109 protein-coding genes (2 of these 109 only partly in view) are annotated in these 113053 nt (G+C 59.8%); 61 read left to right on the top strand and 48 right to left on the bottom strand.

Annotation, left to right across the window (positions count from 1 at the left end; all coding sequences use genetic code 11):
• Together BTN45_RS10405 and BTN45_RS10400 are read left to right on the top strand one after the other, a co-directional pair.
• Nucleotides 1–174: the end of a DoxX family protein gene (locus BTN45_RS10405; RefSeq protein ID WP_004443130.1), read on the top strand. 216 nt of this gene lie to the left of the window's left edge; the window shows 174 of its 390 coding nt (coding positions 217–390); its start codon lies beyond the left edge, outside the window; its stop codon occupies nt 172–174.
• Nucleotides 175–337: 163 nt separating this feature from the next.
• On the top strand, nt 338–1246 hold the full coding sequence (locus tag BTN45_RS10400) for an EamA family transporter (RefSeq protein WP_207587596.1): 909 nt from the start codon (nt 338–340) through the stop codon (nt 1244–1246).
• Between the two features lie 137 nt (nt 1247–1383).
• Here BTN45_RS10400 and BTN45_RS10395 read toward each other — a convergent pair whose 3' ends face one another.
• A complete protein-coding gene (locus BTN45_RS10395; protein ID WP_004443127.1) occupies nt 1384–2856 on the bottom strand; it encodes a DEAD/DEAH box helicase in 1473 nt (490 codons plus the stop codon).
• 501 nt (nt 2857–3357) lie between these two features.
• Between BTN45_RS10395 and BTN45_RS10390 the strand changes: the two genes are divergently transcribed.
• A complete protein-coding gene (locus BTN45_RS10390; protein ID WP_207587594.1) occupies nt 3358–7032 on the top strand; it encodes a response regulator in 3675 nt (1224 codons plus the stop codon).
• An 11-nt stretch (nt 7033–7043) separates the two neighbouring features.
• Here the strand turns inward: BTN45_RS10390 and mnmD are convergent, their stop codons facing one another.
• Nucleotides 7044–7799 carry a tRNA (5-methylaminomethyl-2-thiouridine)(34)-methyltransferase MnmD gene (gene mnmD / locus BTN45_RS10385; protein ID WP_035211915.1) on the bottom strand — a complete coding sequence of 252 codons (756 nt, stop codon included), beginning with the start codon at nt 7797–7799 and terminating at the stop codon, nt 7044–7046.
• Here mnmD and BTN45_RS10380 point away from each other — a divergent pair.
• The 9 genes from BTN45_RS10380 (at nt 7798) to BTN45_RS10340 (ending at nt 13742) form a co-directional block, all read left to right on the top strand.
• Nucleotides 7798–9012: an FAD-binding oxidoreductase gene (locus BTN45_RS10380; protein WP_035211917.1), complete on the top strand. Its 1215-nt coding sequence runs from the start codon at nt 7798–7800 to the stop codon at nt 9010–9012. The two genes, mnmD and BTN45_RS10380, sit on opposite strands and share 2 nt — an antisense overlap.
• 96 nt (nt 9013–9108) lie before the next feature.
• Nucleotides 9109–9816 (top strand): DUF1045 domain-containing protein, encoded by a 708-nt coding sequence (locus tag BTN45_RS10375; RefSeq protein ID WP_004443119.1) that lies wholly within the window; start codon nt 9109–9111, stop codon nt 9814–9816.
• A 200-nt stretch (nt 9817–10016) separates the two neighbouring features.
• Nucleotides 10017–10940 (top strand): allantoinase PuuE, encoded by a 924-nt coding sequence (gene puuE, locus BTN45_RS10370; RefSeq protein ID WP_112557360.1) that lies wholly within the window; start codon nt 10017–10019, stop codon nt 10938–10940.
• The gene (gene uraD / locus BTN45_RS10365; protein ID WP_112766638.1) at nt 10940–11437 is read left to right on the top strand and encodes a 2-oxo-4-hydroxy-4-carboxy-5-ureidoimidazoline decarboxylase; all 498 of its coding nucleotides are present in this window, start codon (nt 10940–10942) and stop codon (nt 11435–11437) included. The genes puuE and uraD overlap by 1 nt, the downstream gene beginning before the upstream one ends.
• A 49-nt stretch (nt 11438–11486) precedes the next feature.
• Nucleotides 11487–11777 carry a nucleotidyltransferase family protein gene (locus BTN45_RS10360; RefSeq protein WP_004443113.1) on the top strand — a complete coding sequence of 97 codons (291 nt, stop codon included), beginning with the start codon at nt 11487–11489 and terminating at the stop codon, nt 11775–11777.
• Nucleotides 11774–12136, top strand: a complete 363-nt coding sequence (locus BTN45_RS10355; protein ID WP_004443112.1) for a DUF86 domain-containing protein — start codon at nt 11774–11776, stop codon at nt 12134–12136. The genes BTN45_RS10360 and BTN45_RS10355 overlap by 4 nt, the downstream gene beginning before the upstream one ends.
• Nucleotides 12137–12139: 3 nt before the next feature.
• A complete protein-coding gene (locus BTN45_RS10350; RefSeq protein ID WP_004443111.1) occupies nt 12140–12640 on the top strand; it encodes an ureidoglycolate lyase in 501 nt (166 codons plus the stop codon).
• On the top strand, nt 12637–12993 hold the full coding sequence (gene uraH, locus BTN45_RS10345) for a hydroxyisourate hydrolase (protein WP_037089711.1): 357 nt from the start codon (nt 12637–12639) through the stop codon (nt 12991–12993). Before BTN45_RS10350 ends, uraH begins: the two co-directional genes overlap by 4 nt.
• 5 nt (nt 12994–12998) lie before the next feature.
• The gene (locus tag BTN45_RS10340) at nt 12999–13742 is read left to right on the top strand and encodes a metallophosphoesterase family protein (protein WP_006699602.1); all 744 of its coding nucleotides are present in this window, start codon (nt 12999–13001) and stop codon (nt 13740–13742) included.
• Between the two features lie 3 nt (nt 13743–13745).
• Here BTN45_RS10340 and BTN45_RS10335 read toward each other — a convergent pair whose 3' ends face one another.
• Complete coding sequence (locus BTN45_RS10335) at nt 13746–15017, bottom strand: D-alanyl-D-alanine carboxypeptidase (RefSeq protein ID WP_173615010.1); 1272 nt, start codon at nt 15015–15017, stop codon at nt 13746–13748.
• Between the two features lie 189 nt (nt 15018–15206).
• Between BTN45_RS10335 and BTN45_RS10330 the strand changes: the two genes are divergently transcribed.
• Nucleotides 15207–15785: a TetR/AcrR family transcriptional regulator gene (locus tag BTN45_RS10330; RefSeq protein ID WP_173614793.1), complete on the top strand. Its 579-nt coding sequence runs from the start codon at nt 15207–15209 to the stop codon at nt 15783–15785.
• A gap of 2 nt (nt 15786–15787) precedes the next feature.
• The gene (locus BTN45_RS10325) at nt 15788–16132 is read left to right on the top strand and encodes a multidrug efflux SMR transporter (RefSeq protein ID WP_004443106.1); all 345 of its coding nucleotides are present in this window, start codon (nt 15788–15790) and stop codon (nt 16130–16132) included.
• Nucleotides 16133–16336: 204 nt separating this feature from the next.
• Here the strand turns inward: BTN45_RS10325 and BTN45_RS10320 are convergent, their stop codons facing one another.
• From BTN45_RS10320 to puuD, 4 genes are all read right to left on the bottom strand, one after another.
• Nucleotides 16337–17470, bottom strand: coding sequence for an alpha-hydroxy acid oxidase (locus BTN45_RS10320; RefSeq protein ID WP_004443103.1), 1134 nt, complete (start codon nt 17468–17470; stop codon nt 16337–16339).
• Nucleotides 17471–17550: 80 nt separating this feature from the next.
• Entirely contained in the window at nt 17551–18270 is a 720-nt protein-coding gene (locus tag BTN45_RS10315; RefSeq protein ID WP_207589723.1) for a sulfite exporter TauE/SafE family protein, read from the bottom strand.
• 303 nt (nt 18271–18573) lie between these two features.
• Nucleotides 18574–19884 carry a guanine deaminase gene (guaD, locus tag BTN45_RS10310; RefSeq protein WP_173614792.1) on the bottom strand — a complete coding sequence of 437 codons (1311 nt, stop codon included), beginning with the start codon at nt 19882–19884 and terminating at the stop codon, nt 18574–18576.
• Nucleotides 19881–21143: a urate hydroxylase PuuD gene (puuD, locus tag BTN45_RS10305; protein WP_173614791.1), complete on the bottom strand. Its 1263-nt coding sequence runs from the start codon at nt 21141–21143 to the stop codon at nt 19881–19883. The genes guaD and puuD overlap by 4 nt, the downstream gene beginning before the upstream one ends.
• Nucleotides 21144–21614: 471 nt before the next feature.
• On the opposite strand from puuD, the gene BTN45_RS10300 reads away from it, so the two are divergent.
• Nucleotides 21615–21953: a hypothetical protein gene (locus tag BTN45_RS10300; protein ID WP_006699610.1), complete on the top strand. Its 339-nt coding sequence runs from the start codon at nt 21615–21617 to the stop codon at nt 21951–21953.
• Here BTN45_RS10300 and BTN45_RS10295 read toward each other — a convergent pair.
• The 5 genes from BTN45_RS10295 to BTN45_RS10275 all read right to left on the bottom strand — a co-directional run bounded on the left by BTN45_RS10295 (nt 21929) and on the right by BTN45_RS10275 (nt 28862).
• Nucleotides 21929–22858 carry a LysR substrate-binding domain-containing protein gene (locus BTN45_RS10295; RefSeq protein ID WP_173614790.1) on the bottom strand — a complete coding sequence of 310 codons (930 nt, stop codon included), beginning with the start codon at nt 22856–22858 and terminating at the stop codon, nt 21929–21931. The two genes, BTN45_RS10300 and BTN45_RS10295, sit on opposite strands and share 25 nt — an antisense overlap.
• A gap of 237 nt (nt 22859–23095) precedes the next feature.
• On the bottom strand, nt 23096–23950 hold the full coding sequence (gene xdhC, locus BTN45_RS10290; protein ID WP_173614789.1) for a xanthine dehydrogenase accessory protein XdhC: 855 nt from the start codon (nt 23948–23950) through the stop codon (nt 23096–23098).
• A 195-nt stretch (nt 23951–24145) separates the two neighbouring features.
• Nucleotides 24146–26485 (bottom strand): xanthine dehydrogenase molybdopterin binding subunit, encoded by a 2340-nt coding sequence (gene xdhB / locus BTN45_RS10285; RefSeq protein WP_207587591.1) that lies wholly within the window; start codon nt 26483–26485, stop codon nt 24146–24148.
• A 3-nt stretch (nt 26486–26488) separates the two neighbouring features.
• Entirely contained in the window at nt 26489–27958 is a 1470-nt protein-coding gene (xdhA, locus tag BTN45_RS10280) for a xanthine dehydrogenase small subunit (protein ID WP_207587585.1), read from the bottom strand.
• A gap of 127 nt (nt 27959–28085) precedes the next feature.
• Nucleotides 28086–28862 (bottom strand): 3-hydroxybutyrate dehydrogenase, encoded by a 777-nt coding sequence (locus BTN45_RS10275; protein WP_006699412.1) that lies wholly within the window; start codon nt 28860–28862, stop codon nt 28086–28088.
• Between the two features lie 205 nt (nt 28863–29067).
• Between BTN45_RS10275 and BTN45_RS10270 the strand changes: the two genes are divergently transcribed.
• The 4 genes from BTN45_RS10270 to sbmA all read left to right on the top strand — a co-directional run bounded on the left by BTN45_RS10270 (nt 29068) and on the right by sbmA (nt 33809).
• The gene (locus BTN45_RS10270; RefSeq protein ID WP_207587577.1) at nt 29068–30132 is read left to right on the top strand and encodes an LLM class flavin-dependent oxidoreductase; all 1065 of its coding nucleotides are present in this window, start codon (nt 29068–29070) and stop codon (nt 30130–30132) included.
• A 51-nt stretch (nt 30133–30183) separates the two neighbouring features.
• A complete protein-coding gene (gene map / locus BTN45_RS10265; RefSeq protein ID WP_004443083.1) occupies nt 30184–30936 on the top strand; it encodes a type I methionyl aminopeptidase in 753 nt (250 codons plus the stop codon).
• 222 nt (nt 30937–31158) lie between these two features.
• Entirely contained in the window at nt 31159–32349 is a 1191-nt protein-coding gene (locus BTN45_RS10260) for an MFS transporter (protein WP_022556741.1), read from the top strand.
• A 185-nt stretch (nt 32350–32534) separates the two neighbouring features.
• Nucleotides 32535–33809 (top strand): peptide antibiotic transporter SbmA, encoded by a 1275-nt coding sequence (gene sbmA / locus BTN45_RS10255; protein ID WP_006699415.1) that lies wholly within the window; start codon nt 32535–32537, stop codon nt 33807–33809.
• Between the two features lie 46 nt (nt 33810–33855).
• Here sbmA and BTN45_RS10250 read toward each other — a convergent pair whose 3' ends face one another.
• The gene (locus tag BTN45_RS10250) at nt 33856–34839 is read right to left on the bottom strand and encodes a polysaccharide deacetylase family protein (RefSeq protein ID WP_207587575.1); all 984 of its coding nucleotides are present in this window, start codon (nt 34837–34839) and stop codon (nt 33856–33858) included.
• Between the two features lie 148 nt (nt 34840–34987).
• Between BTN45_RS10250 and BTN45_RS10245 the strand changes: the two genes are divergently transcribed.
• The 4 genes from BTN45_RS10245 to BTN45_RS10230 all read left to right on the top strand — a co-directional run bounded on the left by BTN45_RS10245 (nt 34988) and on the right by BTN45_RS10230 (nt 38768).
• Nucleotides 34988–35572: an NnrU family protein gene (locus tag BTN45_RS10245; protein ID WP_207587566.1), complete on the top strand. Its 585-nt coding sequence runs from the start codon at nt 34988–34990 to the stop codon at nt 35570–35572.
• Nucleotides 35573–35728: 156 nt separating this feature from the next.
• The gene (locus BTN45_RS10240) at nt 35729–36400 is read left to right on the top strand and encodes a tetratricopeptide repeat protein (RefSeq protein WP_004443073.1); all 672 of its coding nucleotides are present in this window, start codon (nt 35729–35731) and stop codon (nt 36398–36400) included.
• Nucleotides 36401–36532: 132 nt separating this feature from the next.
• A complete protein-coding gene (gene der, locus BTN45_RS10235; RefSeq protein WP_004443070.1) occupies nt 36533–37963 on the top strand; it encodes a ribosome biogenesis GTPase Der in 1431 nt (476 codons plus the stop codon).
• 196 nt (nt 37964–38159) lie between these two features.
• The gene (locus BTN45_RS10230) at nt 38160–38768 is read left to right on the top strand and encodes a DUF2026 family protein (RefSeq protein WP_207587564.1); all 609 of its coding nucleotides are present in this window, start codon (nt 38160–38162) and stop codon (nt 38766–38768) included.
• Between the two features lie 170 nt (nt 38769–38938).
• Here BTN45_RS10230 and BTN45_RS10225 read toward each other — a convergent pair whose 3' ends face one another.
• On the bottom strand, nt 38939–39988 hold the full coding sequence (locus BTN45_RS10225; RefSeq protein WP_207587562.1) for a glycosyltransferase family 1 protein: 1050 nt from the start codon (nt 39986–39988) through the stop codon (nt 38939–38941).
• A gap of 138 nt (nt 39989–40126) precedes the next feature.
• Nucleotides 40127–41047, bottom strand: coding sequence for a sugar kinase (locus BTN45_RS10220; protein WP_174150241.1), 921 nt, complete (start codon nt 41045–41047; stop codon nt 40127–40129).
• Nucleotides 41048–41202: 155 nt separating this feature from the next.
• On the opposite strand from BTN45_RS10220, the gene BTN45_RS10215 reads away from it, so the two are divergent.
• The 3 genes from BTN45_RS10215 to BTN45_RS10205 all read left to right on the top strand — a co-directional run bounded on the left by BTN45_RS10215 (nt 41203) and on the right by BTN45_RS10205 (nt 44136).
• The gene (locus BTN45_RS10215) at nt 41203–42867 is read left to right on the top strand and encodes an alpha-glucosidase family protein (RefSeq protein WP_108081430.1); all 1665 of its coding nucleotides are present in this window, start codon (nt 41203–41205) and stop codon (nt 42865–42867) included.
• Nucleotides 42864–43319 (top strand): aminoglycoside 6'-N-acetyltransferase, encoded by a 456-nt coding sequence (gene aac(6') / locus BTN45_RS10210; protein WP_004443061.1) that lies wholly within the window; start codon nt 42864–42866, stop codon nt 43317–43319. The genes BTN45_RS10215 and aac(6') overlap by 4 nt, the downstream gene beginning before the upstream one ends.
• A 265-nt stretch (nt 43320–43584) precedes the next feature.
• Nucleotides 43585–44136: a hypothetical protein gene (locus BTN45_RS10205; protein WP_207587560.1), complete on the top strand. Its 552-nt coding sequence runs from the start codon at nt 43585–43587 to the stop codon at nt 44134–44136.
• 67 nt (nt 44137–44203) lie between these two features.
• Here the strand turns inward: BTN45_RS10205 and ade are convergent, their stop codons facing one another.
• A complete protein-coding gene (gene ade / locus BTN45_RS10200) occupies nt 44204–45898 on the bottom strand; it encodes an adenine deaminase (protein ID WP_207587558.1) in 1695 nt (564 codons plus the stop codon).
• A 276-nt stretch (nt 45899–46174) separates the two neighbouring features.
• Here ade and BTN45_RS10195 point away from each other — a divergent pair, with 276 nt between their 5' ends.
• The gene (locus BTN45_RS10195; protein ID WP_035211098.1) at nt 46175–47119 is read left to right on the top strand and encodes an HD-GYP domain-containing protein; all 945 of its coding nucleotides are present in this window, start codon (nt 46175–46177) and stop codon (nt 47117–47119) included.
• Here BTN45_RS10195 and BTN45_RS10190 read toward each other — a convergent pair.
• Both BTN45_RS10190 and BTN45_RS10185 read right to left on the bottom strand, forming a co-directional pair.
• Complete coding sequence (locus BTN45_RS10190; protein WP_207587556.1) at nt 47116–47628, bottom strand: GNAT family protein; 513 nt, start codon at nt 47626–47628, stop codon at nt 47116–47118. The two genes, BTN45_RS10195 and BTN45_RS10190, sit on opposite strands and share 4 nt — an antisense overlap.
• Nucleotides 47625–49814, bottom strand: a complete 2190-nt coding sequence (locus tag BTN45_RS10185; RefSeq protein WP_207587554.1) for an anthranilate synthase — start codon at nt 49812–49814, stop codon at nt 47625–47627. Before BTN45_RS10185 ends, BTN45_RS10190 begins: the two co-directional genes overlap by 4 nt.
• 282 nt (nt 49815–50096) lie before the next feature.
• Between BTN45_RS10185 and BTN45_RS10180 the strand changes: the two genes are divergently transcribed.
• Nucleotides 50097–51035, top strand: coding sequence for an extensin family protein (locus tag BTN45_RS10180; protein ID WP_207587552.1), 939 nt, complete (start codon nt 50097–50099; stop codon nt 51033–51035).
• Between the two features lie 56 nt (nt 51036–51091).
• Here BTN45_RS10180 and BTN45_RS10175 read toward each other — a convergent pair whose 3' ends face one another.
• On the bottom strand, nt 51092–53332 hold the full coding sequence (locus BTN45_RS10175) for a TonB-dependent hemoglobin/transferrin/lactoferrin family receptor (RefSeq protein ID WP_207587550.1): 2241 nt from the start codon (nt 53330–53332) through the stop codon (nt 51092–51094).
• 355 nt (nt 53333–53687) lie between these two features.
• Here BTN45_RS10175 and BTN45_RS10170 point away from each other — a divergent pair, with 355 nt between their 5' ends.
• Nucleotides 53688–54209, top strand: a complete 522-nt coding sequence (locus BTN45_RS10170; protein ID WP_004443046.1) for a TIGR00645 family protein — start codon at nt 53688–53690, stop codon at nt 54207–54209.
• Between the two features lie 94 nt (nt 54210–54303).
• Nucleotides 54304–55020, top strand: coding sequence for a LuxR C-terminal-related transcriptional regulator (locus BTN45_RS10165; protein ID WP_004443044.1), 717 nt, complete (start codon nt 54304–54306; stop codon nt 55018–55020).
• 30 nt (nt 55021–55050) lie between these two features.
• On the opposite strand, the gene BTN45_RS10160 is transcribed toward BTN45_RS10165, so the two are convergent.
• The 3 genes from BTN45_RS10160 to BTN45_RS10150 all read right to left on the bottom strand — a co-directional run bounded on the left by BTN45_RS10160 (nt 55051) and on the right by BTN45_RS10150 (nt 57587).
• Entirely contained in the window at nt 55051–56208 is a 1158-nt protein-coding gene (locus BTN45_RS10160; RefSeq protein ID WP_004443043.1) for a DUF2333 family protein, read from the bottom strand.
• A gap of 236 nt (nt 56209–56444) precedes the next feature.
• Nucleotides 56445–56894: a pseudoazurin gene (locus BTN45_RS10155; RefSeq protein ID WP_037089744.1), complete on the bottom strand. Its 450-nt coding sequence runs from the start codon at nt 56892–56894 to the stop codon at nt 56445–56447.
• A gap of 111 nt (nt 56895–57005) precedes the next feature.
• Nucleotides 57006–57587 (bottom strand): thymidine kinase, encoded by a 582-nt coding sequence (locus tag BTN45_RS10150; protein ID WP_207587548.1) that lies wholly within the window; start codon nt 57585–57587, stop codon nt 57006–57008.
• Nucleotides 57588–57909: 322 nt separating this feature from the next.
• Here BTN45_RS10150 and BTN45_RS10145 point away from each other — a divergent pair, with 322 nt between their 5' ends.
• From BTN45_RS10145 to BTN45_RS10130, 4 genes are all read left to right on the top strand, one after another.
• Nucleotides 57910–58863 (top strand): choline ABC transporter substrate-binding protein, encoded by a 954-nt coding sequence (locus BTN45_RS10145; protein WP_004443037.1) that lies wholly within the window; start codon nt 57910–57912, stop codon nt 58861–58863.
• Nucleotides 58864–59050: 187 nt separating this feature from the next.
• A complete protein-coding gene (gene choW / locus BTN45_RS10140; RefSeq protein WP_004443035.1) occupies nt 59051–59902 on the top strand; it encodes a choline ABC transporter permease subunit in 852 nt (283 codons plus the stop codon).
• Nucleotides 59899–60945 carry a choline ABC transporter ATP-binding protein gene (choV, locus tag BTN45_RS10135; RefSeq protein WP_004443032.1) on the top strand — a complete coding sequence of 349 codons (1047 nt, stop codon included), beginning with the start codon at nt 59899–59901 and terminating at the stop codon, nt 60943–60945. Before choW ends, choV begins: the two co-directional genes overlap by 4 nt.
• Nucleotides 60946–61481: 536 nt before the next feature.
• Nucleotides 61482–61802, top strand: coding sequence for a metalloregulator ArsR/SmtB family transcription factor (locus BTN45_RS10130; RefSeq protein WP_003524068.1), 321 nt, complete (start codon nt 61482–61484; stop codon nt 61800–61802).
• 127 nt (nt 61803–61929) lie between these two features.
• On the opposite strand, the gene BTN45_RS10125 is transcribed toward BTN45_RS10130, so the two are convergent.
• Nucleotides 61930–63105 (bottom strand): DUF3095 domain-containing protein, encoded by a 1176-nt coding sequence (locus tag BTN45_RS10125; protein ID WP_107339387.1) that lies wholly within the window; start codon nt 63103–63105, stop codon nt 61930–61932.
• Between the two features lie 286 nt (nt 63106–63391).
• On the opposite strand from BTN45_RS10125, the gene BTN45_RS10120 reads away from it, so the two are divergent.
• The 4 genes from BTN45_RS10120 to queF all read left to right on the top strand — a co-directional run bounded on the left by BTN45_RS10120 (nt 63392) and on the right by queF (nt 66503).
• On the top strand, nt 63392–64495 hold the full coding sequence (locus tag BTN45_RS10120; protein ID WP_004443027.1) for a branched-chain amino acid ABC transporter substrate-binding protein: 1104 nt from the start codon (nt 63392–63394) through the stop codon (nt 64493–64495).
• Nucleotides 64496–64561: 66 nt separating this feature from the next.
• Nucleotides 64562–64960 carry a glyoxalase superfamily protein gene (locus BTN45_RS10115; RefSeq protein WP_006699433.1) on the top strand — a complete coding sequence of 133 codons (399 nt, stop codon included), beginning with the start codon at nt 64562–64564 and terminating at the stop codon, nt 64958–64960.
• A gap of 159 nt (nt 64961–65119) precedes the next feature.
• Nucleotides 65120–66022, top strand: a complete 903-nt coding sequence (locus tag BTN45_RS10110) for a cation diffusion facilitator family transporter (RefSeq protein WP_004443025.1) — start codon at nt 65120–65122, stop codon at nt 66020–66022.
• A 16-nt stretch (nt 66023–66038) separates the two neighbouring features.
• Entirely contained in the window at nt 66039–66503 is a 465-nt protein-coding gene (gene queF / locus BTN45_RS10105; protein WP_004430149.1) for a preQ(1) synthase, read from the top strand.
• Nucleotides 66504–66528: 25 nt separating this feature from the next.
• Here the strand turns inward: queF and BTN45_RS10100 are convergent, their stop codons facing one another.
• Both BTN45_RS10100 and BTN45_RS10095 read right to left on the bottom strand, forming a co-directional pair.
• Entirely contained in the window at nt 66529–67281 is a 753-nt protein-coding gene (locus BTN45_RS10100) for a DUF2076 domain-containing protein (RefSeq protein WP_207587546.1), read from the bottom strand.
• A gap of 100 nt (nt 67282–67381) precedes the next feature.
• Entirely contained in the window at nt 67382–67972 is a 591-nt protein-coding gene (locus tag BTN45_RS10095) for a HupE/UreJ family protein (protein ID WP_004443023.1), read from the bottom strand.
• Nucleotides 67973–68205: 233 nt separating this feature from the next.
• On the opposite strand from BTN45_RS10095, the gene BTN45_RS10090 reads away from it, so the two are divergent.
• Entirely contained in the window at nt 68206–68787 is a 582-nt protein-coding gene (locus tag BTN45_RS10090; RefSeq protein WP_003523060.1) for an ATP-dependent Clp protease proteolytic subunit, read from the top strand.
• 71 nt (nt 68788–68858) lie between these two features.
• On the opposite strand, the gene BTN45_RS10085 is transcribed toward BTN45_RS10090, so the two are convergent.
• A complete protein-coding gene (locus BTN45_RS10085) occupies nt 68859–69101 on the bottom strand; it encodes a pentapeptide MXKDX repeat protein (RefSeq protein WP_207587544.1) in 243 nt (80 codons plus the stop codon).
• A gap of 182 nt (nt 69102–69283) precedes the next feature.
• Between BTN45_RS10085 and BTN45_RS10080 the strand changes: the two genes are divergently transcribed.
• Together BTN45_RS10080 and BTN45_RS10075 are read left to right on the top strand one after the other, a co-directional pair.
• Entirely contained in the window at nt 69284–69832 is a 549-nt protein-coding gene (locus BTN45_RS10080) for a sigma-70 family RNA polymerase sigma factor (protein ID WP_207587542.1), read from the top strand.
• A complete protein-coding gene (locus BTN45_RS10075) occupies nt 69829–70473 on the top strand; it encodes an NrsF family protein (protein ID WP_207587540.1) in 645 nt (214 codons plus the stop codon). Before BTN45_RS10080 ends, BTN45_RS10075 begins: the two co-directional genes overlap by 4 nt.
• 79 nt (nt 70474–70552) lie before the next feature.
• Here the strand turns inward: BTN45_RS10075 and BTN45_RS10070 are convergent, their stop codons facing one another.
• Nucleotides 70553–71635, bottom strand: a complete 1083-nt coding sequence (locus BTN45_RS10070; RefSeq protein ID WP_207587533.1) for an esterase-like activity of phytase family protein — start codon at nt 71633–71635, stop codon at nt 70553–70555.
• 274 nt (nt 71636–71909) lie between these two features.
• On the opposite strand from BTN45_RS10070, the gene BTN45_RS10065 reads away from it, so the two are divergent.
• The 4 genes from BTN45_RS10065 to leuA all read left to right on the top strand — a co-directional run bounded on the left by BTN45_RS10065 (nt 71910) and on the right by leuA (nt 75645).
• The gene (locus BTN45_RS10065) at nt 71910–73088 is read left to right on the top strand and encodes a benzoate/H(+) symporter BenE family transporter (RefSeq protein ID WP_207587531.1); all 1179 of its coding nucleotides are present in this window, start codon (nt 71910–71912) and stop codon (nt 73086–73088) included.
• 36 nt (nt 73089–73124) lie between these two features.
• Nucleotides 73125–73415, top strand: a complete 291-nt coding sequence (locus BTN45_RS10060) for a BrnT family toxin (protein ID WP_004443015.1) — start codon at nt 73125–73127, stop codon at nt 73413–73415.
• Nucleotides 73384–73617, top strand: coding sequence for a CopG family antitoxin (locus tag BTN45_RS10055; protein WP_034498842.1), 234 nt, complete (start codon nt 73384–73386; stop codon nt 73615–73617). The genes BTN45_RS10060 and BTN45_RS10055 overlap by 32 nt, the downstream gene beginning before the upstream one ends.
• A 318-nt stretch (nt 73618–73935) precedes the next feature.
• Nucleotides 73936–75645, top strand: coding sequence for a 2-isopropylmalate synthase (leuA, locus tag BTN45_RS10050; protein ID WP_207587525.1), 1710 nt, complete (start codon nt 73936–73938; stop codon nt 75643–75645).
• Nucleotides 75646–75846: 201 nt separating this feature from the next.
• Here the strand turns inward: leuA and BTN45_RS10045 are convergent, their stop codons facing one another.
• Nucleotides 75847–76812 (bottom strand): metallophosphoesterase, encoded by a 966-nt coding sequence (locus BTN45_RS10045; RefSeq protein ID WP_207587524.1) that lies wholly within the window; start codon nt 76810–76812, stop codon nt 75847–75849.
• 65 nt (nt 76813–76877) lie between these two features.
• Here BTN45_RS10045 and BTN45_RS10040 point away from each other — a divergent pair, with 65 nt between their 5' ends.
• A complete protein-coding gene (locus tag BTN45_RS10040) occupies nt 76878–77369 on the top strand; it encodes an NUDIX domain-containing protein (protein WP_207587523.1) in 492 nt (163 codons plus the stop codon).
• A 15-nt stretch (nt 77370–77384) separates the two neighbouring features.
• Here BTN45_RS10040 and BTN45_RS10035 read toward each other — a convergent pair whose 3' ends face one another.
• Complete coding sequence (locus BTN45_RS10035; protein ID WP_207589722.1) at nt 77385–78377, bottom strand: glutathione S-transferase family protein; 993 nt, start codon at nt 78375–78377, stop codon at nt 77385–77387.
• Between the two features lie 295 nt (nt 78378–78672).
• Between BTN45_RS10035 and BTN45_RS10030 the strand changes: the two genes are divergently transcribed.
• Nucleotides 78673–79242 (top strand): N-acetyltransferase, encoded by a 570-nt coding sequence (locus tag BTN45_RS10030; protein ID WP_207587521.1) that lies wholly within the window; start codon nt 78673–78675, stop codon nt 79240–79242.
• Between the two features lie 336 nt (nt 79243–79578).
• On the top strand, nt 79579–80892 hold the full coding sequence (locus BTN45_RS10025; protein WP_072494702.1) for an MFS transporter: 1314 nt from the start codon (nt 79579–79581) through the stop codon (nt 80890–80892).
• Nucleotides 80893–80948: 56 nt separating this feature from the next.
• Here BTN45_RS10025 and BTN45_RS10020 read toward each other — a convergent pair whose 3' ends face one another.
• Entirely contained in the window at nt 80949–81914 is a 966-nt protein-coding gene (locus tag BTN45_RS10020) for an MBL fold metallo-hydrolase (protein ID WP_207587519.1), read from the bottom strand.
• Between the two features lie 86 nt (nt 81915–82000).
• Between BTN45_RS10020 and BTN45_RS10015 the strand changes: the two genes are divergently transcribed.
• Nucleotides 82001–82954, top strand: a complete 954-nt coding sequence (locus BTN45_RS10015; protein WP_004442997.1) for a LysR substrate-binding domain-containing protein — start codon at nt 82001–82003, stop codon at nt 82952–82954.
• Between the two features lie 19 nt (nt 82955–82973).
• On the opposite strand, the gene BTN45_RS10010 is transcribed toward BTN45_RS10015, so the two are convergent.
• The 5 genes from BTN45_RS10010 to BTN45_RS09990 form a co-directional block, all read right to left on the bottom strand.
• Nucleotides 82974–83387 carry a GNAT family N-acetyltransferase gene (locus tag BTN45_RS10010; RefSeq protein WP_207587517.1) on the bottom strand — a complete coding sequence of 138 codons (414 nt, stop codon included), beginning with the start codon at nt 83385–83387 and terminating at the stop codon, nt 82974–82976.
• An 89-nt stretch (nt 83388–83476) separates the two neighbouring features.
• Entirely contained in the window at nt 83477–85561 is a 2085-nt protein-coding gene (locus BTN45_RS10005) for a hypothetical protein (protein ID WP_207587515.1), read from the bottom strand.
• 1 nt (nt 85562) lies between these two features.
• Nucleotides 85563–88373 carry a DUF4159 domain-containing protein gene (locus BTN45_RS10000; RefSeq protein ID WP_207587513.1) on the bottom strand — a complete coding sequence of 937 codons (2811 nt, stop codon included), beginning with the start codon at nt 88371–88373 and terminating at the stop codon, nt 85563–85565.
• Complete coding sequence (locus tag BTN45_RS09995) at nt 88370–89296, bottom strand: DUF58 domain-containing protein (protein WP_004442988.1); 927 nt, start codon at nt 89294–89296, stop codon at nt 88370–88372. The genes BTN45_RS10000 and BTN45_RS09995 overlap by 4 nt, the downstream gene beginning before the upstream one ends.
• Nucleotides 89297–89321: 25 nt before the next feature.
• Complete coding sequence (locus tag BTN45_RS09990; RefSeq protein WP_207587511.1) at nt 89322–90332, bottom strand: MoxR family ATPase; 1011 nt, start codon at nt 90330–90332, stop codon at nt 89322–89324.
• A gap of 174 nt (nt 90333–90506) precedes the next feature.
• Between BTN45_RS09990 and BTN45_RS09985 the strand changes: the two genes are divergently transcribed.
• Genes BTN45_RS09985 through BTN45_RS09975 form a run of 3 tightly spaced genes read left to right on the top strand, consistent with a single transcriptional unit; the run spans nt 90507 to nt 93024 of the window.
• Nucleotides 90507–91136 carry a DUF1285 domain-containing protein gene (locus BTN45_RS09985; protein WP_207587509.1) on the top strand — a complete coding sequence of 210 codons (630 nt, stop codon included), beginning with the start codon at nt 90507–90509 and terminating at the stop codon, nt 91134–91136.
• Nucleotides 91133–91771, top strand: a complete 639-nt coding sequence (locus tag BTN45_RS09980; RefSeq protein WP_207587507.1) for a CoA pyrophosphatase — start codon at nt 91133–91135, stop codon at nt 91769–91771. The genes BTN45_RS09985 and BTN45_RS09980 overlap by 4 nt, the downstream gene beginning before the upstream one ends.
• A complete protein-coding gene (locus tag BTN45_RS09975) occupies nt 91768–93024 on the top strand; it encodes a CCA tRNA nucleotidyltransferase (RefSeq protein WP_207587505.1) in 1257 nt (418 codons plus the stop codon). The genes BTN45_RS09980 and BTN45_RS09975 overlap by 4 nt, the downstream gene beginning before the upstream one ends.
• A 26-nt stretch (nt 93025–93050) precedes the next feature.
• Here BTN45_RS09975 and BTN45_RS09970 read toward each other — a convergent pair whose 3' ends face one another.
• The 3 genes from BTN45_RS09970 to hemF all read right to left on the bottom strand — a co-directional run bounded on the left by BTN45_RS09970 (nt 93051) and on the right by hemF (nt 94655).
• Nucleotides 93051–93236, bottom strand: a complete 186-nt coding sequence (locus BTN45_RS09970) for a DUF1059 domain-containing protein (RefSeq protein WP_004442982.1) — start codon at nt 93234–93236, stop codon at nt 93051–93053.
• 119 nt (nt 93237–93355) lie between these two features.
• Nucleotides 93356–93622, bottom strand: coding sequence for a hypothetical protein (locus tag BTN45_RS09965; RefSeq protein WP_112554090.1), 267 nt, complete (start codon nt 93620–93622; stop codon nt 93356–93358).
• Between the two features lie 121 nt (nt 93623–93743).
• Nucleotides 93744–94655 carry an oxygen-dependent coproporphyrinogen oxidase gene (hemF, locus tag BTN45_RS09960; protein ID WP_004442979.1) on the bottom strand — a complete coding sequence of 304 codons (912 nt, stop codon included), beginning with the start codon at nt 94653–94655 and terminating at the stop codon, nt 93744–93746.
• 128 nt (nt 94656–94783) lie between these two features.
• Between hemF and BTN45_RS09955 the strand changes: the two genes are divergently transcribed.
• A complete protein-coding gene (locus tag BTN45_RS09955) occupies nt 94784–95059 on the top strand; it encodes a hypothetical protein (protein ID WP_004442978.1) in 276 nt (91 codons plus the stop codon).
• Nucleotides 95060–95118: 59 nt separating this feature from the next.
• Here BTN45_RS09955 and BTN45_RS09950 read toward each other — a convergent pair whose 3' ends face one another.
• Nucleotides 95119–96771 carry a Na/Pi cotransporter family protein gene (locus tag BTN45_RS09950; protein ID WP_022556698.1) on the bottom strand — a complete coding sequence of 551 codons (1653 nt, stop codon included), beginning with the start codon at nt 96769–96771 and terminating at the stop codon, nt 95119–95121.
• A 173-nt stretch (nt 96772–96944) separates the two neighbouring features.
• Nucleotides 96945–97418: a tRNA (cytidine(34)-2'-O)-methyltransferase gene (locus tag BTN45_RS09945; RefSeq protein WP_112554088.1), complete on the bottom strand. Its 474-nt coding sequence runs from the start codon at nt 97416–97418 to the stop codon at nt 96945–96947.
• A gap of 235 nt (nt 97419–97653) precedes the next feature.
• Between BTN45_RS09945 and BTN45_RS09940 the strand changes: the two genes are divergently transcribed.
• From BTN45_RS09940 to BTN45_RS09930, 3 genes are all read left to right on the top strand, one after another.
• Entirely contained in the window at nt 97654–98529 is an 876-nt protein-coding gene (locus BTN45_RS09940) for a phosphodiesterase (RefSeq protein ID WP_137068880.1), read from the top strand.
• 377 nt (nt 98530–98906) lie between these two features.
• The gene (locus BTN45_RS09935) at nt 98907–100757 is read left to right on the top strand and encodes an ABC transporter ATP-binding protein (RefSeq protein ID WP_045532037.1); all 1851 of its coding nucleotides are present in this window, start codon (nt 98907–98909) and stop codon (nt 100755–100757) included.
• Between the two features lie 144 nt (nt 100758–100901).
• The gene (locus tag BTN45_RS09930; protein ID WP_112766607.1) at nt 100902–102770 is read left to right on the top strand and encodes an ABC transporter ATP-binding protein; all 1869 of its coding nucleotides are present in this window, start codon (nt 100902–100904) and stop codon (nt 102768–102770) included.
• Nucleotides 102771–102779: 9 nt separating this feature from the next.
• Here BTN45_RS09930 and BTN45_RS09925 read toward each other — a convergent pair whose 3' ends face one another.
• Entirely contained in the window at nt 102780–103712 is a 933-nt protein-coding gene (locus tag BTN45_RS09925; RefSeq protein ID WP_006699460.1) for an endonuclease/exonuclease/phosphatase family protein, read from the bottom strand.
• Between the two features lie 309 nt (nt 103713–104021).
• Here BTN45_RS09925 and petA point away from each other — a divergent pair, with 309 nt between their 5' ends.
• The 4 genes from petA (at nt 104022) to BTN45_RS09905 (ending at nt 107576) form a co-directional block, all read left to right on the top strand.
• Nucleotides 104022–104600, top strand: coding sequence for a ubiquinol-cytochrome c reductase iron-sulfur subunit (gene petA / locus BTN45_RS09920; RefSeq protein WP_004442965.1), 579 nt, complete (start codon nt 104022–104024; stop codon nt 104598–104600).
• Between the two features lie 14 nt (nt 104601–104614).
• Nucleotides 104615–105898 (top strand): cytochrome b N-terminal domain-containing protein, encoded by a 1284-nt coding sequence (locus BTN45_RS09915; protein ID WP_004442963.1) that lies wholly within the window; start codon nt 104615–104617, stop codon nt 105896–105898.
• Nucleotides 105899–105920: 22 nt separating this feature from the next.
• A complete protein-coding gene (locus BTN45_RS09910) occupies nt 105921–106808 on the top strand; it encodes a cytochrome c1 (RefSeq protein ID WP_004442961.1) in 888 nt (295 codons plus the stop codon).
• Between the two features lie 225 nt (nt 106809–107033).
• On the top strand, nt 107034–107576 hold the full coding sequence (locus tag BTN45_RS09905) for an adenine phosphoribosyltransferase (RefSeq protein ID WP_004442960.1): 543 nt from the start codon (nt 107034–107036) through the stop codon (nt 107574–107576).
• 43 nt (nt 107577–107619) lie between these two features.
• On the opposite strand, the gene BTN45_RS09900 is transcribed toward BTN45_RS09905, so the two are convergent.
• From BTN45_RS09900 to ychF, 3 genes are all read right to left on the bottom strand, one after another.
• Nucleotides 107620–108087 (bottom strand): MaoC family dehydratase, encoded by a 468-nt coding sequence (locus BTN45_RS09900; RefSeq protein WP_072494690.1) that lies wholly within the window; start codon nt 108085–108087, stop codon nt 107620–107622.
• A complete protein-coding gene (locus BTN45_RS09895) occupies nt 108084–108557 on the bottom strand; it encodes a MaoC family dehydratase (RefSeq protein ID WP_004442958.1) in 474 nt (157 codons plus the stop codon). The genes BTN45_RS09900 and BTN45_RS09895 overlap by 4 nt, the downstream gene beginning before the upstream one ends.
• A gap of 297 nt (nt 108558–108854) precedes the next feature.
• Nucleotides 108855–109958: a redox-regulated ATPase YchF gene (ychF, locus tag BTN45_RS09890; RefSeq protein ID WP_004442957.1), complete on the bottom strand. Its 1104-nt coding sequence runs from the start codon at nt 109956–109958 to the stop codon at nt 108855–108857.
• Nucleotides 109959–110199: 241 nt separating this feature from the next.
• Here ychF and clpS point away from each other — a divergent pair, with 241 nt between their 5' ends.
• Complete coding sequence (gene clpS / locus BTN45_RS09885) at nt 110200–110511, top strand: ATP-dependent Clp protease adapter ClpS (RefSeq protein WP_006699463.1); 312 nt, start codon at nt 110200–110202, stop codon at nt 110509–110511.
• A 3-nt stretch (nt 110512–110514) separates the two neighbouring features.
• Here clpS and BTN45_RS09880 read toward each other — a convergent pair whose 3' ends face one another.
• The 4 genes from BTN45_RS09880 to BTN45_RS09865 form a co-directional block, all read right to left on the bottom strand.
• The gene (locus BTN45_RS09880) at nt 110515–110967 is read right to left on the bottom strand and encodes a GNAT family N-acetyltransferase (RefSeq protein WP_207587503.1); all 453 of its coding nucleotides are present in this window, start codon (nt 110965–110967) and stop codon (nt 110515–110517) included.
• Between the two features lie 7 nt (nt 110968–110974).
• Nucleotides 110975–111691, bottom strand: coding sequence for an aminoacyl-tRNA hydrolase (gene pth, locus BTN45_RS09875; protein ID WP_004442954.1), 717 nt, complete (start codon nt 111689–111691; stop codon nt 110975–110977).
• Between the two features lie 99 nt (nt 111692–111790).
• Nucleotides 111791–112504 (bottom strand): transporter substrate-binding domain-containing protein, encoded by a 714-nt coding sequence (locus BTN45_RS09870; RefSeq protein WP_037089780.1) that lies wholly within the window; start codon nt 112502–112504, stop codon nt 111791–111793.
• Nucleotides 112505–112520: 16 nt separating this feature from the next.
• Nucleotides 112521–113053, bottom strand: the 3' end of a protein-coding gene (locus BTN45_RS09865) for an EAL domain-containing protein (RefSeq protein WP_112766605.1). Its footprint extends 1855 nt past the window's final position; only the last 533 of its 2388 coding nucleotides appear in the window; the start codon falls outside the window, past its right edge — the gene reads right to left on this strand; it ends in the stop codon at nt 112521–112523.

Genomic DNA, 113053 nt, shown 5'->3' with positions numbered 1-113053 from the left:
GTCGCATTCATCCTGTCCGGCCAGATGGCGGTTGCCTATTTCATCGCGCATGGGCCGAAGAGCTTCTTCCCGGCACTCAACGGGGGTGATGCCGCCATCCTGTTCTGCTTCATCTTCCTCTATCTGTTCGTGGCCGGTCCGGGCGCTTTCTCGGTGGATGAGCGCCGGGCCTGATCTGCCTGACCGGACATCGATTTGTTTTGCCGAAACCCCGCGTGGCCAACGCCGCGCGGGGCTTCTTTTTAGAGCAGGGTCTATACTTCGGCCGCGGCCGAAGCATAGGCGCCTGTTTTCCGGTTAAGAACGGGTCACCCTCAATGCAGTTGGAAATCGATCCGTGACCTCTGAGAACCCCATCGCCCGCGAATTGCTGCTTCTGGCCCTGTTGTCCACGCTGTGGGCCGCATCCTACACTTTCATCAAGATCGGGGTGGAGACCATTCCGCCCCTTACCTTCATCGCATCGCGCACAATGATCGCCGGTCTGCTGCTCTTCGCGGTGATCCGGCTGCGCGGGTTGCGTTTGCCCACGGATTTAGCGACGTGGCGGCTGTTCTTCATTCAGGCCTGTATCAACAGCGTTCTCCCCTTCACGCTGATCGCCTGGGCCGAACAGAGCATCGATGCCGGCCTCGCCGTCATTCTCAATGCCACGACGCCGATCTTTACCTTTCTTCTCACGGCGCTCGTGATCCGGCATGAGGCAGTCAGCGGGCGTAAGCTGTTCGGCACGATTGCCGGCATGACGGGCGTTTGCCTCATTATCGGCATGGAGGCACTTGATGGGGCGGGCGAGGCGATATGGAGCCAGCTCGCCGTGCTGACAGCGGCATTTTCTTATGCCTGCGCGGCCATTTTCAGTAAAAATTTCAAAGGGCTCGATCCGATCATGCCGGCCGCCGGCTCGCTTATCTGCGGTGGTGTCCTGCTGCTGCCCGTGAGCCTGATTGTCGACCGACCCTGGACCTTGTCGCCTTCGGCGGCATCACTGGCGGCACTGTTGTGCCTCAGTGTGTTTTCGACCGCGCTCGCCTTCATGATCTATTTCCGGCTGATGCAGACACTCGGTTCGGTCGGTACCACCTCGCAGGCCTATCTCAGGGTGCCGGTCGGGGTTGCCATCGGCATGGCGTTTCTGGGGGAAATGCCGACGCCCGCCATGTGGGGTGGGCTCGTCTGCGTCATTGCGGGCGTGCTGGCGATGACCCTGCCGTCACGGCGTCGTCCAGTCGGGCAGGGGAGCTGAAGGCGAAGAAAAGCCCCGCTACCGGGTGTGGCTGCGGGGCTTGATTATTGGCGAGCGCGTGCCGCTTGTTTCTTCTCCCCGGCGGGGAGAAGAAACGCCCGGCAATGCTACGGCGTCCTCAATCCATTCAGAGCGCCTTAACGGTTGCGGCCGCGATGGCCGTTACCGGAAGCGCGTTTTTCCTGACCGTTGCCGCCGGCAGGGGCGTGGCGGTTGGCGCCGCTGCCGCCGGGCTTGCGGGCCGGACGACGATGCTTGCGCGGGCCAGCCGGGCGGCCTGCGTCGCCTTCGGCCTGCTTCACGCGCTTGAAGTCAGACGTGACTTCAAGATCATTGTCCGCATCGCGGGGCGCGTGGTGGCGAGACGGGCGGGATTCGCCGTTGTGGCGTCCGCCTTCGCGCGGGCCGCGCTGCTGGCCGCCATTGTTATTGCGTCCGCCGCGGTTGTTGTTGGGGCGCGTCGGGCTGGCAAGACCGGCCGGGCGTTCACCAGAAGCAACCGGAATATCGATCTTCATCAGCTTTTCGATGTCATGCAACAGGCGGGTCTCGTCCGGTGCGCAGAAAGCAATGGCGATGCCATCGCGGCCGGCACGGGCGGTACGGCCGATGCGGTGGACATAAGCGTCCGGTACTTCCGGCAGGTCATAGTTGAAGACGTGCGTCACGGCCGGGATATCGATGCCGCGGGCCGCGACGTCGGTTGCGACCAGAACCTTGATCTCGCCGTCCTTGAAGCCCTTCAGGGCGCGCTCGCGCTGGCCCTGGCTCTTGTTGCCGTGGATGGAGGCGACCTTGAAGCCGATATGTTCGAGATGCTTGTAGAGCTTCTCCGCACCGTGCTTTGTGCGCAGGAACACGATGGCGCGGCCATCCGGGTTCTCGTTGAGCGACTTCTTCAGAAGCTCGGTCTTGTCGTTCTTGCCCGCGACGAAGTGGACATATTGCTCCACCTTGTCGGCTGCCTTGCCGGGCGGGGTCACTTCGACCTTCAGCGGATCGGTCAGGTAGCTGTGGGCCAGATCGGCGATCGCCTTCGGCATGGTGGCGGAGAAGAGCAGCGTCTGGCGCTTGGCCGGCACCATCTTCGAGATCTTGCGCAGATCGTGGATGAAGCCGAGGTCGAGCATCTGGTCTGCTTCGTCCAGCACCAGATAGGTGACCTTGGAGAGCGAGATGGCGTTGCGGGCGATGAGGTCAAGCAGGCGGCCGGGGGTTGCCACCAGAATGTCCGTGCCCTTTTCGAGCTGGAGTTGCTGCTTGTTGATCGATGCGCCGCCAACCACCTGGTTGATGCGCAGCGGCGTCTTCTTCACGAAAGCGCGCAGGTTTTCGCCGATCTGGTTCACCAGCTCGCGGGTCGGGGCAAGGATGAGCGTGCGGCAGGTGCGGTTTGCCGGGCGGTCCGCCTGCTTCATCAGCATTTCGATGATCGGCAGGCCGAAAGCGGCGGTCTTGCCGGTTCCGGTCTGTGCGAGGCCGATCAGGTCGCGGCCTTCGAGCAGCAGCGGAATGGCTTTTGCCTGAATGGGGGTCGGGGTCGTGTAGCCAAGCTGGGTAACGCTGGCAACAATCTTTTCGGAGAGGCCGAGTTCGCTAAAACTGGTCAATATAATGCCTTTCGGGGCGCCAAAAACCAATCGTCCGGAACAGGGCTGCTGTCCGGCGGTTTCGGCGTCAAGAACCCCGCGTGAATTGGGAACTTGTGGGTTGGAATAACTTTCTGCGCATCAGTGCGGCACATGCCGTCTTCTGTATTCTCTGCGCTTTTCCTTCATGCGGGCCAAGTCTCTCTCGGACCAAGTCTTCTCAACATACGCTGCAGCTCACGCGGCTGCCGAAGGTGAAAGCTTGACCGGCATGTGGGCGTTTTACTCGCCAAAGTCAAGCGATAGTTTCATGACATGGCTGCCGGACGGCGCATGGCAGCCATGCGGAACGCCGCCGCCAGCTGGCCGAAGAGCTGGGTCGCAGCGAATAATTATGGTTAAAAAAGTGTATTGCCGGGCAGGGCGCATAGCAAAAACAGATTTTCTCACATAACGTTTTTGCGAAGTCATCTAGAAATATTTGATTCGACAAAAGTGAAACTGCACGCTGTGGAGTATCGATTGACCGAGGGCAGCGGGTTGCTGGAAAAGGCTTGCAGGGCTGTTGCCGCCCTGAACCTGCCCGCGTGCATCAAGGACAGCGAGCTGCGCTATCTCGTGGTCAACGCCGCCTACGCACGGTTGATGGGGCGTCCCCTCAGGGCGTTCGAAGGCCACACCAGCCTTTCCCTCTCGGCTGATATCCGTGATGCGGAGCGGGAGGACAGGGAGCGCCGTTCACTCGTTTTTGCGACGGACGAGATGATCGCCTGCCATGCCTCGGTTTCCTCCCTGCCATACACGCTTCGCTGCGAGCGCTTCACCGATGATGACGGCAGCCTGTTCCTGTTCGAAACGGTGGAAGACATGCCGTTGGGCGTTCTGACGGGGGCGGCGGACATCGGCGGGGCGTCGGACCTGCTGTTCAGCAGCGGCCTCATGGATTTCATCGATGCCGGCATCGTCGTCTACGATGCGGAAAACCGGCTGGTTTATTGCAATGCCCGTTTCGCGGAGTTCTATAGCGGTTTTGGTGTCGAGCTGAAGCCGGGCATCCGGCTCGAGGCGCTGATGGAGGCGCTCTATTTTTCGAGCGGATATCGTCGCGTCAAAGAAGACGACCCTGCGTTCGAAGGCTGGATGCGGGAGCAGTTGCGCGATTTTTCACTGCCCTATCTCGAAAGGGTGGAGCAGTTCGCCGATGGCCGCTGGGTGCGCATGGTCAACAAGCGGCTGGAAAACGGCATGCTGGTTGGCCTGCGCATCGATGTGACCGAGTTCAAGGCGCACGAGACCCTTCTCAGCGCCCAGATCCGCGAGACCTGGTTGCTGCGCGCTGCCCTCGAACAATTGCCGGTGGGGGTTTTTCTGAGGGATCAGGACAGGCGGCTGACCTATGCCAATGCCGCCTATGACGCATTTCTCGGCGGCAATCTCGCCGACTATATCGGCAAGACCGAATCCGAAATGTTTCCGCAGAATGGCTCCCAGTTCCAGCAGGAAAACGAACGGATCTTGCAGACCGGGGAGGCGCTCGAACGCACGGGAAACATGCCTCAGCGCAACGGACGAGCCATTCCCGTCATCACGCGGCTCGGCCGCGTTGCGACACCGGATGACGAATATTACCTCGTGGGCTCCGTCACCGATGTCAGCCTCCTGCAGGAGCGGGAAAAGGCGCTGATCGCCACACAGGCCGAAGCCGAGGCGCTGCATCGCCAACTCGAGGCGGTGCTTCACGCGCTGCCCGTGGGGGTGCTGCTTCTCAGCGCCGATCTCGTCATCGAATATGTCAATCCGTTCTTCTACCAGGTCTGGGGCGAAATCGGCGGCGAGAAATCACTTGTGGGCAAAGACTATCGCGAATTCATGAGGATGAATTTCGATAGCGGCCTTTATGATTATGGCGATCGGCCTTTCGAAGAGGTCTATAGCGAGCGGGCGCAGCGGCTCCTGAAGGATGGGGCCTTTGCCCCTCGCGAGGTGCGCAGCAAAAGCGGCAAGGTGACCGTCATCTCCAAAACGCGCCTCGAAGGCGGGAAAATCCTCAGCACCTATGCCGATGTGACGGATGTGCGAATGCGCGACGCCGAAATCAGCAAGGCGAAGGCCGAGCTGGAGCGCGTCGGCGAATATATGCAGGGCGCGACGCGCGCCATGGCGCAGGGCCTGGTGCTGGTGGAGCAGGGCACGATCATCATGTCCAACGAGGCGATGGCGCGGATGTTCGACGTGCCGCCCGAGCTGCTGGAAAAGGATCGCGACTGGTCCGGCTTCTTCGCCCATTGTGCCGCGCGCGGAGATTTCGGCACGGCCGAGGAAGCGGCCGCGATGCTCAATGCCTGGAAAGACAACATTGCCGCCAACCGACCGTTCTCCTGGCTAATCCATGTCGCCGGCAAGAGCTGGCTCAACCTGGAAGCCACCAACAGTTCCGGCAATTACTGGCTCGTGATCGTCACCGACGTGACCGAGATGAAGATGCGCGAAGGCGAATTGCAACGTCTGCTTTCGCGGGCGGAAGCGGCGGACCGCGCCAAATCGGAATTTCTGGCCAATATGAGCCATGAAATCCGCACGCCGATGAACGGCGTGCTTGGCATGGCGGAGCTTCTGGCCAAATCCAACCTCGATACGCGCCAGAAGACTTTCACCGACATCATCGTCAAGTCAGGCAATGCGCTTCTGACGATCATCAACGACATCCTCGATTTCTCCAAGATCGAAGCCGGGCAGATGAAACTGCGCAGCGTATCTTTCGATCCGGCGGAAGCCGTTGAGGATGTGGTTTCGCTCCTGTCCTCGGCGGCGCTGGAGAAGAACATAGAGCTGGTGGTGCGGATCGACCCGTCGGTTTTCGGCAAGGTCATCGGTGACGCCGGACGCTTCCGCCAGATTGTTACAAACCTCGTCGGGAATGCCGTCAAGTTCACCGAAACCGGCCATGTGCTGGTGGAACTTTCTGCGCAGTCAGCGGAAGCTTCGGAGGCTATCCTGTCGCTGCGTGTCGAAGACAGCGGGATCGGTATTCCCTCCGACAAGCTGGAGACGATCTTCGACAAGTTCAGCCAGGTCGATAGTTCCGCCACGCGCCGTCACGAAGGAACCGGGCTCGGCCTGGCGATCACCGTCGGCCTTGTCGGGCTGTTCAACGGCAAGATCGATGTCGTCAGCGAAGTGGGCAAGGGGTCGAGTTTCGAGGTCAACATCCCGTTTCAGATGACCGAAAGGCGGAGGGATGTCCCACCTCTTTCGGTGGCGATCGAAAATATCCGGGTGCTCGTCATCGATGACAACGATGTCAACCGGCGCATCCTGACGGAGCAGCTGCAAAGCTGGGGCATAGACGGCCATGCCGTCGAGGGTGGGCCCACGGGCATCGCCGTGCTGCAGGAAGCCGTAGCGGTGGGTCTTTCGATCGACGCCATCATTCTTGATTATCACATGCCTGTCATGAACGGCCTGGACGTCGTGGAGCGGATCAGGGCGGATCGCCGTTTCGACGACATCGCCATCATTTTCCTCACGTCCATGGATGTCGTGGGTGACGAGACGCTCTTTACCGATCTCAACGTGCAGGCCCATTTGATGAAGCCCGCGCGGGCGCGGCTGTTGCGCTCCACCCTGTTCGACGTGGTGCGCGACGTGCGGCTGAAACGCGCGCGGCCGGAAGCTTTCGCAGGTGCCTCGGACGGCGGTTCGTCCCGGCCGGAAGGTCCTGCTTCAGAAAAGAAGCGGCGGGCAGAGGTGCCGACAGTTTCCGTCCGGCTGCGGCCCAGCCTGATCGATGTGCTGGTGGCCGAGGACAATGACGTCAACCAGATTGTTTTCACGCAGATTTTGCAGCAGACGGGTCTGCGGTTCCTGATCGTCGGCAATGGGAAAAAGGCCGTTCAGGCGTGGGAGGAATATAATCCCGCGATCATCCTCATGGATGTCTCCATGCCTGTCATGAACGGGCATCAGGCAACGCAGGCGATCAGGACGGCCGAACTTGCGGCCGCCGAAGGCCGGCATGTGCCGATCATTGGCGTGACGGCCCATACGCAGGATGCTGACCGCGATCTATGCCTGCAGGCCGGCATGGACGATTATCTGTCGAAGCCCATCAGCCCCGAAATTCTCGAAGACAAGATCGCCCAGTGGCTGGGTGCAGATATTCCGCGCCGGGTATCTGATGACGCAACCGGTCGCTGATGTCGTTTTGGTCAAACCGGGGGCCTGGTGCCGCAGAGCATTTCCCGTTTTCCTGCGAAACCCTTGCGTCGTTCCACATCAAAACCGGCGGCGATGAGATTGCGGCGGACGAAGCCTGCGGCGGCATAGGTGGCGAAGGTGCCTGCCGGCGCCGTCCTGGCGAACAGTGCCTGCATGATCTCCAGCGACCACATGTCCGGGTTGCGCGCAGGTGCGAAACCATCCAGGAACCATGCATCGAAGGTTTCGTGGCTGTTGGAAATACCGGTGAGCGCCTCTCCGCAGACCACCGTCAGGCGTGTTTCACCATCGAGTTCAATCTCTACCTTCCCCTTCGGTTCGGCGGGCCAGAGGGCGGTGAGCGCCCTGCGTTCGGCGTCCACCTCCGGCCAGCGGGAAAGTGCCCGGCCGATCTCGTCCGCCTTCATCGGGTAGAGTTCGAAGGAGATGAAATGCAACGTGGAGCGGCCGTTGCGGACCTCTTTCCATTGGCGCCATGTCTCGCACAGATTAAGCGCGGTGCCGAAGCCCAGTTCCCCGATGCGGAAGACGCCTTCGCGTTCCCGCCAGCGTTGCGGCAGGCCGTTTCCTGACAGGAAGACGTGGCCACATTCCAGCCTGCCATCCGTCTGGCAATAAAAATGGTCGTCAAAAGCCAGCGAATAGGGCATATCCCCGTCACGCCAGTCGAGTGCAGTGTGGGTTTCGCCGGTTGCCGAACCGGCCTGTGCGCCAGTCTCTCTGATAGTGTCGTTGGAATCTTTCATGGCTAAAGCCGATAATCCCGCTTTCGAACAGGGTCAATCACCAAGAACGCCTTTGCCTGCTTCCGTCCCTCTCCTCATCGTCGGGGGTGGTATCATGGGTCTATGGGCTGCGGTTAAGGCGGAACGGCTCGGCGTCGATACGTTGCTGGTGGAGGCGGATCATCCCGGTGGCGGCGCGAGTGGCGGGCTGCTCGGCGCGCTGATGCCTCATATGCCGGACCGCTGGTCGGACAAGAAGCAGTTCCAGTTTGCCGCCCTCGTGGCGCTGGAAAAAGAGATCGCCGGGCTGGAGGCGGAGACCGGGCTTTCCGCCGGTTATCGCCGCTCTGGCCGGATCATCCCATTGCCGAAGCCGCATCTGCGTCCCATCGCCGAGCGGCATGAAAGGGATGCGCAGGAGAACTGGGTCTCGGGTGAGCGCCGGTTCCATTGGCATGTCGGTGACAGCCCTGCGGTTGCGGGCTGGGTGGATGACGCGGCTGGCGCAGCGGGTTTCGTGTTCGAAACGCTGGCGGCGCGGGTGGCTCCGCGTGCAATGATTGCGCTTCTTTCGGCATTTCTCGGCAAGGCGCGGCATGTACGGTTGATCAAGGGTTGCCGCGTCCTTTCGCTTGACGCGGAGACAGGCCGGGCGGCGCTGTCTTCGGGTGACGAGGTCGTGTTCGGCCACGCCGTGATCGCCAACGGACATCGATCCTTTCCCCTGATCCGGGACGCACTGGGCCTCGACACCGGGCTGGTGCTCGGGCAGCCGGTGAAGGGGCAGGCGGCGCTGCTCGACGCGGCGGTCGATCCGGCCATGCCGGTGGTGTTCCTGAACGGTCTTTACATCGTGCCGCACGAAGACGGAACGGTCGCCATCGGCAGTACCAGCGAAGATTGTTTTTCCGACCCATTCGATACGGATGAGAAGCTGGAAAAACTGCTTGCGGATGCGGCTGCGATTGTCCCCTGCCTTGGCGGGGCGCCGGTTCTCGAACGCTGGGCCGGGCTGCGGCCGAAGGCTGCGGGCAGAGACCCCATGGTGGGAACGGTTGCCGGTCACCCGAAGCTTGTGGCATTGACGGGCGGCTTCAAGGTGAGCTTCGGTCTTGCCCATTCTCTTGCCGATACCGCGCTACAGGCCGTCTGCGGAAAGGCACCGGACGTGCCGCGGAGTTTCCAGCTTCAAGAACACGTGAACATAGCCATGGCGGGCATCGGAAAGTTCTGACCAGACCGCTTACGTCGTTAATCTGTCACGCAAATCACTTATTTGCTGGCCTGCAACGAGGCAGGTTTGTCCGCTTTTGCGGCGAGGTGACAGCGCATGCGATACGCCATTCATTTCACGCCTTCCCCCAATGACCCCCTGACGCAGGTGGCCGCTGCGTGGCTGGGGCGCGATGCCTATTCCGGTCAGGCGGTTGAGCCGCCCGGTATGATCGATCTTGGCATGCAGGAGATTTCCTATCACACGGCCCTGCCGCGCCGGTATGGTTTCCATGGCACCATCAAGGCTCCTTTCCGCCTTGCCGAAGGTCAGTCCGAAGCGGCGCTCCTGCGCGACCTGATGTATTTTTCCGGCAGGCAGGAACCCTTTCCGTTGCCGCAACTTGTGGTGGCGAGGCATGACAATGTCTTCAGCCTCGTCCCCGAACGGCCCTGTGAAGTGCTGCATTTTTTCGCGGCCCGCGTCGTGCAGGAATTCGACCGTTACCGGGCGCCTCTGACAGAGGCGGAGATCGAGCGTGCGGATCCGGACCGGCTGTCGGCCTCGCAGCTCACCAATCTGCACCGCTGGGGCAGCCCGCATGTGATGGACGAGTTCCGGTTCCAGATGTCTTTGACCGGCGGTGTGGAACCCGCCAGCAGCCAGAGGATCGAGCGGGCAGTGCGCAAGGTGTTCGAGCCGCTGCTGTCGCGGTCCCTGCAATTTTCCAGCCTTGCGCTCTTCATCGAGGATGAGCCGGGAGCGCCTTTCCGGGTGCACTCGCTTCATCCCATGGGCCGCGTTTCCGCCCGCAAGATTGCCTGACTGGCGCACCATCATAATCGTATACAAAAAAGCTTCGGAATGTCGGCAAAATTGATCTCGACATTCCGTATGCGAATGCTACCGTTCGACATCGCATATTCGAAGCGCGCTGCGTCATCCGTCTGGATCAGGCATCTTCGAAGTTCTGTTTATGTCTCCGAAATCGGTTGCCGATTGGGAGAGATGGTCTGGGTGGCTGAATGATTTCCGAAAACTACTCCCGCAATCTGGTGGGCTATGGCCGCAATGTTCCCGATCCGAAATGGCCGGGCGGTGCGCGCATTGCCGTGCAATTCGTCATCAATTACGAAGAGGGTGGCGAAAGTTGCATTCTCGACAATGACAAGGCGTCGGAATCGCTGCTGTCGGAGATCGTCGGCGCCCAGCCCTGGCCTGGCCAGCGCAACCTGAACATGGAATCGATCTATGAATATGGCTCGCGCGCCGGCTTCTGGCGGCTGTGGCGCATGTTCACCGGGCTTGGCGTCACCACCACCGTTTACGGCGTGACCGCAGCCATGGCCCGCAACCCGGAAGCGGTTGCGGCGATGAAGGAAGCGGGTTGGGAAATCGCCAGCCACGGATACCGCTGGCTGGAATACAAGGATTTTTCCGAGGAGGAAGAGCGTAAGCACATCGTCGAAGCGGTCCGTCTGCACACGGAGGTCACCGGCGAACGTCCCTATGGCATGTATCAGGGCAAGCCCTCGGACAATACGCTGCGGCTTGTCATGGAAGAGGGTGGTTTTCTCTATTCGTCGGACTCCTATGCCGACGATCTGCCCTATTGGGTGAAGGGTGTGAAGGATGAGCCTTTCCTGATCATTCCCTACACGCTTGAGACCAACGACATGCGGTTTGCCACGCCGCAGGGCTTCAATTCCGGCGACCAGTTCTTCACCTATCTGAAGGACGCTTTCGACGTGCTTTATGAGGAAGGTATCGAAGGTGCGCCGAAGATGATGAGTGTCGGCCTGCATTGTCGTCTTGTCGGCCGTCCCGGTCGCGCAGCGGCACTTCGCCGCTTCATCGAATATGTGCTTGGCCACGAAAAGGTGTGGATCCCGCAGCGCATCGAGATCGCCCGTCACTGGCATGAACATCACAAGCCGGAGGCGCTTTGATGCTGACGCGTGAGGACTTCGTTACCCGTTTCGGCGGCGTGTTCGAACATTCGCCATTCATTGCCGAGCGGGCCTATGACGCTGGTGGGGCCGGCCTGGAACTGACGGCGAAGGCGGTTCATGCCGCGCTTAGCGCGCAGTTTCGCGCGGCTTCCGAGGCGGAAAGGCTTGGAGTGTTGCGGGCGCATCCCGATCTTGCCGGGAAGCTGGCAATTGCCGGCGAGTTGACGGCAGACAGCCGCAACGAACAGGCCGGTGCCGGGCTCGACAGGCTTACCCCGGAAGAGCACGCCCGTTTTACCGAATTGAACAGCACCTATACCGATAAATTCGGTTTTCCTTTCATCATCGCGGTCAAGGGGCTGAACAGGCACGATATACTCTCGGCCTTCGAGACACGCATAGGTAACGGCGCGGCCGAAGAATTCGCGACCGCCACGGCGCAGGTTGAAAAGATCGCCTGGCTTCGTCTTTACGCAATGCTGCCGGAGGGATGATTGGCGCGTTGCGGCCATTCTGCTAGAGTCGCGCCGTTTGGAGATGACGATGAGACCTTCCGAGGTGCTGGAAAAGAACAGGGAAGCGATCCGCGAAGCGACGAAACGCTTCAATGCGGCAAATCCCCGCGTGTTCGGCTCCGTCGCCCGCGGCGAGGACAGGCCGGACAGCGATCTCGACATTCTGGTGGACGCGCTGCCGGGTACGACGCTGTTTGATCTCGGCGGTCTGCTGGAAGAACTGAAGACGATGCTTGGTGTCGAGGTCGATGTCGTCACCTCGGGCGGCTTGCATTCGGATATTCGGGCGCGCGTTCTGAAGGAAGCCAAAGCGGTATGAGTACGGATCGGCTTCTGCTCTATCTGAAGGAGATGGATGTTGCTGCTGCCAGGATACGGGATTTCATTCAGGATATGGATGAGGCCGCTTTTTCTTCCGACACGCGTACGCAGATGGCGGTGATGATGGGTCTTGCCCTGATTGGCGAGGCGGTCGCCAAGCTCGACAGGCACTACCCAGCGTTTTTACAGCAGCACCCGGAAATCCCCTGGATCAAGATGAAGGGTATGCGCAATCTGATCGTGCATGATTACTTCCGGGCAGAGCTCTCGGTCGTCTGGAAAACGATAACGCAGAGTATTCCGGATTTGCAGGCGCGCCTCTCCCTTCTCCGAAACTGGCATGCCCAAGGTGAATGACATTTGACTGATTTTCTCAACATACAACCTCTTACCAAGGAGGCGTTTGCGTCCTTCGGCGACGTGATCGAAACAACACCTTCTTCCATGCGGTACATCAACGGCGGCCAGACGGAGCGGCATCATGCGCTCGCAGCGCCGGAGGCGGCAGGCGAGGGGGCACGTGTGATCCTCAATATCTTCCGCGGGCAGCCGCGCGCCTTTCCGCATGAAATCGAGATGATGGAGCGGCATCCGCTCGGCAGCCAGAGTTTTTCGCCGCTTTCCGGCCGGCCCTTCCTCGTGGTCGTTGCCGAAGACGATGGCGGCCGACCGGGGCGGCCTCGGGTGTTTCTGGCGCGGGGCGATCAGGGCGTGAATTACCGCCGCAATGTCTGGCACTATCCGCTGATGCCGTTGCAGGCGGTTTCGGATTTTCTGGTTGCCGACCGTGACGGGCCGGGCAACAATCTGGAAGAGTATTTTTTCGACAGGCCCTATGTAATCGCGGAGCCCAGCCTATGACCGGTCTGACAACCCATGTTCTCGACGCCGCGCACGGCACGCCTGCCGAGGGGCTGGTGATCGATCTCTACCGGCTCTCCGGTGATCGCCGTGACAAGCTGAAGACGGTGCAGACAAATGGCGACGGCCGTGTCGATGGCGGGCCGCTGCTCGTTGGCGACAGTTTCAGGGCCGGTGAGTATGAGCTGGTTTTCCATGCCGGCGATTATCTGCGAGGAAAGGGTGTCGTGCTTCCGAAGCCGGCCTTCCTCGATATTATCCCGATCCGTTTCGGCATTGCCGACGAGAGCGGTCATTACCATGTGCCCTTGCTGCTCTCGCCTTATAGCTATTCCACCTATCGAGGAAGCTGACACCGATGATCTTTGCCGCCATTGCCGATATTCACGGAAACTGCGCCGCGCTGGAGGCGGTGCTTGAGGATATCGCCAGGCTCGGTATCGAGGACATTGTCAATCTCGGCGATTGTTTCAGCGGTCCGCTGGAGGCCGGTTTTACCGGCGATGTGCTGGTCGGCAACTGGATTCCCAGCATCCGCGGCAATCACGACCGGGAACTGATCGAGCGTGCGCCGGAGGAGATGGGGAGCTGGGAAAGGCCCGCGCATGCGCAGCTGAGCACTGCGCACCGGGACTGGTTGCAAACTCTTCCGTTCAGCATGGTGTTCAAGGACGTCGCTTATTGTTGTCATGGTTCGCCCCGTGACGATCTGGAATATTGGCTGGAAACGCTGTCGCCTGAAGGTGTCCTTAAATTGCGCCCTCTGGCCGAAATCGAAGCCATGGCTGAGGGTATCACGCAGCCGCTGATGCTTTGCGGCCATACCCATATCCCACGCGCCGTGCAGCTTTCAGATGGCCGGCTGATCGTCAATCCGGGCAGCGTCGGCTGTCCTGGGTGGAGGGACGATACGCCTTTCGATCACCACGTTGAAGCCGGTCACCCGCTCGCCACCTATGCGGTTCTCGAAGAAACCGCACGCGGCTGGCAGGTCTATTTCCGCAATATCCGTTACGACAACCTGGCCATGTCCGAAATGGCTCGGGTCAACGGTATTCCTTATCTGGCCGATGCGTTGGAAAACGGCTGGCTGAAGCGCTAGGGATCACCCCTCGCTGGTCATCACCACACATGCATAAGAGCGTGCCTTCAGCGCCTTGCAGGCCGAGACTGCCGAGGACTGATCTTCGAAGCCGGTGAAGCGGGCTCTGTAGAGCGTCGCCGATCCGCTCTGCACGGCTTCGGTGTAGGGGGCGATGCCGGAATAGTTGCCGATATTGGAGCGCGCATTGGCGAGCAGCGAGCGGGCGGCGGCTTCGCTGTCGGTGGCGGCGATCTGCACTTCCCACCGGCTGCGCTGGCCGGCAGAGGCCGCGGCGGGAGCAGGCCGCGGGATGGCCGAGACCTGCATCATGTCCGCCACATCGGCGTTTGCGGTGGCAATCTGCATGGCAACCGGATCTGCCCGGCGCTCGGCGAACATCGGCAGCGGCACGGCAGCCGGCGGCACGGCGGCGGCAACATCGAAGGTGCGGCTGACATTGGCACTGGCGACGAGCTGTTCGGTGTTGCGGCCTCTCGATGCCTGCGGCACGGCCTTGTCGAGAAGTGCAGCCATCTGGGCATCGCGGCTGCGCGCGGTCTTGCCACCCAGCACGACGCCGACGACGCGGCGGCCATTGTGATTGACTGCACTGACGAGATTGAAGCCGGAGGCGTTGGTATAGCCGGTCTTGATGCCGTCCATCCCTTGATAACGATACATCAGATTGTTGTGGCCGCGGATGCGCTTTCCACGAAAATTGAAGGATTGCGTGGCGAAGAGGCTGTATTCTTTGGGAAAATCCCGTTGCAAGGCAAGACCGAGCTTCGCCATGTCGCGTGCCGTCGTCACCTGAGACTTGTTGGGCAGGCCGGACGCGTTGCGGAAGACCGTTTTGGTCATGCCGAGCTGGCGGGCCTTGCGGGTCATCATTTCGGCGAACCGTGCCTCGGAGCCGCCGAGGTGATCGCCCATACCTTCGGCCATGTCATTGGCGGATTTGACGATCATGCCGTAGATGGCTTCGCGCACGGTGAAGGTCTGGCCCTGACGCACATAGAGCTTCGAGGGAATGACCGATGCCCCATTTTTGGACATCGTTATCTTCTGGTCCCAGCGAAGTTTGCCGGCATGCAGCGCCTCAAAGGTCAGGTAAAGCGTCATCATCTTGGTGAGCGAGGCGGGGTGGTTCAGCACATCGGCATTGCGGGCGGCCAGAACCTTGCCGGTATTGGCGTCCATGATGAAATGGGCATAGCCCGCCTGCGCCGGCGACGCATGGAGCGAGAGGATCGCGCAAAAGAAGGCGAGTGCAAAAATCCAGGCACCCGCCATTCCCCGTTTGATCATTCCCGACATAGTTCACCCCTTTTGTTTGATCGCCGCGCTGGGCAAAGTTTTACTGACACTTTCCGGCAACAAAACCGCTAAAACTTTAGAGATCGCTTTCATGCTTAATTAAGTATGAATTTCAACCCGACAGCTGCCCTCACAATTTCCTTGAAAAGAAACCAACCATCCGGTATGTTTTGCGACATGACAAACGCTCATGAACGCAAGAAGCAGCCTGAGGTGGTGCGCCGCAATCTACTCGATTGCGCGGCGAAACTTGCTGCTGAACAAGGGGTTGCAGCACTTTCCGTGCAGGCGGTGGCGGATGCGGCGGGAGTGACCAAGGGCGGGCTGTTTCACCATTTTCCTTCCAAGCAGGTGCTGCTCGAAGCCGTTATGACTGACCTTCTGGCGGCGCTGGACAACGAGATCGATGCTCTCATCTCACAGGATCGTGAAGCTTCTGGAAGCTTTACGCGGGCCTATGTAAACGCGGTTTTCTCTGATCGGGGCAGGGATTCGGGTCGGCAATGGGCAGCGATCTCCGTTTCGATGGTCGGCGAACCGTCGCTTCGACGCATGTGGAACAGCTGGATCGAGGGTCGTCTTGTCCGTCATAAAGAAACGGATGACGGGGTGGTACTGGAGATGGTGCGGCTGGCTGCCGACGGCATCTGGTTTGCCGATCTGCTGGCCGACGACGGCAAAGCGGGTGGCGACAGGGCGGCTCTGAGGGCCCGGATGATCGCCCAGACGAAGAAGGATACGTGACGATGAATACCGCGGTCTTCACTTATGGCGCGCTTGTCGCAGCCATTGTCTGCGAGGTAATCGCCACCTCCTTCCTGCAGCAATCGCAGCAGTTCACCAGGCTGGTGCCGACCGTGCTGATGGCGTTGTTTTACGGTGCAGCCTTTTATCTTCTGTCGTTCACGCTGCGGGCGCTGCCGGTCGGCGTGGCCTACGCGATCTGGAGCGGGCTTGGCATCGTGCTGATTTCCGGCATCGGATATTTCGTGTTCCGCCAGACGCTGGATATTGCCGCCGTCATCGGCCTCGGCTTCATCATCACCGGCGTGGTGATCGTGAACGTGTTTTCGAAGACGGTCGGGCATTGAGGGGCTGGGTGGTGTAGCGCGAAGGCTATACCGACCGCCGTGATCCCGGGCTTGAGCCGGGATCCGGCGCGATCAAGTCTTTGATCGCGAGAGACTCTTTCGCGGCGCAGACGCGCCGCGGCTGGATGCCGGATCTAGTCCGGCATGACCGTAGAGAGGTCCGCGAGCTGTGGTTGCCATGCCGGAAGTTCTGCCCTTCTGACATCACGCCAGAATGCTGCGATCCACATCGGTAATCAGCCGCTTGCCGCAGAGCGCCATGCTGACATCCATTTCCTTGCGGATGATCTCGAGCGCTGTCGTCACGCCCTGCTTGCCATCCGCACCGAGGCCATAGAGAAAGGGCCGGCCGATATAGGTGCCCTTTGCGCCAAGCGCCACGGCCTTCAGCACATCCTGACCGGAGCGGATGCCGCCATCCATGTGCACCTCGACCCTGTCGCCCACAGCATCGACGATTTTCGGCAACATGGCGATGGAGGAGTGCGCGCCGTCGAGCTGGCGGCCGCCATGGTTGGAGACGATGATGGCATCGGCGCCGGTATCGAGCGAAGCGCGGGCGTCTTCCTCGTCAAGAATGCCCTTGAGGATAAGTTTGCCGCCCCAGCGTTCCTTGATCCATTCAACGTCTTTCCAGGACAAACGCGGATCGAACTGCTCGGCCGTCCAGGAAGAGAGCGACGAGAGGTCGGAGACGTTCTTGGCGTGGCCGACGATGTTACCGAAGCTGCGGCGCTTGGTCCGCGCCATGTCCAGGCACCATTTGGGCCGGGTCGCCATCTGCCAGATGTGTTTCGGGGTGAATTTCGGCGGGGCCGAGAGGCCGTTGCGCAGATCCTTGTGCCGCTGACCAAGGATCTGCAGGTCGAGCGTCAGCACCAGCGCCGAGCACCCGGCGGCCTTGGCGCGGTCAATGAGGTTGTTGACGAAGTCGCGGTCCTTCATCACATAAAGCTGGAACCAGAAGGGTTTTGAAGTGACGGAGGCGACATCCTCGATGGAGCAGATGCTCATGGTGGAGAGCGTGAAAGGCACGCCGAATTCCTCCGCCGCCTTGGCAGCCAGCATTTCGCCATCGGCATGCTGCATGCCCGTAAGGCCCGTAGGGGAAAGCGCTACCGGCATGGACACCTTCTCGCCGACCATTTCGGTGGCGAGCGATCGGTCGGTCATATCCACTAGCACGCGCTGGCGCAGCTTTATCTTCGCAAAATCATCCTCATTGGCGCGGTAGGTGCTTTCCGTCCATGCGCCGCTATCGGCATAGTCAAAAAACATTTTCGGCACACGGCGCTGCGCCTGGTTTTTCAGGTCAGCTATGGTCAGGATTTTGCCCATGGATAAAGCCTTCACATTTGAATGATGGCTTCACTTAACATGAATAGCAGGGTTGCGACATCGAAATCGTCATTGGTGTTTCACCAAAAAGCGCGCAGGGACAGTTCGCAGCCAAGTACGAGCAGGCAGATGAGGAACCAGCGCCGAAATGTCGCCGGGCTAACGATATGGCGGATTTTCTGGCCAAGCCACATGCCGAGAAGCGCTGGCAGGACGGCGAGTGCGGAAAGCGACAGATGCTCGACATGAAAAGCATTCTGAGAAGCGAGACCGGCGGCAAGTGCAAGGGTGGAAATGGTGAAGGAAAGGCCGAGTGCCTGCACCAGATCGTCTCGGCTAAAACCCAGCGATTGGATATAGGGCACTGCGGGTACGACGAAAATTCCGGTGCCGCCGGTGAGAAGGCCCGTCACCAGCCCCATGATGGGGGAGAGTTTTGGTTCCAGCCTTGCCGGTATTGAGATCGGTTTGGCAAGCAGGCTGTAGGCTGCGTAAACCGCGAGGCACAGGCCGAGCGCTGAGGTGGTCCAGACGCCGGTGCCCGCCGTCATCAGCCGGATGCCGATGAGGGTGCCGAGGGTGATAGCGATCATCATCGGCCATAGCCGCTTCACGATGGCCCGGAAATCAGGCCCGGCCAGCAATTGCCAGATATTGGTGATGAAGGAGGGCAGGATGAGCAGGCCGGCGGCGATGACCGGGGGCATGAAGAGGCCGAGCACGCCCATCGCAACAGTCGGCAGCCCCATGCCGGTCACACCCTTGACGATGCCGGCAACGATAAGTGTTGTGAGGATCATCAGCAGGGTGGTTGTGTCTAGGTTCGGCACCGGGCACTCCAGAGGTCATTCGCATTCGGCCGAAATGGCGTCAGGCAATCATGTGGAGCGAGCGAGTGCCGCTAGTTTCTTCTCCCCGCCGGGGAGAAGGTCGCGGCAGCGGGATGAGGGGGCAAGCTCTCCGAAATCCGGCAACGTTGCCCCCTCATCCGACCCTTAGGGCCACCTTCTCCCGCTGGGGAGAAGAAAGAGGCGGCACACGCTCGATCCAATATGTGACGGATGTAAACGAGTTAGCAGCTTTATGTTTCGGCCGCAGCCGAACTATGCCAGCACGCTCTTCATCGGCTGGCCGGCCACATAGGTCTCTACCACTGTGCGGTCGTCGCCCATGGTCAGCATCAGGAACAGTTCTTCGGTGAGGTTTTTCACCACTTCCATCTTCAGGGCCATGGCTGACGTCGAGGAGGCGTTCAGCACCGTGATGTCGGCATCCGTGCCGGCCTCCAACGTGCCGATGCGGTCGACCATGGAGAGCGCTTCTGCATTACCACGGGTCATCAGATACCAGCTTTCCAGCGGGTTGAGACGTTCGCCCAGCAATTGCTGGATTTTGTAGGCCTCGTCCATGGTGCGCAGCATGGAATAGCTCGATCCGCCGCCGATATCGGTGGCGACGGCGATACGAACAGGCTTTTCGCGCCTTTGCAGCTTTTTCATCGGGAAGAGGCCGGAGCCGATGAAGAGGTTCGATGTGGGGCAATGCACTGCCACCGCGCCGGTTTCCGACAGCACATCCGCCTCGCGATCGGACAAATGAATGGCATGGCCGAGAAGGGTTTTGCTGCCCATCAGGCCGTAACGCACATAGATGTCGGTGTAGTCGGTCGCTTCAGGGTAAAGCTCGCAGGTATATTTGATCTCGTCCAGATTTTCAGACAGATGCGTCTGGATGAAGAGATCGGGAAACTCCTGCGCCAGCGCCTGTGCGGCTTCCATCTGTTTCGGCGTGGAAGTGATGGCGAAGCGCGGGGTGATGGCGACGTGGTTGCGGCCCTTGCCGTGCCAGTCGGCGACGACCTGGCGTGTCTCGTCATAGGAGGTTTCCGGTGTGTCCAGCAGGCCCTGCGGGGCGTTGCGGTCCATCATCACCTTGCCGCCGACCACCAGCATGTTGCGCTTCATCGCTTCCGCGAAGAAGGCGTCGGCGGAGGTTTTGTGCACGGAGCAATAGGCGGCGGCCGTTGTCGTGCCGTGGCGCAGAAGCTCATCGTAGAAATGCGTGGCGATGCGTTGAGCATGCGCGCTTTCAACGAAACGGCACTCCTCCGGGAAGGTATAGGTGTTCAGCCATTCCAGCAGGTTGGCGGCATAGGAGCCGACGACCTGCATTTGCGGGAAATGCAGGTGCATGTCGATGAGGCCGGGCACGATAAGGTGCGGGCGGTGGTCCTTTTCCTCGACGTCTTCGGGTGCTGTCTTACGGATATCGGCGTATTCGCCGATGGCGGCGATCTTGCCGTCTTCGAGAAGCAGGCCGCCATCTTCAATATAGAGATAGCTTTGCGTATCGTCGATTGCGAGCGGCGCGCGGCGGAAGCTCAGCAGGCGGCCACGCAGCAGAACCAGGCTCATTCAGTCTTTCCTTCGGCTTTTCCAGCCCCGGAAACCGCACTTTCATACCATGCGGTCAGCACCTTGCGCTCATCCGGGGTGATGGCGGTGATGTTGCCGGGAGGCATGGCATGGCTGCGCCCGGCTTGCAAATAGATTTCACGCGCGTGGGCGGCGATCTGTTGGTCGGTTTCGAGCTTTACCGATTTCGGCGTGAACGGCACGCCGTCCCACGCCGGCTCGGCGGCATGGCACATGGAACAGCGACCCTGAACGACGTCACGGGCCTTGGTAAAATGGGCATCGCTGACGAATTGCTGCTGCATGGGTGAGAGGGTGGCAGCCTTCTCTTCCTGTTCGCCGGTCAGCACTTTCGGCACGGTGGAAAGCCACATGATGACGATGAAGATGAGGGCGGTCGCAAGCCATGTCCATGTCGGCTTGCCCTTGCGGGCATGGGTGGTGTTGAACCAGTGGCGGATGGTGACGCCCATCAGGAACACCAGCGCTGCGATGATCCAGTTAAACTGCGTGGCAAAAGCCAGCGGATAATGGTTCGACAGCATGAAGAAGATGACGGGCAGCGTCAGGTAGTTGTTGTGCAGCGAGCGCTGTTTGGCGATGCGGCCGTATTTCGGGTCTGGCGTTCGCCCGGCGATCAGGTCTGCGACGACGATCTTCTGGTTGGGGATGATGATGAAAAAGACGTTCGCCGACATGATGGTGGCGGTAAACGCACCCAGATGCAGGAAGGCGGCGCGACCTGTGAAGACCTGCGTGTAACCCCAGGCCATCGCCACCAGCGCGACATAAAGCACGATCATCAGGCCCCAGGTATTGTTGCCGAGCGGCGATTTGCAGAGGAAATCATAAAATAGCCAGCCGATGGCGAGCGATGCCAGCGACAGGGCGATGGCCTGGAACTGAGTGAGATCAAGCACGGAATGGTCGATGAGGAACAGGTCCGCCCCGCCATAATAAACGATGCAGAGCATGGCGAAGCCGGAAAGCCAGGTGACGTAGCTTTCCCATTTGAACCATGTCAGGTGCTCGGGCATCTGGGCAGGGGCGACCAGATATTTCTGGATGTGGTAAAAGCCGCCGCCATGCACCTGCCATTCCTCGCCATAGGCCCCCGGCGGCAGATGCGGCCGCTTGACCAGCCCGAGATCGAGCGCGATGAAATAAAAGGATGAGCCTATCCAGGCGATGGCGGTGATGACGTGGAGCCAGCGGACGGCAAAGGCCATCCATTCCCACGCAATGGCGTATTCGTACATGCGGTTCCCCTGATCCTTGTGCAGCGCACCTTGCGAGAAATTTGGCCTTTAGGGAAGGGGAAAGCAGAGGCCGGGCAGAGATTGTTCACAATGCAACGCGGTTGTGTCTGCAATCCTGGGCCGGTCCGTTCCGGCTTGGCGATCAAGCCCTCGAAAGCTGGAAACGGCCAATCCTGTCGTCGAGTTTGTGCTTAGCTGGCTAAGGCGACTCAGCTATGATCCTGTGTGCAGCCTGCTGATGTGCTAGAATATGAGGCTGTGGACTCTCGCGTCGATGCGCGGATCCCATGACATGTTTCGCTGGCGGTTTTTCCGAAAGCGGGCGCTGCGAACCCTGGGCGGAGCAGATCAGGGGGCAGGTGTCGCAGTTCCCGGTGCCATTGTGTCCGGGTGTGAGTGATATGAGATTTTAAATTAAGGGACGCAATGATCTTCCGGCTGCCGCCGTTGTTCTCAACGGAGACCGTGCCGATGCGCCTTGTTCTGACGGTTCTTTTTTTGCTTTTTGCATTCAGCGCCACCGCGCTTGCCCATGAATCCCACAAGGGATTCAAATATGAAAGCTACTGCTGTAACGGCGATGCCGAAACCGGCGACTGCCAGATGATCCCGACACGCAGCGTTCGGGTGACGTCTGATGGTTACGAGGTCTCGCTTGCGCCCGGCGATCACCGCATGGTCACGCGACGTCACGTTTTCAACTGGTCCCAGAGCCAGGCGCGTCGATCCGAAGACGGCGAGTACCACCTCTGTCTGTTTCCGGATGAGGATACGCCGCGGTGCTTTTATGCGCCGGATATGGGGTATTGAGGCTGCTGCTGCGGCCGGCTTTCCTCGATCCGCTTCAAAATCCAGTCGCGGAACAGCCTTATCTTGCGAATGTTCCGGCGGTTTTCAGGGTAGACCAGCCAATAGTTCTTGCCCTCGCTGCTGAGATGCTCGAAGGGTTGATAAAGGCGGCCGAGCGCAATCTCATCGGCATAGAGTTCCGGGGTGAGCATGGCGACGCCCTGGCTGGCGATCGCCGCTGCGGCCTCGAAGGCCTGCACATTGAGGCGGCTGCGGGGATAACGGTCGAGGCCCGGATTTTCGACGCCGACTTCCTTGAACCACTGGCTCCACCAGATATCGCCGGGATCGATGATGCGCAGGCGCAGCAGATCTTCCGGTTTGTGCAATCCGCCGATGCTGTCAGCAAGACTTGGATGCAGCATCGGCGTATAAACGCCGCGCAGCAGTTGATGGTAGATCAGCCCTTTACCGTTATCTTTGCTCCAGCGAATGGCGACATCGCAGTCTGATTGGGAAAAATCGATCAGTGAGCTCGATGTATCAAGCCGCACCGCGATTGAGGGATGTTCAAGCTGGAAAGCGCCCAGATGCCGCGAAAGCCAGCGCGACGCAAAGGTGGCGGTTGAGTGGATTGTCAGCGTTGCATCGGGCGCGTCGCGCACGCTATCGACAGCCTCCTTTAAGGTATTAAAGGCTTCCGCAACTTTCGGCGCTAATTTTTCTCCAGCCTCGGTCAGCGAGACTTGCCGCGCCGTTCTTATGAAGAGCGGCTCTCCGATATTCTCCTCCAGCAGTTTCACCTGATAGCTGACTGCCGTCTGCGTCATGCCCAATTCCTCGCCGGCCTTGGTGAAGCTCATGTGTCTTGCGGCGGCTTCGAACACCCGCAGGGCATTCAGGGGGAACTGGCGTGACATTTTCATGGATAAGTTCTCTTTATGCCAATTGCCGAAGGTTTCATTGGTTTTTATTCGGAAATCAGAGCATTTTTAGCGCAATTCATCAACTGAGCTTCTGACATTTTTGAACGGAGACGAACATGCGCACAGCACTCTTGCGCGCGTGGTCCCGCCTGCGCGCGGGCCTGCGGACAGCGGAACGGTTTATCCTAGAGAGCCTCCAACCCGACAATCTGGCGGATGAAAGCCTGCCGGACGCGCTCAAGCGAGATCTAGGCCTTGAGGATGGCCGTATTGATTACCGCTGCGGCGGGTTTCGGCAGCGGAAAATGCTTGAAGCAACTCGGCTGCCACAAGGGCCGCTATAACGGCGGGACGCTTGTCCCTGACGCCGCTGCCGCCGATGGGTAGGATGAGTTTCGCAAGGCGGGAAGGCGGCTCGTCTTCCCGCTCCAGCCAATGGGCAAAGGTAGCGCGTTTGGTCTTCGAGCCGATCATGCCGACATAGGCGAGATCGTTGCGGGCGAGCGCCTCCTTCGCGATCATGAAATCGAGTGCATGATCGTGGGTGACGATGACCGCGGCCCCATTTGCCGGGATTTTGCGAACGAATGCTTCCGGCATGGGGGTGAGTATGGACGCCGCTGCAGACGGAAGATCGCGCAGCTCGTTTTCGCGTGTTTCGATCACGGTCAGGGTCAGGGGCAACAGCGACAGGGCCTCAGCCAGCGCCTTGCCCACGTGGCCGGCACCAAAAATGAAAACGGCGGGCTGCTGCTCGGCTTCGCCCTTCTGCCTTGCCTCAAGCGCAGCGGCAATATCCGCAGTGACCAGCCGAAAGCGCAGGAGGGTGCGCCCGCCGCAGCATTGGCCGATTTCGGGGCCGAGTGGTATATCCATGCGGTCTCCGGCAACACCGCTGCGCAGCATGGCGCGGGCATGGTCTATGGCCATATATTCGAACTGGCCGCCGCCGATGGTTTCCCAGATGGCCTCCTGGCTGACCAGCATGAAGGTGCCGGCCTCGCGCGGTGACGAGCCTTTCACGGCTTCGATTTCCACGAGGATTGTGGAGGTGTAGCGGGCGAGGAAAGTGGAGAGGGAGGCGTCAGGCATTGGGGCTGGCCCCCTCATCCGGCGCTGCGCTCCACCTTCTCCCCGGCGGGGAGAAGAAACCCGGAGCACTGGCTCCGTCCATCTTACGTGCTTGCAGGAAGGGTGAGGCGATGCGGCATCTTTCTTCTCCCCGACGGGGAGAAGGTGGCCCGAAGGGACGGATGAGGGGGCTCGGCCGCATGGGTACGTCCTCCCTCAAACCTTCTTCAACCGTTCCACCGCCATCAGCACCCGCTCCGGCGTCGCTGGCGCGTCGAGGCGTGGGCAGACTTTGTAATCTGCCACGGAAGCGACGGCCATGGAGAGGGCTTCGAGAACCGAGATGGCCAGCATGAAGGGCGGTTCGCCCACGGCCTTGGAGCGGCCAATGGTGGGTTCGGCATTTTCCGACCATTCCGCCAGCCTGACGTTGAAGCTCTTCGGCCGGTCGGAGGCGAGCGGGATCTTGTAGGTGGAAGGCGCGTGGGTGCGCAGCCGCCCCTTGCCGTCCCACCACAATTCCTCCGTGGTCAGCCAGCCCATGCCCTGCACGAAGGCGCCCTCGATCTGGCCGATATCGATGGCCGGGTTGAGCGACTTGCCGACATCGTGGAGGATATCGGTACGTTCCATCAGATATTCGCCGGTCAGCGTATCGATCGATACTTCCGAGCACGCCGCGCCATAGGCGAAATAATAAAACGGCGTGCCACGGCCGGCGGCGCGATCCCAGTGGATTTTCGGCGTCTTATAAAAACCGGCGGCGGAAAGCTGCACGCGGGCGAAATAGGCCTTTTTGATGAAGTCGTTAAAGGCGATTTCCTCAAGGCCGATGCGGACCCGGTTCGGCAGGAAGACGACTTCCTCTTCCGGCACGTTCCAGTTCTCGGCGGCGAATTTGATCAGCCGATCGCGGATCTGGCGGGCGGCGTCATAAGCGGCCATGCCGTTAAGGTCGGTGCCTGACGAGGCGGCGGTGGCTGAGGTGTTCGGTACCTTGCCTGTGGTGGTGGCGGTGATTTTCACCCTGTTGATATCCACCTGGAAGGCATCGGCCACCACCTGCGCCACCTTGGTGTAAAGGCCCTGGCCCATTTCGGTGCCGCCATGGTTCAGATGGATGGAGCCGTCATTATAGATATGCACCAGCGCGCCGGCCTGGTTGAAGGCGGTCATGGTGAAGGAGATGCCGAATTTGACAGGGGTGAGCGCGATGCCCTTGCGGATGATCGGACTGGTTTTGTTGAATTCGACGATCGCCTCGCGTCGTGCGCGATAGTCGCTTGACATCTCCAGCTCCTCGACAACGCGGGCGATGATGTTGTCCTCGACTTCCTGATGATAGGGCGTCGTGGTGCGGCCGGAACCGGTCTCGCCGTAGAAATTCAGCTTGCGGATATCGAGCGGGTCCTTGCCGACGGCATAGGCGATTTCTTCGATAAATCGTTCCGCGCCGAGCATGCCCTGCGGGCCGCCGAAACCGCGAAAGGCGGTATTGGAGACGGTGTGGGTTTTGAGCGGCCGCGAGGTGAGGTGCACATGCGGATAGAAATAGCTGGAATCCGCATGGAACAGCGCTCGGTCCGTGACCGGGCCGGATAGATCGGAGGAAAAACCGCAGCGGGCGGCATAGGTGGCATCGACGGCGTGGATGCGGCCCTCGTCATCGAAGCCCAGCTCGTAATCGACGCGGAAATCGTGGCGTTTGCCTGTTGCCGTCATGTCCTCGTCGCGGTCTGGCCGGAGTTTCACGGCCCGGTTCAGCTTCTTGGCGGCGATGGCGCAGAGCGCGGCGAACTGGTTGCCCTGCGTTTCCTTGCCGCCGAAACCGCCGCCCATGCGGCGCACCTGCACGGTGACTGCATTGGATGGCACCTGCAGGATGTGGCTGACGATGTGCTGGATTTCGCTCGGATGCTGGGTGGAGCTCCACACCGTCACATCATCGTCTTCGCCTGGCACCGCCATGGCGATGTGGCCCTCGAGGTAAAAATGTTCCTGTCCGCCGATCCGCATCGTGCCGGTGAGGCGGCGTGGCGCGACATCCATTTCCAGCTTCGCATCGCCACGCTTCAGCGTCATCGGATCGATGACGAGCGCGCCGCCGTTTTCAATCGCTGTATCGATGTCGGTGAAATGCGGCAGATCCTTATAGGTGATCTTTGCTTTCCGGGCGGCCTTGCGAGCAATATCGCGCGTCTCGGCGAAGACCGCGAAGATCGGCTGGCCGTGGAATTCCACCTTTGTTTCGGCAAGCAGCGGCTCGTCGTGACGGCCGCCGGAGGAAATGTCATTTTCGCCGGGCACGTCCTTGCCGGTCATCACCCAGAGAACGCCTGGTGTGGCTTCGACCTCGGAGAGGTCCATCGACACAATTTCCGCGTGGGCACGGTCCGCCATGCCCAGCGCGCCGTGGATGAGGCCCGCGGGTTCGGGAACATCGTCGATATATTCGGCGCTGCCCGTCACGTGCTTGTGGGCGGAATCGTGACGGAGCGAGGTGTGCATCGGGCCGTCGATTTCGGTCTTGGTCTTGTCGAAGCTTGTGGTGTCCATGGTTCAAGCCTCCTCCAGCGAGAAGCGGGCAAGTTCCTGCTTTTCCCCTGCTGTCTCGAGGAAAAACCGTGTCAGCAAATTCTTGGCCGTCAGTTGCCGATATTCGGCGGTCGCCCGCCAGTCGGTCAGCGGGGTGAAATCCTCGTCCAACGCATCGCGCGCGGCATCAATCGTGTCCTGCGACCACGCTTTACCGAGAAGCGCCGCCTCCAGATGTGCAGCGCGTTTCGGCGTACCGGCCATGCCGCCGAAGGCGATGCGGATGTCTTCGACTGCGCCCTCAGCATCAAGCGTCAGATTGAACGCTCCGCACAGCGCGGAAATATCCTCGTCGCGGCGTTTGGAAATTTTGTAGACGGCATAGTGGCTTTCCGGCTTCTGGAACGGAATCAAGAGCTTTTCGACGAATTCGCCGCTGAGCCGGTCCTGTTTGCCGTAATCGATGAAATAGCTTTCCAGCGGCAGGCTGCGGTTTCCCGAGGAAGAACGCAGAGTCAGCGTCGCGTTAAGCGCGATCAGCGCCGGCGGTGTATCTCCGATAGGCGAGCCATTGGCGATGTTGCCGCCGATGGTGCCCATGTTGCGCACCTGCTCGCCGCCGAGACGATCGAACAACCGGGCAAGCGGCGGGAAATGCTCTGCGATGGTCTTGAAGGCTTGGCTGTAGGTGACGCCCGCGCCGAGCGTGATACCGTCTTCCCCCACCGTGATGGTCTGCAGGTCGCCGAGATTGTTGATGAAAATGACAGGGTTCAGCGCCCGCATCTGCTTCGTCACCCACAGGCCGACATCGGTTGAGCCGGCAACGATGGTCGCTTTCGGCTCCGCGGCGTAGATTTCGGTAAGATCAGCAAGCGTTGCCGGAATTATGGTGCGGTCTTCGCCGCTGACGATCGTGATAGTCTCGTTTTCGCGGATCGCCCAAAGCCGTGCCATGATATCGGTGCGGTCGCGTTGCAGCGGGTCGAACAGGGCGCTCGGGCGGGCGGCAGCGATTTTTTCGGCGGCCTTCACGATCGGCTCGTAACCCGTGCACCGACAGAGATTGCCTTGCATCGCCTTCTCGATATCGGCGCGGCCGGGGTTTTCGCTGGTCAGCCACAAGCCGTAAAGCGACATGATGAAGCCCGGCGTGCAAAAGCCGCATTGCGAGCCGTGGAAATCCACCATGGCCTGCTGCACGGGATGCAACGTGCCGTCGCGGGCTGCCAGATGCTCCACCGTCACGATATGGGTGCCGTGCAGCGAGCCCAGAAAACGGATGCAGGCATTGACGCTTTCATAACGCAGAGAACCGTCCAGCAGCCGCCCGACCAGCACCGTGCACGCGCCGCAGTCGCCTTCCGCGCAGCCTTCCTTGGTCCCGGTCAACCGCTTGCTGATGCGGAGGTAATCGAGAAGCGTGTCTGTCGGTCCGAAATCCCTAAGCGAGATCGTTTCGCTGTTGAGGATGAAGCTGATCGCGTCGTTCATGCAATGCCTTGCTTTTTGTCCGGCCGCCGAGCCGGTTTCTTGTTGTTCATCTATGCACGCCCCGGCGGGCATATCGATTTCCGTTTTGGCAATTCATTCTTTCCATAACGGAAAGAAAATTTGGCGATTATTGTGCCGTCCATCCACCGTCGACGGAAATATGCGTGCCGGTGATGTTGCTGGCGGCGTCGCTGGCCAGGAATATGGCCGCGGTCGCGACATCATCGACGGTGACGAATTGCTTCGTCGCCTGCAATTCCAGCATCACGTCGTTCTTCACCGCCTCTTCGCTGATGCCACGCACCCTGGCCATCTCAGGTATCTGTTTTTCCACCAGCGGGGTGAGCACATAACCGGGACAGATGGCGTTGACGGTAACCCCGGTCTGCGCAAGCTCCAGCGCCGCCGTTTTCGTCAGGCCCATGATGCCGTGTTTTGCGGCCACATAGGCCGATTTGAACGGCGAGGCGACGAGGCCATGGGCCGAGGAAATGTTGATGATGCGGCCTTTGCCAGCCTTCTTCATCAGCGGTATCGCGGCGCGCATGGTATGGAAGGAACTGGTCAGATTGATGGCGATGATCCAGTCCCATTTTTCCGTCGGAAACTCCTCGATGGGTGCGATATGCTGGATGCCGGCATTGTTGATGAGCACGTCGACGGAGCCGAGCTTATCGTGCGACGACTGGATGAGATCGGCGATCTCGTCCGGTTTCGTCATGTCTGCGGGATGGTAAAGCACGCGCCCGCCGCTTTCGGCTTCCAGCACCAGACGGAGTTTTTCGATCTCGTCCTCGTCGCCGAAACCGTTCAGCACGACATTTGCGCCCTCCCTTGCAAATCTCTGGGCAATGGCAAGGCCGATGCCGCTCGTGGAGCCTGTCACGATAACTGTCCGATGCATGCTTTCCCCTTTTTGCATTACTTCGCACATATTTAACCAGCGTATGCCCAAGAAGGCAGGCTGGCAATCGCCATTTCTGTCCGGGGTCACAGGACACGGATCCGGCGGCGCCCATCCATTTTTTCGAAGCTAAACTTCCATATTATGCGTTTGTCTGCGGGGGCCTCAGTCCCTATCTCTCGGACAGGCAAACAGAGGTATGTTCATGGAACTCGGTCTTTACACTTTCGCGGATGTTAACCCGAACCCCGCCGATGGCCGGGGGCCGGAAGGCGCGCGCCGGCTCAGGGAGCTTCTGGAGGAAATCGAACTTGCCGACCAGGTAGGTCTCGATGTGTTCGGGCTCGGCGAACATCACCGCCCGGACTATGTTGTGTCCTCGCCCTCCACCGTGCTTGCTGCGGCGGCGGTGAAGACAAAGAACATACGTCTGACGAGCGCCGTTTCGGTGCTGAGTTCGGATGATCCCGTTCGCGTGTTCCAGCAGTTTTCCACCGTCGATCTCCTGTCGAACGGCCGTGCCGAGATCATGGCGGGGCGCGGCTCCTTCATCGAATCCTATCCGCTGTTCGGTTATGATCTGGAAGATTACGACGTGCTGTTTGCCGAAAAGCTCGATCTGCTGCTGGCGCTGCGCGAACAGGAAATCGTCACCTGGTCGGGCGCCAAGCACCCGGCCATCAACGGTCGGGGCGTTTATCCGCGACCGCTGCAGGAACGTCTGCCTGTCTGGATCGCCGTTGGCGGCACGCCGCAATCTGTCGCCCGCGCCGGCGCCATGGGGTTGCCGGTAGCGCTCGCCATTATCGGGGGCGAATATCGCCGCTTCGCGCCGCTCTTTGATCTCTACCACGAGGCTGCCCGGCGGGCCGGTCAGGACAAGACGACACTGCGCACCAGCATCAACGTGCATGGCTTCATTGCCGATACCACCGACAAGGCGGCCGATCAGTTTTACGGTCCGCAGGCGGAGGTGATGAACCGCATCGGCCGCGAGCGCGGCTGGGGGCCGACCAACCGCGCCCATTTCGATGCAGCGCGTGGCCCGGAAGGCAATCTTTTTCTCGGCGAGCCGGAGCTGGTGGCAGAAAAGATCATCAAGGCGCATGGGGTATTCAGGAATGATCGCTTCCTGCTGCAGATGGCCATCGGCCTGATGCCACATGATCAGATCATGCGCGGCATCGAGCTTTATGGTACGAAAGTCGCTCCGATCGTCAGAAAAGAATTGACGGGGAGCGCCGATCCGGTGAAAGCCACGGCCTCATGATTACCAAGGCGGGCGCCACGAGACCCGCCATTCACAATGACGGAAAGACATATGGTTATCTCCACCGACGAAGAACTGGTCATGCTGAAGGATATCGGCCGTATATGCGCCGTTGCCATGCAGACCATGGCGGATGCGCTGGAACCGGGCATCACCACGGCCGAACTGGATGCCATCGGCCGCAAGGTGCTTGAGGATAACGATGCGGAATCGGCGCCGGAGTTCTGCTACAAGTTTCCCGGTGCGACCTGCATCAGCGTCAACGAGGAAGTGGCCCACGGCATTCCGGGAGCGCGCATTATCAAGGCGGGCGACCTCGTCAATATCGATGTCTCGGCCGTGAAGAACGGTTTTTTCGGCGACACGGGTTCGTCTTTCGCCGTGCCGCCGGTCAAAAAGGAAATCGAGCGGCTGTGCCGCGATGGCAAGCGCGCCATGTGGACAGGCCTGCAGCAGGTGAAGACCGGCCGTCCCTTTGCCGATATCGGTAATGCCATCGGCGCTTTCGCCAAGAAAAACCGCTACACGCTGATCACCAATCTGGCGAGCCATGGCATTGGCCGTTCGCTGCACGAGGAGCCGAAGGAACTGGCGACCTGGCCGGACAAGGATGAGCGGCGCATCATGCAGGAAGGCATGGTCTTCACTGTCGAGCCATTTCTTTCGACGGGGGCTTACTGGGCGGAAGACGGCGATGATGATCCGTGGACGCTCTATAGCGATCCGAGCGCGCCGACGGTGCAATATGAACACACCGTGGTCGCGACCAAGAACGGGCCGCTGGTGCTGACGCTCGCGGACTGACGACTGGGGAGAAGAAACAAGCGGCAGCGGGATGAGGGGGCAAGCTCTCCGAAATCCGGCAACCTGGCCCCTTCATCCGACCCTTCGGGCCACCCTCTCCCCTGCGGGGAGAAGAAATCCGCGGCACCCTCGATGCTCACCGCGTGACCGATAACGACCGCTTATAACGCCGATCAAAATAACTCGCTTGTCCCTTATCCTCCCCGTTGCGATAAGCCATGCATGAGCATCGACAAGCCACTTTCCGCCAGACATCTGACAGCGCTCGGTTTCGCCGGTGCCCTGATGATGGCCTCCGCCATGGGCTTCGGCCGTTTTTCCTTTACGCCGATCCTGCCCGGCATGATGGCGAATGTGCCCCTGTCTGCGGGGGATGCGGGGATCGTGGCGGCTGGTAACTTTGCCGGTTATCTGGCGGGTGCGGTTCTCGCCGCTTATTCATGGGGCTCGGGACGGGAAAGGCTGGTGGCGCTGAGCGGCCTGTTTGCAACCGGAGCGCTTTTGTTGGCGATGGCGGCTTTCAATTCCGTCGCCGCTTTCACAGTCATCCGGTTTCTCGCCGGTATCGCCAGTGCGCTGACCATGATCTTCACCTCGCAGATCGTCATCGGCCATGCCGTCAAGGCCGGCAGGGACAATATCCAGGCGTTGCATTATGGTGGCGTCGGCGCGGGGATCGCAATCTCCTCGCTTGCGGTCTATCTCATCGGTGTCGTCTTCGATGGCGGTGGCGCCTCGTGGCGGGAGGAATGGATCGCCGGCGCCGTCTTCTCCTTCCTGACCTTTATGCTCGTCTTCAGGATATTGCCGGCAGGCCCGCCGCGGCATGCTTCCGCGGTGGCGGAACCGCCGCTCAGCTGGACACGACCGCTTTTCCTGACGACGTTGGCCTACGGTCTTTTTGGCTTCGGTTATGTCATCACAGCCACCTTCATCGTGGCGATAGCGCGCATGGCAGCAGCCGGTGTTTTCGTGGAGTTCCTCGCCTGGTTCATCACCGGCTGCGCCGCTGCGGTATCCCTGTTCCTCTGGAAGCCGCTATTGAGGGCGCAGGGGCTGAAACGTGCTTTCGTGATCGTTCTTGCCGTGGAAGCCGTCGGCGTCTTCGCCTCCGTGATGCTGCCGCCCGTGTCCGGTGTGCTCATGGGTGGTCTGCTCCTGGGGCTGACCTTCATGGTCATCACCGCTTACGGGCTACAGCTCGGCCGGGAATTTGCGGGTCCGAGCCCGCGTCGCGCCTTTGCGCTGATGACGGCCGCTTTCGGGACGGGCCAGATCGTCGGGCCGCTTGCCGCCGGCTGGATTGCCGAGGCGACGGGAAGTTTTACCGCGCCCAGCGTTCTCGCCTCCGCCGTGCTCGTCGTCAGCATTCTGCTGATGCTGCCGGTGCTCGCCACGGAGCGGCGTGGTTAAGGCCGCGGGCCGCTGTCTCTTCCCCTTTCATCCTGCGTTTCCGCTGGGTATCGTCCACGGACTCTGCCTTACATCTTGTTAAGGTCAGCGCTTCGCCGTTGCTGTGCACAAATTTCTGCCCTAGGTTCGGGCAATCTAGTGCTTCGCCAATAATGGCTGATTTCAAACGCGCGTGAGTTCGAAACGTGTTTCATTCCTTCTTTCCCAAACCGAAATTGTTCTTCACGTCGGCCTTCGTCTGGGCGATGGCCATGATCGGCGTTTGGTATGCCGGCGGCCGCAATTGGGGCGCCGCCATTGGCCTGCCGCCTTTGCCTGCCGGACAGGAGCCTGTCATCGGCGTTTCGGTTTTCTGGTCCACGCCGTTCCTGTGGTTCTACATCTATTATGCCGTTGCCGCGCTGATCTTTTCCGCATTCTGGTTCTGGTATCGGCCCCATCGCTGGCAAAACTGGTCAGTGCTCGGTTCGGCGCTTATTATTTTCGCAACGTATTTTTCGGTGCAGGTGAGTGTTGCGGTGAATGCCTGGTACGGGCCGTTCTACGACCTCATCCAGCAGGCTCTGGCGCGAACGGCGCCTGTTACGGCTGAGCAGCTATATATGGGGTCGCTTGGTTTCGCAGGCATTGCCTTCGTCGCCATCTTCGTTGGCGTTCTAAATCTGTTTTTCGTCAGCCACTACATTTTCCGGTGGCGCACGGCGATGAACGAATTCTACATGTCGAACTGGGATCGTCTGCGGCATATTGAAGGTGCCTCGCAGCGTGTGCAGGAAGATACGATGCGCTTTTCCTCCACGGTCGAGGGGCTGGGCGTGGGCTTCGTGCGCGCGATCATGACTCTGATTGCATTTCTACCTGTCCTGTTCACTTTCTCGGAAACCATCACGGACCTGCCGTTTTTCGGGACCGTGCCGCATGCGCTGGTATGGGCTGCGATCGTTTGGTCAGTGTTCGGAACCGTTTTCCTGGCGCTCGTGGGTATCAAACTGCCCGGCCTCGAGTTCCGCAATCAGCGCGTCGAAGCGGCGTATCGAAAAGAACTTGTCTATGGTGAAGACCATGAAGATCGCGCGGATCCCCTGACCATCAGCGAGTTGTTCGCGAATGTCCGGAAGAATTATTTCCGCCTCTATTTCCACTATCTCTACTTCAACGTCGCCCGCATCTTTTATCTGCAGGCGGACAACATCTTCGGCACACTGGTACTCATCCCGTCGATCGTTGCCGGCAAGGTAACGCTCGGGCTGATGAACCAGGTACTCAACGTCTTTGAACAGGTCCGTGGCTCGTTCCAGTACCTCGTCAACTCATGGACGACCATTGTTGAACTCCTGTCGATCTACAAACGTCTTAAAGCTTTCGAAGCGGCCATCGAGGGGCAGGAACTGCCTGAAATCGACCAGCGCTACCTGCTTCGGGAGGCAAGAGGCGGCGAGCTGGATGCTGATCGACCCTGACAAACAAAAAGGCGGCCAATCGGCCGCCTTTTTTCGTGAAGAGGTTTCAGCCCTCGGTCTTCGCCTTCTTGCGCGCCTCGATCATCGGCATGGCTTCAGCATAGCTAACACAGGCGACATCGGTCTTGTGGCAGACCTCGCGCAGCAGCCTTTCATAGGCGTTCCAGTAGGCGCCGCCATTCATTTTCACGAAGTGAAAGCCCATCTGCAGGGGAATGCGTTCGCCATTGTACTGCCTGTCGAAAGCGTTGCGGAAGGCAGTGTAGGCGCGCTCTTCGAACTCGCTCGAGCGATCGGGCGTTTCGACGCCGACGGAGTGGCGGATGAAGAGGTTGTAATCCATGGCAATGATCGGGCGGTTGCCCGGGCCTTCGGGTATCAGCGGCAGGCCGAAATGCTGGATACCTTCCCGCTCCACCGGCCATTCCGGTCCCTTGGTGATGCTGGTGGCGTCGTAAACGAAGCCGTGCTTTTTCTGCGCGGCGGTCAGCGCCGGACCCTGCGACAGATAGGGTGCACGGAAACCATTGATCTTTTTGACCATGTCGCGCCAGCCTTCGGGCTCCTCGCCCTTCTTGCCGATCATCTGCCAGGCGTTTTCCAGCGTGCTGGTGAAGGTGGTGAATTCGCCGTCCCACTGTTCGGCGGTCCATTGCCCGCCGTCGAAATGGCCGCAGGTGTGGTTGGCGATCTCGTGGCCTTCGCGATAGGCGGCCCAGATGTTTCTAAGCCTTGCCTCCACCTCATCCGGCGACTGGCCGAAGCCGACATTGGAGCGGCCGGCCTTCTGGCCCGGTCCCTGATAGGTCTTGGCGCTGGTCCTGCGATCCATCACCAGCGTACAGGCGAGAAAATAGGTGAAATGCGCCCCGACTTCTTTCGCCGTCGTCCGGCTTCTTTCCCAAAGCGTATTGTCGCCCGCACCGTCGAAGGAAACGATGACAAGCTGCTTCGGCTTCTGCACCTCTTGCGCAAAAGCGGGAAGGGCGGCGAGAAGCGACAGGGAAAAGGCGGCAAAGGGGCGAAACATCAGTCTTCCGTCATATGAACACCGTGGCCTTTTGCGGGTGGAATAAGGCGAAGCTTTGAATAGTCTGGCGTTTTCATGACTTTCAGCCTAATTCCTGTTCTTGACTGCGGTGATTGAGCCGCTTCGTTCCACTCCGGGGGCCGTGTTCATGCTTTTTCTCGCACTCTGTCTTGCCTTGTTTTTGCTCACCCATCTCCTGAAGGTGATCGCACCGCAGTTTCGCGCGCGCATGATCGCGACGATGGGTGAAGGGCCATTCAAGGGCGTTTATTCCGTCGTCAGCCTCATCACGCTCGGCCTTGTCATTTACGCTTTCGGCGAAGCGCGGCAGGAGACGGGCATGCTCTGGTATCCGCCGGTCTGGATGAGCCACATCGCCATTACCCTGATGTTGCTGGCGATGATCTGTCTCGTGGCCAGCCTCATCCCGGCTGGCCATATCGCAACGAAGACCAAACATCCGCTCATTCTGGCCGTCAAAATCTGGGCGCTCGCGCATCTTCTCGCCAATGGCGAAACGTCTTCGATCCTGCTTTTCGTGTCGTTCCTTGCCTGGGGCGTGGTGATGCGGATTTCGCTGAAGCGCCGGGAACGGGCAGGTGAAAAAGTGGTCCGCGACTTCGTTTCAAGCCGCTACGATCTGATAGCGGTCGTCGGCGGCATTGTTCTGTGGGGGGCTTTCATCCTGAAACTGCACGAATGGTTGATCGGCGTTCAGCCCATCGCCATGTAGGAAATCGACGTTTCCCCCTTACATATCAGGCAAAATAGGCTAGAAGGCCGACCATGACCCGGTTGGCCTTACTTTTGCCGATCCGGGTAAGCGGCTTGGTATGTCCGCGGACGGATGGATCGGGACACGATCTCCGCGCGGGTAACGGAGAATTTGATGGCAAACGAGAATGATACCTTTATCCGCGAAGTGAACGAGCAGATCCGCTCCGAGCAGCTGTCGCGCTTCTGGGGCCGTTACGGTATCGTGGTCGTGGGTGCCGCCGTCCTCGTTGTTCTCGGTGCCGCCGGTGCCGGCATCTACGAATACTGGAACACCAGCCGTGCCTCCAATTCCGGCGATCAGTTCCTGGCGGCCCTGACGCTCGCTTCCGAAAACAAGACGGATGAGGCGCTGAAGGCCTTCGCCGATCTCGAAACCTCCGGTCACGGCAACTATCCCGTTCTGGCGAAGTTCCGTTCGGCAACGCTGCTGTCACAGAAGGGCGATGCGGCCGGTGCGATCGCCGCCTTCACTGCGATCGGCAACGATAATTCCGCGCCGCAGGTCTTCCGTGATGCCGCCAAGGTTCGCGCCGCCTGGCTGCTGGTCGATAATGGCACCTATGATCAGGTGGCTGCGCTTGCCGAACCGCTCAGCACTGACGGCCAGACCATGCGCGCTTCCGCCCGCGAGGCGCTCGGTCTTGCCGCCTATAAGGCTGGCGATTTCGCCAAGGCCAAGCAATGGTTCGAGCAGATCGTCGGCGACACGCAGGCGCCGCGTAACGTCACCAATCGCGCGCAGATCATGCTCGATAACATCACCGCTTCGGGCAAGGCTGCCTAACGCCGCTGCCCCGCCCGAGATCGCGCCGACAATCTTCGCATTGCCAAAGCGATCCAACGCATTATTTTACGCATGTCCTTTGCCCAAAACAGGTAACGTTTTGGGCAGACGTGCTTTAAGGAACCAGGATCAATGAGCTTCACCGTCGCCATAGTCGGGCGCCCCAATGTCGGCAAGTCCACGCTTTTCAACCGTCTCGTCGGAAAGAAGCTGGCGCTTGTGGATGATACGCCCGGCGTGACCCGCGACCGCCGGCCTGGCGAGGCAAAGCTCGTCGACCTGCGTTTCACCATCATCGATACCGCCGGTCTGGAGCAATCCGGGCCGGAAACGCTTCAGGGCCGCATGTGGGCCCAGACGGAAGCGGCGATCGACGATGCCGACGTGACACTCTTCGTCGTGGATGCAAAGGCAGGCCTGACGCCGGCCGACGAGACGCTGGCGGAAATGCTGCGCCGACGCGGCAAGCCGGTGGTGCTGGTGGCCAATAAATCCGAAGCGCGCGGTTCCGACGCCGGTTTCTACGATGCCTTCACGCTCGGTCTTGGCGATCCTTGCCCGATCTCGGCCGAACACGGCCAGGGAATGATCGACCTGCGCGACGCCATTGTCGAGGCGATCGGCGAAGACGTCGCCTTCCCTCCGGAGGTGGACGAGGCGGAAACGGATATCGTTCTGCCACGCAGCGAGCCCGGCAGCGAGGACGAGGAAGACGAAGAGCCCGTCTATGACGAGACCAAGCCGCTGCGCGTCGCGATCATCGGCCGGCCGAATGCGGGCAAGTCGACGCTGATCAACCGTTTCCTCGGCGAAGATCGCCTTTTGACCGGCCCCGAAGCCGGTATCACCCGCGACAGTATTTCCGTCGAATGGGACTGGCGCGGCCGCACCATCAAGATGTTCGATACGGCCGGCATGCGCCGCAAGGCCAAGGTGACGGAGAAGCTGGAAAAGCTCTCTGTTGCGGATTCGCTGCGCTCCATCCGCTTCGCCGAAACCGTCGTCATCGTGTTCGACAGCACCATTCCGTTCGAAAAGCAGGATTTGCAGCTGGTCGATCTCGTCATCCGCGAAGGACGCGCCGCCGTGCTCGCCTTCAACAAATGGGATCTCGTCGAAGACCCGCAGGCCTATCTGGCCGATCTGCGTGAAAAGACCGAGCGTCTTCTGCCGCAGGCGCGCGGCATTCGCGCCGTGCCGATTTCCGGACAGACGGGGTATGGTCTCGACCGGCTGATGCAGAATATCATCGATACCGACAAGGTCTGGAACCGCCGCATCTCCACCGCAAGGCTTAACCGCTGGCTCGACGCGCAGACCACGCAGCACCCGCCGCCGGCCGTCTCCGGCCGCCGCCTGAAGCTGAAATATATGACGCAGGTCAAGGCCCGCCCGCCCGCCTTCATGATTTCCTGCACGCGGCCGGAAGCCATTCCGGAGAGCTATACGCGTTATCTCGTCAATGGCCTGCGCAAGGATTTCGACATGCCGGGCGTGCCGATCCGCGTGCATTATCGCGGGTCGGACAATCCGTTCGAGAGCAAGGCGAAGAAGAGACGTTGATTCTGGCGTGAGACGTCGCGGCAATTTTCTTCTCCCTGCCGGGGAGGAGATGGCCCGAAGGGTCAGATGAGGGGGCAAGCTCTCCGTATATCGCTGGCCTAGCCCCCTCATCCCGCTGCCGCGGACTTCTCCCCCTCGGGGAGAAGAAACAAGCGGCGGACGCTCATCCAACGCCTTGTTTTGAAGAGTAAAAATCATGCTGATCAAGCAGACCGACTATCAGCGGATCTACCGCGTCATCAACAGCCTGCTCCTCGCCCAGAACGCCGATCCCGCTTCGGCCTCGATGTATTTCAGCACTTTCGGCGCCTTCATCCTGCAGCAGCACTACAAGGTGAAGGCGGTGCCGAAGGGCGGGCTTGCGGCCTATAATCTTGGCGGAAAGGTGCTCCTGTTCGCGGATCATCGCGACGATGGTTACGTGACAGGTGCGGGCGAGAATTTCCACTGCTGGATCGACGCCGATGGCTGGGCGATCGATTTCATGGCGCCGGCTTTTGCCGATAGCGCCCGGGGGCTGTCGGTGCCGGCAAAAATGTTCCAGCGGCCACTCTCCGCCATGGCGGCATCCATCAACGATCTCGGCCAATCCGGCGATTTCTTCTATCGTTCGGAGCCGGAAGCAACAGCCAAGCGCTTTGCCGAATGGCACAAACACGCGATGATCGGCGATATGGCAAGCGTCGCCGCCAACTGGTTCCGCAAGTCACCCAAGCAGATGGCCGCATCTCTTTCGGTCAAGGACCGAGACGGAAAGGAACGGGCCGTGCCGCTGACGGGCGAATCTCTGGTCGGTGCCTGGTAGGCACCGGTTTATCGGACTAAAGGACGGCCAGCGTAATCTCGCGGCAGCCGCCTGACGTCAATCAGCAGCCCGACCCCGTTCTAAAGATAACGGCAGTCGCGTCCTGATCGCCTTGTGACATTCCCGATCGGTTTCGTCCACTATCCCTGAAGAAAATCTCGGGGATCGACTCATGCAAGTTGGGAGCGGGAGAGCAGCGGCAGCGATTTGCCAGCGGCATGAATGACATTGTCGAGGAATTGCCTGGATGCCTTTTCCCAGCTGTAGCTCCTGGAGAGCGCCAGCGCCGCCTGGGGCGAACAATGAAGGGCGGCAAGACAGGCATCGCGAAGATTGTCGTCCAGCGCTCCGGCCGCCGGGTTGCCGCCAAGGATGTCGATTGGTCCGGTAACGGGGAAGGCGGCCACGGGCACGCCGCTTGCCAGAGCTTCCAGAATGGTGTTGCCGAAGGTGTCTGTCTTGGACGGGAAAACGAAGACATCGGCCTGCGCATAGGCGTCGGCAAGACCCTCGCCGGTCTTGACGCCGGTGAAAAGGACGTCAGGGTATTTTTCCTGCAATTCATGGCGGGCGGGGCCGTCGCCGATGACGACCTTAGATCCCGGCAGGTCGAGATCGAGGAATTCCGGCAGGTTCTTCTCCACCGCTACACGTCCCACGGTCATGAAAATCGGTCTCGGCAGGTCGAAGGGCAGCTTTGCCTTCGGGCGGGGATGGAAAAGCTCGGCGTCGATGCCGCGGCTCCAGCGTTTGAGGTTGCGCACACCGCGCGCCTCCAGTTCTGTCTCAAGGCTTGGCGTCGCCACCATGCAGGTGTTGCCGCCATTGTGGAACCAGCGCACGAAGGCATAAAGCCAGCTTTCCGGCACGGGAAAGCGCGCCGCGACATATTCGGGGAAGCGGGTGTGATAGCTGGTTGAAAAACGCATGCGGTTCTTTACGCACCAGCGCCGCGCCATGAAACCCAGCGGCCCTTCTGTGGCAATATGCACGAAGGAGGGCTGGCTTTTTTCGATCTCCGCCGCCACGCGGCGATAGCCGGCAACCGAAAGGCGGATTTCCGGATAGGTGGGGCAGGGGATGCTGTAAAAACTCTGTGGCGTCACCATGCGCACATCGACGCCGAGCCGCGCGAGTTCGGTATTGGTGTTTTCGATCGAGCGAACCACGCCGTTGACCTGCGGGTGCCAGGCATCTGTGACAATCGTGATTCTCGTCATGAACACCGATCCTGCTCATCTGCGCACGGGCGAATCCCCATTGCCCGGCTTCCGCCCGTATATGCGGCGCGCGTGTTACAGGATCATGTCAGGGTCTGTGACGGCTGCAAAACCTTGTTTGCTGGCCGGGCGTGGCGGCTATCCGACGAGAGGGAGCAATTCGGGGCTGATCAGCGCGCCGTGGTGGCCGATGACGGTTGCCGCCGCCCTTGCGGCGAAAGTGGCCGCTTCTTCCGGAGAGCTTCCGGTCACATAACGGGCGAGGAAGGCGCCGTTGAAACTGTCGCCGGCGCTCGTCGTGTCAACCACCTCAACGGCCTTCATCGCCGGGGCGTGGCTGCGGCTGCCGCCGAAATCGAGTGTTGCGCCCTTGGCGCCGTCCTTCACAACGATGTTTTCAACACCGAGCGAACGGTAACGGGCAATGGTCGCTTCCACGGAGGTATCGCCGAAATGGCTCGCCTCGTCGTCGAAGCTCGGCATGACAAGCGTCGCGGCGCGGGCGCCATTGGAGATCGTCTCCAGCATGATGTCCTTGTCCGCCCAGAGGCGCGGGCGGATGTTGGGATCGAAGACCACGGGCTTGCCCGCCGCCTTGGCGCGGCGCAGTTCCGCAAGGAATGTATCGACATCATGGGCGGAGGCGAGGATGGCGAGCGTAATGCCGGAGAAATAGACCACGTCGGCGTTTTCGACCGTTTTGCGCAGGTGGTCCGCGTCCGCAGCGAGCTGTCTTGCCGCCGCGGCATTGCGCCAGTAGCTGAAGGTGCGTTCGCCGTCTTTCAGGTTGATCAGGTAAAGGCCGGGCGTGCCGCCCTTGATGCGGCGGATTTTTTCCGTGCCGATGCCGGCTTCCGCAATGAATGCCAGCATGTCTTCCGAAAGCGGATCGTCGCCGAGTGCGGTGAAATAATCGACGGACCAGTCCTCCGGCAGGCAGGCGCGCGCATACCAGGCGGTATTGAAGGTGTCGCCGGCAAAACCCTTACGCAGCAGCCCGTTGCCGGCCTGCGACAGTTCCACCATACATTCGCCAATCGACAGAAATCGTCCGCCCACGCCGTCATCCTCCCGTTTATTCCAGCCATGCGGCTTACGACGAGTGCGCGCTGCTGACAAGGTGGTTTTGGCCGTTTGTGCAGGTGCGAAGTTAAGGTTTACGCGGAGGCGGCGGCTTTATATTCTCTGCGTCAGACACGATCAGGAGATTGCCGATGACGTTATCCCATGCCCCGGTCCACAAACCCCAAGCGCAATCGGACTGGTGGAAGGGAGCGGTGATCTATCAGGTCTATCCGCGTTCGTTTCAGGACACGACGGGCGACGGCTATGGTGATCTCGCCGGCGTGACCAAGCGCTTGCCATACATCGCCTCGCTCGGTGTCGACGCAATCTGGCTTTCGCCCTTCTTCACCTCGCCCATGGCGGATATGGGCTATGACGTCTCGGATTATTGCAATGTCGATCCGCTGTTCGGCACGCTCACTGATTTCGATGCGCTGATGGCCGAGGCGCATCGTCTCGGCTTGAAGGTCATCATCGACCAGGTCATCTCGCACACGTCGGACCAGCATCCATGGTTCGTGGACAGCCGGGCGAGCCGGACGAACAGCAAGGCCGACTGGTATGTCTGGGCCAATCCCAAACCGGACGGCACGGCACCGACGAACTGGCTTTCAGTTTTTGGCGGGCCGGCCTGGGAGTGGGATGGCGTGCGCAAGCAATATTACATGCACAGCTTCCTGACGTCGCAACCGGACCTGAACTTCCACAATCCCGAGGTTCAGGATGCGCTGCTGGAAACGGTACGCTTCTGGCTGGATCGCGGCGTGGATGGTTTCCGGCTCGATACCGTCAACCACTATTTCCACGACAAGCTCCTGCGTGACAACCCGCCGCTGTTCGACGAGGAAAGCTTCGGGCTCGACGCTTCCGACGTCAACCCCTACGGCATGCAGGACCATCTTTATGACAAGACCCGGCCGGAAAATATCGGATTCCTGAAGCGCTTCCGCGCACTGCTCGATGAGTATGAGGGCCGCGCCACCGTGGGTGAAGTGGGTGACGGCGCGCGATCGTTGAAGACCGTTGCTGCTTACACGTCCGGCAACGACAAGCTCAACATGTGCTACACCTTCGACCTTCTGGGGCCGGATTTCACCGCCAAACACATCCGCGGGTCGGTCGAGACTTTCGGCAAGGTGGTGACGGACGGGTGGGTCTGCTGGGCCTTTTCCAACCATGACGTGGTGCGCCATCTCAGCCGGTTTTCGGAAGGCGCCGAAGAACAGACGCGGGTTGCCAAGCTTGCCATCTGCGTTCTCGCCAGCCTGCGCGGGTCGATTTGCCTCTATCAGGGCGAGGAACTTGGCTTGACGGAGGCTGAGCTGGCTTTCGCTGATTTGCGTGACCCCTATGGCATCCGCTTCTGGCCAGCCTTCAAGGGGCGCGATGGATGCCGCACCCCGATGGTGTGGGAAACAGGCAAGCAGAATTCCGGCTTTTCAACCGCTGACAAACCGTGGCTGCCGGTGCCCTATGCGCATGCCATGCACGCCGCGGATGCGCAGGAACGCAGGCCGGACTCGATCCTGAACCATTACCGGGCGGTTCTGTCGTTCCGGAAAAGCCATGGCGCGCTGCGTGACGGGGACATGACGTTCCTGAAAACCAATCTCGACGTGCTGGCCTTCACGCGTCACAAGGGCGAGCATACGCTGCTTTTCGTTTTCAACCTGACGCGCAAGCCGGTGGAGTTTCCCATCCCGAAGGGCATGAACGTGACGACAATCCTGCCGATGCCGGGTTTTGAGCCGCTGTTTGATGGCGGCATCGTCAAGCTTGAGGGGCTGGACGTGTTTTGCGGGAGCGTTGAATGAGCGGGACTTTCGACGTCCGAAATGCTGGCGACTATCCGGACGACTGGTGCCTTCTGCGACACCGTCTCTGGCCTGATACGGCGCCTGAAGACCATCGGGCTGAGTTGCAGGACGTTTGCGAAACCGGGGCTGGATTTATCGTTCACGATCTTGACGGATCGGCCATTGGTTTTGCCGAGGTCAGCCTGCGGCGGGATTACGTCAACGGCTGCGATACGTCACCCGTGGCGTTTCTTGAGGGAATTTACGTGGAGGAGGCGTTCCGCAGGCAGGGCGTCGCCGCCCTTCTGGTGGAGCAGGTGACCCGATGGGCCATCGACCAAGGCGTCAGCGAACTTGCCTCCGATGCCGATATCGCCAATCTCAGCTCCCATCGCATGCATGCGGCCCTGGGATTTGAGGAAACGGAGCGCGTCGTTTATTTTCGCAGGTCGCTGATCCCGAAGCGATAAGCTGCCTGTGCTGATCCGCGAAGAGTCTCTGGCGGCGGGGCGGGTTGCCACCGCCGCATGTAACGTCATGGCTTTGTCTTAATGACGTAACGAAGCTATTTAAGTATATTCATAATTTAGAATGTTTGTATTATCGTTTTTCCTCCGCATAAATAATGGTTTCGCATTTATTTCGGCTGTACTGCAAGTCCTGGGCAAGCTTTCGGCGTCAAACATCGAGTCCTGCATATTTCCATCCCTACTCGTTAGTGAAGCAGGAATTGTCATGTCCGTTTCAATCAAGAATTTCAATCAGCCTAACAGCGGTAATACTAGATCCTCAGGCGGCAAAGCCAAGGCTGCCCTTCCGTCCATCCGCGATGTATTTCCTTCCGGGAAATCGGCGGCCCGCACATCCTCATCGACACCAGCGGCAAAAACCTCTTCGGCCGACTATATCGCGTCGCCCGCTTTCATGCGGAATCTGAAAGCGAAGCTCTCGTTGGCTGGCGACGATCCGGCGCAATATCTGCGCGCCCGGGCAATGGTAGGCGCTCTCGAGCGCGGGGCCCTGCAGGTTACCAATCCCACTCAGGGTAAAACGATCAATGCGTGGGATCCCAACCAGAAAAAAGCAACGCCGACCACAGCTACCGATACCGCCAAGACCAACTGGGTCGACTTCCTCAATACTCAACTGAAGCGCAGCGAAGACGGTGCGCTTTCCAAGGACGGAAACGGGAGTTATGTCGAAAAGGCGACGGGAAAAAATGCCTATTTCGGCAGGGTCGCGGGCAAATATTATTATGTCACCTGGCCTGCGGAGACGAAGGCATGAGGCCGCGCCAGCGGCCTCAAAAACGGAGGCGAAGCGTTCTTCGCTGCCGCTAGTCGCCAAGCCACCATCAGATCAGCGCAAACCGGTCCACATCCACCATGCCCATGTCGGAAATCTTGAGATGGGGGATGACGGGCAGGGGCAGGAAGGCGACCTGGAGGAAGGGTTCTTCCAGCGTGGTGCCCAGCGCATAGGCTGCTTTTCTCAGGGTGTGCAGCGTATCGCGAACGGTCTCGTAGGGTTCAAGGCTCATCAGCCCGGCGACGGGCAAAGCGATCTCGCCTGTCACCCTGCCGTCTTCCACCACGACAAAACCGCCCTTGATTTCGCCCAGCCGGTTAGCGGCCAGCGCCATGTCGTCTTCGCTCACCCCGACAACGCAGATATTATGGCTGTCATGGCCGACGGTGGAGGCGATGGCGCCCTTTTTCAGGCCGAAACCTTGAACGAAACCATTGGCATGGTTGCCGTTCTTGCCGTGGCGTTCGATGACGGCGACCTTGATGATATCGTTTTCGAGATCGACGGTGGTCTGGTTGCCGTCCGTCGGCAGTCTGTAGCTACGGTGCTCGGTAATGATCTTGCCGGGAAGCACGCCCATGACAGGGCTTTCGCCTTCCGTGACCGGCACGCCAAAATGCGAGGCGAGCACGGGTCTCGCCTTGACGCTGTCGAGACCGACCGGTGCGACCGGTTTGCGCGTGGCAAAGAGCGCATCGTTGACGATCCGGCCGCCGGAAAGAACCATGCTGGCTTTGCAGCTTTGCAGGCTGTCGATCACCACGAGATCGGCGCGCCAGCCCGGCGCGACCAGGCCGCGATCGCGCAGGCCAAAGGCTTTGGCGGCGGAAATGGAGGCGGCGCGATAGATGGCGAGCGGTTCCACGCCGCTGGCGATCGCTGTGCGGATCATGTAGTCGAGATGGCCCTGTTCGGCGATGTCGAGCGGGTTGCGGTCATCGGTGCAGAGCGCCAGATAGGGCGACAGCCGCTCGGTTATGATGGGCATCAGGGCATGCAGGTCTTTCGAGACCGAGCCTTCGCGCACCAGAATGTGCATGCCCTTGCGGATTTTCTCCAGCGCTTCCGTTGCACTCGTGCATTCATGCTCGGTGCGGATGCCGGCAGCGAGATAACCGTTCAGCGCTGTTCCGGAAAGAAGCGGTGCGTGCCCGTCGATATGCTGGCCCTGAAAAGCCTCCAGCTTCGCCATGCACACCGGATCCTTGTGGATGACGCCGGGGAAATTCATGAATTCAGCAAGGCCGATGACCTTCGGGTGGTTCCGGAACGGCAGCAGCTTTTCAATCGGAAGGTCGGCGCCAGCGGTTTCCAGGTGGGTGGCGGGCACGCAGGAGGAAAGCTGCACGCGGATGTCCATGATGGTTTCCATGGCGCTGTCGAGGAAGAACTGAAGCCCCTCCACCCCGAGCACATTGGCAATCTCATGCGGGTCGCAAATGGCGGTGGTGACGCCATACGGCAAAACGCAGCGATCGAACTCATGCGGTGTCACCAGCGACGATTCGATATGGAGATGCGTATCGATGAAACCGGGAACGACGATTTTGCCGGAAATATCGATTTCCCGGTAACCCTCATAGCTTTCACCGGTTCCCACGATCGTATCGCCACAGATGGCGATATCCGAGGCAATGAGTTCTCCGGTGACGAGATCGAAGAAGCGACCGTTCTTGAGAACCATGTCTGCCGGTTCACGGCCCGTACCCTGGTCGATGCGCTTTTCAAGTCTGGAATTCATGCGGCTTTCTTCGGCTCCTGATTTACGTCGTATGCGAGAATCTTCATTATTTACATTCGAGGGTTGTTTTTGGATCTATTCGAACTGATTCTTTGAGTTTTAAATATATCGAGAGTAAAAAATTTTCATATTTGTGGTATCTAATCTTCCTGGTTCAAGTTTAGGCGGAATTGGGAAGGCTTGGCTTCACCTTTATATTTCATCCGGTTGTGCGCCGGCATTTTTACGAATTGCGGTTTTAGGTTATATTCCCGGGAAGGAAAATAAAAGCGTCTGATGCTCAAACGAATTTCCACCCAGCAACTGACACTTGGCATGTTTATCGAAGCGGTCGAAGGAACGCTTTCGAATCAGGGATTTTTAAAGCGGCACCGCTTTCTTTTGCGGCAGGAGGAATTGATGCGGCAACTGAAATCAAGCGGCGCTGAAAGCATCATCATCAACACGGCCAGGGGATACGATACCGAAGGCGGCAGGCGTTCGGCTGCGGTTTCGCTTGCGCCGGACAATTGCCCGGAAACCATTGCCGCCGTAACCCATGCGGTCCGATCAGCCGCAGGCACTATTTCCGAGACCTTTGCTTCCGCAGAAGCCGGCGGCCTTGTGTCGCTGAAGGGCATGGCGGCGGCGGCGGGCAAGATTTCCGATGCCGTGCAGTCGAACCCGGCGATCTTCATCGGGGTCACCCGCCTGAAATCGAAAGATGAAACGACTTTCGTGCACTCGGTTTCCGTCAGCGGGCTGATGATCCTCTTCGGTAATTATCTCGGGCTCGACCGCGGAACGGTCGATCTGCTCGGCGTCAGTGGCCTGCTGCACGATATTGGCAAGGTGGAAATCCCCTCGTCCATTCTCAACAAGGCGGATGGGTTGAGCACCGACGAACGCAAAATCATCAATCTCCACCCGGCATTCGGGCGGGAAATATTGTCGCGAAACGAGCAGATGCCTGAGATGGTGCTTGATGTCTGCTTCAATCATCATGAGCGAATTGACGGCGGCGGTTATCCCAGCGGGCGTGCCGGCAGCGAGATCAGCCTTTACGCGCGTATCGCGGCGATCTGCGACGTTTACGACGCCGTGACTTCGGTCAGACCCTACAAGAAGCCATGGACGGCGAATGACGCGCTGACCTGGATGCTGCGTCGGGAGGGACATTTCGACCTGCAGCTGCTGAAGAAATTCGCGCTTTGTATTTCCGCTGCGCTGCCGAGGGGTTAGTTGCCGAGGATGATCGCCATGTTCAGGCTGTCGATAGAGCGCCCGTCGATCAGAACGGCATCGCGGGCCCAGCCCTCATGCACAAAGCCGATTTTTTCGTACAGCGCTATGGCTCTTGCGTTGTCCGCATGCACGCTCAGCTCGACACGATGCAGCCCGCCTTGACGGGCGGCATCGAGCGCTCGCCGCATCAGCTGCGCGCCAAGTCCCTTGTCACGGTAGGCTGGTACGATACCAATGCCGAGTGTGCCGCAATGGGCGCGGGTTATTCTGTCCTGGCGGCGAATGTCGCACCAGCCCGCCACTTCGCCATCCGCAACGGCAACGAATTGCGGATGGTTGTTTTCGATCATGTCGAGAACGAAGGCGCGCACCGCATCAAGCGGCGGCGCCTCCAGGAAGCTCAGATATTTCCGCTCGCGCGATACCGCATCGAGCGCACGGTGAAAGCTCTCAACGTGCTCCGCGCGGATGGGTTCAATGCTGATGGCGTCGGCAGCAGCCATCATGCCGCCTTTGTTTTCGCCTTGCGGGTGAGATGCACCACGACGTTTTCTATCATGCGCATGCCGGCGTCCTGGCCAAGCGTCATGATCGATTCCGGGTGGAACTGAACGGCAGCCACGGGTTCCTTGGCATGTTCGATGCCCATGATCGTGCCGTCCTCGCTTTCGGCCGTGATGATGAAATCACGCGGCAGGGTGGAGGGGTCGGCAAAGATCGAGTGGTAACGGCCAACGGTCACTTCCTTGCCGAGACCGGAGAAGACGAGGCCCGGTTCCAGCACGCGGATGCGCGAGGGTTTGCCATGCATCGGCACCGCAAGCTGGCGAAGCTCGCCGCCATAGGCTTCCGCCAGAGCCTGAAGGCCGAGGCAGACGCCGAAGACCGGCAATTCGCGGGCGCGGGCCGCCTTGATCGTCGCCTTGCAGTCGAAGTCCGTCGGGCTGCCCGGTCCGGGGGAAAGCACGACGAGATCGGGCTGGAAGCGATCGAATACGTCGGCTGCGACCGGCGATCTGACGGTGGAGACGGTCGCACCGGTCTGGCGGAAATAATTCGCCAGCGTGTGGACGAAGCTGTCTTCGTGATCGACAAGCAGGATCTTCACACCGGTACCAACCTTGGCCGCATCGCGCTTGGTGGAAGCGGCGTTGGTGGCTTTTGCGTCGCGAATGGCTGATATCATGGCGGACGCCTTGAGTTCGGTTTCGGCTTCTTCTTCCTGCGGATTGGAATCGTTAAGCAGGGTCGCACCCGCACGCACCTCGGCAATACCGTCCTTGATCCGGATGGTACGCAGAGTGAGGCCCGTATTCATGTCGCCATTGAAGCCGACCATGCCGATCGCGCCACCATACCAGGCGCGCGGGCTCTTTTCATGGCCTTCGATGAACCGCATGGCCCAGAGCTTCGGTGCGCCGGTGACGGTCACGGCCCAGGCGTGGCTGAGGAAGCCGTCAAAGGCGTCCATATCGTCCCGAAGGCGGCCTTCGATATGGTCCACCGTGTGGATGAGGCGCGAATACATCTCGATCTGGCGGCGGCCAATGACCTTGACCGAACCGGGTTCGCAGACGCGGCTCTTGTCGTTGCGGTCCACATCCGAACACATGGTCAGTTCGGACTCATCCTTCTTAGAGTTGAGCAGCTTCAGTATCTGCTCGCTATCGGCAATCGGATCGTCACCGCGCTTGATGGTGCCTGAGATCGGGCAGGTCTCGATCCGCCGGCCGGAGACGCGCACGAACATTTCCGGTGAAGCGCCGACCAGATATTCCTGATGGCCGAGATTGATGAAGAAGGAGTAGGGGGACGGGTTGATCGCCTTCAGGCGGCGGGAAATCGCCGACGGATTGCTTTCGCAGCGTTCCATGAATTTCTGGCCAGGGACGACCTCGAACAGATCGCCGCGACGGAAGCTTTCCTTGGCCTTCACGACAAGTTCGGAATATTCGCCGGGACGGTGATCGCCCTTGGGCGGGATCGTATCGGTTGTCTTGAAGGGATCGGGTGCTATGTCGGAGGACTTGCCGTCCGTCGTCACGCCGCCCTTTTCGAAGTCGTAACGGTCGATCCAGGCCTTGGCGGAATAGTGATCAACGACCAGGATTTCATCGGGCAGGAACAACACCATGTCGCGCTGGTCTTCCGGCCGCGCCAGCGACAGCTTGATGGCGTCGAACTGGAAAGCGAGGTCGTAACCGAAGGCGCCGAACAGGCCGATTGCCGAATCCGCGTTCGAATAGAAGAGGTCGACTATGGCGCGCAGCGCAGTGAAGACGGTCGGGATTTTTGAGCGTTCTTCTTCTGTGAAGACGCGGTCCGGTTCGTTGACGGTGAGATCAAGACGACGCGTGGTGGAAGCGCCGAGCGTGAGATCGGGCGTCGCCTTCAGCTTTTCGGTGATGAAGGAAAGCAGTACTTCGCCGCGGCCATTATAGGCCTCAATCCACATCTTGCGGCCAAAGCAGGCAATTCCGAGCGGCGGGTCGATGATGGCCGTGTCCCAGCGCGTGTAGCGGCCGGGATATTCATAGTTGGACGAGAAAACCGCGCCGCGATGGGAATCGAGCTTTTCGACATAATTGTCGATGGCGTTGGCATAATCGGCAGGCCGGCGCTTTCGGCTGACCTTGATGCCGCCTTTCGTCTCGTAGGTTTCCGCTCCGTCATCCTGAATGATCGTTACCATTTCTTTCGCACTTCCCGTTGTTCAGGCCCGATGACAGGCGGCAAGATAACAAAAAAGCCGCCTGAAAATTCGGGCGGCTTGGACTTTGTCTGAAGACATGACTGGTCAAGGCCGCGTAAAGCTGCTCCACCACCAGTTAGCAATGTTCTTAGACACGATGTTCATGCGAAAATTGTTAGCGTGCACGATCCGCCTTGGCAAGCGGATTTCCGCAAGGGAATGAACCTTACGGGCCGCCGCGGCGTTGCACTCCTGCCGAAACGGTCAGGAGTGCCCCGTAAAATGCTTCATCGCCTGTGTCTTCTGGTAACCACCCTCGCACTGATTTCTGCCTCAGAACCGCCGGCGCAGGTGCCGGTGCCGCAGCCGAAACCGGGTGAGGGGCAGTCCTCCACCCCCTCGGAAAAGCCATCCGACGAGACGCCGCAAAGGCCGGCGGAAGCACCGAAACCCGTTCCCAAGCCGCAGCCCGATGAGAAGCCGGTCGCGAAACCCGATGCTTCCGGAAACCAGCAATCCGATGGTGAAAAGACACCCGCTGACAAGGGTTCCGATGACGCCAAGAAGGAAGGCGAGGACAAGGATGGCGTGGAGCAGAACAAACCAACTGTCGAAACGGCGAAACCTGAGGAGAAGCCACCGGAACCGGTGAAGCCGGAGGACCCTGCCGCACTTCAGGCATGTCTTGCCTCGTTGAAGGGGATCGGTGCAGAGTTCAAGCAGCTTGAGCCGATCCGCGATACGGAGCAGGGGTGCGGCATCGAGGCGCCTGTCGAGCTTTCCGTGGTTCTCCCAGGCATCAAGCTTGAGCCATCGGGAACCATGCGCTGTGAAACCGCGCTTGCGCTTTCACGCTGGACCAAGGAGATGATGGTGCCGGCGGCCGCTCTGGCTTTGCCGGAGAAAAAGGTGACGGCGATCGCCAATGCCTCGACCTATATTTGCCGAAACCGCAACAGCGCGGAAAACGGCAAGATTTCCGAACATGCCAAGGGCAATGCCGTGGATATTTCCACCATTTCCTTCGATAAGGGCGAGCCGCTGGTGATGAAGCCGCGCGGTGAGGACGGGACGCCGGAGGGTGCTTTTCAGCGCACGATTACCGCTGCCGCCTGCCTATTTTTCCGCACGGTCCTTTCGCCCGGCAGCGATGCCACACATCAGGATCACCTGCATCTCGACGTGCTGGAGCGAAAAGGCGGCTATCTCTATTGCCGCTGACAAAAAGGGGCGACCCGAAAGGCCGCCCGACTGGAGTTGATGCTTCCGCCCCGGATTTAGAACTTCTGGGTCAGGGAGATTTTGAAGGTGCGGCCTGCTTCCGTGTAGAAATCGACCGGCTGATTGACCGTGCTGACCGAATTCGGGTTCACGTCGCGGACGCCGACGGCATTCCAGTATTTCCTGTCGAACAGGTTGTAGATGCCGGCCTGGATGCGCAGGCCCTTGGTCTGCTCGGGTTCCCACCAACCGGTCAGGTTGAAGACGCCGTAACCGGGGGCGTCGAAAGTGTTGGCCACCCTGTCGTCACGCATGCCGGCGGAAAAAACGCCCGTCAGTTCCGTGCCCCAGACATCCTGCGCATAGCCGACGCCGAGGACGGACTTGAACGGTGCCACCGTGCGGATGAACTCGTTGGTGTCGGTGTCCTTGCCATAGGCGTAGGCGAGCGAGGCGTGGGCGAAGAAGCCGTTTGCCAGATCCTTGCGGACCTTGGCCTCCACACCGGAGATTTCGACGTTGTTGCGGTTGCGATAGGTAAACAGCGATCCGTTGCCCCTGCCGCCGAAGCCGGGGAAGAGCGTTGTCGAGGTCGTATATTGTTCGATGAAGTTCTTGTACTTGTTGTGGAACAGCGTCAGGCTTCCCGTCAGGTCGCCGGAGGCGTAGTTCGCACCGATCTCGAAACCGTTGCTGGTCTCGGGATTGAGGGCGGAGTTGCCGACAACAGCGTAACCGGAGCTGACGTTGGAGAAGTTCAGATACAGTTCGTTGATCGTCGGGGCACGATAGGCCATCGACCATTGTGCGAAAAGCTGTAGTTCGGGCGTGACGTCATAGGTGGCAAGAAGCTTCGGCGAGAAGCGCGAGCCGCTATTGCCGCTCGGCAGGCCGAATGTTCGGTAGCCGCTGTTGCTGGAAACGGAGCCATCGGGATCGTAATCGTAGAAATCGAAGCGCAGGCCGGGGGTCAGGCGGAAGCCGTTGCCGAAGGCGATTTCGTCATCGAGATAAAGGCCGAGGCTCTTGCCGCTCACGTCAGGCATGTCCGATTGCGACGATGAGGTCGAACCGGCCGTATTGGCGAAAAGCTCCTGGCTGAAATCGGTGGTCATGGCGTTGCCGCCGAAACGGACGGTGTGCTGCACGCCGCCAAGCTCGAACCCGGATTCCAGGCCGCCCACGATACCGAAGGCGCTGTTGCGCATGCTGTCTTCGCGAATATAGAGGGAATTATTGGTCAGCCGGTCGCCGGCGCCGGAGTCCTTGGAGAGGCGCGTCCAGTAGAGCGACAGATTGGCGGCATCGATCACGCTGTCAGTCGAGGGCGCCTCGTATTCATAATCAAGCGAGACGCGGTCGCGCTCAGTGTCCTCGTAACCGCGGTAATCGCCGATGCGATAGGTCGAGCCCGATACGCTGACACCCTGAAGGGTTTTCATGTCGCTGCGGTCTCTCAGCGAATACCGTTCGGCAGTAAGTCCTATGCGGTGGCCACCTTCCAGATCCTGGCGGATCTTGAACATCAGGTTGCTTTCATAGGTGTCGGCGGGGTTGGGCTTGGTGCGACGCGTGCCGTAGATGTCGGCCGTACCCTTGTTGTCCGTTTCATTGCCGCGTTTGTAGGAGCCCTGGAACAGGACCGAGGTGTTCTCGATCTTCTTGGCGACGGCGAGCGATCCGCCCACGCTTCTGTCCTCGCTGTCATAGGTGGTCTTGGCGACACCGCCCCAGTCCCTGCCTTCACCGATCAGGTCCTCCGGCTCGAGCGTGCGCAGCACCAGCGCGCCGCCGAGAGCACCGGAGCCGATGCGGCTGGAATCGGCGCCACGCACCACATCAACGGTCGAAAGCGATGAGAAATCAAAGCTCGAATTCGTATTGCTCAATGTGGTGGTGGCCTGACCCTGCCGGGCGAAGTTTTCGAAGAAGGGAACGGGAATATTGTCGATCAAGGTGACGACGCGTGCGCCACCGAGGCCGCGAATGAACAGGCCGCCGGGCCGGCCGGGTTTGGCGTCGACGTAATCGACACCCGGTTCCGTGCTGTTGCCGAGGTCCTTGATGCTGCCGATGTCCTTCTTGCGGATGTCTTCCGCAGTCGTCTGGCTCGCCAGCGGCGTATCGGCGACGGCATTGGCGCTTTTGACGCGCTTGCCCTTGACGACGATTTTTTCGAGCGTGGTGGTGCCGTCCGCCTGCGCCGCGGCATCCTGCGCCCGCACGGGGCCGGCGAGCGGCAGAAGAGAGATGGCAGTGCACAGAAGCAGCGCGGAATGCGTGCGCGAAATGGACATTAAATACCCCCAGGTAGGCGCGCGAATAGGCCACGGCGTGCGAAAGCACGCCGTGTTTGCCGTCGCGGCTGAAACTGTTTTGATTGTTACGGGCGAGCCGGTAAGCGAGGACTAAAAAACATGATTATAACTGTCAACATTATTATATATGACTTTTAGCATCATGTTTTAAAGCGGGGCGCTATGTTGCAAAAATATTACGTTTGCGGGCCGTGGCCAAAAAAGATGGGTAAGGACGAAAACGCCACGATGCGGTCAAAGTGCCGACATTGATGCTTGCTACGATCTTCGCGGCCAGTTTACATGGCGAACGAAAGCATACCCGAAAATAACAGTTTAATAATCGGATACGGAAATGAAGTCTCTTGAACTGCTCGTCGAGCGGATCATTCTCTCCAGCCGCTGGCTGCTGGTCGTTTTTTATCTCGGCCTCGTCGCGGCACTGGCTGTCTACGCCTTTTCTTTCGCGCTCAAGTTTCTGAAAGTTGCGAAGAACGTTTTTACCTACGACGAAGCCGACATGATCCTTGCCATGCTGGGCCTGATCGATGCGGCACTCGTCGCCAGCCTGATCGTCATGGTGATGATTTCCGGTTACGAGAACTTTGTCAGCCGTTTCGACGATGCCGATGCGGAGGTTTCGTTTCTGGGCAAGCTTGATGCCGGAAGCCTGAAAATCAAGGTCGCGTCGTCAATCGTGGCCATTTCGTCCATTCACCTGCTGCAAATCTTTCTCAATGCCAATCAGTACTCGGACAGCAAGCTGATGTGGTTCACGATCATCCATCTGGCTTTTGTCGCCTCGGCGGTCATGCTTGGTTTCCTGGAGAAACTGATGGCCAAGCCGAAGGACAAGGCCGAAAAGCCGGTGCTTTAGCAGGGTAATCAGACGATATGAAGGTCGCAACCCCGTCATGGCCACGCATTTTTTCGCTCCTGGCGTCAAGACCCGGCGCGGAGAAGGGGCGTGAATGGTGAAGACGGAGCGTCAGGCGAGGCTATGCGATGATCTGTCGGCTGCTGCCGACAAGTCCCAATGGCTGGAGGCGCTGCAGGAAGTGATGCACGCTTTCGGTTACGCCTATGTGACCCTGCTGCTCCTGCCCGGCGGCCAAAATGCCTATGGCTTGCCGACGGTCATTGAAAGCAGCCTGCCAATCTGGGTCGTGAATGCGATGACCAGCGACGGTGCGCTCGGGGATTGTCCCGTCATCAGGCGCGGCGCATCATCGATGATGCCGCAATATTGGTCGTTGCAGGACCCGGACATTGCGTGTGAAACGCTTCAGGATGCCGTATCCTCCGTGCGCAGCATGGGCATCACTTCGGGTCTCATGGTCCCGGTACACGGCATGAACGGCAATCGGTATCTGATGAATTTCGCAGGCGATCGCGATACCCTGCAACAGGCCGCGCTTAACGAGCTGGGCATGATCGCGCTACATGCGCTGGAGGTCTATGACCGGCTTTGCCGCACCGGCTCCAGAGGGCCTTCACCGCTGACGAAGCGGGAACTCGACGTGGTGCGCTGGACGGCGCAGGGGAAGACCTCGGTGGAGATTGCCGAGCTTCTGTCCATCTCGGAACATACCGTCAACGCCTATATGAACAACGCCATCCGCAAGCTCGACTGCGTGAACCGCACCCAGCTGGTGGCCAAGACCATACGCCTTGGCCTGATCGTCTGATCGGTCCCGCCCTTCGGGGAAACCTGCGCCTTATCGGTCGAGAACCGAGCGAAGCTCGACGAGATTGGAGCGAACCCGCAAAACGTAAAATCCCATGGTGGCCAGGTGCGACGGCATGATCCAGCCGCTCTCCTCACCATTGGAGATGATCGCCGGCTGGATACGCAAGGCTGCGCGGGTCTGCAGGAGCGTGTCGTTCCACAGGTTGGTGAGGTTGCGTTCGCGGATGACCTGCGCGAAGTCGGATCCGGCTGCGGAAAGTACGCCGTAATAACCGTAGAGCTGGCCATAGGCGAACCAGAAACGGTCGTCGGCGCGGGTATCGAACCAACCGCCATTATAGTTTTCCGAACGCTCACGCAGGATGGCCGATGTCGAGCCGATATCGCCGGCAATGCGGTCGATGAACTGGATCAGGTTGTCGGCGCGGGTGTCGAAGACGGCCTTGCAGGCGACGAGCTCGCCATTGAAGGCCTGGAAGCTGCGGATCGCGGCGCGGTAATAGCTGGGGGTCGGCGTCTTCGGGCCGAAAGGATCGAGACCGAAATACCAGGAATATTCGCTGAACTGCATATTGCCACGCGCTTCCTGGAGGTTGTTGTTGATGCCCGATGTCCCGCGCACGCGCCCGAGCGTATCCACCAGCTCCACCGAGGTGCGGCGCACGGCCTGGTTCACGCCGCGCTGGAATGAGGCCTTGTTGTCGAGAAACGGTGTGCTATCCCAGTCCATGCCGAAGAGACCGAGGCGATAGAGCAGCATGGAGGAAATCCACGCATTCTGGTTGACGTTGAAATCGGTGAGATCGGCGGCAGCGTCAACGATGGCCGAGCGTTGGCACACCGGTGCGGATGTGTTGGCGGCTGCACCGGTTGCGCCAGCGGGCGACGTCGGGGAGGCGGCCGGCAGTTCCTGTCCGGGCGGCACGGTCCGTTCAGCAAGCTTGTAACGGGAAATGTAATCCGGATCGAAATTGCTCCAGACCTGCGTTTGCCAGACGAAATATCCGTAGAAGCCGGCAAGCAGGATGAGAACCAGAGCGATCGGGCCCTTGATGAGCCAGTTGCGGCCGCTGTACCAGCCATGGGCGGCCATGAAGGGCCATAAAAGCCAGGCGACGAGAAGACCGGCGGCCCTGCCGATGGCACTGAAGGCTGCCTGAATCGTGGCGGTGATCCGGTCTATCATGTCGTCATAGTCTCCTCTGCCCGTGGGGCTGGATGCCGGAATAAAACCGCCATCCGGTGGGGCGCCCTTCGGCGCCTGGTCGGACTCCGGTCATTTACTGTCCTGCAGATATGTCCCGGTCAACCGGGATACAACATGATTGCGAAACTTTTCTCAACCTGCGGTCCGCGCCGGCCATCATCGCTCTCCATACGGACTGCGACGTAACGGCCGCCGCGGAACCGGAGGGCAAGCAGTCAGAGGCCGAGCCTGGCGATCTCCTCATTCAGCCGGTCGCGTGCCTTTTTCGGCAGTTTGCCGCTTTTGACGGCATCGAGGTTGGCCGGCACGGCGTCGCCCACGACAACAAGCGCGACCATGCCCATGCCGAGATGCGGCGTGCATTTGACGACGTAGGCGCCTTCCTTCTCGACCGTCAGCTTCACCGCCTCGTTCATCTTGCCCTTGAACTCGGAAACCCCCTCGGGGATCATATCCTTCACGGCTGCCGCGTCATGGCCCTTGTCCACCGGAATGAAGGTGATGACGTCACCTACGGCAGCCTTGACGGTTGCGGGCTCGAAGACCATCGCCTGACCATCGCTGCCCTTGTTGAGCATCTTCACTTCGATTTCGGCAGACAGGGCGGGGAAGGCAAAAAGTCCAGCAATGACGAGGCTGGCAAATCCGGCAATTTTGTTCTGCATAATTTTGCTCCTGAGAGAAAGCACATCCAAGCGGATGTCCTCGCCGTTCTAGCGCAGGAGCTGGGCGGTCATCTTTGCGAAAAATCAAATGCGGCAACCGGACGCAGCCGCTCAGCAGCCGTTGAACGCCTCCACCCAGTGGCGGCGGCAGAAGGAAACATATTTTTCGTTGCCGCCTACCTCAATCTGCGCGCCTTCCGTGACGACATTTCCTTCATTGTCGAAGCGGGCCACCATCGTCGCCTTGCGGCCGCAATGGCAGATGGTGCGGATTTCGCGCAGCTCGTCGGCAATCGCAAGCAGTTCTTTCGAGGCAGGGAAGAGCTTGCCCTGGAAATCCGTGCGCAGACCATAGGTCATGACCGGGATGTTCAGCCGGTCGACAATCTCGGCAAGCTGCCAGACATGGTGTTCTGAGAGGAAATTGGCCTCGTCGACGAAAACGCAGGCGACGGGCGCCTGTACATGCAGGGCCGATACTTCAGCGAACAAATCGGTATTTTCATCGAAGGTCAGGGCGTCGGAGGACAGACCGATGCGCGAGGCGACACGGCCGACGCCGGCGCGGTCGTCAAACGCGGCCGTGAAGATCAGCGTGCGCATGCCGCGCTCCTGATAATTATAGGACGCCTGCAGCAGCATGGTCGATTTGCCGGCATTCATCGTCGAATAATTGAAATAGAGTTTTGCCATTATCCACTCCCGGAGCGCCTTCGCGCCTTTCGGACGCCTCGCAACCTCACGAAACGGCGCGCCGGATTTCACCAGGCGATCACAAAGCTCGATCCGATGCCGCATCAGGCGTCTTTTGACGAGGAAGATGTGGATTGAAAAGTGCGCAGGCGCGAAAAACACAGATTTCTGCGGTCTGCTTTTTCCCATTTGCAGGTTCGAATCCCGACGTTTTTGCCGTTTTTGTCGCAAACGGGCGGGCCAAAGCACGCAAATGCACGCGAGTTGATTGTGGCCGGAAGATATTGATAATGGCAAGGGAACGAAAAAAAGGGAGCAAACAATGTTTGCAAATAGACGTCGCTGTCTGGTTCTGGCCGCAGCAATCTCCTCCATGACGTTCAGCGCGGCCGGTGCCGCCGAACCGGCAAGCTGCGGCACGGTGCGGTTTTCCGATGTGGGCTGGACCGACATCACCGCCACAACGGCCACAGCCACGGTACTACTGAAAAGCCTCGGCTATGAAACCGACGTCAAGCTTCTCTCTGTTCCCGTTACCTATACATCCCTGAAAAACAAAGACATCGATGTCTTCCTCGGCAACTGGATGCCGACCATGGAAGGGGATATCGCGCCTTACCGCGAAGACAAATCGGTCGAAACGCTGCGGGAAAACCTGACCGGCGCCAAGTATACGCTGGCGACCAACGCCAAGGGTGCCGAACTCGGCATCAAGGATTTCAAGGACATCGCTACGCACAGCGACGCGCTTGGCGGCAAGATTTACGGCATCGAGCCCGGTAATGACGGCAACCGCCTGATCCTCGACATGGTGGCCAAGGATACATTCGGATTGAAGGCGTTCGAAGTCGTCGAATCCTCCGAGCAGGGGATGCTGTCGCAGGTCGCCCGCGCGGAAAAATCCGGCGAGCCGATCGTTTTCCTCGGCTGGGAACCGCATCCGATGAATGCGAATTTCAAGCTCACCTACCTGACGGGCGGCGATGAGGTCTTCGGTCCCAACTTCGGTGGTGCGACGATCTACACCAATGTTCGCAAGGGTTATGTCGAGGAATGCCCCAATGTCGGCGCCTTCCTCAAGAACCTGCAATTTTCCCTGCCCATGGAAAACGAGATCATGGGCAAAATCCTGAATGACGGGCTTGAGGGCGAAGCTGCCGCCACCGCATGGCTGAAGGCCAATCCGGCTGCGGTCGAACCCTGGCTCGCCAACGTCAAGACCAAGGATGGCAGCGCCGACGCCCTGCCCGCCGTCAAGAAGGCGCTTGGCCTTTAAAACGCAAGACTATGCATGACTGTATCCGGCCTGTGCGACAGGCTGGATGCAGCGGGAAATATCGATGCCCATGCATGACCTTGCCCGCGCATTTTCAACGCATTGCAGGTCATGCGCCAGCACCGCGTCCGGCCGCCGTCTGCCGGTCGTTGTTTCTGCATTTGTTTAAGAAAGGTCTTTTCTTACCGTGGAATGGCTCAGCGCTCCTGAAAACCGCCTGCCCGTCGGCCGATATGCCAAGGAGGCCATCGACTGGCTGACCGGCAATCTCGCTTTTTTCTTCGATTGGCTTTCCTTCATTTTCCAAAGCGTCATCAACGCCCTGCTTTATGTGCTCCAGGCGCCGCATCCGCTGGTCATCGTGGCGATTGTCACGGCGCTTTCGGCCTGGACGCGACGCTCGATCGGCATGCCCGTCTTCACCGCACTCGGCCTGCTGCTCATCATCAATCTCGGCTATTGGAAAGCGACGACGGAGACGCTGGCGCTGGTGATCGCCGCCAGCGCCGTGTGCATGATCATCGGCATACCGCTTGGCATATTGGCGGCGAGGCGCAAATGGATCTATGCCGGCATGCGCCCGGTGCTGGACCTGATGCAGACCATCCCCACCTTCGTTTATCTCATTCCGGCGCTGGTGCTGTTCGGCCTTGGCATGGTTCCGGGGCTGATCGCCACCGTCATCTTCGCCATTCCGGCTCCGGTGCGGCTCACACGCCTCGGCATTGTCTCCACGCCGCCGGCGCTGGTCGAGGCGGCCGTCGCCTTCGGAGCAACGCCGTCGCAGGTGCTGCGCAAGGTGGAGCTGCCCTTTGCCGCGCCGCAGATCATGGCCGGTCTTACCCAGACGATCATGCTGTCGTTGTCGATGGTGGTCATTTCCGCGCTTGTCGGCGCCAATGGTTTGGGCGTGCCTGTCGTGCGCGCCTTGAACACCGTCAATATCGCCATGGGCTTCGAGGCGGGATTGTGCATCGTCATACTGGCGATCGTTCTTGACCGGCTTTTCCGCCTTCCCGGTACGGAGGATGATCTATGAGTGACGCCATCATCTTCGGAAATGTCGATATCGTCTTTGGCGACCGGCCCGATGCCGCGCTGCCGATGATCGACAGAGGCAGTACGCGCGACGAGATCAATGCCGAGACCGGGCTGGTGCTCGGTGTCGCCAATGCATCGCTGTCGGTGAGCGAAGGCGAGATACTCGTGCTTATGGGGCTTTCCGGCTCGGGCAAGTCGACGCTGCTCAGGGCCGTCAACGGGCTTGCGCCCGTGGTACGCGGCAATGTGGGGGTGAAGACCAAGACCGGCTTTGTCGATCCCTATCGCTCAACGGCCAAATCGCTCCGCGACCTGCGCATGCATACGGTTTCCATGGTGTTCCAGCAATTCGGTCTTCTGCCGTGGCGTAACGTGGCCGACAATGTCGGTTTCGGGCTCGAGCTTTCCGGCGTACCGGAAGCGGAACGCAAACGCATGGTGGCCGAGCAGCTCGAACTGGTCAATCTTTCCGCCTGGGCCGACCGCAAGGTGGGAGAGCTTTCCGGCGGCATGCAGCAGCGTGTGGGACTGGCGAGAGCGTTTGCCACCGGCGCGCCGATCCTGCTGATGGACGAACCATTCTCGGCGCTCGACCCCCTTATCAGAAGCCGCCTGCAGGATGAGCTTCTCGAATTCCAGAGCCGACTGAAGAAAACGATTCTCTTTGTCAGCCACGATCTGGATGAGGCTTTCCGCATCGGGAATCGTATCGCCATGATGGAAGGCGGACGCATCATCCAGTGCGGGACGCCGCAGCAGATCGTCAAGCAACCGGCCACGCAATATGTCGCGGATTTCGTGCAGAATATGAACCCGATCTCCATGCTGACCGCTGCGGATGTGATGAAGCGGGGCGTAGATGAACGCAACGGCCAGATGACCGTCGCGGCCACCGCCCGCCCGTCATCCCCCCTGATCGACATTCTCGATGCGCTGGCCAAACATTCCGGCGCAATCGGTGTCGTCGACAATGGCGCGATCGTCGGCACGATTTCCGCTGACGAAGTCGTGGCAGGGCTGACCCGTCATCGCAAAAAATAACTGGCTTTTGCCAGGAAACAAAAGGGACCTCCCTCACCGGGGGTCCCTTTTGTTTTTCCGCAGATATTCCGGGCAAGTTACCTTCCCCCTGTTGGAAAGAGTATCTTTGACATCATAAGTTATGCATGAAAATTATTACTAATAAAAACCATATTGCAAATTTCGAGAAAATTGCGCAAAGTAAAACTAGATTCTGTAGCGCGTTGCTAAATTTAAGGTGGTATAAGCTTAAAGCCTCAAAATCGGTCGCGGGTTATGGTGATTTGGGAGCTGAAATTTTTATCATTTGTTGCTTATGAATACTTATTCTAATACATGTTTTTATTGTAAATGTGATAAAAATCAGGCAGAACGCCGATATTTTAGGTGAAGTGTCTTAGATGGATAATTAGTGAAGAATAGTCTTTGAAAGGGACACGATATAAGCAAGATTTAGGTATATACAACGTATCCACCGAATTATAAAAACACCTTTTGGAACACCTATAATAGCCACCATGACCGTCTTTCCGACTGTCATCAGGAGACTTGAGCGTATGGATAACCAATCTCTGTCGGAACATAGCATCGCCGCTGCAGACTTGCTCTCAGCGATGGCGAATCCCAAGCGCCTGATGATCTTATGCACGTTGGTGGATACGGAAGTGCCGGTCGGTGTTCTCGCCTCTCAGGTTGGTCTCAGCCAGTCCGCTCTTTCGCAGCATCTTTCGAAATTGCGGGCCCAGCGGCTGGTAAAGACACGACGGGATGCGCAGACCATCTATTATTCCAGCAACTCCGAATCCGTTAAGAAAATCCTGGCCTCCCTTGAGGAAATTTATTGCCAGGCGCAGAAGAGCAGCAAGACAGCCGCCTGATCCGGGGCCGTCAGGCCTCCGGCAGCATTGAATTGAAACCGGCGCTTGACGCCGGTTTTTCGTTTGTGAGTTACCTGACCGGGCGGTGATCCCGCAAGGAGCGCGCTGGTCTTTGCGCCGGGTGCGATCAGCGGGCGGGCACAGCCTGCATCTGCTGCTTGAGCAGGGTTGCTGCAGCCGCATATCCGCCGTCAGCGCCGTCCACGAAATGCATGTGATCCCGTGAAAGCGGGGAGGGTACGATACAGGTCATCAATGCGGCGTCCTGCTCATGCAGGCCGAAATAACAGCTTCCAGACAGGCGGCCTTGCTCCAGCCGGTCGCGAATTTTTTCGAGCCTTGCGCCGTCGATATCCACGGTCATCTTCAAACCGTCGTCGAATTTCCTGAAATCGGTATTGCTGGCGACGGAGCGCCGATAGCGCTCCGCATTGAACCGTCCGAGCGAAAGACCCGTCAAGCCGAGCAAATTGATAAGCAGGGTCTCGCCGAGAATACGGGACGAACGGCGCAACTGGCCCCAGACGTCGCGATGGGCCGCTCCTGCGCGTGCCTCGAGATTCAGTCCCTCCCGCACGAAACCGAGCTTCGGGCCCTCCTCAGGCACGGGGTGGCCATGCCTTCCGTCCTGCTCGGCCAGATCGACAAGATCGGTAACAAGCTTGCGGAATGCCGGCATGTCCCGCGACGGCCCCGGCACCGCTATGATGGATACAACCTTGCCACGGGTCGCCGGAATGGGATTCCAGCGGCATGAGAGGCCGGTCAGATCCGGGCGTTCGCCTGCGGCTGCGGTAGGCAGGATATAAAGGCCTTCCTTCATCCGTGCTTCAGCCCAGCTATTGCCGCCACCTGAAAACATCGCATAGGAAACATCGTCGCTTGCCTGAAAACGCGCGACGCGCACATCGAAGCCATTCTCACGAATATCCTCAACCGGAACCAGCGCTACCCGCATCGTAAGGTCGAGATCGTCCTTCACCCAACGCTGAACGGAAGAAAGAGCGGCGCTGGCAAGCGGCAGCCCGCCCGGGGGCACGGTGACGGCGGCGCCATCGCCGCCGAAAACGAAGGGCAGGTCGTGACGTCCGAGACTGTTCGACACACCGGAAATGACCGCCGCGCCGGCCATGTTCACCGCCTTGTATCGGCCGGTCTGGATCGCCGCCGTTGAATCGACGATATCGGCGATGGCAAGCCCCCATCCCGGTGGCAGGGCACGATAAAGCGTCGGATCAACCACGTCCTCAAAGCGCTGGAAAACGGGCAGGCCCGTCAGAAATTCGTCATCTGCTGTGATCATGCCGCGATTATCCTCCAGCGGCGGCCGAACGCCAAGCATTTCCATGGGGCGATACCGTGCTTCGGAGTGACAGGATCATGGCCCGCTTCGCGTTTGATTTACCTCTAATAGACCTAATCCAGCAAAGGTGACTTGCATAGATCATCAATCCTTCCGTATGAGTTGAGTGGAAGGCTCGGAATTCAAAAATGGAACGAGTTTTCGCCGGGAGGCGTCCGATAGTTTCATTCGGTCGGCGCCCATGGCGCTCACCGGGTCCCGCGACCCCCTTTAAGGAGACACCAGGATGAAACTGAAGACATTGACCAGTGTGACGCTTGCAGCGTCCTTCGCATTCGCACCCCTTGCCCATGCCGAAATCGTCATCGGCCTGATTGCGCCGCTCACCGGTCCTGTCGCCGCTTATGGCGACCAGGTCAAGAACGGCGCCCAGACGGCAGTCAATGAAATCAACAAAAAGGGCGGCATCCTCGGCGAACAGGTCGTGCTGAAGCTGGCCGACGATGGCGGCGAGCCGAAGCAGGGCGTTTCAGCCGCGAATCAGCTGGTTGCCGAAGGCATTCACTTCGTCGTCGGTCCGGTGACGTCCGGCGTCGCCATTCCCGCTTCGGACGTCTTTGCCGAAAACGGCGTGCTGATGGTTACGCCGACGGCGACTGCGCCGGGCCTTACCAACCGCGGCCTTTCCAACGTCTTCCGCACCTGCGGTCGCGATGACCAGCAGGCCGAGGTTGCGGCGAAATACGTTCTCGCCAACCTCAAGGACAAGAAGGTCGCCATCATTCACGACAAGGGCGCTTACGGCAAAGGCCTGGCAGATGCCTTCAAGGCGACGCTGAATGCCGGCGGCGTGACCGAAGTTCTCTACGATGCCCTGACGCCGGGCGAAAAGGACCTCGGCGCGCTGACGGCACGTCTGAAGTCCGACAATGCCGAGATCATCTATTTCGGCGGTTACCATCCGGAAGCCGGTCTTCTGGTGCGCCAGTTGAAGGATATCGGCTCCAAGGCTGCCGTTATCGGCGGTGACGGCCTGTCGAACAGCGAGTTCTGGAACATCGGTTCGCAGGCTGGCGAAGGCACGATCTTCACCAATGCTTCCGACGCGCTGAAGAACGCTGATTCCAAGGCTGCTGCGGAAGCGCTGAAGGCCGCCAACATTCCGGCGGAAGCCTTCACGCTTAATGCTTACGCTGCTGTCGAAGTCCTGAAGGCCGGCATCGAAAAGGCTGGCGCCAAGGATTCCGAAGCGGTTGCCAAGGTCCTGAAGAGCGGTGAAGCCTTCCCGACCGCAATTGGCAAGGTCACCTATGGCGAAAGCGGTGACCTGACCTCGCAGACCTTCTCGCTGTTCAAGTGGCAGGACGGCAAGATCGTCGCAGCCGAATAAGCTGACCTTACCGGCCGCACCTGTTGCGGCCGGTTTCATTTATGGCCTGAAGAGGGTGAAGGCAGCATGGCCGATGCCGGGACGCGCATAGACGGAGATATCGCTTTCGAGCGGATATTCCCCATCCTCAGGATGTTCGACGAGGCCAAGGCACGGGAGTTCTATATCGATTTTCTCGGCTTCGAGGTCGAGTGGGAACACCGCTTCGGCGAAAATTTCCCGCTCTACATGCAGATTTCACGCGCCGGAATGGGGCTGCATCTCAGCGGCCACCACGGCGATGCGACGCCGGGCTCCAACGTCTTCGTCACGATGCATGGCGTTCTCGCCTACCAGCGGGAACTGGCGGCAAAGGATTATCGCTTCATGAAGCCCGGCGTTGAAGAACTGCCATGGGGTAATGTGATGGAAGTGACCGATCCCTTCGGCAACCGCATTCGTTTCTGCGAGCAGAAAAGCGGATAGTGATGTTTTGGACGCGAGCGCAAGGCCCTTGACCTTGATCCTCGTTTGAACGATAGAACGCTCAAATAGCGAACCGCGCGCACGGAGGCCCCGTGCGCGCGGTTCGTGCGTTTTGGCAATCGGTCATGCAATTCGTTCGCATCCGCACGGGGACAGAAAATGAACGTTGAAGGCAATGCGCTGGTCAGGAAGCTCGCATTCTGGGGCATTCCGCTTTCTTTCGGTGTACTCGGCCTCAAGCTTGTGGCCTGGTGGGTTACCGGCTCGGTCGCGCTGCTGTCCGACGGTCTGGAATCGACCGTCAACGTGGTCGCGGCTTTCATCGCCTATTTCGTCATTCGTTACGCGCAGAAGCCTGCCGATGACGACCACCAGTTCGGCCACCACAAGGCGGAGTATATTTCCGCTGTCGTCGAAGGGGTACTGATCGTTGTCGCTGCCCTGCTGATCGTGCAGGAGGCCTGGGGCGCACTCTTCAATCCGAGACTGCCGGAAGCGCCTGTACTTGGTCTTGCCATCAATGCCGCGGCCGGGATCATTAACGCTGTCTGGGCGACAATATTGATCCGCGTCGGCAAACAGCATTCTTCGCCGGCGCTTGCGGCCGACGGCCACCACATCATGTCTGATGTCGTGACATCGGCAGGCGTACTTGTCGGCCTCGTCCTGGCATTGCTGACGGGCTATGCCATTCTCGATCCCGCGCTTGCCATTCTCGTGGCCGTCAACATTCTGTTTCAGGGCTCGAAGGTCATCCTGCATTCGCTTGGTGGCCTGATGGATCGGGCAGTGGAGCCCGAGGAGGATGAGGCGATCAAGAAGGCGATCGCAGCCAATTCCGGTGGCATTATCGGTGTCCATGATCTCAGAACCCGCCGCGCCGGTTCGGCCGCCTTCATCGATTTTCACGTTGTCGTTCCTGCCATCATGACGGTGCGTGAGGCGCATGATATTTGCGACCGCCTTGAAGATGCCATAAGGGACGTCATACCGGGCGCCAGCCTTGCCATTCACGTCGAGCCGGAAGGCGAAAAGGCGCATGGCGTCAAAGTGATCGTTTAAAAAACAGGAGTTTTCCATGTCCGTGACGGATGTTTCCGGCCTGTCGCAGCTGGGCACGAAGGTCGATACGCCAGAGAGCCCTGAAAAGGCCGTTCTTGAAAAAGTGCCGAACGGCAATGCCGGCACCGATTATGTCGTGCGCTTTACCGCGCCCGAATTCACCTCGCTTTGCCCGATGACCGGCCAGCCGGATTTCGCCCATATCGTCATCGATTATATTCCCGGCGACTTTCTGGTGGAATCGAAGTCGCTGAAGCTGTTCCTGCAGTCCTTCCGCAACCATGGCGCATTCCATGAGGATTGCTCGGTCTATATTGCCAAGCGCCTTGTGGAATTGCTGCAGCCGAAGTGGCTGCGTATCGGCGCCTACTGGTATCCGCGCGGCGGCATTCCGATCGATGTCTTCTGGCAGACCGGACCGGCGCCCGAGGGCGTATGGCTGCCGGATCAGGGCGTTGCCACTTATCGCGGCCGCGGCTGATCCGGCTCTTTAGGTGAAAAAAAGCTCAAACGAACGAGCTATCGTCGCCTGAATCGAAGTCGGCATCATCGGCGCTGTCGTCGTAATCGGCCTGCTGGATATCGTCGTCATTGCTATCCTGCGGGCTCGCGCCGTCACCATAATAGTTGTTGATGACCGTTTCTTCGACGGGCGCATTGCCAGTGCCGCTATTGCCGCCGAAGGGCGAGCCGAGACCGAGAGACGACATGTGGCTGCCGAAGATGCCGCTCAGCGAGTTCGCAAGCAGCATGCCACCTGCAACGCCGGCTGCGGTGCCAAGCGCGCCCTGCAGGAAACCGCCGCCAGACCGGCCGGCTGCTGCCGGCTGCTGACCCCACGGTCCACCGGGCTGCTGCTGGGCTGCCTGCGATGCCCACGGACCGGCCGTCTGGCCAGCGGTATCGTTGCGCCACGAGGCCGGCGCGGCAGCAGCAGGTGCTGGTGTCGGAGCTGGCGGCTGCGGCTGGCCGGTGCCGAAGATGGAACTGAGAAAGCCGCCCTGCGCTGCGGCCTGAGGGGCCGGGTTGGCGCTTTCCAATGCGTGGATGCGCTCTTCGAGCTGCTTGATATGGGCTGCTGCCGCTTCCAGTCCCTTCTCCTGCACGATCACCGCCTGAGCGAGATAATAGGGAGCTGCGGGCTGATCGCGCACGGCGTCTGCGATCAACGTTTCCGCCTCGCGGTCACGCGGGGTGGCGGATGCGGCCTTGGTTCTTTCGAACAGGCCCTTGAGAAGCTGGCTTTCTTCCGGTGACATGTGCTGCCTCCTTACCGTGAAGCGAAATTCTACGATAAGGAGGTAGGCCACAATTTTGGCTTTTCAAAGCGGTCCGAATTTTAAATTTCGGTAATGATCCTCAGCCGCCGAAAGCGAGCGAGAGGCCCGCAATCGCCGTGAGCGCGCCAACCGTGCGGCTGGCGACCGAGCCGAAGCGGGCGATGCCGAGACCGAGGGCGATGCCGGCAAGGTGCAGGATGGCGGTGGCGATCATGAAGCCGATGCCGAATTGCAGCGCGCCCGCGCTGCCGAGTTCGCCGCCATGCGCATGGCCGTGGAAAAGCGCGAAAGCGCCGACAACGGCCGCGGCTGCTGCGGTGGGAAGCTTTGCCGCCATGGCGACCAGAAGGCCAAGGCCGATGACGGAGGCGAGAATGGCGGGTTCGACGAAGGGAAGGTCGATGCCGTAAACCGCCATCAGGAAGCCCACAGCCATGGTGCCGACGAAGGCGGCCGGCACGATCCACAGCGCCCTTCGGTCACTTTGCGCGACAGCAATCTGGGAGGCCCAGATGCCGACCGCCACCATCGCCAGAATATGATCCGCACCGAAGAAGGGGTGAGAGACACCGGCCATGAAGGAGCCGTGTTCTTCCGGGTTCAAATGCGCAAAAGCGGGCAGGGTGGTAAGGCCGAGCGCGGCGGCTGCAAGGCTTAGTCTTTTCAGCATGGTTCCCTCTTAAGATTATCGCCGCTCACCTGCTGTCTTGGGGTTCCGCAGCGTGCGGCACTGCAATGAGACGCTGACGATATCGCGAAGACGAACGAGCTGTCCATGCGTCATCTGCCGGGGGTGCTGTTTATTGTTCGGGCGCGAACCTTGTCTTTTTTGCTCATTGCCTTACGTAACAAGTCGCACTATGTCCGAAGGGCATGCACGAATTTTGCTGGAGAGAGCCGTTGATGAACGAAGACGAAGACGACAAGAGCAAGGAACTGCCGATCGGCAAGGAAACGGAAGCGAATCTTTTCAAGTCGCGTTCGATCTTCATCTATGGTGGCATCACGCAGGAACTGGCGCAGAAGGTCTGCACGCAGCTCGTGGCCCTTGCCGCCGCCAGCGACGACGACATCCGCGTTTACGTCAATTCTCCGGGCGGTCATGTCGAATCGGGTGATTCCATCCACGACATGATCAAGTTCATCAAGCCGAAGGTTTACATCATCGGCACGGGCTGGGTCGCCTCCGCCGGCGCGCTGATCTATGTTTCGGTGCCGAAAGAACGTCGCCTTTGCCTGCCGAACACCCGCTTCCTGCTGCACCAACCCTCCGGCGGTACGCGCGGCATGGCGTCCGACATCGAAATCCAGGCCCGCGAAATCATCAAGATGAACCAGCGCCTGATCAAGATCTTCTCCAAGGCCACCGGCCAGAGCGAAGAAAAGATCGCCAAGGATATCGATCGCGATTACTGGCTCGGCGCGGAAGAGGCCAAGGACTATGGCCTCGTCGGCAAGATCGTCGAAAGCCAGTCGGAACTCTGAGTTCCGGATTTTCAGTCGAGAAAGCCCGTGTCGGTGAAAACCGATGCGGGCTTTTTCCTTTCGGGCCGTTGTTATTTCATCATATTGCAGGCCTTCATCATGTCGGCTTTCTTCATCTTGTCCATTTCCATACCGGCCTTGTGCATGCAGGCCTTCTTGCCGGTCACGGACATGCCATCTTTTTTCATCGTCTCCATTTTCATTGCGTCGGGCTTCATGGGTTCGGTCTTCATGCCGTCGGCATGGGCGATGCCCGTGAGGGAAATAGTAGAGAGCAGGGCGGCGGCGGCAAAGGCGGTGAAAATGCGGGTCATGAAGGGTCTCCTCTGGACGTTGTTGAATGTCCGCCGGCATCATGTCGGGGATCACGATTGTCCATTCGGGAGAAATGGGCGGTCGTTACAGCTTCACATGTTTGTGACAATATCTTCGGGCGAGATTTTTCAAACCACAGTGTAACAATATGCTGCCGACTGCGAATAACCCGATAGTGACAATGACAGGCAGCCTTTCAGAAGACACTTTAAAGACGCTGATGCTGCGTTCCCTCGATGGGGACGAAGGCGCCTACAGGCATTTGCTTCATGCCCTGCGCCGGCTGCTGACTGCTTACTATGGTCGGCGCATGAGCGCCGCTTCACGGGGAGAAGTGGAAGATCTTGTGCAGGAAACGTTATTGTCGCTGCATGCGAAGCGGGCGACCTATGATCGCTCAAGACCGTTCACGGCCTGGTTTTTTTCGATAGCGCGCTACAAGCTCATCGATCACTATCGCGGCAGGGGCGCGCGCATGCGGGGGGAGGTGGAGCTGGATGAGACCCTGGAGGCGGATTGGTCTGTCGACGCCGTCACCGCGTGGATGGATGTCGAACGGTTGCTCGAGGATTTGCCGGAGCGGCAACGCGAGCTCATTCGCAGCGTGAAGCTTGAAGGGCAGTCCATCGCCGAAGCGGCAAAAAAAACCGGCCAGACCGAGCTTGCGGCACGAGTCGGCATTCACAGGACATTAAAAACCCTGGCGGCGAAGTTGCGAGGCGACACGTGAAGAAGACGGAAGATATTATCGAGCGACTGGCAGCAAATCTCAGGCCCGTTCCGGCTTTTGCGCTCGAGCGTCGGCTGGCCGTTGCAGCCCTGCCGGCGCTTGGCGTTTCACTTCTGCTGATGTTCATCATTTTGGGACCGCGCGGCGATATGCGGGATGCGGTGAGCGAGCCAGCTTTCTGGGTGAAGTCTTTCTACAATGCCGTGCTGGCGATGGTCGCTTTTTTCGCGGTCAGGCGTCTTGCCCGGCCGGAGGGAGAAAGAAGCTGCCTGTTTGTCGGGATCGCGGTGATCGTTTCGGCAATGGCGGTAATGGCCTTCGTCCAGTTGGGATTCGCCCTGCCTGAAGCCTACCGCAGGCTCATCCTGGGTTCTTCAGCCCTGCATTGCCCGCTCTTGATCATCGCCTTTTCTGTTCCGGTGTTTTTTGCGAATTTTGCCGCTCTCAAACGATCTGCTCCAGCCGATCCCGCCCTTGCAGGTTTTGCCGCGGGACTTGCGGCCGGAGCGGCCGGAGCCTGGGTCTATTCCTGGTTCTGCAGCGAAAACGGCCTGGCCTTCGTGCTGATCTGGTATTCGCTGGGAATTCTCCTCACAGGTCTGATCGGGGCCTTTGCCGGTTCACGTCTTCTCCGCTGGTGAAGGCAGGTTTCCTGTTGTGTCGTGTCCGCTCATGCCGGCCCTGTGGGCTGTCAGGGGCCGGCACGATCCTTATCGTGTGTTACTGACCGAGGTTTGCCGGCACTGCGAAGGCCGCAAACTGGGTGAACTGCTTGCCCGGGTTGAAATTGTCGTCCGAGGCGATGACAAAGAGCTGTTTGCCATCCACGACCGGTCCAAAAGCAAGGCTTTCGATATTGTCTATGTCGAGACCGAAGTCGCCTTCCTTGATTTCGAACCATGCGGATTTGGAAACGGCGGCCACGGATGCCGGATCGATCCTGTCCTTGCCGAGAATATTTTCGGCGCGGGAGAGGTCGACGACGAAGAAGCGGATATGGTTGCCGACCCCGGAGGCGAAATTGCGCTCGACGGCGACGAGGCGCCCGTCCGGCAGGGCCGCAAGAGCGGAGAGGCCATTGTCATTGTATTTCGGCTCGGCGGCTGTCGGTGTGTTGGAGATCGCCTCTGTCACATAGACATGTTCAGCGACCGGCTTCAGGGTCGCGGTATCGATGACGAGAATACGGGCCGGGCTGCCCGCCTGCGGCGTCGCCTTCGGGCCATCCTGAGTGAGCGCATTTTCGGTGGCGGCGATCAGTCTGCCAGGTGTCAACGTCAGACCTTCGAAGCCGAGATTGTTTTGCACGCCCCTGGTCTTCGCGTCATCGATGAGATAGGCGTCGGGCAGCTCCAGCCGTTTGACATCGCTTCCGTCGAGGTTTGACGCATAAATCGCCGGCTGGTTTTTCAGGTCGCGTTCCGAAGACCAATAGAGCTTGCCGCCCTTGCGGTCGAGTGTGATGCCTTCCGCGTCGATGCCTTTGGGAGCGAAGGCCGCGCCGGTCTCATCCTTCAATTCATGCATGGCGGCGATATTGAGGGTGGCGACGCCTTCCGACACCGCAAGTTCCAGCTCGTAATAACGGGCCGGGCCCTTTTCCACGCGGTCGTCGGAAATTGCGAGATAACGCCCGGTTTCGCTGTCGAAAGCGAGATCGGAGATCCCGCCGAAGGTGACGCCATCGATGGCGAGGCCGGAGGGAACGACGATCTGGCCCAGAAAGGCCGGCTGCGGCAGGGTCTGGGCAGCCGCCGGAAGGGCTGCAAAACCAAGGGCTGCAATGGTGACGATACGAAACATGAAGCTCCCTCCTGTGGCGGATGATCCGTTGCGATGCAGGGAGGATTAGCGTGCTGCCGCTAAACTTTGATGACGTTTTCCGTGCCGGCGTACCCGAAGTCCGGCGGTTCATCTTGCCAAGCCCCGTCTTTTTTGATCCTGAATATAGCCATGCTTCATCCAGAGCGTGCTGCTATCTTCAGATTCGCGCTTCACGCTTCAAATTTGTTCGTGTCCGTCGCCAGTGCAGATCGCTGCGGTTTCTTGCGACGGGCAGCAGGCCGCAGAGTGCTTCATGCTGAGAGATTTTTCCATCCAGAGCCTGTTCATGGGCTGCCTCACCGCCTTTGTCGGTTTCGCCAGTTCCTTTGCCGTCGTGCTGCAGGGCCTCAAAGCCGTGGGCGCGACCGATTTCGAGGCCGCGTCGGGACTGATGGCACTTTCGGTGGCGATGGGGCTTTGCGCCACCGTTCTTTCCGTCGCCACCCGGCTGCCGGTCAGCATTGCATGGTCGACGCCGGGCGCCGCACTTCTGGCCACGACGGGCGTGATCGACGGCGGTTTTCCTGCGGCTGTCGGGGGCTTCATTGTCTGCGCCGTCCTGATCATCGTTGCCGGCCTGTTCAAGCCGCTCGGTCGGGCGGTTGCCTCCATTCCGGCGCCACTCGCCAATGCCATGCTGTCGGGTGTCATCATCGGCCTGTGTTTCGCCCCGATCAAGGCGATCGGCTTCAACCCGGCGCTTGGCCTGCCGATCATTCTGGCGTGGATTGTCGTGGGGGCTTTCAGGCGGCTGTTTGCAGTACCTGCGGCCCTTGCCGCCTTCGTGCTGGTGATGATTTTCGGCGTCGATATTCCGGCGGGTGCGCTCGATAGCGTCGCGCAATCGCTGACGCCGCCGATGGAATGGGTAACACCCGTCTTCAGCCTGCATGCCGTCGTCTCCATCGCGCTGCCGCTCTTCATTGTCACCATGGCCTCGCAGAATATTCCCGGCATTGCGGTGCTGAAGGTCAATCACTACGATCCGCAGCCCGGCCCGCTTTTCGCCGCGACCGGCTTCTTCTCGCTGCTTTCCGCGCCCTTTGGCGGCCATGCGGTCAATCTTGCGGCAATAACGGCGGCGATGTGCGCGGGCGAGGATGCCCATCCCGATCCAAAGCGGCGCTATTGGGCGGCGATTATCGGCGGTGTCGGCTATATTATTTTCGGTCTGCTAGCCGGCGTGGTCACGGCCTTCGTGGCGCTTGCGCCGCCCATCCTCATTCAGGCGGTGGCGGGGCTGGCGCTGGTCGGCGCCTTTTCCGGCTCAGCGGTCGCCGCGTTCAAGGACCCCGAAACCCGCGAGGCTGCGGCCATCACTTTCCTCATCACGGCCTCCGGCCTCTCCTTCGGCGGCGTTTCCGGTGCTTTCTGGGGCTTGATCGGCGGCGGGTTGATGATGGCGTTGCAACGGTTGGTAAGGCGTGGTTAGATAGTGGAAATGGTATAGTTTTTATATTATATTCTCATGGAGTTCGAATTTGATCCGGCCAAGAGCGCTGGCAATAAAGACAAGCACGGGATTGATTTTGTCGATGCTCAGGCGTTGTGGCACGACAAATTCGGTTTGACCGTTACCGCGCTGGGCGTCGGTGAAGAGCGGTTTGCGCTCATCGCTCTTCTCGGCGGCAAATTATGGCTCGCAGTGCATACGCTGCGGGATGGGCGTATTCGAATTATTTCCGTTCGGCGCGCCCGTGAGTTAGAGAGGCATCATTATGAAGACAATAAGCGCAGAAGAATTCGACAGAATGGCTGATGATGGCGAGGACATCGGTGAGTATCTCGACTGGACAACGGCGCGGCATCTGAATATCGAGCCCAAACGTGTCAACATCGATTTTCCGACGTGGGTCGTCAACGACCTGGACAATGAGGCTCGGAGACTTGGGGTGACCCGGCAGTCGCTTGTCAAATTGTGGATCGCGGAAAGGCTTGAGATCGGCCGACACGCAAAATAGGCCGGCACCGCACAAGATCACTTGTCAGACCGCCAGCCGCTGTTTATACACATCGCCATGAGCAACAGCATCGCAACCATTTCCGGCATGAGCGCGCAGATTTCTGCGAAGGCCTCGCCGTGCGGTGCACTCTCGCTTCTTAGCCTCGACCTTACACGCGGTTGCCGGGTCCAGTGAGGAGCGCCCGGCGGCCGAAAGCCCGCTGGTGCAAACGCTCCTCATCTCGAAATCTCATTTTATACTGGATTTAGGCCCTCAAGGGCCGCGCATCCGCCGATGGCTTGAATAAGCCCGCGGATGGCGCAAGGAGGAAGCGACATGGACGCCAAGACCACCACTGTTTTCAAGGGCATGACCGACGCGAGCGTGAAGTATCGCCCTTATCCCACGATCAACATCCCCGACCGCACCTGGCCTTCCAAGACGATCACCAAGGCGCCGATCTGGTGTTCGGTGGACCTGCGCGACGGTAATCAGTCGCTGGTCAACCCAATGGGTCACGACCGCAAGGCCCGCATGTTCAAGCTGCTGCTCGAAATGGGTTTCAAGGAAATCGAGATCGGTTTCCCTTCCGCGTCGCAGACGGATTTCGATTTCGCCCGCTGGTGCGTGGAAGAGGGCAATGTGCCCGATGACGTCTCGTTGCAGGTTTTGGTGCAATGCCGCCCGGAACTGATCACCCGCACCTTCGAAGCGCTGGAAGGCGCCAACAAGCCGATCATCCATTTCTACAATTCGACATCGGAACTGCAGCGCCGCGTGGTGTTCGGCAAGGATGTGCACGGTATCAAGCAGATCGCGGTCGATGCGGCCAAGATGATCACCGACATGGCGGCCAAGGCCGGCGGCGGTTACCGTTTCGAATATTCGCCTGAGAGCTTTACCGGAACCGAGCTGGAAGTGGCGCTGGAAATCTGCAACGCCGTGGTCGAGGTTGTGAAGCCGACGGCCGACAACAAGCTGATCCTCAACCTGCCATCGACGGTGGAAATGGCGACGCCGAACATCTATGCCGACCAGATCGAATGGATGTGCCGCAATATCGACAATCGCGAAAACGTCATCATCTCGCTCCATCCGCACAATGACCGCGGCACGGGCATTGCGGCGACCGAGTTGGGCCTGATGGCGGGTGCGGACCGCGTTGAAGGCACCCTGTTCGGCAATGGTGAGCGCACCGGCAATGTCGATGTCGTGACGCTGGCGCTGAACATGTATACGCAGGGTGTGGATCCTGAGCTGGACTGCCGCGATATCGAGCGCATCAAGGCGGTCTATGAATATTCCAACGAGATGACGATCCCCGAGCGCCACCCTTACGTGGGCGAACTGGTCTACACGGCGTTTTCCGGCTCGCATCAGGACGCCATCAACAAGGGCATGAAGGCGATCAAGGTCGCCAATCATCCCGTCTGGGAAGTGCCCTATCTGCCGATCGATCCAAAGGATGTGGGACGCTCCTACGAGGCGATCATCCGCATCAACTCGCAATCCGGCAAGGGTGGCATCGCCTATATCCTCCAGCAGGATTACGGCATCAACCTGCCGCGCAATTTGCAGGTGGAGTTCCGCGAGGATATCCAGCGCATCACCGATGAAGAGGGTGTCGAGCTGCCGGCCAAGCGCATCTATGAGCGCTTTATCGAGCGCTACGTGACGCAGCCGAATGCACGCCTCAAATTCGTCGATCACCACACCTACCCGGCCGGCGATTTCAAGGGCGTGCGCATCGTTGCCGCCGAGATCACCGACAATGGTGAGGTGAAGCGCATTGAAGGCAAGGGGACCGGTCCGATCGACGGGTTCATCAATGCGCTGTCGGTTTATCTCGGCATTGATCTCTCGGTGAATGATTATTCCGAGCACTCGCTGCAGCACGGCTCGAATGCCTCGGCCATCGCTTATGTCGAGATGGAACATCCGGGCGGCAAGCTGTTCGGGGCAGGGGTGAATACGAATATCGTGGCGGCTTCGCTGGAAGCGATCGTTTCTGCGGCCAACCGGGTGCTGGAAGAGCGGGCGAAATAAGGCTGGCGTGGAGGGTGGGGGAAAGTACCCCCCTCTGCCCTGCCGGGCATCTCCCCCTCAAGGGGGGAGATCAGCAGGAAGCACTACCGCCATTTCATTCCCAAACGTTGAGATGGGCGAGACCTGTCCGCGAGTCGATCTCCCCCCTTGAGGGGGAGATGCCCGGCAGGGCAGAGGGGGGTAGCCCCACCCTCCGACGTCTCACTCCTGCGGGCTCTGCTCCGCAGGCCGCGAAAACCCCAGCGGCCGCCCGTTTTCATAAAATACCCTGATATCCTCAAGCGCGACACCCGTTGCCGTCTCATTGAGGCTGTGCCGTTCGCAGGTCACGTTCCAGGTGCCGGGACCGCCGGAGACGTTGAAGAGATTATAGGCCGCGCGCGGTTTTTCCCCACCGGGCCCCTGGCTGGCAGAGGCGATGCCGACCACGGGAATGTGGTCTTCACCATGGTGCGTGTTCAGCCAATAGACTGTGTTCAAATGTGTATGGCCATGCAGCACGAGCTCCGCACCGCCGACGCCAAGCGCCGCGGCGAAACGGCGTATGCCGATCATGCGCTTGTGCGTTGGGGCGGCGCCACGGATCGGCGGGTGATGGATCATCACGACGCGGAACAGCCCCTGTTCCCCGGCTTTCTTCAACAGTTCCGCGGTGGCGCGCGCCTGCCGGTTGCCGAAATAGCCGGTGGCCGAGAAAGGTGGCGTCGCAATCGAGGTGGAGCAACCGATCAGCGCCACCGGGCCGCGCACACGCATATAGGGGAAAATCTTGCGGTCATCGTCCCATTCGGCCGGGTCGCCATCGCCACGAACATAGGGGTACCAGGCCTGCATGGCCTTGTCATGCGCGCCGGACACATAGGCGTCGTGATTGCCGGGAACGACGGAGGTCTTTTCGGGGTCACCCACCTCTTCCAGCCAGTCGGCGGCGGCGCGAATTTCAATGCCGGTCGCAAGATTGACGAGATCGCCGGTGATAGCCAGATGATCCGGTGATTTTGTCTCCAGATCGTCCAGCAGCTTTTCCAGCGTATCGGTGAACAGATGCTTGCGGCGGTTGCGATGCCAGTTGACGAAACCGGTGATGCGCTTGGATGCAAGTTCGCGAAAAGTGAGTTTTGGCAGTGGCCCCAAATGGACGTCTGAAATATGCGCAAGTTTGAACATGGCGGCAGAGATAACCTATGATATGCCGCACGTCCAACAAAAGCCGGCAGGCGGGGAGAAACAGGGTGAATGACGAGACAACCGGGCGGCAGGCCCGTCCGTTCCATATGCGCGTCTTCATTCGTTTGCTGCATTTCGTTTTTCTGTTCACGCGCGGCGCAACTCTTGGCGTGCGTGCCGCCTGCTATGATGGAACCGGCAAGATTTTCCTCGTCCGCCATACCTATCTGCCGGGCTGGTATCTGCCGGGTGGAGGGGTGGAGCGGGGTGAAACCCTGCTCGCGGCGCTTCACAAGGAAATTCGGGAGGAGGGCAATCTCGAAGCCACGTCAAAGCCCGAGCTTTTCCATGTTTATCTCAATCTGGAAGGCAGCAATCGCGACCATGTCGCGCTTTATCGGCTTGAGGTCACCCAGACCAAGCCGAAAAAGCCGGATCATGAAATTGCCGAAAGCGGCTTTTTCGATCTTTCAAATCTGCCCGAAGGGGTGACGGCCGCAACCCGCCGCCGCCTTGCAGAACTTGCAGGCGAGGGGGCGCTCGCCGATCACTGGTAGCAGTGTCCACCCTCGTCAGGAAAGCGAGTCGCGGCCATGGGCCTTTTTCAGGTCCAGCTCGGGGCCGATGGGCACGATGCCTGTCGGGTTGATGGTGCGGTGGCTGCGGTAATAATGTTCCTTGATATGGCGCATATCGACCGTGTCAGGCACGCCCGGCGTCTGGTAAAGATCGCGCAGGTAACCCGTGAGGTGCGGATAGTCGTGGATGCGGCGGATATTGCACTTGAAATGGCCGACATAGACGGGGTCGAACCGAACCAGTGTGGTGAACAGGCGCCAGTCCGCTTCCGTCTGCTCCGAGCCGAACAGGAAACGGCCGTGCTTCAGCCGGTCTTCCAGCATGTCCAGCGTTTCGAAGACCTTGACCGCATTCTGCTGATAGGCATCCTGCGTTGTGGCAAAGCCAGCCTTGTAGACGCCATTATTGACGGTGTCGTAAATCACGTCGTTCAACGCGTCTATTTCGGCGCGCAACGTCTCAGGATAATAATCGGTCTGCGAGCCGGTGAGGTCGTTGAAGGCGGAGTTGAACATGCGGATGATTTCTGCCGATTCGTTGGAAACGATGGTGCCGCGCTTCTTGTCCCAGAGCACCGGCACGGTCACGCGGCCGGAATATTTGGGATCCGCTTTGGTGTAGACCTGCCAGAGCGCGGATGAACCGAAAAGGTGATCCTCGGTCGCACCCGGCGTCCGCTCACCTTCAGGCTTAAATTCCCAGCCGTTTTCCAGCATCAAAGGGTCGACAACCGAGACCGAAACAAGCTCTTCCAACTTTTTCAGCTTGCGAAAAATCAGGGTTCGGTGCGCCCAGGGGCAGGCGAAAGAGACATAGAGGTGGTAACGGTCCTTCTCCGCCGCGAAGCCGCCTTCTCCTGAAGGGCCGGGTGCGCCATCCGGCGTTATCCAGTTGCGAAATTGCGAGGCGCTGCGCTTGAAATGCCCCTTGGTTTCCTTGGTGTCGTACCAGACGTCTTTCCATACGCCTTCCACCAGCATGCCCATGACGATCTCCTTGATTGTTTCCTTGGCGGCAATCCTACCCGTTTCACTCGTTGTCGCGAACCCGCAAGGCATTGAACAATGCGTTTCCGTGCTGCAGAGCTGGAATGGGGCCGCGACGAGATTTGTTCTGGACGGGTTGTTATTTTCCTGATAATTGCGATTTTCACAAATCTGAGGAAATTTTTGATTATGATCGAACTACGGATGCTCCGACGACGCTGACGCTCCTGAACGCCCTAACCGGCGCAGCCGTCATCTATTGTCGCATCCGCATTCTGGAAGTTTCGGTCTCTTCATGTCCAAGCACGATCTTGTCTACCTCACCGAGGACGCGTCGCACGACGCCATCATCGAAGTCATCAACGAAGAAGCATTTGGCCCCGGCCGGCACACCCGTGCGGCAGCGCGCATCCGCGAGCAGGGTCCGCATGACCGGTCGCTCTCCTTCGTCTGCGCCGATGATGGCGAGACGATTGCCTCGGTGCGCATGACGCCGGTTCTGGCAGGCGATGTGAAGGGTCATATGCTTGGCCCGCTTGCGGTTCGGCCCTCTCACAAGAACAAGGGCATCGGCCGGGAACTCGTCCGGATCGCCATTGCGGCGGCAAGGCGCAAGGGCTCCGAAGCCGTGATATTGATCGGCGATCCGCCCTATTACATGCCGCTCGGGTTCGAGAAGGTGGCTTATGCGGCGCTTGATTTTCCGGGGCCGGTTGATCCGAACCGGGTGCTGGTCGTGCCGCTTGGCAATGACGTGCACCAGCGGCTGAAGGGCAATATCGGCTGGCGCAAATGCGAGGCCGTGATGCCGGCCGCGACAGTGGAAGATGAGAGTTTCGAGGCGCCTCTTCGGGTTTACGGGTGACGGGATATCCGAAGAGCTTTTTGCTCCTTAGCGCAACACAAGCCCCGTCATTCCGGCCTTGAGCCGGAATGCAGCCAGGCCAAGTCTTTGGGCTGAAAAGGACTCTTCCCACGGCGCAGACGCGCCGTGACTGGATCCCGGCTCGAGGCCGGGATGACGGAAGGGGCGTTGCGCGCTATGGCAAACATCGAGACCGCCGTGCACATCTTTTTGTCTGGTAAAATCTTCTTCCGGTAGCCTGTTTCGAAACAACGCGTCTCCCTCCACAGAATTCAATTCCGTTTCCTCCCCCCATGCGATAGCAAGTGAAAGTCGGTTTTTGCGAAGGGACGAGGCATGACGGCAATCACCATGAATGATGCGCTGGAGCGCGCGGGCGCAGGCGCCTATCAGCGCAGGCTGATGGGCATATTCGGCCTCGTCTGGGCGGCGGATGCCATGCAGGTTCTGGCCGTCGGTTTCACTGCGGCCTCCATTGCCGCAACCTTTGGGCTGACGGTGCCGCAGGCGCTGCAGACCGGAACAGCGTTCTTTTTCGGGATGTTGCTGGGTGCTGCGGGTTTCGGACGGCTGGCGGACCGTTACGGCCGTCGCCGGGTGCTAATCGTCACGGTGGCCTGTGATGCCCTGTTCGGCGTGCTTTCGATATTCTCGCCGGATTTCACCATTCTGCTTGTCCTGCGCTTTCTCACCGGGGCCGCCGTGGGCGGCACGCTGCCGGTGGATTATGCGATGATGGCGGAATTCCTGCCCGCCAGGAATCGTGGGCGCTGGCTCGTCTTTCTGGAAGGTTTCTGGGCTGTCGGGACGCTGATCGTGGCGCTTGCAGCCTGGGGTGCCAGCCTTGCCGGTGTTGCCGATGCCTGGCGATATATCTTTGCCGTAACCGCGTTCCCGGCTGTCCTCGGCCTTGGCCTTCGCTTTCTCGTGCCGGAATCGCCGCTTTATCTCCTGCGCACGGGTCGGTCGGAGGAAGCAAAGGCCGTCGTCAACCGTATGCTGGTCACGAATGGCCGCGCTCCGCTCGATGCCGGGACAGGGCTTTTCCAGCCTGAAGTGTCCAAGGGGCAGGGGATATTTTCACCGGCGCTGCGCCAACGCAGCATCATGATCCTCTCAATCTGGTTTCTCGTCTCCGTTTCCTATTACGGCGTCTTCACCTGGATGCCGGCGAAGCTCGCGGGAGACGGCTTCGGTTTCGTGCGCGGTTATGGTTTCCTTGTGCTGGTGGCGCTGGCACAGATCCCCGGCTACGCGCTTGCGGCCTATGGTGTCGAAAAGTGGGGTCGCAAGCCGACGCTGATCGGCTTCTGCCTGCTCTCCGCGCTCGGATGCCTGCTTTTCACGCTTGCTTCCGGCGGTGCGATGATTGCCGCCTCGCTTCTCATCATGAGCTTTGCGTTGCTTGGCACCTGGGGCGCTCTCTATGCATTCACGCCGGAACTTTACCCGACGGAATCACGGGCAACCGGCATGGGTGCCGCAGGGGCGATGGCGCGGCTTGGCGGCCTGCTGGCGCCGTCACTCCTCGGTTATGCCATCGCGCAGGGTTTTGGTGTCGCGATCGGCATATTTGCCGGGCTGCTGGTACTGGCCGCCATTGCGGCGACGATGATCAATGCGGAAACGCGCCAGGTGGCGCTGACATAGGGCGTCAGTGCGGGACGATGGCCTGACCCTTGAGGATCAGGCCATTCTGTTCGGCTTTATAGCGTCGTGTAATTCACCGGCAGCCAATCATAATTGGTGCTGTCGGTGCGCACATGACCGATGCCGGGGAAGGCGATATGCGCCCCTGCCACCAGATATTTGCCTTCCACCGCCTGTTTAAATGCCAGATCACGCGTGGCGACGGCTGCCTTCTGATCGACGTCGAATGCGACGGCGACATCAGGTTCATCGAACTGGAGGATATCGCCATGGGTAATATCGCCCCAGAAGACGATTTTCTGGCCGTTGCTTTCGAGAACGATGCCGCTGTGGCCCGGCGTGTGGCCGGCGTAAAGGACTGAGCCGAGACCGGGAACCGGCGCGGCATTGTCGCCGAACGTCTCGAACTTGCCGGCATCGATATAGGGCTGGATGCTTTCTTTGGCTTCGGCATAGCCCTTCTTCAGCGCCTCCGGTGCTGCCTTGGCCTTCGCCTCATCGAGCCAGAAAGCGGCTTCGCGCTTGTTCACGCGCAGGGTCGCGTTGAGAAAGGCGCGTTTGCCATCCGCGGAGAGACCGCCGGAATGATCTGTATGGATATGGGTGAGAACGACATCATCTATCTCATCCGCTTTGTAGCCCGAGGCTTCGATATTGGCGACGAGCCTGCCGAGGCTTGGGCCAAGATAGGAGCCGGTGCCGGCATCGATCAGCACCAGCCTGTCACCGGTGTTGACGAGAAACGCATTGACGGACGTAGGCGTCTCTTCCGGAAGGAACGCATCCTGAAGCGCCTTCGTCGCATGTTCCGGTGTGGTGTTGGTGTAGATTTTGGCAAGCGGCAGCGCAATGACGCCGTCCGAAAGCGCAGTAACTTCCACCTTGCCGACCATCAGCCGGTAGAAGCCGGGCGCCTGCGTGGCGACAAGCGGTGCCTTGGCAAATGCGACGGAGGGCGCAACAAAGGGGGCGGCGATGAGGGCGCTGGCGGCGCCTTTGAGAAGTGAGCGACGTGATGGCATTGAAGGCTCCTGGGTTTAGGAATGTCTTGAAACTTTCCGATCTCCAGTTAAGTGTAGGCAGGTTAGCAATCAAATCGATGTGACTTATGCAAACTATCGATCATTTCAATCTCCGTTCCTTCGACCTCAATCTCCTCGTCGCTTTCGATGCGATGATGGAAGAGATGAACGTCACGCGCGCGGCGCGGCGGCTGAAAATCCAGCAACCTGCCATGAGCCATAATATCTCCACCCTGCGCACACTGTTTCAGGATGAGCTGTTCATTCGTGTGGGGCAGGAAATGAAGCCGACGGCGCGGGCGCTCAATCTGGCGGGGCCGGTACGCCAGGCGCTGAGACAAGCGCAGGCGGCGGTGCTGACGGCTGATGTGTTCGATCCGGCGACCGAGCGGCGGACGTTCCGGCTCGGCATGTCCAGTGAGGTGGAGCTGCTGCTTTTGCCGGATCTGTCCGCGCGGCTGCGCGAGATCGCACCCGGTATCCGTATCCTTGCGCGCAACGGGCAACAGCAGGAAATCACCGCTATGCTGGATACGGGCGTGATCGACATGGCTGTCGGATGCACCTATTCGAAGGAACAGCGGCACCATTGCGAACCGCTTTATTCTTCCAGCGTGCTCTGCTGCTTCAACCCGGCTCTGCTCGATCTGCCCAATCCCGTTGGACTGGACGCCTATCTGTCGGCCAAGCACGCGGTCATATCACAGACCGACAGTCTGCATGGCTGTATCAAGGACGCGCTGGAACTGACCGGACTGGAAATCGACGTCGTCGCCGCTGCGCCGGATTTTCTTTCCGTGCTGGCAACGGCGCGCTCCTCAGCCGTGCTGGCGACCGTGTCTTCGCGCATTGCTCAGCGTTATGCGCCCATGCTGGGCCTGGAAGTGAGCCCGGTGCCGGTGACGTTGAATTTCCCGCCTGTCGCCATGGTCTGGACATTGCAGACCGATGCGGATGCGGGAGCCGTGTGGCTGCGCCAGCAGATTCGCGAGACCATGGGACGCACGGTCGACAGCGAGGTGTCGGGCATTGCCGCCTGAAATTTGCGTGGTCGGTGCTCTAGAACGTTTTCTCCAGCCAGGTGATGGATTGGCCGCTGGAGAGTGGCCCAAGCGAGCCGATCTTGGTGAAACCGTACCGTTCGTAAGTCCTCAGCGCATCCGGGTTCATCGTGTCGATATAGGCGCCCATACAGCCGCGCTTTTTCGCCTCGTCTTCGGCCATGGCCAGAAGTTTCGAGGCCGTGCCCTGTCCCCGCATCGTCTCCGGCACGAAAAGAAGCTGCACATAAAGCCAGCCGCGGGCGGTGTGGCCCACCAGGCCGCCGATGACCTCATTGTCGTCATTGCGGATGGTGATGATAATGTCGCGTTTGTCGCTTTCGCCGAAACGAGCAAGATTATAGGCCACCAGAGGATCGCGGATGGCTTTTTCGGCCTCTGGATCGGCGGCATCGCTTAAAACGAAATTCATGTTCATCTTCCCCGGCCGCCGGGCGGTGGCCGTTTCCCGTTTACGTGCCGAGACGAGGGGAAGGCCCCACGATCTTTGCTGGAACGCCCTTACCGGCCTTCACGCCACCATAGAGCGGAGAAGGCAAGCAGCAACGCGCCTAGCCCGGCGAAACCTGCAAAGAGCGGCAGGGTGTTGACGCCTTTCAGCACCGTCTCGTCGGTCATGCGTATCAGCATGCGATCCTCATCGGCAACCCTGATATCGCCGCGGACCGGCAATATATCCGGCAGTGCGACCCGGCCGGAATTATCGGCGACACGGTGCACGCTGCCTTTGGTGGCATCGGCCAGCGGCTTCAGCGTTTCGGTCGTTGAAATCATCGCCTTGAATTCGGGTGCGTCCACCGCGCCAACATGGACGAGGGTGGTGAAATCGCCGTTCTTGATTTCGAACAGGCCGGTTTCATCCATGCGGCGTTCGATCCTGTAGAGACCGGGCTCGCTGCTGGTGAAAGCCATGTTCTCGATTTTGCCGGAGGGGAAACGCACGCTGGCCTGACCGGGATCGTCGCCGATGGTCTGACGGGTGATCTGCAGGGTGCGGCCGTTGGCGCGCGCCGTCAGTGCCTCTTCCTCCAGCTCGGGTTCTTTCATCAGCCAGTGGGCGATGCGGCGGTAAAGCGCCACATGCGGGCCGCCGCCCTCATAACCACGCGCCCAGAGCCAGCCCTGATCCGACAGCAGCATGGCGACACGGCCTTCACCCTGGCGGTTGAGCACCAGCAGCGGGTCCTGACCATCGCCCAGCATCACGGTCTGGCCCTGCGGCGGGTCGACGCTGATGGTGCGGAACCAGCGGCCCCATTGCGGCGGCTCATTGCCCGATCCCTCTAGCCCGCGGGTGACCGGGTGTTTCTTGCCCGCTTCCGAAAGACGCGGATAGAAGGCAGCCTGATGCACCTGACCGGTCGGCTGCGCCGGGAGGACGGAGGCGAGCGGCGTCATGGCGATCGAATCCTGACCGGCATGCTCCGGCCCGGCGGCAATCAAAAGCGCGCCGCCTTTTTCGACATATTGGGCGATGTAATCGTAATAGAGGATCGGCAGCACGCCACGATGCTGGTAGCGGTCGAAGATGATGAGATCGAAATCATTGATCTTCTCGACGAACAGCTCGCGGGTGGGGAAGGCGATCAGCGAGAGTTCGTTGATCGGCGTGCCGTCCTGCTTTTCCGGCGGGCGCAGAATGGTGAAATGCACCAGATCGACCGAGGCGTCGGATTTCAGGAGGTTGCGCCATGCCCGCTCGCCGGCGTGCGGTTCGCCGGAGACGAGCAGCACGCGCAGGTTCTGACGGATGCCTTCGATCAGGTGAACGGCGCGGTTATTGGCAACAGTCACTTCGCCCGGGATTTCGGCGACGGAAAATTCCATGACATTGTTGCCGCCGCGTGGGACCTTGAAGCGGAACGGCGTCGGCTGACCGGGTGTCGCCTGTAGTGTGGCGATCTCTTCGCCATTCATCTTCACCGTCACCTCAGCCGCGCCACCGCCTGCCGGGCGTCCGTCATCGAAGACGCGCAGCGTCAGTTGCTGTTCCTCATTGACGATGCCGAAGCGCGGGGCGCGAACGATTTCGATACGGCGGTCGAACTCATCAGCCTTGCCCGTGATCAGGCCGTGCACGGGCGCGCGGAAGCCGAGCGCCTGCTCGGCGTTGGGCAGGGCATTGGGAATATCGTGAATCTGGCCATCGCTCAGGAAGATCGCGCCACCCACGCGGGAAGGCGACACATCGGAAACGGCGGAGGACAAGGCCGAAAAAAGCTGGGTCGAGGGCGAATCGCTTTCACCATTATCGCGCACTTCAACGATGCGCGGCTCGATGCGCGGGAAACGGGACAGCCGCTCTTTCAGCGCGTTAAGCGCCGTATCCGTCATCTGCGGCCGGTCCTGCACGTCCTGGCTCTGCGAACGATCGACGATGACGGGGACGATGGTGGAAAGCGGCTCGCGCTCCTCCTGCGTCAAAAGCGGATTAGCGATGGCGGCAAGCAGGGCGGCGAGCGCCAGCCCGCGCAACCATGCGCCACGCACGCCGCGCCACAGGCCGATGAAGGAAAGGAGAAGTGCTGCGACGGCCAGAACGGCGATCACGATCCATGGCAGGAAGGGAGCGAAGGTCAATGTCATGTCACTGCCCCAACCGTTCGAGAAGTGCCGGAACGTGGACCTGATCGGCCTTGTAGTTGCCGGTCAGCATATACATCATGATGTTGACGCCGGAGCGGAAGGCATGTTCGCGCTGCATCTCGTCAGGCGGAACGGTGGGCAGAACCGGTGCGCCCTGCGCATCGACGGCCCATGCGCCGGCGAAATCATTGCCGGTTATCATGATCGGCGTCACGCCGTCCCCGGAGGAGGAGAGGCCGGAGGTGGTCTTGGCGGCACCCTGACGCGATTCCACCCAGAGCGGCGAGCCATTGTAACGGCCGGGGAAATTGGTGAGCAGGTAGAAGGAACGCGTCAGGACGTGATCCTCCGGCACGGGCTCCAGCGGCGGAATATCGATATTGGCGAGGATCGCCTGCAAACGCTCGCCATTGGCGCTGGTCGCGCCGGTATCGAGCGAGGAGAACTGGTCACGCGTATCGAACAGCACGGTGCCGCCGGCGCGCATATAGGCGTCGATGCGCGAGATAGCGGCGCTGGACGGCATGGGCGCGGAGGCCGAAACCGGCCAGTAGATGATTGGGTAGAAGGACAATTCATCCTTGGAAATATCGAGGCCGACAGGCTGGCCGGGCTCCAGCGTCGTGCGCCAGGTCAGGAATTCGCTCAAACCCTGTAAACCCTGTTCTGAAATGCGATCGACATCGTCTTCGCCGGTGCGGACATAAGCGAGATGGGTGGTATCCAGCCGCTCGAATATCTGCTCGTCGCCGGGTTTGGGATCGTCGGCACGGGCATCGGTGGGCGACACCGCAGCAAAGGCGCCGAGGGCGAGGAGTATGGTCGCGGCCGTGGCGCTGCGGGCTTTCGGCAGGCGGGCGAAGGCGCCGTTCATGAAGAGCACGATCAGGCTGTCGGCGATCAGCATCAGGAAGGCAGCGATGAAGAGGGCAGGGCGCAGCGATTTCGCCGTCTCGCCGATCAAGGCTTCGCTCGAGGTGTTGACACCGGCGGCAGAGCTATCGAACGGGCGCAGCGTCGCACCTGCGGGCAGGAGATTGAGAGCCACGAAACCATCCTCTGTGCCGTAAAGGCCGGGGGGATTGTCGAAACCGGTGCGCGGAAGCTGGCCCGCGCGCATTTCCAGCGGCCGGGCGGTGCCGATTTCGGCAGATAGCGCGCCTTCCGCCGTCAGCAGTCGGAAGGGTGGCAGAGCGGCGGCCGGGGCATTGGCGGAAGCCGAAGCGCCGCCCGCCTTGGACAATTGCACGATACGGCGAAGCATATCGACGAAGTGGCCTGATATCGGCAGGTCGGACCAGCTGGCCTCGGCGCTGACATGGAACAGCACGATGCGGCCTGCCTCGACGTTGCGGGTGGTGACGAGCGGCGTGCCATCGGCAAGGCTTGCCCAGGTGCGTTCGGCGAGGTCCGGTGTCGGCTCGGCTAGAACCTGGCGTTTGACGAGAATGCCATCGGCTTTCGGCATGCCGGCGAAAGCGCCGAATGCAGGGAAATCGGCAAGCGGCTGTGGTTCAGCCCAGGAGAGCGCGCCGCCGAGCGCACGTTCGCCCTGTCTCAGCGTCACCGGCACCAGCGGGTCGTCGGCGGGGGCTGCGGCAAGGCGCGGCCCGGCGAAGCGGATCAACGTGCCGCCGCCCGCAAGCCATTTTTGCATCGGCTCATAGGTTTCCTGCGGCAGACGGCCGATATCGGCCATGACGATGACGGAGGGGTTGGATTGCAGGATTTCCGGGATAGCCTGCGCCAGATCGGCCTGCCGCTGCGGAATGAGATCGACGAAGGGCTGAAGTGCGCGGCTGATGTAATAAAGCGGTTGCAGCAGCGGCTGGAAGTCGTTGCCGGTTTCGCCTGCCAGCAGCGCCACGCGGCGGCGGCGGAAGCCGTCATCGAGAAGATGCGCTGCACCCGCCGTGGAAACACCTTCAAGGGAAAGACGGGCGAAATCGTTGCGCAGTTCGAAGGGCGCCTCCACCGTTGCCGTTGTTTCAGCCTGGCCGGGGGCGAAGGTGGCGATGCCATTGGCGAGGATGCGGCCCTGGCTGTCCTGCGCGTTGACCGTCAACCGGGCAGCTTCCGCAGTATCGAGCCTTGAAAGCGAAACGCTCATGGCGTCGGCATTATTGGTTGCGCCCGTTATCGCGGCAATGGCCTTGCCGTCGCCGCTGACGATACGGAATTCGGCTGGTGAAAGACTGGCCAGCGTTTTCAGGGCGCTTTCGTCCTGCGCCGTCTGCACGCCATCAGCGATATAGGCGAGGGTGCCGGGGGTCGTGCCGTTAAGCGCTTCGGTGATGGCTTCGGCCATACGGACACGATCGGGCACGAGCGGCTTCGGTTTTGCCGCTGCCAGCTTTTCCAGGGCGACCGCTGTCGTTCCGGGCACGGCGTCGTGTTCGGCATCAGCTGTAAAAGCGATGGCGACGGGGCGCTCGGCACGCTCTGCATCCCCGATCAGGGCTTCCGCGGTCGCCACGCGCCGCTCCCATTCGGGCGCAGACGCCCAGCTATTGTCAACCACCAGCACCAGCGGGCCGCTGCCGGCGATGCTGCTGTTGCGTGGGTTCACCACGGGATCGGCGAGCGCAAAAATCACGGCGGCGGCGAGCGCCATGCGCAGCAAGGTGAGCCACCACGGGCTTTTCGACGGCGTTTCCTCGCGTTTCAACACCGTCGCCAGAATCTTCAGTGGCGGGAAGACCTCCGCCTTGGGGCGCGGCGGGGTCAGCCGCAGCAGCCACCAGATGGCAGGCAGCGCCAGCAAGCCGAAGAGGATGTAGGGGCTGGTGAAGACGAAAGGCAATGCGCTCATCGGCGGCCACCGCCTTGCCCACCGCCCTGTGCCGGCGCGCCGGAAAGATACATGTGCATGGCCACCAATGCCTCGGAAGCGAGATGGTCGGTGCGGTGGAACACGAAGTTCCAGCCCAGCCGGCGAAGCGACGAGGAGAGTGCCTCGCGCCTTGCGAGATAGGCGCGGGTATAGTCTTCGCGAATGGTCTCGGCGCGGCCGGACACCAGTTTTTCGCCGGTTTCCGGATCGCTAAATTCGGTGCGGCCGGAATAGGGGAAGGTTTCTTCGGCCGGGTCGGCAATTTCCACCACGTGGCCGCGCAAGCCCCGCCGTGCGAGCGGTGAAATGCGTTCCATCACGGCCTGTGCATCATCGAGAAAATCACCGATCAGCACGATGTCGCTCGCGCCACGGATCATGCCCGTTTCCGGCATGCCTTCGGTCGGCGGCGCATGCATGATCGCGGTGGCGAGCCGTTCGGCGGCATTCCGGGCCGAAACCGGTTCCATGATACCGGGGCAGCCGATGCGCTCGCCGGAGCGCGCGAGGATTTCCGCCAGCGCCAGCATCAGCACCAGGGCCCGGCTTTCCTTGGAAACGGAACCGAGGGTCGATTTGAACATCATCGACGGCGACATGTCAGCCCAGAGCCAGATGGTGTGGGCCGCTTCCCATTCGCGGTCACGCACATAGGTATGATCGTCGCGGGCCGAACGCCGCCAGTCGATACGCGAGAGACTTTCGCCTTCGGCATAGGGGCGGAACTGCCAGAAATTTTCGCCGATGCCGCGCTTGCGGCGGCCATGCCAGCCTGCGGTGACGGTGTTGGCGATGCGCTTTGCCTCGACCATGCAGTCCGGCACCAGGGCGGCGCGCTGGCGCGCGCGCGCCAGAACTTCGCTACCCGGCGTCTTGTCTACGATCTGGCCGATGGATGCCACATGCAGTCCTTTCGCGAACGTCGCTTCAGTTCTTCGCCTGCTCCGCGAGGGCAGCGATGACATCGCGCACCGACATGCCTTCGGCGCGGGCCGCAAAGGTCAGCGCCATGCGGTGTTCCAGCACCGGTTCGGCCAGCGCATAGACATCGTCAAGCGAGGGCGCGAGCCTGCCTTCGTAAAGCGCACGCGCACGGGCCGTCAGCATCAGCGACTGGCCGGCGCGCGGACCGGGACCCCAGGCAACGTTCTTATCGGTCAACTTGTTGCCGTGGCCGGGGCGGGCGGAACGGACGAGCGACAGAATGGCGTCCACCACCTTGTCGCTGACCGGCATCTGGCGGATGAGCGCCTGTATCTCCATCATGCGGGGCGCATCGATGACGCCGCGTGCTTCGCCCGAGGCGGTGCCCGTGGTGTCGAGCAGGATTTGGCGTTCGGCGGCAAGCTCGGGATAACCGACATCCACCTGCAGCAGGAAGCGGTCGAGCTGGGCTTCGGGCAGCGGATAGGTGCCCTCCTGTTCCAGCGGGTTCTGCGTTGCGAGAACGTGAAACGGCTTCGGCAACTCATAGGTCTGGCCGGCCATGGTGATGTGGTATTCCTGCATGGCCTGCAGCAGCGCGGACTGCGTGCGCGGGCTGGCGCGGTTGATTTCATCGGCCATCAGCAACTGCGCAAAAACCGGTCCCTTGATGAAGCGGAACGAGCGGCGGCCGTTTTCATCCTGGTCCATGACTTCGGAACCGAGAATATCTGACGGCATCAGATCCGGGGTAAACTGGATGCGGTTGGCGTCGAGGCCGAGCACGGTGCCGAGTGTGGTGACGAGCTTGGTCTTGGCAAGACCGGGAACGCCGACGAGAAGGGCGTGGCCGCCGGAGAGGATGGCGAGAAGGGTGTTCTGCACCACCTTTTCCTGGCCGAAGATAACCTTGGAGACTTCCGCGCGGATCGCCGCAATGTCGGACAGCGCCTTTTCGGCCGAGGCGATGATCGCGTTTTCATCGAGGGTTTCGCCGGTATTCATCACGCCCATGTCGCTCTCCTCATACCTTCGCCGCTGTCACATTTGCATTCCGGTTTTGCTGGCGCCAGCCGGAACGGATTTTGCGCTGCATATAGCTTATTGCTCTCTTGGCCGCTGACAAGCGCCATTCGAATGACTATGTCGTGACTTAGTATTTCCTTATCGGCAAAGCGAGACTCGAATATGGCAGCGGAGACGATAAATTCGGCTGATGATGCGGCCGGCCTTGCGGCGATGATTTCCCGCGCCGCGGAACAGACCGGTGACGCCAGGCGCGGACCGGCCCCGGTGGACCGCTGGAATCCACCCTTTTGCGGCGATCTCGACATGGAAATCCGCGCTAACGGCACCTGGTTCTACCTCGGCACGCCCATTGGCAGGGCGCCGCTGGTGCGGCTGTTTTCTACCGTTCTGCGCAAGGATGAGGATGGCAAAACCTATCTTGTAACTCCTGTGGAAAAAGTCGGCATCCGGGTCGTCGATGCGCCTTTCATCGCCGTGGAAATGAAGGTGACGGCGGGCGAGGACGATGGGGAGCCTGTGCTCACTTTCCGGACGAATGTTGGCGACGTGGTAGAGGCGGGACGGCAGCATCCGCTGCGGTTTGAAATTTCGGGCGAAAACCGCGAGTTGAAGCCTTATCTTCTGGTCCGCGGCCGTCTGGAAGCGCTTGTCTCGCGAGCCGTGATGTACGACCTCGTCGCCCTCGGTGAAGTGGTCGAGGTAAACGGCGTCGACATGTTCGCGGTGCGCTCGGGCGGCGTCGTTTTTCCAGTCATGCCCGCCAATGAACTGGAACGGCTCTCGCAATGACGACCACGACAATAGGCCTCAAGGCTTTTACTGCCAGCGACTTCCGCCGCCGGGTGCTGCAGGAGGGCGAGGGAGTGGCCGAGCGCGAAAATGGCGACCATGTCCTCAATCCGGGCGTGGTGCTGTCCGGGAACGGCATCAAACTGAAAGACGCCGCCGTGCTGGTCCCCGTTATCGATGACGGCAATGATGCCCGGGTGATCTTCACCCAGCGCACCTCCACCTTACGCAAACATTCCGGCCAGATTTCCTTCCCGGGCGGCGGTATCGACGCCGAGGACCGTACGCCGGAAGAGGCAGCGTTGCGCGAAGCGGAGGAGGAAATCGGTCTGTCCCGGTCCTTCGTGGAAACTGTGGGGCGATTGCCGGATTATATCTCCGGCACGGGTTTCCGGATAAAGCCGGTGCTGTCCGTTGTTCGGCCCGGCTTCGACCTCACGCTCAATCCGGCGGAAGTGGACGAAGTTTTCGAGGTGCCGCTGTCCTTCCTGATGAACCCTGAAAACCACGCGCGCGGTAGCCGCATCTTTCAGGGGAAGGAGCGGTTTTTCTATGAAATGCCCTATGGCGAACGCTACATTTGGGGCATTACGGCGGGCATCGTCAGGACGATTTACGAAAGGTTTTATTCATGAACAGCCTTGCCGGCCAAGACTGGTTCAAAAAACCGGCACTGAAGCGCATTTTCGCGCTTTTGAATGCCGATGGCGGCGAGGTGCGGATCGTCGGCGGCGCGGTGCGCAACGCGCTGATGGGCCTGCCGGTGGTCGATATCGACATGGCCACGACGCTGACCCCTGACGTGGTTGTTGCGCGGGCCAAGGCCGCGGGCATCAAGGCGGTGCCAACAGGCATCGAGCATGGCACGGTAACGCTGGTCATCGACGGTGAAGGTTTCGAGGTGACGACGCTGCGCCGCGATGTGGAGACCAATGGCCGCCACGCACAGGTGGCCTTCGGCACCGACTGGCAGACCGATGCCGAGCGGCGCGATCTCACCATCAATGCTCTTTATGCCGATGAAAAGGGCGAGATCATCGACCTCATCAACGGGTTGCCCGATATCGAAACCGGAACCGTGCGCTTCATCGGCGATGCGGCGACGCGAATTTCGGAAGATTATCTGCGGATTCTCCGCTTTTTCCGCTTTTTTGCCCATTATGGCTCTGGCCGCCCGGATGCCGATGGCTTGCGAGCCAGCGCACGGGCCAAGGACAGGCTGGCGACGCTTTCGGCCGAGCGGGTGTGGAGCGAGTTGAAAAAGCTGCTTTCGGCCCGCGATCCTTCCCGCGCCCTGCTCTGGATGCGGCAATCGGGCGTTCTAACGGAAATTCTTCCCGAAACCGAGAAATGGGGTATCGACGCCATTCACGGTCTGGTCGCGACGGAGCAGGCTCTTGGCTGGGCGGTAGATCCAATGCTGCGGCTTGCCGCGATCGTGCCGCCGGATGGCGAGAGGATGGCCTCTCTGGCCGCGCGGCTGAGGCTGTCGAAGGCAGAAGCTGCCTACCTTGCCCATTGGGCCGCGGCCCCGCCGGCAGATCCCGAACTGAAGGAGACGGCGCTCGACCGGCTGCTTTATCGTCAAGGTGTTGAAGGCGTGAAGACGCGGCTGAAACTCGCGCTTTCCTCCGCTCGTGCCGATATTTCGGCCGGCGAGACAGCCATGCAGAAGGTTGCGCGGTTTTCGACACTGCTGGCGAGGGCGGAGAAATTCCAGAAGCCCGGATTTCCGTTAAGCGGTGCAGACGTGATGGCAGCGGGCGTCGCGGCCGGTCCGCAGGTCGGCGAGGTGCTGAAAAGCCTTGAGGAAAAGTGGATCGACGTCAATTTCTCGCTTGACCGGGCAGCGCTGACCGCCCGGCTTAAAGAGATGCTTCAGAACTGATATTGCCAGAGCGCTGACACTCCGGTCTAAGCCGCATTCGCCTCGTCGCGGATGCGGGCCTTGATGTTCTCGATCATATTTTCGCGGATAACGGTTTCGCCGTGGGCCGAGCGCATATGCTCCACCGTGCGGCGGACGACTTCAGCATCGTCATCTGCGCGTGTATGCCAGGCGCAGCCCGGCACGAGCGTTCCACATTCAAAAAGTCTCATGGTCTTGCCTCCCTGCTTCAGAAAAAGGCAGCATTGAAGTGACGTGCTGCCCTTCCGTTATGAAACAAAAGTCCGCCGCTTATGTTCCAAAGCGGCGTCCTTGAGCGCTGATACCGGACTTATTCGGGCATCGCCCAGCACTGGAAAACGGAGGACGTCCCGGCCGGCGGGATTTTTGTGCTGGATCGTTCGTCGTTATCCGCGCGCTTCACGGCTTTTCCGGCGAGCGTGCGTTTCACCTGTTCGACATAAAAGGAATGCGGCAGTTCGCGATCACCCGTTGAGCGCATTTCGGCGGCCAGGCGGTCAATCAATGCGGTGGTATCGATGGATTGCGATGCTCCCTCGGCGGAAGCAGAAATAGGCATGCTGTTCGAAGTAATCATGACGATAGCTCCTCCAGTACGTCTGCGGGAGGAGACTACCACTGCCTTGATTTTTCCATAAGTCCTAATTTACGCTATTTGCGACAAAATGGCTGATAAGCGTCAAATTTGCGTGAGGTTTTCAGGGCCAGCGCACTACCGGCGGCAGGGAGGACAGGATCGATTCGACATTGCCGCCGGTCTTCAGTCCAAAGATGGTGCCGCGATCGTAGAGAAGGTTGAATTCCACGTAGCGGCCACGGCGAATAAGCTGCTCGTCGCGGTCCTCTTCCGTCCAGTTCTGGTTGAAATTGGCGCGGACGATTTTCGGATAGACCAGATTGAAGGCCCGGCCGACATCCTGCACGAAGGCGAAATTGGCGTCCCAGCCGCCATTTTGCTCTTGCGGATGCAGCCAGTCGAAAAAGATGCCGCCGGTGCCGCGCGGCTCGTCGCGGTGCTTCAGGTAGAAATACTCGTCGCACCACGTCTTGTATCGTGGATAGTCCGCCACGGGATGGCGGTTGCAGGTGATCTCGAAGGCGCGGTGGAACAGCTGGGTATCGGCGTCCTGTTGCGTCCGCCTGCGGCCAAGCACCGGCGTCAGGTCCGCGCCGCCGCCGAACCAGTGGCTGGTGGTGACCACCATGCGGGTATTCATATGCACGGCCGGCACATTGGGATTGACCGGATGGGCGATGAGCGACAGTCCCGACGCCCAGAAGCGCGGGTCTTCTTCCGCGCCCGGTATCTGCTTGCGGAATTCCGGCGAAAATTCGCCGTAGACGGTGGAGGTGTGCACGCCAACCTTTTCGAAGACGCGCCCTTCCATCATAGACATCTTGCCGCCGCCGCCTTCACCATTGTCACGCAGCCAGTCTTTCTGGACGAAACGGCCCGGTTCCTGATCGGACAAGGGGCCGGTCAGTTCGTTTTCCAGGGTTTCGAAGGAGGCGACGATGGTGTCGCGCAGATGCTGGAACCATGCCTGGGCAACGGCCTTCTTGTCTTCAATGTCCTCGGGCAAGCCCTTCGGCAAGATCGGCCGTTCCATGTCTCATTCTCCTGCGGTGTAGTCTGTCATGCCGCCTCTAGCAGGTGTTTGCGCCGCGCACAAATTCGACTCGCCAAGTCAGCGTGTCGACACTATCTTTAAAGACGTAGGTGCCAGAGGTGAATATCATGACGAAATTTACCGGACCGCCGCCCCTCGACGGGCTGAAGCGCAGAATTGCCAATCACCGCAGGGAGCGCGACAGCGCCGGCGGCGAACAAAAGCGTGAGGGCATGTTCGTGCGGCAAACGTTCTGTCTGGGACGCGAAGAAGCCCGCGCCAAGGCCCGAGAATGGTTCGACAGCTTTCCCAAGGCCGCTTACTGGACTGAAGTGGAAAGCTGGCGGCAGCTGGAAGGTGACCGCATCGAATTCACCATGCGCCGGCTTCCCTCGGCAGACTGATTTTTAGAGTGCTTTCGTCTTTCCGTACCGAAAAACCGGACGACGCTTCCTGAAATCCTCTAGGCGCGCGGCTCGGCGTATCGCAAACGGCTTTCGATCAGCACGCCGCTTTCATCCAGAATGGGGTGCGCCACCGAAACGATATGGGCGTTGATACGCTTGAGGTCGCGCAGCATGTCGAGATGCAGCGAGCTTGTCTGCATGCTTTCCGTCAGTCCATCGCGCAGCCGCTCCAGATGGCGGTTGGAGGATTGTTTTTCGAGGCGGCGAATATCCACCTTGCTTTCCATCAGCCTGCGGGCAAGTTCGAAATCGCCGGTCACCAGAATGCTCTGGGCGGCGCGCAGGTTCTCGATGGTCATGTCGAACAGGGTCTTCAACTCCTCATAACCGTCATCGGAAAATTTGAAGCTGTTCAGCACCTTCTTGCGGATCTGTTCGCAAATGCCCTTTTCGATGATGTCGCCGATATGTTCGAGGTTGATGGCATAATCGATGATTGCGATCGAACGGCGGGCATCCTCATCGTCAAGCCCCTTGCGGCCGAGCTGGGACAGATAGACCTTTACTTCCTGCTGGCGGCGGTCGACCTTTTTTTCAAGCAGGGATATTTCGGCAAGCGGCGCCAGGTCGTTGTGCTTGAAGGCGTTTTCGGCGCGGATCAGCATTCGCTCGATGCTGTCGCCGACGACCAGGACCTCCCGCGTTGCATTGGCCAGTGCCACCACCGGCGTTGCCAGCGCCTGTTGATCGAGGAAATTCGGGCCGTCTTCGGCTTTCGGATCACCGGGAACCAGCTTCGTCATCAGATCCGAGATGAGGCCCGAGAAGGGCCATGCGAGCGCGGCCAGGATGACGTTGAAGATGAGATGGGCGTCGACCGGCAGTTTCGCGGGTGAAAGCGGCAATTGCTGCAGGAACTCCGCGCCATAGGAGGCGAGCGGCAGGGCGATGAGGCAGCCAGTGGTGCGCACCGCGAGATTGCCTATGGTGATGCGCCGCGCCGAGGCGGGGCCGGAAAGCGTGGCGATGACCGGAGGAATGGCGCCGCCGAGATTGGCGCCGAGAATGAGGACGATGACGAGGCCGGTGGAAAGCGTTCCGGTGGCCGCAAGCGACAGGATCAACACCACCACGGCAAGGCTGGAGGAGGAGACGAAGGCAAGCACCGCGGAGAAAATCAGCGCAACCGGCCAGGCCCCGTCGAGCAGGCCGATAAAGACGGCAAGCGCGGGCGAGGCGCGCATGGGCTCGGTCGCGCCGCTCAGCAGATGCAGTGACAAAAGCATCAGGCCGATGCCGATCAGCGCCGTTCCGCCGCCCTGCCTGGCGTTGGAGCTTCCCTTCTTGAGCACGATGCCCGCGAGGATCAGAAGCGGTGACAACCATTCGACGCCCGCCGCCACGATCCACGCGGTCACGGCGGTGCCGACATTGGCGCCAAGCAGCACAACCTGCGCCATGCGCGGCTTGATGAGGTCACGTTCGGCGAAGGAGGCGACGGTGAGAGCGGTTGCCGTGGAGCTCTGCAGCGCGACGGTGGCGAAGAAGCCGGAAAAGAAGGATCGGGGCCCGTTCTGGGTGCCGGTGGCGAGTACGCTCCTCAGTTTCATGCCAAAGGCACGGGTCACGCCATCCTTCACCTGGGCGAGGCCGAAGAGCAGCAGCGCGACCGCGCCGAGAAGATTGACGATGACAATGGTGGACTGCATGCGACGTCTCCACACACCCGCCGGCGGACCGTCTCGGCGAGGGCGATTTTTATTGTCCGGCTAATCAGTATAGGAGCGTGAACGCCTCCGGTACAGGCCGGGTTGCGACAGTTTCGCGGCAAAAACGGCCAATTTTCAAATTTGCCTGAAAAATTAGCTGTAAAGATGGCAGGTCAGGACCATGAGGTCTGGCGCAAGGCCTCGCCGGTGACCATCGCAGCCGACATCGCAACGTTGATCGAGCGCTGCCCGGCGACCATCGGAATGATGATTCGCTCATCCGCCTTTTCATGCACGTGATCAGGCACGCCCGCACTTTCGCGGCCAAAGAGCAGGATATCGTCGGCACGATAGGTGGTATCAGTATAGGGCAGGGCTGCCTTGGTGGAGGCGAGGACGAGCCGCCGGCCGGTGGTTGCCCGCCATTCCTCGAAGCGATCCCAGCTGACATGGCGCGTGAGGGCGGCCGCCGCAATGTAGTCCATGCCGGCCCGTTTCAGATTGCGATCCGAGATGTCGAAACCTGCGGGTTCGATGATGTCGACGCCAAGGCCAAGGCAGGCGGCCAGCCGCAGGATGGTGCCGGTATTGCCGGGAATGTCGGGCTGGTAAAGGGCGATTCTGATTTCGGTCGTGGTGCCGGACATGGAGATCTCACTGCGGTTGCTGTGCTCGTCCGATTATCACGCGCAGGCAAGGGACGACAGGCAGTTTGCGAAAAGTCCCTCTCGGGTGCCATTACAGACCGGATATTCATGCGCGTGACACACTGGGCGGCTACCCATTCACCAGTACATCATCAGGCTTGCCCGAACCATCGGGGAACGGTTGACGTCGGCCTACTTGAGCCGGATCTTCTGCACGCAGGAACAGGGGGATAGCATGTCCGAACGGGTGAATTTCGTCCATCTGACCGATCTGCATGTGGGCAATCCGCAGGTGCAGGATGACGATCTTTATTCAGAGACCTCGGCCACGCTTTCCACGACGCTTGCGCAGATCAAGGCGCTGGTGCCGCCGCCCGAATTCATCGTCGTCAGCGGCGATCTGACCAATCGGGGCGATGCCGGCAGCTATGAGGAGCTCAAGCGTCTGATAAAGGAAGCGGAACTCGGTATGCCTGTGCTCTTCGCGCTCGGCAATCACGACCGCCGCGATGGATTTTATCCCGTGATGCTCGATCGCCACGAGGATCTGGACGAGCCCTATGACCATGCCGAGGTGATTGCCGGCATTCACATCATCGTCATGGACACCAGCGTTCCCGGCAAGGTTGGGGGTGCTTTCGAACCCGGACAGGTCGAATGGCTTGAGGATGAGCTGGAAAACCATCCCGAATTGCCGAAGCTGCTGGTGATGCACCATGCGCCGGCGCTTGATTTCGACCGTCCCGATGCGGAGTGGGAATCCCTGTCCTTTGACGATACCGAGATTCTGGACGAGCTGCTGTTCGAACATGACATCATTGGTATTCTGGCAGGCCACATCCATTACGACCGCATGTCACACTGGCAGGGCATTCCCATCGTGGTCGGTATCGGCCAGCATTTCGCGACCGATCCTCTGTGGCTGCATGAGGGCGTACGCATGCTCTCCGGCGCATCTTTCGCCATCGGCACGATAAGGGATACGGGTCTGACCGTTACCTTTGCCCCGCAGCCCAGCGACCGGCGGGAACTCAAGCGCCATACTCAGGCCGGAATGATCGAGTTGATCACGGAATATGAGAGTGGTCAGGCGCAGGACGCAGCCGAATAAGGCGATGCAGCACGGCAGGCGGTGGTCGGAAACCTTTGCGGGTAAATCCGTCCTATTGTGCTACTCGACACATCTTGAGTTTTCGAGCGTGTCGGTGTCTTTCCGGCTGGTCATTGCTTAATTTTTGCGCTACAAGGCCATATCTTCAACACCAGCCAAGGGAGGTTCTTATGCCAAATGACATTCGTATTCGCCTCCCGGCCCCAGTAGTGCTGCTGCTGGCCTAGGTGTTACTCTGCGGCTCGGCCGCGTTTCCCATATTCCGATTCGTCATGTGGCTGTCACGGCCATGTTCAAAGACTTTTCCGTTCCGTCGTGGGCCATATTGCGTCCGCTTACCTTTGACGACGGGACGATTTATTGCCGGAGCTTGGCCTATGTTTGGCTGGTTTGAAAAACGTCTCGATCCCTTTCCGTCTTCGACGCCTTCCGTGCCGCCGAAGACGCTTCTGCCGTTCCTGTGGCATTATGTGAAGCCCGCCTGGCCGTGGCTGCTGCTGCTCGGCCTGATGTCGATGGGCATCGCCGTTGCGGAAGCGATGCTTTACAAATTCCTCGGCAATATCGTCGACTGGCTTTCCACGGCCAATCGCGAGACGTTTTTTGCCGATGAGGGCTGGCATCTGATCATCATGGCCGGGCTGGTGCTGTTTCTGCTGCCGCTGATGGGCGCGATCCACACCATGACGATGCACCAGACGCTTGCCGGCAATTTCGGCATGATTGCGCGCTGGAAAATGCACCGTTTCCTGCTGCGCCATTCCATGACGTTTTTCGCCAATGAATTTGCCGGCCGGGTTTCGACCAAGGTCATGCAGACGGCGCTGGCGATCCGCGAAGTGGCACTGAAGGTCATCGACGTCTTCGTCTACGCGATCAGCTTTGTCGTTTCGATGCTGTTCATGGTCGCGGCTGCCGATTGGCGACTGGTTATCCCCCTTTTGGTCTGGCTGGGTATCTACATGGGTATCCTCGCCTATTTCGTGCCCAAGCTCGGTCGGCTGGCGCAGGAGCAGGCCGATGCGCGCTCCATGATGACGGGCCGGATCGTCGACAGCTATACGAATATCTCGACGATCAAGCTGTTTTCCCATGCGGGCCGCGAGGAGAGATACGCGCGTGAGGGCATGAACGTGTTTCTTGGAACCGTTCACCGCCAGATGCGCAAGATTTCCGGCTTCAACATCCTGATCGACCTGAACAATGCGGTGGTTCTGTTTTCAACGGCCGCGCTCGGTCTCTATTTCTGGATGCAGGGTTCGGTGACGGCTGGCTCCGTCGCCATTGCCATCAGCCTTGCGATGCGCGTCAACGGCATGTCGCAGTGGATCATGTGGGAAGTCACCTCACTGTTCGAAAATATCGGCACGGTCTATGACGGCATGTCGATGATGACGAAGCCGCATGACATCGTCGACGTTCCGAAGGCTCCGGAACTTGCGGCCCCGCAGGGCGGCATCCGCTACGACAACGTCCGCTTCCACTATGGCAAGAACAAGGGCGTGATCGACGGGCTGACGCTTGATATCAAGCCGGGCGAAAAGGTCGGTCTGGTCGGGCGTTCGGGGGCGGGCAAGACGACGCTGATGAACCTGCTGCTGCGTTTTTACGATCTGGAAGGCGGCAGGATCACCATCGACGGTCAGGACATCTCCAAGGTGTCGCAAGACAGCCTGCGAGAATTGATCGGTGTCGTGACGCAGGATACGTCGCTGCTGCACCGCTCGATCCGCGACAACATTGCCTATGGTCATCCGGAAGCCACCGACGAGCAGGTGATTGCGGCAGCAAAGCGGGCCAATGCCTGGGATTTCATCGAAACGCTGGTCGACATGCATGGTCGCCAGGGCCTCGATGCCCAGGTAGGTGAACGCGGCGTGAAACTGTCGGGCGGCCAGCGCCAGCGTATCGCAATTGCGCGCGTCTTCCTCAAGAACGCGCCGATTCTGGTACTTGATGAGGCGACCTCGGCGCTCGATTCAGAAGTCGAGGCGGCAATTCAGGAGAACCTGTTCTCGCTTATGGAAGGCAAGACGGTGATCGCCATTGCCCACCGTCTCTCGACGCTGACCGAAATGGACCGGCTGATCATTCTGGACAAGGGCCGGATCGTGGAAGCGGGCAGCCACGCGGAACTGGTGGCAATGGGCGGCATTTACGCCGATCTGTGGCGGCGCCAGTCCGGCGGCTTCATCGCCGATCACGAGGCGGAAGCGGCTGCGGAGTAAGGAAAGACGGAGGGCGGGAAACAGGGTTCCCGCCCTCCGTCTTTTATTCCCGCCTTTTTCATTCTCGGAACGTTACCGAAATATAATCTCTCACCGTAGCCTCCGCGGCTGTTCCCGCACCGGGAATCCGCCTATATCCGGATCATGCTCATTACCCGCATCTTCGAGTATTTCGAGAACTGGATAAAGCCCTTCGACCGCAAGGACGATTTGCGGCCGCCGGAAAGCACGTTCGCCTTCATCTGGTTTTATATTTCGCAGGCGAAAGCGCCGTTCTTCGCGATGCTGGTGCTGGGTGGGCTGACTGCGGCCATCGAGGCGGCGCTTTTCTGGTTCGTTGGTCGGCTTGTTGATATTCTCTCGACGGTAAAACCGGAAGAAGGCTGGGCCGGGTTGCTTTCCACCCATGGCGGCGAACTCGTCGGCATGCTTGTCCTGATCGGCGTCATCCGCTTCATCGTCACGATGCTGACGGCGCTGGTGGATCAGCAGATCATCACGCCCGGCTTCTACAACCTGGTGCGCTGGCAATCCTACATGCATGTGGCGCGGCAGTCGCTGACCTTTTTCCAGAACGATTTTTCCGGCCGCATCGTCACCAAGGTCTGGTCCGGCGGGCAGGCGGCGGGCGACCTTGTGACCTCGTTGATGGAAAGCGTCTGGTTCGTCGGCATCTATTCCGTCTCGATGCTGTTTCTGATCGGGGGGCTGGACTGGCGGCTTGCGGTCGTCGTCGTTGTCTGGGTGGCGATCTTCTCGCTGCTGGCGCGCTATTTCGTGCCGCGCATCCGCTATCATTCAAAAGAAACGGCGGAAGCCGCCTCAATGCTTTCCGGCCGCATGGTAGATGCCTACAGCAATATCCAGACCCTGCGGCTGTTCGGGCGCGACGACGCCAATGACCGCTACATGCGGCAGGGCTTCGATATCTTTCAGCGTGCGACGATGACGTTCACGCGGTTCATTACCGGCGTGCGGGCATCGATGGCGCTGCTGTCAGGCGTCATGATCACGTCCATGGCGGCTCTCTGCATCGATCTGTGGCTTTCCGGCAAGATCAGTTCCGGTGCGGTGGCCTTCACGCTGGCGCTGGTGCTGCGTCTCAACTTCCTGCTGGGGCGCCTGATGACGCAGTTCAACGGCATCATGCGCAATTTCGGCACGGTGCAGAACGCCGCCGAGTTGATCTCTCAGCCGATCGGTCTGGTCGATGCGCCTGACGCGGTTATGCTGGAGGTTAAAAAACCGAGCATTCGTTTCGAGAATGTCAGTTTCCACTATGGCCGAAAGAACGGCGTCATCGATCATCTCAATCTCGACATCTGGGCAGGGGAAAAGGTCGGCATCGTCGGACGCTCCGGCGCGGGGAAATCCACCCTCGTCAATCTGCTGCTGCGGTTTTACGATGTCGAGAAAGGACGCATTCTCATCGACGGGCAGGATATTGCGGGTGTAACCCAGGAATCGCTGCGGGCCCATATCGGCATGGTTACGCAGGACACCTCGCTGCTGCATCGCTCTATCAGGGACAACATCCTGTTCGGCCGCACCGACGCCAGCGAAACGCAATTGCAGGAGGCGACGCGACGGGCCAAGGCGGACGACTTCATCAAGCGGCTGGAGGATCAGCGCGGACGCACCGGTTTTGACGCCCATGTGGGCGAACGCGGCGTGAAACTCTCCGGCGGCCAGCGCCAGCGTATCGCCATTGCCCGTGTGATGCTGAAGGATGCACCAATCCTCGTGCTTGATGAGGCGACCTCGGCGCTCGATTCCGAGGTAGAGGCTGCGATCCAGAGTAATCTGGACGAGCTGATGCAGGGCAAGACGGTGCTGGCAATCGCCCACCGCCTTTCGACCATCGCGGCGCTCGACCGGTTGATCGTGATGGATCAGGGGCGCATCGTCGAGCAGGGCACACATTCGGAACTGGTCTCGCGGGGCGGACTCTATTCGGAGCTCTGGGCGCGGCAATCGGGCGGGTTTCTCGCGGCAGACGAGGCGATCCCGTAAAGCGCGGCGCTATTTGCCGATCATGAAGTCGGCCATCAGACCGTAATGATTGGAGCCGAGACTGTCCGGCAGGCGCGTGGTTTTTATCAGCGTTGCCGGTTCACGGGCGAAGATATGGTCGATGGCTATGCCGAAACGTCCTGCTTCCGTTGGCCAAGTCGCGGGTTCCCAAGGCGCTTTCCTGAGATCGTTGGCGGCCAGAAAATCCCGCATATCGGGAGCGATGCTTGCCGAATTGAAGTCTCCTGCAAGAATGAGCGGCCCGGTGACGCGGTAGAGAATTTCGCTGACCTCATCCAGCTCGTCGCGGTGATAATCGTCGAAATAGGGCTTGGTAAGATGTGCCGCGGCCAGCGTGACTTCCCTGCCGTCGAGATCGATTTTGGCGATCGCGAAACGGTCGCGGCGCAGGTCGCTAAGACTATGAAAATGGCCTTCGAGCAAAGGCCGCTTCGACAGGATCACGAGGTCACAGCCTGGCGTTCCCTCGAAGCAGCCCAGCCTGTGCGGATATGTCTGTTGCAGACGCGGCAGAGCCGATTGCAGGGCGTCCGCTTCAAAGAGATAAACCGCATCGGCGTGTGATTCGACAATCGCGTCGGCAATCACCTCCGCATTGGCGGCGTTATCCATCAGCACATTGAAGGAAAGCAGCCGGAACGGCTGCGCATCCGGTGCGGCCGTGGCCGATGTCGAAAAATCCAGAAGCATGGACACCGCATGGACGGCGAGCGCAATCGACCAGACCAAGAGCACGGCGGAAAAGGCGTCGCGCATGAGCCAAAATACCAGCCATGACAACAGGATGCAGATAATGGCGATATGAAGCTGGAAGCTGGTGACGAAGGCAAGAAGCCAGAAATCGGTGATGTAGCGCAGACTGGCAATGACGAGAACGGCAGCAACCGCCGTGGAGACCATGCACGAGAGCTTCGCCGTCATCCGAATCCCTGCTTTCCAAGCTCTCCCTCGTAGTCTCCTAACATGGCGCCTTTGGGTGCACAATGTTGCCCGACTGCCAGAGGCGGCGAAAAAATGAGAAGCAAATCGGGCGCTTCGGGCAGAATTACGGCAGCTTTGTGTGCTTTGCTCTTGCCAAGTCGGTCAATATTTTGCGATCACACAGAGTGACGCGGTTTCTTGATGCCGCAGTTGTGTCCAGGACGGTGGGACGGAGATTGTCCTGGATCAAATCATAGCGGGAGGACTCATGCGATTTACGGCAAAAACAGCGCAGAGGATGGTGTAGCGGTGAGCGAGCACGTAACCAATCACGACGCTTCGGGTGAACCGACCCGTCGCGATTTTCTTTATCTAGTGACAGGAATGGCGGGCGCCGTCGGTGCCGCCGCAGTTGCATGGCCTTTCATTGACCAGATGCGCCCCGATGCATCGACGCTGGCGCTGGCCTCCATCGAAGTGGATGTCGCGGCGGTCGAGCCGGGCATGTCACTTACCGTCAAGTGGCGCGGCAAGCCGATTTTCATCCGCAACCGCACGGAAAAGGAAATCGAGGAAGCCAAGGCGGTCGCTCTTGGCGAACTCAAGGATCCGGTGGCGCGCAACGCCAACATTGCCGCCGACGCGCAGGCGACCGATATCGACCGTTCCGCCGGCGAGGGTAAGGAAAACTGGATCGTCATGGTCGGTTCCTGCACCCATCTCGGCTGCGTTCCGCTCGGCCAGGCCGGCGATTTCGGCGGATGGTTCTGTCCCTGCCATGGCTCGCACTACGATACGGCGGGCCGCATACGTAAGGGTCCGGCGCCGCAGAACCTCGCCATCCCGACATTTGCATTCACATCCGATACCGTGATCAAGATCGGATAAGGGGACAGATATTCATGAGTGGTCATTCCAGTTATCAGCCGTCCACCGGCATCGAGAGGTGGATCGATTCGCGGCTTCCCTTGCCGCGCATGATCTATGACAGCTTCGTTGCCTATCCTGTCCCGCGTAATTTGAACTACGCCTACACTTTCGGCGCGATGCTTTCCGTCATGCTGATCGTGCAGATCCTCACCGGCGTCGTTCTGGCCATGCATTATGCGGCCGAAACGACGGTTGCCTTCAATTCCGTCGAAAAGATCATGCGCGACGTCAACCACGGCTGGCTGCTGCGCTACATGCATGCCAACGGCGCGTCGTTCTTCTTTATCGCGGTTTACCTGCACATCGCCCGTGGCCTCTATTACGGCTCCTACAAGGCGCCGCGTGAAATCCTCTGGATTCTTGGCTGCGTCATCTTCCTGCTGATGATGGCGACGGGCTTCATGGGCTATGTTCTGCCCTGGGGCCAGATGTCCTTCTGGGGCGCGACCGTCATCACCGGCTTCTTCACGGCGTTTCCTGCCATCGGCGAATGGATCCAGCAGTTCCTGCTCGGCGGCTTTGCCGTGGATCAGCCGACGCTGAACCGCTTCTTTGCGCTTCACTATCTGCTGCCCTTCATGATTGCGGGCGTCGTTATCCTGCATATCTGGGCGCTGCACGTCACCGGCCAGACCAATCCTACCGGCGTCGAAGTGAAGAGCAAGACCGACACCGTTCCCTTCACGCCCTATGCGACGCTGAAGGATGCGCTCGGTGTTTCCGTGTTCCTGATCGGTTATGCCTGGTTCGTCTTCTACATGCCGAACTTCCTTGGCCACCCTGATAACTACATCATGGCAGATCCTTTGAAGACCCCGGCGCATATCGTTCCGGAATGGTACTTCCTGCCGTTCTACGCCATGCTGCGCGCCATCACCTTCAACATCTGGGTCATCGATTCCAAGCTGGGTGGCGTTCTCGTGATGTTCGGCGCAATCGTCGTGCTGTTCTTCCTGCCCTGGCTCGATACGTCGAAGGTTCGCTCCGCCGTCTATCGTCCCTGGTACAAGATGTTCTTCTGGCTGTTCGTGGTGAATGCCATCATGCTCGGCTGGCTGGGTTCGCGCCCGGCGGAAGGCACCTACGTCATCATGTCGCAGATCGGCACGCTTTATTACTTCGGTTTCTTCCTCGTCATCATGCCGATCCTCGGTCTGGTCGAAACGCCCCGGCGTATTCCGAATTCGATTACCGAGGCCGTTCTCGAAAAGAACGCCGCCAAGTCGGGTGCCGCGCCTGCGGCTGCCGAAATCTGAGCGCGAAGGAAGGATGACGACAATGAAGAAGCTTGTAACGAGCATCGCGCTTTTCGCCGCCATCGGCTGTTCCTTCACCGTCGCCTCGGCGGCGGAGGAGAGCCATGACCTCGCCACCAAGACGGAACATGCGATTGCCGGGGGCCACTTCCCGGTGATCAAGCCCGAGGAGCAGAGCTGGTCATTTGCCGGTCCTTTCGGCAAATATGACAAGGGCCAGCTGCAGCGTGGTCTCAAGGTCTACAAGGAAGTCTGCTCGGCCTGCCATTCCATGAGCCTTGTCTCTTTCCGTACGCTGGAGGATCTTGGCTATTCGGAAGAGCAGGTAAAGGCTTTCGCCGCTGAATATGAAGTGCAGGACGGTCCGAATGCCGACGGCGAAATGTATAATCGCAAGGCCGTGCCGTCAGATCATTTCCCGTCGCCATTCCCGAACCATGAGGCGGCTGCTGCCGCCAATGGTGGCGCCGCACCGCCAGACATGTCGCTGCTTGCCAAGGCGCGCGGCGTGGAGCGTGGTTTCCCGCAATTCATCATCGACATGATCCCGATCGTCGGCGGTTATCAGGAAGGCGGCCCGGATTACATCCATGCGCTGCTGACCGGATATCAGGACCCGCCGGCTGGTGTTGAAGTGGCCGAAGGCACACATTTCAATCCGTATTTCGTCAGCGCGGTCGCGTTGAAGATGGCCCCGCCCATCAGCGCCGATCAGGTGACTTACGACGATGGCGCGCCGCAGACCGTGGATCAGTATTCCAAGGATGTGGCCGCCTTCCTGATGTGGGCTGCAGAACCGCATCTGGAAGAGCGCAAGCGCACCGGCTTCATGGTCATGGTGTTCCTGTTCATCTTCACCGCGCTGATCTATCTCACAAAGAAATCGGTCTACGCCAACAAGGAACATTGATCGGCACTACGGTGCCGGCAGTCATCGGCCCCCATGGCCTCCATGGGGGCCTTTTTATATGAAGTCTGCATTGACCTGGTTGTCGTTCACAAGATGCGGATTTGCGATGCTCCATACCAATCGGCGTTGGCCGAAGGTTGCGCCGGTCCTTTTTAGTTGGTGCGCCGCCGTCAAGTTGATAGGGTGGCCCGAACCATCCATTTCCCATTTTTAACTGGAAATACCATGACCGTTATCGCTTCGGAGCTTTCCGCTGCCATCCGTTCCATTCCCGACTATCCGAAGCCGGGCATCATCTTCAGGGACATCACCACGTTGCTTGGCAATCCCCGCGCATTCCGCCGCGCCGTGGACGAACTCGTGCAACCTTATGCGGGAACGAAGATCGACAAGATCGCGGGCATGGAAGCGCGCGGCTTCATTCTGGGCGGCGCGGTAGCGCATCAGCTTTCGGCCGGCTTCGTGCCGATCCGCAAGAAGGGCAAGCTCCCGCATGCCACTGTAAGGGTTGCCTATAGCCTGGAATACGGCGTCGATGAAATGGAAATGCATGTTGATGCGGTGCAGCCGGGTGAAAAGGTCATTCTGGTCGATGACCTGATTGCGACCGGCGGGACTGCCGAGGGCGCGGTCAAGCTTTTGCGCCAGATGGGCGCGGAGATCGTCTCCGCCTGCTTCGTTATCGATCTGCCTGATCTCGGCGGCCGCAAGAAACTCGAGGACCTCGGTGTCGAGGTACGGACCCTGGTGGAATTTTCCGGTCATTGAGCGGCGGGTGGGGCAGGTCGCAACGACATGCCCCGAAGCTCGCTTATTCGAATTCCAGAACCCCGCTCTGGAAAGTCAGGACGGTCTCTCCCGACTGGTTGACCCCTTCGTTAAATGTGGTGTTCAGCCAGATACCGGCCCGGGATTCCAGCGCCCGGGTATCGAGCAGGGTGACGAAGTAGGTGACATCGTCTCCCGCGAAGACCGGCTTTTTCCATTTAAGTTCGCGAAAGCCCGGTGAAGGGCCGAGTTTTGGCGGTTCAAGGCCCTCAAGCTTCAGTCTTTTAACCTCTTTGGCCCAGTACGAGAGAAAACACTTCATCCAGCCTGCACCAGTGTGCCATCCAGATGCGCAAAGTGCGCCAAAAACGCTGTTCTTTGCGGCTTCGGCATCAAGATGAAATGGCTGCGGATCGAAATCGCGGGCGAAGCGAATAATGTCTTCGGCGGAAAAATGCAGCGTATCGAGGGTCACTCGTTCGCCGATCGGGGAGAGTTCTGCCAGTATCATGCCGCAATACCTCCATTGCCGCGCATCAGGAACATCACGGTGTTTTCGCCGTGCGACACCAGAACGTCGCGCTGGTTATAAAGCTCGTGGCGAAATTTCACGAGGCCGATACCGGGGCGCGAAGCCGAAGGGCGCTGCTCCAGCACGATGGATTTCCCAGAAAGCGTATCTCCTGCCAGAACCGGCTTCTTCCAATCAACGTAGTCGATGCCGGGGCTGCCCTGCGACGTCGAATCCGAGATATAGCTGTCCGCCATCATTCGCATCAGCAGACTGCAGGTGTGCCAGCCGGAAGCTGCAAGCCCACCAAGAATGCTCTGGCGGCCTGCTTCTTCGGAAAGATGCATGGGTTGCGGATCGAATTCGCTGGCGAAAGCAATGATTTGCCCCGCGGAGATCGGTTGCGGTCCAAGCGGAAACTCCCGCCCTACCGTGAAATCCTCGTAAGCATAGGTCGCGACCGGCGCCATGGTTTCCTCCCTTCGCACAGTCAATACCGTCGCATCTAAGAGGATTTTTCCCTTTACGTAAAGGTCAAATCGGTGGCGTAATATCGGAGCGGGAAAGCGCTATGGAGCGAACGGATGCGTCTCGCATCTTCCCCCGCCGCGGAGAAGGTCGCGGCAGCGGGATGAAGCGGGCGAAGGTAGTGAGCTGCGGCAACGTCGCCCTTCATCCGACCCTTGGGGCAATCTTCTCCCCGGTCGGGGAGAAGAAACAAGCGGCTGGGTCCGCCCCATAAAAGAAGCAAGCCCGTTCAGATCAAATCAGGTATTAAAGCGGAAGTGGATGACGTCACCGTCCTGAACCACATATTCCTTGCCTTCGTCGCGTCCCTTGCCAGCTTCCTTGGCGCCGACTTCGCCCTTGTAGGTAACGTAATCGTCAAAGCCGATGGTGAAGGCGCGGATGAAGCCGCGTTCGAAATCGCTGTGGATGACGCCCGCGGCGGCGGGTGCTTTGGTGCCGCGCACGATCGTCCATGCGCGTGTTTCCTTGGGGCCGACGGTGAAATAGGTGATGAGGTCGAGCAGGTGGTATCCCGCACGGATCAGCCGGTCGAGGCCGGCCTCGTTAAGACCAAGGGCCGAGAGAAATTCTTCGGCTTCATCGGCTGGAAGCTGCGCGACTTCGGCTTCGATCGCCGCCGAGATGATCACGCATTCCGCACCCTGTTGCTTCGCCATTTCCGCGACGGCTGCTGTGTGCTCGTTGCCGGACGATGCGTCGGCTTCCGAGACGTTGCAGACATAAAGCACCGGGTGCGATGTCAGAAGGTTGAGGCCTTTGAGGATTTCGATTTCCTCGTCCGCCAGTGTCTTCAAAAGCAGGCGTGCCGGCTTTCCGTCGGTGAGCAGCGCGATGACGGCTTCCATGACAGGCAGTTGGGCCAGCGATTCCTTGTCCTTGCTGGTGGCGCGTTTGCGCGTCTGCTCGACGCGGCGTTCCAGGCTTTCGAGATCGGCGAGCATCAGCTCGGTCTCGATCGTTTCGGCATCGCCGACCGGGTTGATGCGGCCTTCCACATGGGTGATATCGTCGTCTTCAAAGCAGCGCAGCACGTGTACGACGGCATCGACTTCGCGAATGTTGGCGAGGAACTTGTTGCCGAGACCCTCGCCCTTCGATGCGCCGCGAACCAGACCGGCAATATCGACGAAGGAGATGCGGGTCGGGATGATTTCCTTCGAGCCGGCGATGTCGGCAAGGATTTTCATGCGCGCATCGGGCACCGCCACTTCGCCGGTATTCGGTTCGATGGTGCAGAAGGGATAGTTGGCGGCCTGTGCGGCGGCCGTTTTCGTCAGCGCGTTAAAAAGAGTGGACTTGCCGACATTCGGCAATCCAACGATACCGCATTTGAAGCCCATGGCTTGAAACCTGTCCGTTTGAAAGAATTCGTTGAGGAGCCTTTTGCGGAAAGGGCGGGGGAAGGTCAAGCCCGCGGGTCGATTTGGGCCGGCAAAGGCTTCTTAAAGGCGAGGAATTCCTGACAGACTTGCCGATGGCGTGGTTGCGGCGCAATATATGCGGGTCAAGCGATCGATCTTTCGTCATCAACGGGGTTTTCCCATGAGCAACCGCGATGAACGGCAGGCACGAGCGGCCATGATGAGCGACAGTCCTGTCGATCTCAAACCAAAACCGAAGGTCAAGCCAAAGCTGGAGCGGCCGAAGCTCTACAAGGTCATTCTGCTGAATGACGACTATACGCCACGTGAGTTCGTGACTGTGGTGCTGAAAGCCGTGTTCCGCATGAGCGAGGAGGCCGGCCACCGGGTGATGATGACGGCGCACCGTTTCGGCAGCGCTGTGGTCGTCGTTTGCGAACGTGATATTGCCGAGACGAAGGCCAAGGAGGCGACCGATCTCGGCAAGGAAGCGGGATTTCCGCTGATGTTCACGACCGAGCCGGAGGAGTGAGCATCAATTCTGCCGAATCTGAAAACCGGTCTTGTTCTGCACGAAGCCGCAGCTTTCGTAAAAGGCGTGAACCTCCGGGCGTTGTTGCCCTGTCCGCAGCATCACCTTGTAACAATTCGCCGCAAAAGCCGCCTCGACGGCATGGCGCACGACCGCGCGGCCATATCCGCGGCCGCGACGGTTTTCCAGTGTCACCACGTTTTCGATAAGAGCATAGGGACGGGCGGCGCGCGTGAGATTTGGAACAATCTGCAGCGTGGCGGTAGCGACCGCTTCCTCGCCTTCGGTCGCAAGAAACACGGTCAGACCCGGCTGGGCGAGCATGGCCGCAAAAGCCGTCTTTGCTTCTTCCGTCGTCATTTCCGGGTCGGATGGATTAAGCGCCCGGTAGAGATCAAGCAATCCAGCCAGATCGCTGGTTCCGGCTTCGCGCAGGGTGATGGTCTTCGAAGACATTCGCGATCTAGTCCTTCTTGCCGAACATCCGCTTCAGCATCTCGGCCATCGGCCCGGTCTCCGGCAGCTTTTTAGGCTGGGCGCTGTTGCGTGCCTGGTGGATATGAGACTGCGCGGCGGGTTTGGCTGCCTTGGCCGGCTTCTCGGCCTCGGGCTTGCTGCCCGTGGCCAGCGCCAGCTTGTTCATCAGCTGGGAATCCTCCGCCTTCACCAGCATGGCGGCGTTGTCGGCAATCGCATCCAGCAGCGGCTCCAGCCAGACCCGGTCGGCCTTGGCGAAATCGCCCAGCACATGGCCGTGCACGCGCTCCTTGTCACCGGGATGCCCAATGCCGAGGCGCAGGCGTCGGTAGTCCTTGCCGCAATGGGCGTCGAGCGATTTCAGGCCGTTATGGCCACCGTGACCGCCGCCGGTCTTGATGCGCACGCGCCCGGCCGGAAGATCGAGTTCGTCATGGATGGCGATGATGTCCGCCGGCGTGAGTTTGAAGAAGCGCATCGCTTCGCCCACGGATTCGCCCGACAGGTTCATATAGGTCTGCGGTTTCATCAGCAGGACCTTTTCTCCGGCGATCTCGCCTTCGGAAATCTCGGCCTTGAATTTCTTTGACCAGGGCGCGAACGAAGGCAGGCGCTGTAACGCATCCACCGCCATGAAGCCGATATTGTGCCGGTTTCCGGCATATTGCGTGCCGGGATTACCAAGTCCTGCGATGATCTTCATGAAGCATGTCCGCGTTGTGCCTGATGATGCTGTTGTCACCACCCTGAAATCCGCTGGCTGTCAATCTTTTTGTGGGGTTGCGGCAATGCCGGCCGACGCTCAGGGCCTGATGAGATCGTAACGGTCGAAGATCCGCTGTTGTGTCCCGTCGGCGATCAGCTCATCGAGACGGGCCTGCAATTTCGCGATAACCTCGTCCGGCACGCTCTTGTTGCAGGCAAGCCCAAGCTGCTGTCTCGACAGCGTTATCACTTCCCTGAAAGTGTGCGCCGGCAGGCTTTTGAAGGTGCTTTCCGACATGGGCATAAGGTCGATGCGGCCCGCCGTCAGCTTGTGAAGCGTGATCTCGAAATCCGCGCCGACATCCACCTGCGGAAAACCGAGCGTTTCCAGAAGGGTTTCGGTGTAGTCGCCGCGCTGGGTTCCAACCCGGTATTTCTTGGCGTCTTCGAGGCTCAGGACATTGATATTCGCCTTGCGCCGCGCCACGAGAATGTTGCGATCGATGTGGATTGGCGAGACCCATTTGAAGAGCTTTTCCCGCTCGGCGGTCCGCGCCGTGGCGAAGGCACAATGCATCGGCTGTGTTGTGGCAAGGGCGATCGCCCGGGCCCACGGCATGACGGCGACCTCGTAGCTGGTGCCGGTGTCCTCAAGAATGATCTTGAGCTGGTCGAAATAGACGCCGCGTACGCTGCCGTCACTGCCCTGCAGGTTGTAGGGCGGGTAGACTTCCGTGGTCAGGAAAAGCTTGGCCGCGCAGACGGGATTGGCAAGAGCAAGAAAGACCAGGCAAAAGCGGATCAATCCCATAACTACTCCCCGCGGCTCAGGCTTGTCGCGCCGCTGTGCGGCTTTGTCCAGACCCGGCCTCATAGGCGGCAATCAGCCGCTCGACGGGCTGCGGGCGAGCGAAAAAGTAACCCTGGCCATAATCGGCACCCATATCCGCCAGAAGCAGCTTCTGCTCCTCCGTCTCGACACCCTCGGCGATGACAACGCAATTCATCTTGTGCGAGATGGCTGCGATACCTTCGACCAGCATGCGGTTGCGCTGCCGGATTTCCACCGTATCGTCGCAGATCGAGCGGGTGAAGGATTGGTCGATTTTTACAATATCGACCGGAAAGCGGCTGAGATAGCTGAGCGACGAGTAACCCGTGCCGAAATCATCCAGCGCGATGCGGCAACCCAGCTGATGGATGGCGGTGAGGATCGCCCGGATCTGCGGATCGTCCTTCATGATGACCGCTTCGGTGATTTCGATGACCAGCCGCCCGGGAAGAATGCCGTGCCGGTGCAACAGTCCGGCAATGCGTGTCGGCAGTCCCGGTTCGAACTGCAATGGCGAAAAATTCACCG

It is taken from the genome of Rhizobium sp. ZX09, assembly GCF_017357485.1.
GTDB classification, from domain to species: Bacteria; Pseudomonadota; Alphaproteobacteria; order Rhizobiales; family Rhizobiaceae; genus Agrobacterium; species Agrobacterium pusense.
Note: the sequence above shows the minus strand (reverse complement) of the source record. Positions and strands in the feature narration are given on the sequence as shown.

Bases quoted from the DNA above. Each gene is read 5' to 3' on its own strand.
- BTN45_RS09945 (WP_112554088.1), bottom strand. From the start codon at position 97,418: ATGTCCGGCACCACGACCGAAATCAGAATCGCCCTTTACCAGCCCGAC.
- BTN45_RS09925 (WP_006699460.1), bottom strand. From the start codon at position 103,712: ATGACGGCGAAGCTCTCGTGCATGGTCTCCACGGCGGTTGCTGCCGTT.
- BTN45_RS09895 (WP_004442958.1), bottom strand. From the start codon at position 108,557: ATGGCGCCGGTCGCGACCTATGCTTACGAGGATTTCACGGTAGGGCGG.
- BTN45_RS10160 (WP_004443043.1), bottom strand. From the start codon at position 56,208: ATGATAGACCGGATCACCGCCACGATTCAGGCAGCCTTCAGTGCCATC.
- BTN45_RS10170 (WP_004443046.1), top strand. From the start codon at position 53,688: ATGAAGTCTCTTGAACTGCTCGTCGAGCGGATCATTCTCTCCAGCCGC.
- xdhB (WP_207587591.1), bottom strand. From the start codon at position 26,485: ATGGACACCACAAGCTTCGACAAGACCAAGACCGAAATCGACGGCCCG.
- BTN45_RS10225 (WP_207587562.1), bottom strand. From the start codon at position 39,988: ATGACGAGAATCACGATTGTCACAGATGCCTGGCACCCGCAGGTCAAC.
- BTN45_RS09975 (WP_207587505.1), top strand. From the start codon at position 91,768: ATGAACAGCCTTGCCGGCCAAGACTGGTTCAAAAAACCGGCACTGAAG.
- BTN45_RS10240 (WP_004443073.1), top strand. From the start codon at position 35,729: ATGGCAAACGAGAATGATACCTTTATCCGCGAAGTGAACGAGCAGATC.
- BTN45_RS09950 (WP_022556698.1), bottom strand. From the start codon at position 96,771: ATGCAGTCCACCATTGTCATCGTCAATCTTCTCGGCGCGGTCGCGCTG.
- BTN45_RS10315 (WP_207589723.1), bottom strand. From the start codon at position 18,270: ATGATCCTCACAACACTTATCGTTGCCGGCATCGTCAAGGGTGTGACC.
- BTN45_RS09880 (WP_207587503.1), bottom strand. From the start codon at position 110,967: ATGTCTTCGAAGACCATCACCCTGCGCGAAGCCGGAACCAGCGATCTG.
- BTN45_RS10360 (WP_004443113.1), top strand. From the start codon at position 11,487: ATGAGACCTTCCGAGGTGCTGGAAAAGAACAGGGAAGCGATCCGCGAA.
- BTN45_RS10380 (WP_035211917.1), top strand. From the start codon at position 7,798: ATGGCTAAAGCCGATAATCCCGCTTTCGAACAGGGTCAATCACCAAGA.
- xdhA (WP_207587585.1), bottom strand. From the start codon at position 27,958: ATGAACGACGCGATCAGCTTCATCCTCAACAGCGAAACGATCTCGCTT.
- mnmD (WP_035211915.1), bottom strand. From the start codon at position 7,799: ATGAAAGATTCCAACGACACTATCAGAGAGACTGGCGCACAGGCCGGT.
- BTN45_RS09915 (WP_004442963.1), top strand. From the start codon at position 104,615: ATGAGTGGTCATTCCAGTTATCAGCCGTCCACCGGCATCGAGAGGTGG.
- BTN45_RS10340 (WP_006699602.1), top strand. From the start codon at position 12,999: ATGATCTTTGCCGCCATTGCCGATATTCACGGAAACTGCGCCGCGCTG.
- choV (WP_004443032.1), top strand. From the start codon at position 59,899: ATGAGTGACGCCATCATCTTCGGAAATGTCGATATCGTCTTTGGCGAC.
- BTN45_RS10270 (WP_207587577.1), top strand. From the start codon at position 29,068: ATGGAACTCGGTCTTTACACTTTCGCGGATGTTAACCCGAACCCCGCC.
- BTN45_RS10295 (WP_173614790.1), bottom strand. From the start codon at position 22,858: ATGAAAATGTCACGCCAGTTCCCCCTGAATGCCCTGCGGGTGTTCGAA.
- BTN45_RS10275 (WP_006699412.1), bottom strand. From the start codon at position 28,862: ATGCATCGGACAGTTATCGTGACAGGCTCCACGAGCGGCATCGGCCTT.
- BTN45_RS10030 (WP_207587521.1), top strand. From the start codon at position 78,673: ATGTCCAAGCACGATCTTGTCTACCTCACCGAGGACGCGTCGCACGAC.
- hemF (WP_004442979.1), bottom strand. From the start codon at position 94,655: ATGGAACGGCCGATCTTGCCGAAGGGCTTGCCCGAGGACATTGAAGAC.
- BTN45_RS10110 (WP_004443025.1), top strand. From the start codon at position 65,120: ATGAACGTTGAAGGCAATGCGCTGGTCAGGAAGCTCGCATTCTGGGGC.
- BTN45_RS10065 (WP_207587531.1), top strand. From the start codon at position 71,910: ATGCTGAGAGATTTTTCCATCCAGAGCCTGTTCATGGGCTGCCTCACC.
- BTN45_RS10325 (WP_004443106.1), top strand. From the start codon at position 15,788: ATGAATACCGCGGTCTTCACTTATGGCGCGCTTGTCGCAGCCATTGTC.
- BTN45_RS10155 (WP_037089744.1), bottom strand. From the start codon at position 56,894: ATGCAGAACAAAATTGCCGGATTTGCCAGCCTCGTCATTGCTGGACTT.
- BTN45_RS09940 (WP_137068880.1), top strand. From the start codon at position 97,654: ATGTCCGAACGGGTGAATTTCGTCCATCTGACCGATCTGCATGTGGGC.
- BTN45_RS10245 (WP_207587566.1), top strand. From the start codon at position 34,988: ATGCTTTTTCTCGCACTCTGTCTTGCCTTGTTTTTGCTCACCCATCTC.
- BTN45_RS10185 (WP_207587554.1), bottom strand. From the start codon at position 49,814: ATGGTAACGATCATTCAGGATGACGGAGCGGAAACCTACGAGACGAAA.
- BTN45_RS10100 (WP_207587546.1), bottom strand. From the start codon at position 67,281: ATGTCACCGGAAGAAAGCCAGCTTCTCAAGGGCCTGTTCGAAAGAACC.
- BTN45_RS10000 (WP_207587513.1), bottom strand. From the start codon at position 88,373: ATGAGCGCATTGCCTTTCGTCTTCACCAGCCCCTACATCCTCTTCGGC.
- BTN45_RS10025 (WP_072494702.1), top strand. From the start codon at position 79,579: ATGACGGCAATCACCATGAATGATGCGCTGGAGCGCGCGGGCGCAGGC.
- BTN45_RS09980 (WP_207587507.1), top strand. From the start codon at position 91,133: ATGACGACCACGACAATAGGCCTCAAGGCTTTTACTGCCAGCGACTTC.
- BTN45_RS10355 (WP_004443112.1), top strand. From the start codon at position 11,774: ATGAGTACGGATCGGCTTCTGCTCTATCTGAAGGAGATGGATGTTGCT.
- BTN45_RS10020 (WP_207587519.1), bottom strand. From the start codon at position 81,914: ATGCCATCACGTCGCTCACTTCTCAAAGGCGCCGCCAGCGCCCTCATC.
- ychF (WP_004442957.1), bottom strand. From the start codon at position 109,958: ATGGGCTTCAAATGCGGTATCGTTGGATTGCCGAATGTCGGCAAGTCC.
- BTN45_RS10095 (WP_004443023.1), bottom strand. From the start codon at position 67,972: ATGCTGAAAAGACTAAGCCTTGCAGCCGCCGCGCTCGGCCTTACCACC.
- BTN45_RS10205 (WP_207587560.1), top strand. From the start codon at position 43,585: ATGTCCGTTTCAATCAAGAATTTCAATCAGCCTAACAGCGGTAATACT.
- BTN45_RS10250 (WP_207587575.1), bottom strand. From the start codon at position 34,839: ATGTTTCGCCCCTTTGCCGCCTTTTCCCTGTCGCTTCTCGCCGCCCTT.
- puuD (WP_173614791.1), bottom strand. From the start codon at position 21,143: ATGTACGAATACGCCATTGCGTGGGAATGGATGGCCTTTGCCGTCCGC.
- BTN45_RS10145 (WP_004443037.1), top strand. From the start codon at position 57,910: ATGTTTGCAAATAGACGTCGCTGTCTGGTTCTGGCCGCAGCAATCTCC.
- BTN45_RS10300 (WP_006699610.1), top strand. From the start codon at position 21,615: ATGCGCCTTGTTCTGACGGTTCTTTTTTTGCTTTTTGCATTCAGCGCC.
- BTN45_RS10375 (WP_004443119.1), top strand. From the start codon at position 9,109: ATGCGATACGCCATTCATTTCACGCCTTCCCCCAATGACCCCCTGACG.
- BTN45_RS10090 (WP_003523060.1), top strand. From the start codon at position 68,206: ATGAACGAAGACGAAGACGACAAGAGCAAGGAACTGCCGATCGGCAAG.
- BTN45_RS09935 (WP_045532037.1), top strand. From the start codon at position 98,907: ATGTTTGGCTGGTTTGAAAAACGTCTCGATCCCTTTCCGTCTTCGACG.
- BTN45_RS10060 (WP_004443015.1), top strand. From the start codon at position 73,125: ATGGAGTTCGAATTTGATCCGGCCAAGAGCGCTGGCAATAAAGACAAG.
- BTN45_RS10045 (WP_207587524.1), bottom strand. From the start codon at position 76,812: ATGTTCAAACTTGCGCATATTTCAGACGTCCATTTGGGGCCACTGCCA.
- BTN45_RS10130 (WP_003524068.1), top strand. From the start codon at position 61,482: ATGGATAACCAATCTCTGTCGGAACATAGCATCGCCGCTGCAGACTTG.
- BTN45_RS10330 (WP_173614793.1), top strand. From the start codon at position 15,207: ATGTTTTGCGACATGACAAACGCTCATGAACGCAAGAAGCAGCCTGAG.
- BTN45_RS10150 (WP_207587548.1), bottom strand. From the start codon at position 57,587: ATGGCAAAACTCTATTTCAATTATTCGACGATGAATGCCGGCAAATCG.
- BTN45_RS09910 (WP_004442961.1), top strand. From the start codon at position 105,921: ATGAAGAAGCTTGTAACGAGCATCGCGCTTTTCGCCGCCATCGGCTGT.
- BTN45_RS10180 (WP_207587552.1), top strand. From the start codon at position 50,097: ATGCTTCATCGCCTGTGTCTTCTGGTAACCACCCTCGCACTGATTTCT.
- leuA (WP_207587525.1), top strand. From the start codon at position 73,936: ATGGACGCCAAGACCACCACTGTTTTCAAGGGCATGACCGACGCGAGC.
- map (WP_004443083.1), top strand. From the start codon at position 30,184: ATGGTTATCTCCACCGACGAAGAACTGGTCATGCTGAAGGATATCGGC.
- BTN45_RS10190 (WP_207587556.1), bottom strand. From the start codon at position 47,628: ATGATGGCTGCTGCCGACGCCATCAGCATTGAACCCATCCGCGCGGAG.
- BTN45_RS10335 (WP_173615010.1), bottom strand. From the start codon at position 15,017: ATGGCGGGTGCCTGGATTTTTGCACTCGCCTTCTTTTGCGCGATCCTC.
- BTN45_RS09870 (WP_037089780.1), bottom strand. From the start codon at position 112,504: ATGGGATTGATCCGCTTTTGCCTGGTCTTTCTTGCTCTTGCCAATCCC.
- BTN45_RS10115 (WP_006699433.1), top strand. From the start codon at position 64,562: ATGGCCGATGCCGGGACGCGCATAGACGGAGATATCGCTTTCGAGCGG.
- xdhC (WP_173614789.1), bottom strand. From the start codon at position 23,950: ATGCCTGACGCCTCCCTCTCCACTTTCCTCGCCCGCTACACCTCCACA.
- der (WP_004443070.1), top strand. From the start codon at position 36,533: ATGAGCTTCACCGTCGCCATAGTCGGGCGCCCCAATGTCGGCAAGTCC.
- puuE (WP_112557360.1), top strand. From the start codon at position 10,017: ATGATTTCCGAAAACTACTCCCGCAATCTGGTGGGCTATGGCCGCAAT.
- BTN45_RS10010 (WP_207587517.1), bottom strand. From the start codon at position 83,387: ATGAATTTCGTTTTAAGCGATGCCGCCGATCCAGAGGCCGAAAAAGCC.
- BTN45_RS09905 (WP_004442960.1), top strand. From the start codon at position 107,034: ATGACCGTTATCGCTTCGGAGCTTTCCGCTGCCATCCGTTCCATTCCC.
- BTN45_RS10070 (WP_207587533.1), bottom strand. From the start codon at position 71,635: ATGTTTCGTATCGTCACCATTGCAGCCCTTGGTTTTGCAGCCCTTCCG.
- BTN45_RS09970 (WP_004442982.1), bottom strand. From the start codon at position 93,236: ATGAGACTTTTTGAATGTGGAACGCTCGTGCCGGGCTGCGCCTGGCAT.
- BTN45_RS09965 (WP_112554090.1), bottom strand. From the start codon at position 93,622: ATGATTACTTCGAACAGCATGCCTATTTCTGCTTCCGCCGAGGGAGCA.
- BTN45_RS09900 (WP_072494690.1), bottom strand. From the start codon at position 108,087: ATGATACTGGCAGAACTCTCCCCGATCGGCGAACGAGTGACCCTCGAT.
- uraD (WP_112766638.1), top strand. From the start codon at position 10,940: ATGCTGACGCGTGAGGACTTCGTTACCCGTTTCGGCGGCGTGTTCGAA.
- BTN45_RS10035 (WP_207589722.1), bottom strand. From the start codon at position 78,377: ATGGGCATGCTGGTGGAAGGCGTATGGAAAGACGTCTGGTACGACACC.
- ade (WP_207587558.1), bottom strand. From the start codon at position 45,898: ATGAATTCCAGACTTGAAAAGCGCATCGACCAGGGTACGGGCCGTGAA.
- BTN45_RS10005 (WP_207587515.1), bottom strand. From the start codon at position 85,561: ATGACATTGACCTTCGCTCCCTTCCTGCCATGGATCGTGATCGCCGTT.
- uraH (WP_037089711.1), top strand. From the start codon at position 12,637: ATGACCGGTCTGACAACCCATGTTCTCGACGCCGCGCACGGCACGCCT.
- BTN45_RS10125 (WP_107339387.1), bottom strand. From the start codon at position 63,105: ATGATCACAGCAGATGACGAATTTCTGACGGGCCTGCCCGTTTTCCAG.
- BTN45_RS10080 (WP_207587542.1), top strand. From the start codon at position 69,284: ATGACAGGCAGCCTTTCAGAAGACACTTTAAAGACGCTGATGCTGCGT.
- BTN45_RS10085 (WP_207587544.1), bottom strand. From the start codon at position 69,101: ATGACCCGCATTTTCACCGCCTTTGCCGCCGCCGCCCTGCTCTCTACT.
- BTN45_RS09930 (WP_112766607.1), top strand. From the start codon at position 100,902: ATGCTCATTACCCGCATCTTCGAGTATTTCGAGAACTGGATAAAGCCC.
- guaD (WP_173614792.1), bottom strand. From the start codon at position 19,884: ATGAGCCTGGTTCTGCTGCGTGGCCGCCTGCTGAGCTTCCGCCGCGCG.
- BTN45_RS09990 (WP_207587511.1), bottom strand. From the start codon at position 90,332: ATGGGCGTGATGAATACCGGCGAAACCCTCGATGAAAACGCGATCATC.
- BTN45_RS10015 (WP_004442997.1), top strand. From the start codon at position 82,001: ATGCAAACTATCGATCATTTCAATCTCCGTTCCTTCGACCTCAATCTC.
- BTN45_RS10175 (WP_207587550.1), bottom strand. From the start codon at position 53,332: ATGTCCATTTCGCGCACGCATTCCGCGCTGCTTCTGTGCACTGCCATC.
- BTN45_RS10165 (WP_004443044.1), top strand. From the start codon at position 54,304: ATGGTGAAGACGGAGCGTCAGGCGAGGCTATGCGATGATCTGTCGGCT.
- queF (WP_004430149.1), top strand. From the start codon at position 66,039: ATGTCCGTGACGGATGTTTCCGGCCTGTCGCAGCTGGGCACGAAGGTC.
- BTN45_RS10120 (WP_004443027.1), top strand. From the start codon at position 63,392: ATGAAACTGAAGACATTGACCAGTGTGACGCTTGCAGCGTCCTTCGCA.
- BTN45_RS10320 (WP_004443103.1), bottom strand. From the start codon at position 17,470: ATGGGCAAAATCCTGACCATAGCTGACCTGAAAAACCAGGCGCAGCGC.
- BTN45_RS10195 (WP_035211098.1), top strand. From the start codon at position 46,175: ATGCTCAAACGAATTTCCACCCAGCAACTGACACTTGGCATGTTTATC.
- clpS (WP_006699463.1), top strand. From the start codon at position 110,200: ATGAGCGACAGTCCTGTCGATCTCAAACCAAAACCGAAGGTCAAGCCA.
- BTN45_RS09955 (WP_004442978.1), top strand. From the start codon at position 94,784: ATGACGAAATTTACCGGACCGCCGCCCCTCGACGGGCTGAAGCGCAGA.
- BTN45_RS10260 (WP_022556741.1), top strand. From the start codon at position 31,159: ATGAGCATCGACAAGCCACTTTCCGCCAGACATCTGACAGCGCTCGGT.
- BTN45_RS09985 (WP_207587509.1), top strand. From the start codon at position 90,507: ATGGCAGCGGAGACGATAAATTCGGCTGATGATGCGGCCGGCCTTGCG.
- pth (WP_004442954.1), bottom strand. From the start codon at position 111,691: ATGAAGATCATCGCAGGACTTGGTAATCCCGGCACGCAATATGCCGGA.
- BTN45_RS10215 (WP_108081430.1), top strand. From the start codon at position 41,203: ATGACGTTATCCCATGCCCCGGTCCACAAACCCCAAGCGCAATCGGAC.
- BTN45_RS10230 (WP_207587564.1), top strand. From the start codon at position 38,160: ATGCTGATCAAGCAGACCGACTATCAGCGGATCTACCGCGTCATCAAC.